Genomic DNA, 89,286 nt, shown 5'->3' with positions numbered 1-89,286 from the left:
GACCCGAAACCCGCCGACCGACAGGAATTCGACCACCCCGTTTCCGGGGCAACCCCTCTAACTTACCCGAACCCCCAGCCCGGCGCAAAACCACCGACCAAGAAGATCAATAAGCACGAGGAGTGGCCGGCAACCAGCCCGCGCACACACAACACAATCACCGAAGTGATCGAAGTGGAGTGCGCCGAACCGCGCCGACACCACAAGATTACCAGGGCCTGCCGGCGACTTGGCCCGGCGAGTATCCAACGCCCCCGTCCGGAGACCTATTCCCGCAGGTCGTGAACCGGATGGAAGTTCCGCACGAATCGAGCGGCCTGCGGCCCGGCTTCATTCCCGTCACGACTCGCCCACGCGAGCAAGGGTAGGGGCCGGGGCGTGCTACGACTGATCCACCTTGCTCAGCCTTTCCACAAGGAGAAGGGGTAGGAACGGGACGTGACTCGACAGGGGTTCCCTCGTGCCCTGATCGTGCTGGTCTGCGCCGCGGCCGCGGTGATCACTCTCGCCGGCGTCCAGGCGGTGGGTTCGATCGTCGGCCCGGTCGTCCTGGCACTGACCCTCGTCATCGCCGTCTCCCCGGTGCGCGGCTGGCTGGCCCGTCACAACTCGCCGGTGTGGCTGCAGGTGGCCGTTCCCCTCGCCGTGGTGCTGCTGGTCCTGCTCGGTATGGTCGCGGTGCTCAGCCTCGCCGCCGCGCAGCTCGCCATCCTGGCTCCCACGTACGCGGTGCAGTTCAACGCGATGGTGGCCGACCTCCAGCACTGGGCGGCGGGCCTCGGTTACGGAAGTGAACAGCTCAACAAGGCGCTGTCGTCGCTCGATTTCGGCAAGATGATCGGCCTCGCCCAGAGCGTGTTGAGCAGCCTTCTGGGAGTGCTGTCGAGCCTGTTCCTGATCGTCGTGCTGTTGCTGGCCATGAGCCTCGACGCCCCCGTGTTCGCCCGGATCGTGGACGCCGCCTCGGCCGAACGGCCCGCCCTCGCCCGAGCGCTCAAGACCTTCACGTACAGGACCCGCCGCTACCTGATCGTCTCGACCGTCTTCGGCCTCATCTGCTCGGTCCTGGACGTCATCGCGTTGTACGTGCTGAGCGTGCCGCTCCCGCTGCTGTGGGGGGTGCTCGCCCTCATCACGAACTACATCCCGAACATCGGGTTCATCCTGGGCCTCATCCCGCCGGCGCTGCTCGGGCTGCTGGAGGGCGGGCCCAAGACGATGCTGCTGGTGATCGTGGCGTACCTCGCGATCAACGTGGTGATCCAGTCGTTCATCCAGCCGAAGTTCCTGGGTGACGCCGTGGGCTTGTCCACCACGGCCACGTTCCTCTCGTTGATCGTCTGGGCCTGGGTGCTCGGCCCGCTCGGCGCGCTGCTGGCGATCCCGCTGAGCCTGCTCGTCCGTGCCCTGCTCGTCGACAGCGATCCGGACGGCACCTGGGCCGCCGCGCTCATCTCCGGGCGGTTACCGGAACGCTCCCCGGAGTCCCGCCCCGGCTCCCAGCCGGACCAGCACGATCCTCGGTGAGGCCGCCCGGCCAGGTCAGCCTCGCAGCCGTTCGACGCCGAGCACTCGTGCGGCCTCGGCGCCGGTGGCCGCGCGCACCTCGACGAAGCCGTTCTCGTTGCGCAGGATGGTGACGATCCCGGTGAGCAGCGTCCTGCCGGCGATGCGGTCGCGGGCGACGACCTCCCTGTCGATCGACAGGACGTCGCCATAGGCGTTCTCGTCGGGGGCCCACACCCAGGCGCGGCCGCTGAAGCCGGGAGCGGGACCGATCGGGACGGCGCGCACATCGGCCTCCTCGATCCGCAGGGTGGGTGCCCGGTGCGGGTTGAGTTCTGCACCGATACGCAGGCTCACGCGCAGCTGTTCCGCATATCGCTCGAGCTCCTCCTGCGACCACGAGCCAACGCCGGCGGGCAGGTTCCCGAGCATGTCGATGCGCAGGTCACCCAGTGTCTCGTCCAGACGCCGCCAGGAGTCGAGCGTCTCCTGCGGCACGACGAAGCGGCCTTCGGCATCGCCGTCCGGCACGTCCTCGGCAGGGTAGGACCAGCGGATCACCATCGGAGGCGCGGGCGCGGGTCGTGGCAACGGTCGCAACGCCGGCCACTCCTCCGGCCGCGGCGCGGTGGAGCCGGGCTCGAGCGGAAGGATCTCACGCATCCGGGCCGCGGCCAGACCGCTCGCCTCGGATTCCGCGCGCAGCGCCGGACCTGCGGCGTCGGCAAGCGGCCAGAACCGCAGCAGCCAGGCCTCCTCGACGGTTTCGGTCACGCTCTCGTCACTGTTCACCGGCCCGATGTCATCCGGCCCTATGCCGACCGGCTCCGTACGGACCGGTCCGGCGTAGGCCCGCAGGCAGTAGGCGAAGAACGGCGGACCCAGCAGCAGTTGCTGCTCCGACGGGGCGCGCATGAGGCCGCACAGCCCGACGATGCCGCCCGGACTCAGATAGAGGATCTGCCCGGCCTCGGTCCAGGGCTCGCCGGGTGGGGGAGGTTCGGCGTCCCACGCCTCCATCCGTACGCGCGCGTTCCAGGCCCACGCATGGCTTCTCACGCCGACCCGGCCCAGGGCGACCTGACCGGGCTCGGCGAGCAGCGCGCCGGCCGCCTCCTCCGGTTGGGCCTCGGCATCGAGGCCGGACGCGTCGATGAGGTCGAAACGGCCGTAGGAGATCGGCACCTCGTCCTCGACGCTGCGGATCAGTTCGGCCATCGCGTCCTCCCGTGGTGATCATGCGTGCCGGTGGAGACGCTAGCGGCCGCGGGCGACATTACGGGCGCGGGCATCACCGGGGCCGTCGGACGGGCGCGACACGGAGCGTCTGCGGGCTGCGCCGTCGTGCTCCGGCTTAGGGTCTGATCATGCGGCGATGGGACGACGACGAGCGCCTCACCGGGATCGCGGACGCCTCGGCGATGGAGCCACAGGTGTCCGCCCTGCTCGACGCGATGGCGCGGGAGGGTTGGGTGACGGAGGATCCCGAGGCCCATCTGCTCCCCCACCTGCGCCGGGCGTGCGGGTCGGAGTGGCTGCTGACCGGTGAGCGCCTGCTCGACGACGGCGTGTACGAGGTGACGGTCTCGCTGGCCGGCGACAGGGAGGGCGTCCACGTGCAGCGCGACGTGATCCGGCTGCTGTCGGCGATCGCGGAGGCCGTCTTCTTCGTACGGCAGGCCGGGCCGGGCGTGTTCGAGTGCGTGACCGGAATGCTCGACGGTGACCCGCCCGGCTTCAAGAGCCACGGCCACATGGTCCGCCTCATCGTGACGTGAGACCGGCGGGACCCCCGGCTCAGGCGGCGGGGACGGTCTTCTTCTCCCCCGGCACCGGCACCGGTGTGAGCTCCGCGCGCCTGCGCCGCCACGGGATCGCTGCGATCAGCACCGGGAACAGCACCAGCGAGCTGATCGCCCAGGGCGCGTGCAGCTCGCCCCACTTGGGCCCGTGGAACTGGGTGAGCACGATGTAGCCGATCGCGGCCCACAGCGTGCTGCCGAGGATCGCCGGCCAGGCCCAGCGGGTGGGCCGGGCGACCAGGAACGGCATGAACCACAGCAGATACTGGGCGCCGAGGCGCGGCGTGAAGATCATGAAAGACAGCAGGATCGCGATCGTGACGTCGACCGGGTCGGCCTTGCGCCACCAGATGAGGCAGGCGACGATCGCGGCGTAGATGAGGTATTGGCCGATCCTGGCCGGGAGCGGGTCGAGGTTCCAGTTGCCGCCGCTGACCAGGGCGGTCCAGCCCCAGTCGCCCGTGATCGGACGGACGTCGCTGGGCCGCAGCCCGATGGTGTTGAGCACCTCGGGAAGCTGCCGCCACTCCGTCCAGCCGCCGATCGGGAGCGTCAGCAGGAAGAACACCGGCGAGACACCGGTCGCGACCAGCGAGACCAGGCGGCTGCGCAGCCCGGGCAGGAACATCAGCAGGGCCGGGACGAGGATCACCGGCCAGCTCTTCGCGCAGAGCGCGAGCCCCATGAGCAGACCCGCCCACACGGCCCGGCCCGTCGCCGCGCGGTCCTCCTGTGACGGGTGGACGATGCGCCGCACGATCGCGCCCGGCGAGATCCAGGGCAGCGGCAGGTCACGGTTCGCGAGGCGCACGCCGGCCCACGGCAGCGGCTCGGGCCGCCGCCATTCGCCCGGGCCGCGGGCCACGACGTACGCCGCGACTCCGAAGACCAGGGAGACCGGCTCGACCTGGCCGTGCACGGAGGCGATGAGGATCGCGAGGGGGTTGCAGGCGTACTGGAAGGCGCGCAGCTTCTCGGTCCGCGCCCCGGCCAGCTTGCCGACCAGCGGGATCAGCACGACGTCGGCGACGACGGTGACGATGCGGCCGGCGTACTCCCAGGGGATGCCCAGCCACAACAGCAGGCCGTACATGTACGGGATCGTCGGGAGGAAGTGCCATCCGCCGTTGCTCTCGAGCACCGGGTCGCGGTGGTCGAGGATCGCCACGCCGGCGGGCTGGAAGCTGTTGACGTAGTCGATCGGCTGCCACTGGGTGTCCCTGGCCGACAGAACCATGATCAGCACGCGTACGGCGATGCCGAGCGTGAGCGTGACGGCCAGGGACGGCCGCCAGCCCTTCCACTGGGCGGCGAGCGCGAGCACGACGCCGGCGACGAGGACGATGCTGGTGGGGATCGCGTATTCCATGACGGTGCCAAGCCTGCCTGACGAATGGCAAAACAGGCGACTCGATCCCGGATTCGGCGTTCCGACCATCGCGATCCGTCACGATTCGGAGTATTGTGACCACGGAGTGTTACATTCAGGAGACTTCGATGAAAATTCGCCTGTGGATCACCCTTGCCGTGGCCGTGATCGTCGGGATGCTGATCGGCCTGCTCGCCCCCACGCACGGGGGCGACCGGCGCGGCGGGTAGGGGGGTCGTCCCCGCCGGACCGGCCGCCCGCTCATGGGCGCCCGACTCGGATCGGTCCGCGCTCACACGGCGCGCGGACGGCGAGGGATCCGGTCCGGCGGGCCGTGCCCGGATCCCTCTGACCGTCGACAGGCGGACGGGTCAGAAGCCCGCGGTGATCCTGGTGAAGTCCCAGTCGTTCTGCGCGATGCCGCTGCAGTTCGACACCACGCCGCCGCCCGGGCAGCCGCGGTCGCGGTTGACCGCCCAGAAGGCGAGCCGGCCCAGGCCCTTGGACTTGGCCCAGTCGCGGATCTGGGTCCAGGTGCTCACGGAGGTCAGCTCCTGCTGGTCCGACAGGCCGTTCATGCCCGAGATGCCCATGTGGGCGTACGCCTGGGCGTCGGTCCAGCCCCAGGCCGCCTTGAGCGCGTTCTTCAGGCCCTCGGCCGCGTTGACCGTGTTCTGGTACATGTCGGCGCCGCCGCCGAAGTCGAACGGCATGATCGTGTAGTTGTCGATGTTCACGCCCAGCGCCTTCGACTGGTTGATCAGCCGCGTGCCGTAGTAGGTCGGGCCGGTCGTGCTGGTGCCGAAGGTGACGACGACCTTGACGTTCGGGTTGTTCTGCTTGACGATCTTCAATCCGCCGAGGATGCGGTCCTGGACGGCCTCGTTCTCGAACTCGTCGGTGTTCTCGATGTCGAAGTCGACCGCGGCCGGGTTGTAGGCGTTGACGACCTGCTGGACGGCCGAGGCGAAGGCGGACGAGCTGGAGCAGTTGGGACCGAGCTTGTTGCCCTGCCAGCCGCCGAAGGAGATCTGGACGTTGCCGCCCGCGGCCTTGATCTGCGAGATCGCGGTGGCGTCGGCGCTGCCGGACAGCGGGCGGGAGCCGTCCCACGCGGGGGTGCAGCCGCCGCCGGAGAGCATGAAGGCCATCGTGAACTGCTTGACCCCGGTGGCGTTCATGACCGTCGCCGGGTTCGGCGGGTTGCCCCAGCCCTCGTACAGGTAGGGCGCGCCGGGGAGCTTGCCGCCGCTCGTGGGGCAGCCCGTGGTGGTGCCGGTCACCGAACCGCTCGCCGCGGACTCGCCGTTCGAGTTGTACGCCTTGACGGTGTAGGTGTGGGTGGTGCAGGTGCCGAGGCCGGAGATCGTGGCGCTGGTGCCGCTGACGGTCGCCTTGACCGAGGTGCCCTCGTAGACGCGGTAGCCGGTCACCGTGCCGCTCGACGCGGACCACGACAGCGAGATCGACGAGTTCGTGGTGCCGGTGACGGCCGGGTTGCCGGGCTTGCCCGGGGCGCCGGACGGAGGCGTCGGCGACGGGCTCGGGGACGGGTTGCCTCCGCCGCTGACCTGCTTCCACAGGGCTGGGACGTTCGGCGGCTCCCAGCCGGTCAGCGACGTGTGCGCCTGGATGCACTCGTAGTCGACGCCGTTGTAGGTCACCCGGGCGCCGATGGCGTACCACGTGTTCGGGGCCCATGCCGGGTAGGCCAGCATGACCACGCTGTTCGGGGCCGCCGAGGCGGACGCGGCCGTTCCCGCGACCAGTCCGGCGACGGCCAGGAGGAGGGAGGCGAGCAGGGCGAGGGCCGCCCTGGCGTGCCGGCCCGTACGGAGGCGAAGCTGCATTCTTCCTCGCAAGGGTTGGGGGGTGGGTGGGGGGATCACTTCAGGGCGTCGAGATACGCCCTGTGGGAGCGGGAGAATTCGGAGCCCGTGTACGTGTCCCAGTTGACGGACCAGGCCATGAGGCCGCGCAGGCCGGGAAAGACGCCGTGCGGCCGGTAGGAACCGCAGCCCGTCCCCTTCGCCAGGCAGCCGAAGGCGCTCTGCACCTCGGCCGTGCTCGTGTAGCCGTTGCCGGCGTACGGCGCGGCCGGCAGACCGATCGCGACCTGGTCGGGACGCAGCGGCGGGAAGGTCGCGCCACCGGCCACGGGGAAGCCGGTGAGCAGCATGTCGGTCATGGCGACGTGGAAGTCGGCCACGCCCATCGTGTGGTACTGGTTGTCGAGGCCCATGATCGGCCCGGAGTTGTAGTCCTGGACGTGCAGCAGCGTGAGGTCGTCACGCAGCGCGTGGATCACGGGCAGGTACGCCCCGGAGCGGGCGTCGGCCGTGCCGTTCTGCCCGGGGCCGTAGAACTGGTAGCCGAGCTGGACGAAGAACGTCTCGGGGGCCATGGTGAGCGTGAACTTCGCGCCATACCTGGCCTTGAGCGTCTTGATCGCCGAGATGAGGTTCACGACCACCGGGGTGGTCGGATTGCGGAAGTCGGTGTCGCCGGGGTTCAGCGACAGCGAGTGGCCCTCGAAGTCGATGTCGAGGCCGTCGAGGCCGTACCTGTCGATGATCGCGGCGACGGACCGGACGAACGTGTCCCGGGCGGCGGTGGTGGTGAGCTGGACGATCCCGTTCTGGCCGCCGATCGAGATCAGCACCTTCTTGCCGGCCGCCTGCTTGGCGCGGATGGCGGCGACGAAGTCGGCGTCGCTCTCGACGTTCGGGCACTCCGCGGCCGGGCAGCGGGTGAACCGGATGTCGCCGGAGGTGGGCGAGGTCGGCTCGCCGAAGGCCAGGTCGATGATGTCCCACGCGTCGGGGACGTCGGCCATGCGCACGTAGCCGGAGCCGTTGGCGAACGAGGCGTGCAGGTAGCCGGCCATCAGCCGCTTGCCGCCCGGCGGCGGGCTCGGCGAGGTCGACGGCGATGGCGATGGCGATGGGGATGGGGATGCAGACGGTGACGGGGACGGGCTGGCCGAGGGGGACGGGGAGGGCGAGGCCGGGACGCCCGGGCCGTCGAGGACGACGTCGTCGGCGTAGTAGGCGCCCTGGCCGTACCAGCCGTTGACGTAGATCGTCACACTCGTCGTGGACGACCCGGTGGTGAACGACGTCGACAGCTGCGACCACGACGATCCCGGCGACCCCCACGTCTGGGCGTTCACTCCCGTGCCGGTCGCCCCGAGGAACACGTAGTTCCCCTGCACCCACGCCGACAGCGCGTACGTCGTGGACGGCTTGACACTGACGGTCTGCTGGCACCGGGCGTAGTCCCCGCCCGCCGGAGTCGCCGACAACGCCTTCGACCCGCCGTGCACCGGACTCGGCACCGCCTGCGCCGAGAAGGCGCACGTCCACCCCGACAGACCCGACTCGAACCCCGGGTTGGCCGCGATGTCGGCGGCACGGGCCGGGCCGGTGAACGTCGCCGTGAGCAGGCCGGCGAAGGCGAGCGACGCCGCCGCGCCCAGGCCGATGAGCTTGTTCATGTGCCTCATCCCGTGTACGAAGCGAAGATCTTGGAGAACTCGTAGGGCGACTGGGGGATGTTGGTGCAGGAGTAGAGCGCCCCGGTGCAGGCGTTGCGGTCGCGGGTCGTCTCCCAGAAGGCCAGCAGCCCCAGGTGCCTGTCCTTGGCGAAGGCGACGAGCTGGCGGGCGTCGTCCTGGTTGTAGATCCGGCCGTCGTCGTTTTGGCCGAGCATCGGCGTGACCCCGACCATCCGCCACACCTGGGTGTCGGACAGGCTGGGATACAGGCTCTTGAGCTGCGCGAAGGTGCTGTTCGCCGCCTGGACCGCCGCGTCGCCGTAGTCGACGGACTGGTAGTAGTCCATGGCCATGACGTTGACGGCGTCGAGCCTGACCCCGGCGTCACGGGCCGACCGCACCACGTTGAGGCCGTCGGCGGTCAGGCCGTTCGGCAGCACGGGCAGCGTGAGGGAGATCTTCAGGTCGGGGTGGGCCTGCTGCAGCCGGGCGAGCGCCTGCGACCGGCGGGCGATGGACGCGGGCTCGGCCGCCGCGGATCCCTCGATGTCGAGGTCGATGTATTTCAGGTCGTAGGCGGTGACGACGGCGTCGTACTCGCCGGCCAGCGCGTTCACGTCCGTGCACGCCTGGGCGAGCTCGATGCCGGTCGCGCCGCCGAAGGACACCTTGACGTCGCCGCCGCCGGCGCGGATCGCGTCGATCTGGTCCTTCGCCCACTTCTGCCGCGGGTCGTACGCGTTGAACCACATCGCCTTACAGCCCGACGCGGTGACGAACGCGAGGGTGAAGCTCTTCAGACCGGAGGCCGAGGCCATCGCGCTCAGGCTCGGGGTCGGCCAGGCGCCCATGTCCACGTACGGCGCGGTGCGCAGGGCTCCGGGAGCGGGCGGGGGCGAACTCGGAGACGCGCTCGGCGAGGGGGACGGCGAGGTCGTCGTGCCGTCGCACGGACCACCGTTGAGGCGGCAGTTCGCCGGCGTGCCGGGTCCGCTGTTCACCCAGCCGAACGTGGTCGAGGCGCCGGGAGCCAGGCCGCCGTTGTACTCGCGGTTCCTGAACGTGTAGTGGTCGCCGGAACGCGTCATCAGCGCGTCCCAGTAGGACCCGACCGTCGAGCCGGCGGGAAGGTCGAACTCGACCGTCCAGCCGGAGGTCGCAGCGGTCCCGGTGTTGGTGAGGGTGTAGCGGCCCTGGTAGCCGGAGCCCCAGTCGGAGTCGGCCGAGAAGACGGCCTTCACCGTGGCGGCCTCGGCGGGCAGCGCGACGAGAGCGGGCGCGAGTGCGGCCACCGCGGCGAGCGCACGCCAGACGTACCTGATCTGCATGGACACAACCTCTGTGGGGGGTGAACGGGGAGGTCATGGGAATCCGTACGGCCGGCGCCTGACGGAGGCGGCCGATCGGAACAGCACCGGCCGTACGGCACTCGAGGGCGTCTGGTGACGGGACGCGAGAGGAGAACGCTACGGGTGAGGAAGGGCCATTTTCGGCTCCCGGTGATTCTTCTTTTAGGAAAGTTTCCTAAGAGTTGTACGGATCGTAGCTTTGCGGTCGCTGGTTCACAAGACCCAATTCGACAGCGTTCCTAACGAACCGTGTCATCGCCGGTAGAGGCGCGGAAGCGGGTTATGCGCGCGTTAAGAGCCGGCTGCTCGTCCGTTAAGGAGAGCACGGTCGAGGGCGAGGTCAGCGGAGGATCGCGCCCTCGCGGACGGCGTGCCGGCCGTCGCGCTGCACGTTGACGAAGTCGACGAGGCCGACCAGCTTCTCCAGGTCGAACCCGGCGTCGATCCGATCGGCGTCGGCGGGGAGGTAGACCGTGAGCAGGTAGTGGCGGCCGGTGGCCGCGCCGAGCGCGTCGAGCTGCGCGCGGAACTCGGCCAGCAGGGCCGTCAGGTTCCGCCTGTCGTCGACGCCGGTGTGGTTGCCGAGGTGCCCATCGCCGCCGGGCCACTCCCAGTCGATGTCGATGCCGTCGAAGACGCCCGCCGCGCTGCCCGGACCACCCCTGCCCTCGACGCCCGGCAGGTCGCCCCTGATGTAGGTGTCGAGACACGACTTCACGAACCTCTGCCGGGTCGCGGCGGTCCGCGCGACGTCGGAGAAGTACTTGGAGTAGGTCCAGCCGCCGATCGAGATCAGTGCCTTCAGGCCGGGGTGGCGGGCCTTCAGCTTCTTCAGCTGGTTGAAGTTGCCGGCGAGCGGGGCGTCCGGAGGGTCGGCCACGCCGTCCAACGACTCGGCGGCCGTGAAACCGCGCTGGTAGTCGGCCCAGGCGTCGCCCGCGCCGTCGCCCTGGTCGGGGTCGTTCGGGTCGGGCGCGAGCGGCCGGGTGACCCCGCTGAGACAGGTGAGCGTGCCGGGGTCGATGTTGGCGAAGGCGTAGAGGACGTGGGTCAGCCTGCCCGCCAGCCCGCTGCTGTCGAGGTCGCGCACGGTGGACGTGGCGCCGTACGCGCCGCGCTGCGGGACGTACCCGATCCTGATGCGGCCCGGCGAGGGGGACGGCGACGGCGTGACGGTCACGGTGACCGTCACCTCGGGCACGGGCGCGGGAGCGGCGGCCTGTGCCGGAGTGGTCTGTGCGGGAGTGACCGTGGCCTGCGCGGGAGCGACGGCGGCCCGCGCCGGGACGACGGCGGCCCGCCGCACCACGACACGTGACCTGGACTGTGTCTGGCCGACGGCCGTGGCGCCGGTCTCGGTGGCGCGGGCCGGGCCGTACCAGGCGACGAACAGCGAGGACAGCACGGCGCTCAGGACCACGACGGCGAAGGTGCCACGCGTGATCGCTCCCATGGCGGGCTCCGAACCAGGACGAGCCTCCGCGACGGGGCGCGGAGGCGGGAAGAGGAATGCCGCGGGAGCGTAGTGGCGGCGCCGCCGGGCGGACAAGGAGCGCAGTCTTAAGCCCGGATTATGCGCGGCTCATGTCGCAGGCGGGCACGTTCCATCGGCGCCACCTGCGGCTATCCCTGATGCCCCGCTTCTTTGCAAGTTTCACCCCCTCGCCGCCGTCGGCGGCCCTGCCGGCACGGTGCCGGCTTCGTGCCAGCACGGTGCCAGCTTCGTGCCAGCGCGGGCGGCGACCGTCGGAGCATGACGTACGCGATTGAGGCCCACGGCCTCGTGAAGAGATACGGCGGCAAGGCCGCGCTGGCCGGCATCGACCTCGCCACGCCGCCGGGCTCGGTGCTCGGCGTGCTCGGCCCCAACGGCGCGGGCAAGACCACCGCGGTCCGCATCCTCGCCACGCTCGTCTCCCCCGACGGCGGCCGGGCGACGGTCGGCGGGCACGACGTGGTGAAGGCGCCGTCCGAGGTGCGGAAGCTGATCGGGCTGACCGGTCAGTACGCGTCGGTGGACGAGAAGCTGACCGGACGGCAGAACCTGGTGATGATCGGGCGGCTCCTCGGCATGAGCTGGGCCGAGGCCCGGGGCAGGGCGTCGGCGCTGCTCGCGGAGTTCGCACTCGAGGACGCCGCCGACCGGGCGGCGGGGTCCTACTCGGGGGGCATGCGGCGGCGGCTCGACCTCGCCGTCAGCCTCGTCGGGCGGCCGTCCATCGTCTTCATGGACGAGCCGACGACCGGGCTCGACCCGCGCGCCAGGGCCGACCTGTGGCGGATCGTGCGCGAACAGGTCGCGGGCGGGTCGACCGTGCTGCTCACGACGCAATATCTGGAGGAGGCCGACCAGCTCGCCGACGAGATCGTGCTCATCGACCACGGCCTGGTGGCCGCGAGGGGCACACCCCGCGAGCTGAAGGCCAGGGCGGGCGACCGGCGGCTGGAGATACGGCCGGAGCACGACACGGAGAAGGCGGAACTGATCCTCGCCGAAGTCACCGGGCTGACTCCGCACCGCGGGGACAACGGGCTGCTCAGCGTGCCGCTGCTCGACTCGGCGGTGAGCCCGGCCGTGTTCCGGCGGCTGGAGGAGGCCGGTGTCCCCCTCGCCGAGCACGCCGTGCGCAGGCCCACGCTCGACGAGGCGTTCCTCGCCCTCACGGGCGGCACGACCACAGGGAGGACGCGATGACCGCCGCACCCGCCACCACACCGGCAAGACAGACCGACGGCGTCCACAGGGAGAACGCGATGACCGCCACACCGTCCACGAGCGGGCGCCGGGGCGCGCTCGCGCAGGGCATGACCCTCGCCTGGCGGAGCCTGACACCGCTGCGGAACGAGCCCGGCCGGCTCGTCCAGTTCCTGCTGCAGCCGGTCTTCATGGTCGTGGTCTTCGTCCTGATGTTCGGGGCCATGTCCGGCGACCCCGAGCACGCCGCGCGCTATCTGATGCCCGGCGTGCTCACGCAGGTGGCGCTCATCTCGACGAACACCACGGGCATGAACCTCGCCGAGGACATCGTGAACGGCGTGTTCGACCGGTTCCGGAGCATGCCGATCGCCCGATCCGCCCCGCTGATCGGGCGGGTGAGCGCGGACGCGCTGACGACCGCCGTCACCATCGCGGTGGCCCTGCTCGCCGGGATCGCGGCCGGGTTCCGGATCACGGCATCGCCTCTGGACGCGCTGGCCGGCCTGGCCCTCCTGCTGCTGTTCACGCTGGCGCTGAGCTGGGTGTCGGCCTGGCTCGGGCTCAAGGCCAAGTCCGTCGCCTCGATGCAGGGCACGGCGACCGCCGTCCTGCTGCCGCTGACGTTCGGCAGCAGCGCGTTCATCCCCCCGGCCAACCTGCCGGGCGTGCTGCGCTGGTGGTCGTCGGTCAACCCGGTCTCCCACCTGGCCGACGGCGTCCGAGCGCTGCTCACCGGCGCTCCGGTGGGGGCGCACGTCTGGGTCACGCTGGCGTGGGCCGCCGCCGTCACCGCGTGTTTCGTCCCGCTCGCCGTACGCGCCTACACCCGGAGGATCCGATGAACGCCCCGGAGAGGAGTCCCGCGATCCCCGTCTACCCGCTGCTTCCGGTGGCCGGAAGGCCGAGGTCCTCGCGCGGCGACGTGCGGCCGCGCTCGTAGGCGGCGTGGAAGTCCGGGCCCGCCGCCTCGCGCGCCGACTCCAGCGCCGCGGCAGCCTCCGCGTCCGCCCGCCAGCCCGCATGAGCGGCCTCGGCCGCGCCGAAGAGCGCCGCGGAACGCACCGCGTCGCCTCCGGCCAGGGCGATCATGGCCAGCCCGGCGAGCACGGTCGCGAGGACCGGCGGGTCGGGGGCGACGCCGAGGGCGCGCAGCGCGTCGTGATGGCGCGCGAGCGCGCCGTCGAGGTCGCCCCCGGCCAGCAGCGCCCTGCCGTACTCGGCGTACGCCGACGCGAGTTGCTGCGGGATGGCGGGATGGTCCTCCAGCACGGCGAGGACCTCCTCGTGCGCCGCCACCGCGCCGTCGAGGTCGCCCCTGCTCCGCGCCACCTTCGCCTCGCCCATGCTCACCTGCACGAGTGCGTACGGCGAGACGCCGGCGGACACGTGGGAGCGGGCGGCCGCCACGTCCGCCGCCGCGCCCTCGGCGTCGCCCGCCTGAAGGCGCAGCTCGGCCAGCCGGGTCAGCGTGGAGATCGTGTCGTCCGGGCTGACCCATCCGGCGGTCAGCCCGGCGATCTCGCCGATCAGCTCCGTCGTGGGCGCGCCCCGGCGGGCGCGGAGCGTAGCCAGGGTGAGCAGGGCCTCGCTGAGCCCCCAGCGCTCTCCGAGGGCCCGGAACCTGCGCACCGCCTCCTCGGCGTCCCGTTCGCCGTCGCCCGGCAGGCCGAGCGACCCGGCCCTGATCATCAGCGCCGAGCCGGCCAGCCAGGGATCGCCGGAGCCGGCGTACGCGTCGAGCATCGCGGCCGCCTCCTCCCTGCGTCCGGCCATCGCCGTCACGACCGCCCGCAGGATCGGCAGCATCGGGTGCACCGGGCCCTCGCGCCGGGCCGCCTCGACGAGGTCGCCGAGCTCAAGGCGGATCTCCTCCAGCCGGCCGGGCTCCGTCCAGATCGTGCCGAGCCGGGTGACCGTGACCGCGAACCGGCACCCGGCGTAGGCGCGCACCAGCCCGGCGGGCGGGCCCTCGGGGACGAGATCGAGGACCTGCCCGGCCCAGACGGCCGCCTGGCCGCGATGTCCGCGCAGCCACCAATACCAGCTCAGCGTGCCGCACAGGCGCAGCGCGGTCTCCGTCTCCCGGGAGTCGACGGCCCAGCGCAGGGCGGCGTTCAGGTTGTCCTGCTCGGCGGTCAGCCTGGCCATCCACTCCAGCTGCCCGGCCCCGCGCAGGCGCGGCTCGGCCTCCTCGGCGAGCCGCAGGAAGTGCGCCGCGTGCCGGCGCCGGTAGCGGTCGAGCTCACCGGTGTCCGTCAGCCGCCGCAGCGCGTACGCGCGGATCGTCTCCAGCATCCGGAACCGGCCGTCGCCCGGCGTCTCCAGCAGGGACTTGTCGACCAGGGACGGCAGCACCGCCACCACGTCGAGGCCGTCGGCCCCGCAGACCGGCTCCGCGTCGTCCAGCGTGGCGTCGCCGGCGAACACCGCGAGCCGCTCCGCCAGCGTCCGCTCTTCGGGCGTGAGCAGGTCCCAGCTCCACTCGACCACCGCGCTCAGCGTCCGGTGCCGCGGCAGGGCCGTACGGCTCCCGCCGGTCAGCAGGCGGAACCGGTCGTCGAGGCGGGCCGCGAGCCGCTCGGGGCCGAGCGCCCTGATCCGCGCCGCGGCCAGTTCGACGGCCAGCGGCATCCCGTCGAGGCGGCGGCAGATCGTGACGACGTGCGGGGTCGTGTGCTCGTCGAGGGTGAAGCCGGGGCTCACCGCGCGGGCGCGGTCCACCAGGAGGCGTACGGCGGGGTATTCGCCCGCCTCTTCGGGGGTGACGCCCTCCGGGGGCAGGCCGAGGGGCGGGATCGGGGCGAGCGTCTCCCCCGGCACGCCGAGCGGCTCGCGGCTGGTCGCCAGCACGCGCACTCCCGGGCAGCGGCGCAGCACCAGCTCGGCCAGGCCCGCCGCGGCGTCGATCACGTGCTCGCAGTTGTCGAGGATGAGCAGCAGCTCGCGCCCGGCGAGGGCGGCGGCCAAGCGCTCTGCCGGGTCCGGCGGGTCGCGCCGCCAGTCGCCGCCCACCCGCGGCTCGGCGTCGGCGCCCAGCGCTTCGAGCACGGACCGCACGACGTCCGCGGGGTCCGTCAGGGGGGCCAGCTCGGCGAGCCACGCGCCCTCGCCGTACCGGCCCGCCCCGGCGCCGCTTTCTCCGGCTTCTCCGGTGACGCCGTTCCCGGCGGCGCGCAGAGCGGTCTCGACCGCCAGGCGCGTCTTGCCCGCGCCGCCCGGCCCGACGACCGTGACCAGCCGGGAGTCGCGCAGCAGGGCCGCGAGGTGCGCGACCTCCTGCTCGCGGCCCACGAACGTCGTCGGCGGCGCCCACACCCTGCCCGCGCGCCGGCCCCCGCCGGCGAGGGTGCCTGACGTGCCTGACGTGCCCGGGGTGCCGGCGCCGGGGGTGCCGGCGCCGGGGGTGGCGGCGCCGGGGGTGGCGGGGGTGCGTTCCGGCCGCGCACGCGCCGCCGGGGTCTCCTGCCCGCGCAGCACGTCGAGATGGGCGGCCCGCAGCTCCGGGCCCGGATCGACGCCGAGTTCGTCCGCGAGCGCCCGGCGGACCCGCTCGTACAGGGCCAGGGCGGCCGCCTGCCTGCCCGAACGGGCGAGCGCGCGCATCGCCAGGGCGGACAGCCGCTCGCGCAGCGGATGGGCGTCCACCTCGGCCGACAGGTCCACCGCACGGCCGAGCGCGAGATACGCGGCGGCGCGGGCCTCGACCACGGCCAGCCGCCGCTCCTCCAGCCGGGCCGCCGCGGCCGCCAGGGAGGACACCGTGCGCAGGTCGGCCAGGGCGGGCCCGCGCCACAACGCCAGCGCCTCGTCCAGTTCCGCGCACGCGTGGTACAGCTCCGCGCCGGGGGCCTCGGTGTCCGCCATCCGGTCCGGCAGCGTGCCCGTCGCGTACGGCAGGGTCAGTGCGGTGAACACATGGGCGTCGACCTGCCCCGGCTCGATGCCGAGCACGTATCCGCCGTCGCGCCACCCCACCGCGCCGGGCCGTCCGAGCGCCGCGCGCAGGCGTTTGACGAGCGTCTGCAGGGCGTTGGCGGCGTTGGCCGGTGGGTCGTCCTCCCACAGCGCGTCCACGAGCCGGTCGGCCGGGACGAGACGACCGGGCCGCAGGGCCAGCACGGCCAGCAGCGCGCGCACGCGCGCGCCCGCGACGGCGACCGGAGTGCCGTCGTCGTCGAGGACCTCGAGCGCGCCGAGGAGACGAACCCGCACGCCGGTCAATCCTGCCAGCCGCCCGGAGGCCCGCGTCGCCCGCCCGTCTCGCGGTCGCTCAGATGGCGCCCACGAGGGTGACGACCCCCGCCCCCACCAGGGCGAACGCCCACATCCTGTCGAGGTTGAACCAGGCCCGGCGCAGGACGGCGACGCCGAGGAACTCGTACACCACGACGGCGACGACGGTCGCCGTGAGGAACATCGCGAGCGTGTGCACACCGGCGACGAGCATGCCGCCCGACAGCACGTGCCCGTGGTGACCCGCCGGCATACGGGTCAGCACGGGCAGCAGCATCAGGCCCGCGCCGTGCACCGACGACATCAGGAACGACCAGGCGGCCAGTTGCGGCAGCGACAGCCGCATGCCCACCCAGCGGAAGTGCCGCCGGGCGAGCAGGTGCCACAGGCCGAACCCGACGAGCACGACGCCCGCCCCGATCGAGAGCGCCGTGGCCGTCACGATCGACCCGGTCGCCGACACGGCGAGCACCACGAGGGCCACCGACGCGAGGTGGCCCACCGCGATGACCGGCAGGGACTGCAGCAGCAGGTCGCGGCTGCGCTCCTGCAGCCCCCGGGCGACGGCGAACAGCCAGCCCATCGCGGGGTTGATCCCGTGAAAGGCGCCGAGCAGGATGACGGCGGTCAGCGTCACGGATAGCAGTAGGAGTCGGAGGACGCGTCGCCGCCCTGCAGCCGGGTCTGGTGCGGGCGCAGGCCGCGGAAGTCGTCGCCGTGCGGGAAGAACCTCTCGTCCAGCGTGAACGAATCGGTGTCGATCTTCGCCATCCAGGCGCCCACGCCGTCGGGGTAGAACTGGTCGTCCCAGGCGCCGTAGAGGGAGTTGGTGACGTAGACCCGGCGGCCGTCGCGGCTCACCTCGACCATCTGCGGGCCGCCGGCGAGCCGCTCGTCCGGCGCGGCCGGGTGCGCCTCCCGCCGCACGATGCCGCCGAGGCGGACCGCGCCGATCTCGACCGGCTTGAACGGGTCGGACACGTCGAACTGCTTGAGCTCGCCGGTGCCCCAGCACGACACGTACAGGCGCTGGTCGTCCACCGACAGGTCGATGTCGGTCACCAGCGGCGGCACCGCGCCGAACGGCTTGAGCACGTCGGGCAGGTCGTCGGGCGAGGCGGGCTCGGCCGGGATGGTGATCACCTTCTGCGCCGCCCAGCGCGAGCCGTCCCCGTGCCTGACATCTCTGTGCCACAGCCACACGGACGCCGACAGGTCCTCGACGCTGACGACGACCCCGGCGAAGCCGTACGTCTTGGTCGGGTCGTGGGCGGGGCGCAGCTCCAGTGTCATCTGGTGCTGGTCGCCGAGGTCCACCTCCTGGACGTGGCGGCGCTTGCGCAGGTCCCAGAAGTGCAGCTTGTGGCCGTACTTGCGGCCGAGCAGCAGCTCGCCGACCACGCCGTCCTCGATCATGGAGGGCGTGCCCCACTCGGAGGTGATCATCACGTCGTGGTTGATGTGCCACCAGAAGTCGTAGGCCAGGTATTGCGGGCCGCGGTCCACCTCCCACCGGCCGAGCACGTCGAACGAGTTGTGGTCGAGGATCGCGATGCCGCCCGGCCCGTCGTCGCCGTAGCCGCCGAGCGCGCTGACGTACAGCCCCTCTGGGCCGCAGTGGACGGTGTGCGGGCGGGAGTAGCCGGCCCGCTTGCCCAGCTCCTCGGCCTCGATGACCTTCACGAGCTCCGGGCTGACCCGGTCCTTGGTGTCGTACACGTAGATCCGCGACGACCGCAGGCCCGGGACGATCAGGTAGCGCCGCTCGACGTGCGGGTGCGGCGCGTAGGGGCACAGCGCGCTGCTGCACGCGTTCCAGCCGAAGTGGTGCAGCTCGTCCCCCGTGTACGGCAGGTCGGTCCAGCCGACCACGGTCCCGTATGACGGGGAGCCTGGGTCGGTGTCGAGAACGGCGAGCGCGTCGGGCCGCTCGGCCGACCGGTCGAAGGCGGCCACGTAGGCCAGCTTCTCCGGCGGCGCCTCGGCGGCGTCCCTGGGCGAGGGATAGAAGGTGGGGTCAGGCTTCCACAACGTCATGCATCCCAGGATTCTCCCGCGTTCCCTACCAAGTCAATAGGGATCTACCCGCTGTGACCGGCGCCTGGAAAGGGCTATAACAGGACATGCAGTTTCTTGACGGGAGCGGGGATGTTCTTCGGGATCACCAACATCTGGACCTACATCGCGGGATCGTTCCTGATCATCCTGCTGCCTGGGCCGAACTCGGTGTTCGTGCTGTCCACCGCCGCCCAGCGCGGCGTGCGGCAGGGCTATCGGGCGGCCGCCGGAGTCTTCGCCGGTGACTCGGTCCTCATGTTCCTGTCGGCCGCGGGGGTCGCGTCGCTGCTGAAGTCCACGCCCGTCCTGTTCTCGATCGTGAAGTACTCGGGCGCGATCTATCTGGCGTGGATCGGCTTCGGCATGCTCCGCGGCGCCTGGCGCTCCCTGCGCGCCTCCCGCGACGGGACCGCGGCCGCCCAGGTCACAGAAGAGGCCGTCCCGGCGCCGGTGGGCAACCCGTTCCGCAAGGCCTTCACGATCAGCCTGCTCAACCCCAAGGCCATCTTGTTCTTCGTGGCGTTCTTCGTGCAGTTCGTGGACCCGTCGTACGGCACGCCGGCCCTGTCGTTCCTGATCCTGGCGCTGATCGTGCAGGTCTTCAGCGTGACCTACCTGAGCACGCTCATCTTCGGCGGCACCTTCCTCGCGACCCACTTCCGGCGCCGCCGCAAGCTGGCCGCCGGGCTCACCTCGGGGGTCGGCGCGCTCTTCCTCGGCTTCGGCGCCAAGCTGGCCACCGCGACACTGAGCTGACGCTCACGCGCCGCCGGCCGTGCTCATTCGCCGCGCAGGTCGGCGAGGGCGTTCTCGAAGGCGTCCATCGCCCGCTGGATCCTGTCGTATCCGGCCGACGGCAGCCAGGCCATGACCCGGGCGACCCCGGCCTTCTCGCACTGCTCGAGCGCGCCGGGGTCGGCCGGCGCGGACAGCATCACGACCTCCACCCGCCTGCCCTCCTCGTCGGCCCGCCGGAACAGCTCGGGGACGCGTTCCAGGATCCCGGGGCCGTAGTTGGGCAGCCACGCGTCTCCGTAGGTGAGCACACGGTCGAAGACGCGGGGCCCGACGCCGCCCACCAGGATCGGCGGGTAGGGCTTCTGCGCCGGTTTGGGCCACGACCAGACCGGGTCGAAGGACGCGAAGTCGCCGTGGAACTCGGCCTCGTCACGGGTCCAGATCTCCTGCATCGCCCGCACGCGCTCCCGCAGCACGGCGAAGCGGCGGGCCGGGTCGACGCCGTGGTGGCGCAGCTCCTCGCGGTTCCATCCGGCGCCGACGCCGAACTCGAACCGCCCGCCGGTCAGGTTGTCCACGCTCGCCACCGTCTTCGCCAGGCCGAGGGGCTCGTGCTCGGGCACCAGGCAGATGCCCGTTCCCACGCGCAGCCGCGTCGTCACCGCGCCGGCGGCCATCGAGGCGACGAACGGGTCGTAGGTGTGCCAGTAGCGCCGGGGCAGTTCGCCTCCCCATTCGTCCTTCGGCGTCTGGCCGCCGGGCGGCACCGGGATGTGCGTGTGCTCGGTGAACAGCAGCGCCGCGTGGCCGCGCTGCTCGACGAGCCGGGCCAAGGCATCAGGACGAACCGCATCATCGGTTGCGAAGTAGCCGAAACCTGAGTCCATGCCGTCAAAGTAACCCGCGTCCACGGCCCGCCGGGGAAAGCGCTCAGCGGCCCCCGGTAAAGCGCTGACCAGGGGTTTTCCATCCCTCACGACGCCCGCGAGAGGGATGCCGTACCGTTATGAAGCGCGGGGACGGTTCGCGCATTCGGCCCCCGCAGGCCTGACGGTCAGGTACGGTAAGCCACCGACGAGGCCGCCCAACCCGGGTGTTTCCATCCGCTTTGTCCGGGTAGGCGCGTTGCCCAGCTACAGCGTCGGTCTCCCCCACCGGCCCGTTGGAGTCACCATGAACCACACGCCTTTCGCATTGCCACGGCTCACCGCGCTGATCAAGCAGGCGGTGCCCCGGCTCCTCGAAGGCGTGGTGGCTCCCCTCGTGGTCTTCTACGCGGCTCTCGCGGTGCTCGGCCTGCGCGGCGCGCTGATGGCCGCGGTGTCGTGGGTCTACCTGGGCGTTCTGTGGCGGATCATCCGGCGCCAGCCCGTGCCGGGGACGATGATCATGGCGACGATCGCGATCACCTTCCGCACCGTGATCGGTCTGTGGACCGGCAGCCCCGTCCTCTACTTCATCCAGCCGGAACTCGGCACGATCTGCATCAGCATGGTGCTCCTGGCCTCGGTGCGGATGCGCCGTCCGCTGGTCCAGAGGCTCACACTCGACTACATCCACCTGCCGTCGTTCGTGCTGCGGCACGAGCGCGTCCGCACCTTCTTCGCCCGGATCACCCTGCTGTGGGCGTTCGTGCTCCTGGTCAACTCGGCCATGAGCATCTGGCTGCTGCTGCACGAGTCGATCGGCGACTACCTGATCATCCGCACCGCCGCCGTCGCCGTCGTCACCGGCCTGGCCTTCGCGGCGTCCATCTGGGCGTTCCGCCGGGTCCTGCGGCGGCTGCACACCGAGGTCCCGGCGCTCACGCGTTAGCTCTCCAGCGTGTGCGTGCGCACCGCATCGTCGCCGCGGGTGTGCCAGGCGTGGAACGCCAGCGCCCCGACCTTCCATCCCTCGGCCTGCCGTACGAGCCGGAGGCGGTAGACGCCCCACACTTCGAACATGCCGCCGCCCAGCGCGGCGTCGAGCAGGTTGTAGGCGTACCCCTTGGTGGTCACGTGCGCCTCGGCGCCGTCGACCGTCACGGCGAAGTTGCCGACGGTGTGGAAGCTCTGCTTGCGGGCGTGCAGGCCGGTGCGCCACCCGTCCACGAGGGCGTCGGCGGTGATCCGGGCCGGCTCCCCGCCGTTGAGGCTGGTGAAGTCGGCGTCCACCTCGTCGTCGAACAGCTCCCGGCACACCGGCCAGTTCTTGGCGTCCACGGTGTCGAAGACGGCCGTGACAACGTCCACGATCTCGGCCCGGTCCACCAGAGCGGCGATCTCATCCATGCGGACCATCCTGCCCTACGTGATCTGTGATAGGCACGCTTGCCATGGGTACCGCATTGGTCACGGGCGCCTCACGAGGTCTGGGCGCCGTCATCGCCGAACGGCTCGCCGCGGACGGCCGGCACGTCGCCGTCAACTACGCCAACGACACGGCCGGGGCCCGCGCCGTCGTCGACCGCATCACCGCCGCCGGCGGCTCCGCCTGCCTGGCCCGGTTCGACGTCACCGACGAGGAGTCCGTGCGGGAGGGCGTGGCCGCGATCGGGCCCGTCGAGGTGGTCGTCAACAACGCCACCGGCCCCCAGCCGCTGATGCCGGTGGAGAAGCAGACCTGGGAGGACCACCTCGGCCAGCTCCGCTTCTTCGTCAAGGCCCCGCTGCTGATCCTCCAGGCCGTGCTGCCCGGCATGCGCGAGGCCGGTTCCGGCCGGATCGTCAACGTGGGCAGCGAGGTCGCCGATCTCGGCAACCCGGAGTTCGGGCACTACGTCGCCGCCAAGGCCGCGATGCACGGGCTCACCCGGTCGTGGGCCAGGGAACTGGGGCCGTACGGGATCACGGTGAACACCGTCGAGCCGGGCTGGATCCCGGTGGAGCGGCACGCGGACGTTCCCCCGGAGGACTACGCCGGCTACCTGCGCGACGTCCCGCTCGGCCACATGGGCGCGCCGGCGGACGTGGCCGAGACGGTGGCGTTCCTCGCCTCCCCCGGCGCCCGGTTCGTCACCGGCCAGCGGCTCGCCGTCAACGGCGGCAAGACGATGAGCTGACCCTCTTGCCGCGCTGAACGTAAAGAATCATGTGATTCACGACCTATTTCGGCAAAAAATCGGTTAATGTCCGTTCATGTCCGGCGCATATTTTCCCCGAATTCAGACCGTCACGGGCGCCGTCCCCGTCTCCGAGATCGACGGGCCGGTGCTGCCGTACGAGCACCTGCGCACCGACACCCGCTGGGGGATCGGCGTGGACTCCGATCCCCATCGGTGGCTGGACGAGGAACGATACGTGCTGGCCGAGGTCAAGCATCTCGGCAGGGAGCAGGCGCTGGGGCTCGTCGTGGAGCACAGCTGCATCGGCATGGCGCGCGACCCCGCGGCGCTCGCCCGGATCTCGATGGCCGCGCGGGTCCCCGTCGTGGCCGCCACCGGCTTCGCCGCACAGCCGTTCGCGGGTGAGGCCATCACCCGGTACGGCGTGGAGGACCTGACCGCCGACCTGCTGCACGAGATCGGCGCCGGACTCGACGGGACGGGCGCGCGGCCGGGCGTCATCGTCGCCGCCGCGTGGGACGAGACGCCCACCCCCGCCGAGGAGCGGGCCGTCACCGCCGCCGCCCGCGCCTCGCTGCGCACCGACCTCCCGGTGGCGACGGGCGGGCTGGAGCTGCTGGAACTCCTGCTTTCGCAGAACGTCCCCGCGCGGCGTCTCAGCGCCCGCGCCGGCGACCCGTTGGTCCAGCGCAAGATCGCCGAGACCGGCGCGTACGTGAGCGTGGACGACGCCGAGGACGTCCTCACCCTCCTCGACTCCGGGCACGCCGAGCGCGTCCTGCTCAGCAGCGGCGTACGGCTGCGGGAGCACCTGTCCGGCTACGGCGGGCAGGGCTACGGCCGGCTGTTCTCCACGGTCCTCCCGGCCCTGCGGGAGGCCGGCGTGGACGGCGACACCCTGCGTCTCATCACCCACGAGAACCCGCTCCGCTGGCTCACCGCCTGAGGGTTCAGGCGTGCGCGAGCGCGTCGACGGGGCGGGTGCGCAGGGCTCCCGCGGCCGCCGGAATCGCGGCCAGCATGACGAGCAGAACGGCGCCCCCGGCGATCGCCGCGTACATCCACCCCGGTCCCGTGGCGATCGGCGAACCCGTCCTGACCATGCTGTAGGGCACTGTCGTGGCCGCGATGGCGACCGTGCCGAGCACGACGGCCAGGACGGCGGTGACGGCGCCCTCCACCGCGACCATCACCAGCACCTGTCCCCGGGTCGCCGTGGCCAGGCGCAGCAGGCCGAACTCGCGGCGCCGCCTGCGGGTGGCCGCGACGAGCGTGTTGACCACCACGATCGCGGAGAACGTGATGATCATCGCCACGACGAGGTAGTTCACCGGCGCGAGGCGGGCGGCGACATCGCCGGCTGATCCCCGGTGGACGCTGTCCTCGGTGGTCTGCATGTAGAGGGTGCCGCCCGCGATGCCGACCAGCAGGATCAGCGGGGCCGCCACGCTGCCGGTGTGCCCGGCCCGGGCGCGTACGTTCCGGCCGGCGAGCCGCGCGGTGGCCCCGGACCGGGCGGCGGCAGTCCGGGCGGCGGCGGGCACGGCCGCGGGGCCGAGCAGGGCGAGACCGACCGCCACGGCCACACCCGCCGGGCCCGCGGTGCTGGACAGCAGCGGCCCGTCCTCCATGAGCAGGGTCGCGGCCGACAGACTCAGGCCCAGAGCCAGCAGCCCCACCGCCGCCGCGACCCGGGAGCGGGACAGGACCCGCCCGGTCACCCTGGGCGCGGCCGCGGCGAGGGCGCGTACGGGCGGGACGGACGCCGCGCGCCTGCCGGAGACGAGAGCGGCCCCGACCGCCGCGCACAGGGATGTGCCGGCGCCGGCCAGGAGGAAGACCGGTCCCGCCCGGAGCTCGGTGCCCACGGCGACCAGGCCGGCGTCCACGAGCCGGCGGAGGACGACCGCGCCGAGCCCGAGGCCCGGCAGCAGGCCCGCCGCGATCGCGGGGACGGCCACGATCACGGTCTCCAGCACGACGCTCTGCCGGACCTGCCGGGGAGTGGCGGCGATCGACCGCAGCAGCGCAAGCTCCCGTTCGCGTTGCTGGATCGTCAGGGAGACGGTGGAGACGACGCCGAAAGCCACGACGGCCATCGTCCAGCCGCCCAGGATGGCGGGCAGGGTGACGAGGAAACCGGTGTCGCGGCCGGTGACCAGACCGGTCTCCAGCAGGCCGGCGAAGCCGGCGAGCAGCGCGGTGCCGGCCGCCACGACGACGGCCGAGGCGAGGTAGGAGCCCAGGTGGGCGCGCACGGTGACGAAAGCCAGCCGCCACCTCATCGGACGCCACCGCCATGCCGTGCCGGCGCCGCCGGCGCCGACAGTCGGGCCATCCGGGCGGCCACCGCCGCGGCGTCCGGCCGCGTCATGCTGTCGGCGATCCGGCCGTCGGCGAAGAACACCACGGCGTCCGCGTACGACGCGGCGACCGGATCGTGGGTGACCATCACGATCGTCTGACCGGTCCCGTCGACGGCTTCGCGCATGATGGCGAGAACCTCGCGCGCGGCCTGGATGTCGAGCGCGCCCGTCGGCTCGTCGGCGAACAGGACGGCAGGCCGGGACAGCAGCGCGCGGGCGACCGCCACACGCTGCTGCTGACCGCCGGACAGCTCGGCGGGCCGGTGGCCGGCGCGGTCCGCGAGGTCCAGACGGGCGAGCAGCGACGCCACCTGCCGGGCGTCGGCGCGGCGGCCGGCGAACTCCAGGGGCAGCGTGACGTTCTGCGCCACGGTCAGGGTGGGCACCAGGTTGAACGTCTGGAAGACGAAGCCCATGCGCTCACGGCGCAGACGGGTCAGGGCCGCCTCGTCCAGGCCGCTCAGCTCGTGGCCGTCCAGGACCACCGACCCGGAGTCCGGCCGGTCGAGCCCGGCCGCGCAGTGCAGGAGAGTGCTCTTGCCCGAGCCCGAGGGGCCCATCACAGCGGCGAAGACGCCGCGGGGGATCGTCAGCGACACGTCGTCCAGGGCGGTCACCGCGGCGTCGCCCGTCCCGTGGCGCTTGGTCACGCCGTGGAGTTCGAGGGCATGGCGGGTTTTTGTCGTCACGCTGCCCGCGTACGATGTACGAGTCATAAATACACCGTACATCAACATTCACGAAAGCGTTGATTTTGCATTGTCGTCTAGGAGACATTAAATTTCGTCACGGAATTTCCTCGTGTCGAAATGGGGGTCGCGGTCGTGCTGACCTGCGTGATGTGCGGGCGGGCGCTGCGCCCCGCCGAACGGGGGCGCCCGCCCCGGTACTGCTCGCGGGCGTGCCAGGCGCGGGCCTACCGGGCGCGGGTCTCCGAACGCCCCACGGCCGGCGCCCGGGCCAAGCCGCGTCCGACGGCGGAAAACGCCCAGGTCGTCCAGGATCAGGCCCTGATCGTGCGAGCCGCCGTCGCGCTCGCGGACCGCGAGGGCCTGGCCACGCTGTCGATGCGGCGCATCGCCGCCGACCTCGGCGTCGCCGTCATGTCCCTCTACCGGTACGTCGGGAGCCGCGAGGAGCTCAACGACCTGATGGTGGACTCCGTCTTCGGCGAGCGGCCACTGCCGGAGCCCGGGCCCGACGGCTGGCGGGCGAAGCTGGAGCTGTCCGCCCGCGAGGAGTGGGCCCTCCACCGCGCCCATCCCTGGCTGTCACAGCTCGTCGCGGTCACCACCCGCCCACCGGTCGCCCCGGGCCTGATGGCCTACACCGACTGGCGCATGCGCGCCCTGGCCGGCCAGGGCCTCGACTTCTCCACCCTCGTCAAGATCGCCATCATGATCGGCACGTACGTGCAGAGCGCGGCCGTCCCCCTCGCGCACGAGGCCCGGGCGGCGCGCGGTGCCCGCCACACGAGGCGGCAGTGGGCGGCCGCCCGGCGGGAGGCGTTCGACCGGACGATAAGCGCGAACCGGCTGCCGATGGTGTCGGAGTTCGGCGACGAGGCGTTCGAGGCCTCCGAGCCGGAGAACATCTTCGAGTTCGGTCTCCACCGGATGCTCGACGGCATCGCGGCCCTGATCGACGCCGTCTAGAAGCTCACCGAGGATCTCGCGTCCCGGCTGCCGCGGGACTTCCAGGCGGGACCTCTACGCAGGGTCGCCGGCAGGCGTCGCAGCATCACCGCGCCGAGCGGGACGGGCACCCCGTCACGGCTCGCCCGGATCGACGGCCCCCGCCGTACGGGCAGGCCGCTCCTACGGGGGTGCGATCACCACTGTGGCGCGGGCAGCGTGACCGAGACGGCCAGCCCGCCCCCGGCGTTCGGCGCCGCGATGACCGTGCCGTGGTGGGCGTGCACGATGGACCTGACGATGGCGAGGCCCAGACCGGTCGACCTGGAGCTCGCGGTGCGGTCGGACGTCAGCCGCTGGAACGGCTCGAACAGCCGGTCGACCTCGGCCGCCGGTATGGCGTCTCCGCTGTTGCGCACCGTGACGACCGACTCCCCGTCGCGGCTACCGGTGACCACCTCGATCCGGCCGCCCGGATGGTTGTGCCGGATCGCGTTGTCCACCAGGTTGCGCACGAGGCGATCGAGCAGGACCGGGTCGCCGGAGACCGGGGCGGGGCGCAGGTCGGTGGCGATCGTCAACTCGGCGCGCTCGGCCTCGCCGTCCGCCTCGCTCAGCGCACCGGCCGCGGCGATGGCGAGGTCGTGCGCCTCGTGGGCGATAACGCCGCTGTCGCTGCGGGCCAGTGCCAGCAGGCCGTCCAGCAGGCGCTCGGCCCGGCCGCTCGCGGTCAGCATGCGCCGGCCCATCGCCTCCCACTGCGCGATCGTGCTCTCCCGCTTGGCCAGCAGCACCTCGGCGCCGGTGCGGACGATCGCGAGCGGGGTGCGCAGCTCGTGCGAGGCGTCGGCGACGAACCTTCGCTGGCTGGTGAAGGAGGCCTCCAGCCTGGCCACCATCTCGTCGAAGGTATCGGCCAGTTCCTTGAGCTCGTCGCCCGGCCCGGTGAGGGCGACGCGCTCGTGCAGGCGGTCCTGGGAGATCCGCCGTGCGGCGGCGGTGAGCGTGCGCAGCGGCCGGAGCATGCGCCCGGCGACGATCCAGGAGACACCGAGCCCCGCCATCGCGGTGATCGCCAGCGCGATCGCCGACGTTCCGGCCGTGCTCAGCAGCGTTTCGGCGCGCAACCGGTCGATCCGGGCCTGCTCGATCCAGTAGGACCTGATTTTCACGTCCGCCAGCGCCCGGTCCACGTTGGCCGGCGGGCTGCTGGCCGCCGCCTGCATCTCGGCCGCGGACGGTCGATTGATGTTGTCGTAGAGGCTCTGGTACAGCAGCGCGTAGTTGAGCGCGAGGAGCGCCGCGCAGGTCGCCACGAGCACGACCGCGTACACCAGGGTCAGCCGCAGCCGTATCGAGGGGTGCCTCAGGCGCGGTCTCACAGCCGGTACCCCGCGCCGACGACGGTCTCGATCAGCGGCGGGTCGCCCAGCTTGCGGCGCAGCCGGGCGACGGTGACCCGCACGGTGGCGGTGAACGGGTCCGCGTGCTCGTCCCACGCCCGTTCCAGCAGGTCCTCGGCGCTGACGACGGCGCCGCCGGCGCCCATCAGGATCTCCAGCACGGCCATTTCCTTCGTGGTCAGCGGGATGACACGGCCGTCGCGGGTGACGACGCGGCGCGCGGTGTCGAAGGTCAGCCCGGCGCGCCGCAGGACGCGCGGGGCGTTGTTGGCCCTGCGGGCCAGCGCGCGGATCCGCAGCACCAGCTCGTCGAAGACGAACGGCTTGGGCAGGTAGTCGTCGGCGCCGAGGCTCAGGCCGGCGACCCGGTCGGCCGCCTCACCCGCCGCGGTCAGCATGAGGATCCGGGCGTCGCTGCCGCCCGCGGCCAGCGCGGTGCACACTTGGTCGCCGTGGACGAGCGGCAGGTCGCGGTCGAGCACAACCACGTCGTACCGGTTCGCGACGGCCTTGTGCAGGCCGTCGACCCCGTCGGCCGCGAGGTCGACCGCCATGCCCCGGTCGCGCAGCCCGTCGGCGACCTGTTCGGCCAGCAGCGCCTCGTCCTCGATCAGCAGCACTCGCACTGTGACATCCTCCCTGCTCAGCAGTCTCGGCGACCAGGCATAACAACCGCGTTACAGGCGCTGTGACAGTGCCGTTGCGGGCCGGCCGCTCCACTGGACCCACCGGACCAGAGGAGATCGTTGATGAGAACCAGACTCCTGGCCGTCTGCCTGCTACCGCTCTTACTGGGCACGGCGGCCGCCTGCGGAGAGTCGAACGACGGCAGAGGCGTGGCCTCGGTGGACGGCTCCGCCGCGGCGAGTGTGACACCGAGCCTCAGCCGGCTCGATCTGCTGACCAGACTTTCGCAGTGCATGCGGGAGCACGGCGTGCCGATGGCCGACCCGGAGGTCGAGGGCGACACCGTCAGACAGGGCAGGTACGAAAAGGGCGCCGTGAGCGAGGACACGGAGATCAAGGCGGAGGAGGCGTGCAAGCAGTACCGCCCTCCCCAGGAGCGCGGCCCCGGGATGGACCTCAAGAAGGAGCTGGCGCGCCGGTTCGCGCGGTGCATGCGGGAGCACGGGGTGGAGAAGTTCCCCGACCCGGACCCCGACGGCCCCACCCGGGTCAGCTCGGAAGTCGGGGCGGATCCGCGGTATCCCCAGGCGAGGCAGGCCTGTGACGCGCAGACCGACGCGGCGTTCCGGTCGATGCGCCCGAGCCCGTCGTGAGCGGAACGGCGGAGGCGACGGAGCCCGTGAACGACACGGAGAAGGCGACCGGGGCCACGGGCGACATGAAGGTGGCCGGCCCCACGGAGCCCCTCAACGACACGGTGGCGGCGAGCCGGCGCACCGTACGCCGGCGGCGCGGCCGAGCCCTCGCGCTGGCCGGCGTGATCGTGCTCGCCGCCGGGGCGGCGGCCGTGGCCGCGGTCGGGTTCGGCGGCGGGAGCACCGGCACGCCGGCCGCGACGGACCTGCCGCCGGCCACCGCGCAGGTGACGCGGCAGACGATGCTGGACACGGAGGAGATACCCGGCGATCTGGGCTACGGCGCCACGATCACGCTGGCCGGCCGGATCGCCGGTGTCATCACAAAGGTGCCGCTGCCCGGCGACGTCATCCGCCGGGGCCGGCCGATCTACCGGGTGGACAACCGGCCGGTGGTGCTGATGTACGGTGCCGTCGCCGCCTACCGGACGCTCGGCCCGTACGCCACCGGCACGGACGTGCGGCAGCTCGAGACCAACCTGAAGGCCCTCGGCTACGGCGGCTTCACGGTGGACCGCACGTACACGGCGGCCACCGCGACCGCGGTGAGGCGATGGCAGAAGGACCTCGGCCTGCCGCAGACCGGCCAGGTCGAGCAGGGGCGGGTGCTGTTCGCCCCGGGCCCGATCCGGGTCGACGCCGTCACGGCCGGGGTGAACCAGTCCACCGGCGGCGGCCAGGAGGTGGTGCGGTACACCGGGACGGGCCGGCAGGTGACGGTCCGGCTCGAGGTGGCCAAGCAGCGGCTGGCCCGCAGGGGCGTCAGGGTGCGGATCGAGATGCCCGACGGCACGAAGGTGGCCGGCCGGGTGAAACGGGTCTACACGGTGATCGAGCAGCAGACCACGCCGGACGACCAGGCCGAGACCATGCTCGAGGCGATCGTGTCGCTGAACAACCCCAGGGCGGCCAGGGGGATCGAGGCGGCCGTGGTCAACGTGGTCTTCACCGCGGCCGAGCGCGAGAACGTGCTCACCGTGCCCGTGGCGGCGCTGGTGGCGCTGGCCGAGGGCGGCTACGGCGTCGAGGTCGTCCAAGGCTCCACCACGCACTACGTGAAGGTGGAGACCGGCCTGTTCGCGAACGGCCGGGTCGAGGTGACCGGCGACGGGCTGACGGACGGCATGACGGTGGGGATGCCGCGATGATCGAGCTGACCGACGTGACGAAGGTGTACCCCGGCGACGTCCACGCGCTCGCCGGCGTCACCCTGACCATCGGCGCCGGCGAACTGGTGGCGGTGGCCGGCCCGTCCGGCTCGGGCAAGTCCACCATGCTGCACATGCTGGGCACGCTGGACCGGCCCACCTCCGGCCACGTGGTGGTCGACGGCCACGACGTGTCGCGCCTGTCCGACCGCCAGTTGTCGGCCCTGCGCGCGAGCCGGATCGGCTTCGTGTTCCAGCAGTTCCACCTCGCCGCGGGCGTGCCGGCGCTGGACAACGTGGCCGACGGCCTGCTCTACGCCGGCGTGCCGATGAGGGAGCGCAGGCGCCGCGCGGAGGCCGCGCTGGAGCGGGTCGGGCTCGGACACCGGCTCGGCCACGAGCCGCACGAGCTGTCCGGCGGGGAGAGGCAGCGGGTCGCGATCGCCCGTGCGGTGGTCGGCGAACCCGCGCTGCTGCTCGCCGACGAGCCGACCGGCAACCTCGACTCCGCCTCGGGCGAGGGCGTCGTCGCCGTGCTGCGGGAACTGCACGCCGCCGGCACCACGGTGGTGGTCATCACCCACGACCGGGAGCTCGCCGCGGGCCTCGACCGGCAGGTGCTCATGCTCGACGGCCAGGTGGTCGGCGACAGCGCGATCCCACCGGCGGCTCGGCGGTGACCGCGTACCAGGGCCGCCCGCGGCTCCAACCCGCGCGTATGGCCCCACGTGATGTGGTCCGGGTCGGCGCGGCCGGCCTGCGCACCCGCCCCGCCAGGGCACTGCTGTCCGCACTCGGCATCGCGATCGGCATCGCCGCGATGGTCGCCGTGGTCGGCATCTCGTCCTCCTCCCGGGAACAGCTCGCCCGTCAGCTCGCCGCGCTCGGCACGAACCTGCTCACCGTCTCCCCCGGACAGACCATCGAGGGCGAGAACGCGAAGCTGCCCGCCGAGGCCGAGGCGATGATCGGGCGGATCGGCCCGGTCACCGCCGTCTCGGCGACCGGGAGGGTCGGCGGCGCCACGGTGTACCGCTCGGACCGGATCCCCAAGGTGGAGACCAACGGGCTGACCGTGCTGGCCGCCCGGACGAGCCTGCCGCCGACCGTCGGCGCGACCCTGCGCGGCGGCGCCTGGCTCAACGGGATCACGGGCCGGTACCCGGCGGCTGTGCTCGGCTCCGCCGCGGCGGAGCGGCTCGGCGTCGGCCGGGCCAGCCCCCAGGTGGTGATCCTGGTCGGCGGCGAACGGTTCACCGTCATCGGCGTGCTCGACCCGGTCGCGCTCGCGCCCGAACTCGACACGGCCGTCCTGATCGGCTGGGAGATCGCCACCGACGCGTTCCGCTTCGACGGGCGGCCGACGACCGTGTACGCCCGCTCGCGGGACAGCCAGGTCGAGGCCGTACGCGCCGTGTTGGCCGCCACCGCCAACCCGCGGGCCCCCGGCGACGTCAGCGTGTCCCGGCCTTCGGACGCCCTGGCCGCGCGCCAGGCGGCCGATGCGACCCTGAACGGGTTGCTGCTCGGCCTGGGCGCGGTGGCGCTGCTGGTCGGCGGCGTCGGGGTGGCCAACACGATGGTCATCTCAGTGCTGGAGCGCCGGGCCGAGATCGGGCTGCGCCGTTCGCTCGGCGCCACCCGAGGACAGATCCGGGTGCAGTTCCTCGCCGAGTCGCTCCTGCTGTCCGCGCTCGGCGGCGTGGGCGGGGTGCTGCTGGGCATCGCCGTCACCTCCGGGTACGCCGCCTACCAGAGCTGGCCGGCGGTCGTGCCGGCCTGGGCGACGGCAGGCGCCCTCGCCGCCACCGTGCTCATCGGCGGCGTCGCCGGGCTCTACCCCGCGATCCGCGCGGCCCGGCTGTCCCCCACAGAAGCGCTTGCCGCCCCCTGACCCGGCGGGCGGTGGCGGTGGCGAGTGCGTCCGCCGGGGGTCGCGGCGCGGGGCTCGGAGGACCGGGTCAGGAGTCGAAGCCGACGCCGAAGGCGTCGAGGGTGCGCAGCCAGGCGTTGCGGCGGCCCTCGTGCTCGTCGGCCCTGGCGATGGCCCAGCGGGTGAGCTGGATGACGCCCGACCGCATCGGCTCCGGCGGGAAGGGCATCGGCTTCTGCCGCACCATGCGCAGGTCCGTACGCTCGGTCACCCGGCCCTGCAGCAGGTCGAGCATCACGTTGGCCCCGAAGCGCGTGGCGCCCACGCCGAGGCCGGTGTATCCGGCGGCGTAGGCGAGGCGTGAGCCGTACGCGGTGCCGAAGAAGGCGCTGAACCGGCTGCAGGTGTCGATGACCCCGCCCCACCTGTGCGTGAAGCGCAGGCCGTGGAGCTGCGGGAACGTCTCGAAGAAGTGCGTGGCGAGCTTCTCGAAGGTGGCGTCGCGCTGGTCGTATTCCGGCTTGACCAGGCCGCCGTTGTGATAGACGGCGTCGTAGCCGCCCCACAGGATCCGGTTGTCGTCGGTCAGCCGGTAGTAGTGGAACTGGTTGGCCGAGTCGCCGATGCCCTGGCGGCCCCGCCAGCCGACCTCCGCCAGCAGGTCGTCCGGCACCGGCTCGGTCATCAGCACGTAGTCGTACACCGGCACGAGGAAGTGCCTGAGCCTGCGCAGCAGCGGAGGGAAGGCGCCGGTGCCGAGCGCCACCCGCCCGGCCCTGACCCGCCCCTTCGGCGACTCCAGTTCGAGCGCGACGCCGTCGTCGTGCAGCGAGCGCACCGGCGTGTGCTCGAAGACGCGCACGCCGAGCCGCACGCAGACGTCGCGCAGCCCCCACGCCAGCCGCGCCGGGTCGACCATGGCGACGCCTTCGCGGTCCCACACGCCGCCGAGGTACGTCGGGGAGTCCACCTCGGCCCGCACCTGCTCGCGGTCGAGCCGCTCCAGCCGCAGGCCGAGCGAGGCCGCCCCGCTCACGTCCTCGTCGAGCCCGGCGAGCTGCCACTCCTCGGTGGCCACCCGCAGCTCGCCGGTCCGCTCGAAGGAGCAGTCGACGCCATACCGGGCGAGGGTCGCCTCGATCTCGTCGAGGTTCTCCCGGCCGAGCCGTTCCAGCGTCGCGATCTCCTCGGGCCAGCGGTCCTGCCCGTTGCCGAGCCCGTGGGTCAGGCTCGCCGCGCAGAACCCGCCGTTGCGGCCGGAGGCGGCCCACCCGACCGCGCGGCCCTCCAGGAGGACCACGTCGAGCGAGGGGTCGCGCTCCTTGGCCATCAGCGCGGTCCACAGGCCGGTGAAGCCGCCGCCGACCACCGCCAGGTCCGCCGTGACGTCTCCCGTCAGCGGGGGCAGCGGCTCGGGCGCGATCGGCCGGTCCAGCCAGTACGGCTTGCGCTCCGCGTCGGCGAGCGCCTTCGACGGAACCACGGTCTCACTTCCTCAGGGAGCGTCGGGAAAGGGCCGTCCTTCTGCGGCAGGGCTAGGCGTTGGCGCGGCGGCGTGCCACGAGGGCGTTGACCACGGCGATCAGCACACCGGCCGCGAAGATCAGCGTCCCCATGACGTTCACCTGCGGCGGGAGGCCCACGCGGGTGGCGCCCCAGATCCACAGCGGGAACGTCATGGTGCCGCCGGAGTTGAAGTTGGTGATGACGAAGTCGTCGATCGACAGCGCGAAGGCCAGCATCGACCCCGCCAGCACACCGGGGAAGATCATCGGGAGGGTGACCAGCCGGAACGTCGTCCACGGTCCCGCGCCGAGGTCGCGGGCCGCCTCCTCGAGGGAGGCGTCGAGCGTCATCACCCGGGCCCGCACGGTCACGGCCACGAACGAGATCGAGAACATGACGTGCGAGATCAGGATCGTCCAGAAGCCGAGCGGCACGGCGAGCGTGACGAACAGCGACAGCAGCGACGCGCCCATGACGATCTCGGCGCAGGAGATCGCCGCGAACATCACGAGGTTCATCGCCCCGGAGCCGCGGAAGCGGTAGCGGCCGAGCGCCAGCCCGATCAGCGACCCGAGCACCCCGGCGACCAGCATCGTCAGCACGGCAATGAGCAGCGAGTTCACCAGCGCCTGGGTGAGATCGCCGATCTCGAACAGCTTGCCGTACCACTTGAGCGTGAAGCCCTGCCAGGCCGTGTTGTAGCGGCCGTGGGTGTCGTTGAAGCCGAACAGGATCATCACGGCGATCGGCAGCACGAGCCAGGCGATCACCAGCCAGGTGTAGATCTGCAGGCCGCGGCCCCGCAGCAGGCCACCCCTCATCGGGCCGCCACCTCCAGCACGTCCTCGGTGCCGAGCGCCTTGGCGTACGCGAAGATGCCCACGAGCAGCAGGGCCATCAGCGTGAACGACAGCGCCGAGGCGGTCGGGTAGTCCTGGTTGACCAGGAACTGGTTCTGGATGACGTTGCCGATCATCGTGTTGCTGGTGCCGCCGAGCACGGACGCGTTGACGTAGTCCGACGTGGCCGGCACGAACGTCATCAGCACGCCGGCGAACACGCCCGGCAGCGACAGCGGCAGCACGACCCGCAGGAAGGTCTGCGCCTTGCTGGCGTAGAGGTCCTGCGCGGCCTCCAGGACGCGCGGGTCGATCCGCTCCAGCGCCACGTACATCGGCAGGATCATGAACGGCAGGAAGTTGTAGGCCAGGCCGCCGATCACCGCCGCGCTCGTGGCCAGGATGTGGAAGTCCTGCGGCACCAGGCCCATCGACTTCAGCGGCCCGAGCAGCATGCCGTTGTCGGACAGGAAGAACTGCCAGGAGATGGTGCGCAGCACGAACGACACCAGGAAGGGCAGCAGCAGCAGGAACAGGTAGACCGATTTGCGGCTGCCGCCCTTGAAGGCGATCCAGTACGCCACGGGGAACCCGATCACGATCTGGATCAGCGTCGAGGCCAGGCCGTACACCAGAGAACGGATGATCTGGTCGTGGTAGGTGCTGATCCCGTCGACGTAGCTGTGCCAGTTGAACGTGAACGCGAAGCCGTTCACGACGTCGCCCGACTGCAGCGACAGCGACAGCATGACGACCGTCGGGATGACGAAGAAGATCGCCAGCCAGAGCGTGCCCGGGAAGAGCAGCAGATACGGCGTCAGCGACGCCTTGAGCCTGCTCATGAGGTGGTGATCGCCTGGAAGACGGACTCGAACTTCTTCTGCTCCTGCGGCGTCTTGAACTTGACGTAGCTGCGCAGCTTGGCGGTGTCCTCCGCGCTCGGGAACACCAGCGGGCTGCCGGACACCTCCTCCAGGAGCTTCTTGTCGTCGCCCGACGCCTTGGCGGCGTCGGCGGCGATGACGTCCTTGGCGCCCGGGACCGGCGTCACGTAGTTGATGTACTCCGTGAGCTTGGCCGCCACGTCCACGCCGTAGAAGAAGTCCATCAGCATGATGGCGTCGACCGGATTCGTCGCGGTCTTGGGGATCATCATGTTGTCGGTCCAGATCGTCCCGCCCTCCTGCGGGATCACGAACTTGAGGTCCGTGCCGTCGGAGACGTTCTTCTGGAAGACGTCGCCCGACCAGGCCATGGTGAGCCAGATGTCGCCCTTGGCCAGCGGGTCGGTGTATCCCTGGTCGTAGTACTTGCGCACGATGTCGGAGTCGCGCTGCTCCTTGAGCTTGGCCGCGGCCTTCTCCCAGTCCGCCTCGGTCGACTTGTCCGGGTCGATGCCGAGCGCGAACATGCCGAAGTTGGCGATCTCCTGGGAGTCGGACATCATGCCGACCTTGCCCTTGTACTTGGGGTTCCACAGGTCCGCGATGCTGGTCGGCGGGGTGTCGACGTACTTGGGGTTGTACGCGATGCCGGTCATGCCGGACGCCCACGGGATGCTGTAGACGTTGCCCGGGTCGAACGACTCGTTCTTGTACTGCGCGCCCGCGTTGGCCGCGAAGTTCGGCAGCTTGGAGTGGTCGAGCGGCGCCAGGTAGCCGAGCTGGACGAGCTGGTCGAAGTGCAGGCCGTTGGTGACGACCATGAGGTCGTAGCCGATCGACTGGCCGGCGGCGAGCAGCGGCTGGATCTTGGCGAACCAGCTCGGCATCTCGAGGATGACCTCTTTGTAGTTCACCGTGATGCCGGTCTGTTGCGTGAACTGCTTGAGCTCGGGCTGCTTGGGGTCCATGTAGAGCGGCCAGTTGGCGAAGTCGACGTGGCCGTTCTTCGCCTTGCCCGACCAGAACTTCTCCACCTCGGACTGGGCCTGGGCGGAGGAGGACGGCCTGGCCGTGCCCTTGCCCTGCACGCCGCAGGCGGCGAGGGCGAGCCCGGCGGCCGACAGGCCCGCGAGCCGGAAGGCGTCGCGCCTGCCGAGCCGGCGCTGGGTCATGCCGCGGAGGAGGGCGGGGTCCTGCCTGTATGGGTGGTTCATTGGGGTTCGTGCTCCGGGTTCGCTGTACCGGGTTCGCTGTACCGGGGTTCGGGGATTCGTCGCGGGGTTCGACGGCGGATTCGACGGGGGGATCGACGGGGGGTGACGGGCGGATTTACCGCAGGGCGTAGGAGTGCCAGGGCTGCCAGGAGAGCCAGACCGTGTCGCCTCGCTCGGCGGTGATCGTGCTGTCGTGGGCGTTCTGCTCGAACACCGTGATCTCGGCGCCGTCGCCGAGCACCACGACGTAGCTGTTGTAGGTGCCGAGGTAGACGACTTCCGCGACCGTCCCCCGCACCACGCTGAGGTCGCCTTCCGGCTGGTCCTTCGCGATCTTGATCTTCTCGGGCCGGACCGTGAGGTCGACGGTGGCGCCGGCCGCGAGCGCGCCGTCGGCGGGGATGAGGATCCGATCGCTCGCGCCGAGCGCGAGCACGGCCGTGTCGCCGGTGACCTGCTGGACGGTGCCGCTCAGCAGGTTGGAGGTGCCGATGAACCCGGCCACGAACTTGCTGGCGGGCCGCTCGTAGATCTCGCGGGGATCCGCGAGCTGCTCCACGAGGCCGTCGTTCATGACCGCGATGCGGTCGCTCATCGTCAGCGCCTCGCTCTGGTCGTGCGTCACGTAGACGAACGTGATGCCGACCTCGCGCTGGATGCGCTTGAGCTCGATCTGCATGGCCTGGCGGAGCTTGAGGTCGAGCGCGCCGAGCGGCTCGTCGAGCAGGAGCGCGCGGGGCCGGTTGACCAGGGCGCGGGCGAGCGCGACGCGCTGCTGCTGGCCTCCCGACATCTCCTTCGGCCGGCGCTTCTCGCGGCCGACCAGGTCCACGACCTCCAGGATCTCGCCGACGCGGCGCTTGATCTCCGCGTCGGGGACCTTCTTGCGCTTGAGTCCGAACGCGACGTTGTCCCAGACGTTCATGTGCGGGAACAGCGCGTAGGACTGGAACACCATGTTGATGTCACGCTTGTTCGGCGGGACGTTCGTGACGTCCTCCCCGTGGAGCCTGACGACCCCCTGTGTGGGGTCCTCGAACCCGGCGATCATTCGCATGCTGGTGGTCTTGCCGCAGCCTGAGGGGCCGAGGAGGGAGAAGAACTCCCCCTCCGCGATGGCGAGGCTCACGCCCTTGACCGCCCGTACGACCTCACCGTGCGAGACGTACTCCTTGACCACGTTGTCGAGTTCGATGGCGGGCACGTCTCCTGATACGGGGGCAGCCGCGACGGCTGCCCCCGGGCCCGCCTGGATCTCTGTCATTCCAGGCTTATCCCTCTTTTTCGATAGGTGTCCGGCCGGAGCCGGGACGTACCTATTCGCCGATGTAGTGCATGACGTGCTTGACGCGGGTGTAGTCGTGCAGGCCGAAGACGGACAGGTCCTTGCCGTAGCCCGAGTGCTTGAAGCCGCCGTGCGGCATCTCGGACACGAACGGGATGTGGGTGTTGACCCAGACGATGCCGAAGTCGAGCCGCTTGGACATCCGCATCGCGCGGCCGTGGTCGGAGGTCCACACCGAGCCGGACAGGCCGTAGCGGACGCCGTTGGCCTTGGCCAGCGCGTCGGCCTCGTCGGTGAACGTCTGGATGGTCATGACGGGACCGAAGACCTCGTCCTGGACCATCTCGTCGTCCTGCTTCAGCCCGTCCACGACGGTCGGGGCGAAGAAGAAGCCCTTGTCGCCGACGCGGGCGCCGCCGGTGAGGACCTTCGCGTGCTCGGGGAGCCGCTGGAAGAAGCCCTCGACCCGGGCGAGCTGGCTGGCGTTGTTCACCGGCCCGAAGTAGGCGTCCTCCACGTCGTGGCCGCCGAGCTTGGTGGCGGCGGCGGCCTCGGCCAGCGCCGCGGCGAACTCGTCGTGGATGCTCTCCTGCACGAGCACCCGGCAGGCGGCGGTGCAGTCCTGGCCGGCGTTGTACAGGCCCGCCCCGGCGATCGCCTCGGCGACGGCCTTGATGTCCTTGACGTCCTCGAACACCACGACCGGGGCCTTGCCGCCCAGCTCCAGGTGGACGCGCTTGAGGTCGTCGGCGGCGGTCCTGGCGACCGACATGCCCGCGCCGACCGAGCCGGTGATCGCGACCATGCTCGCGGACGGGTGGCCGACGACCAGCGAGCCGGTCTCCCGGTCACCGGTCACGACGTTGAAGACACCGGCCGGCAGGACGTCGCCGAGGATCTCGGCCAGCTTCAGCGTGGAGACCGGAGTGGTGTCGGACGGCTTGAGCACGATCGTGTTGCCGGCCGCGAGAGCGGGGGCGATCTTCCACACCGCCATCATCATCGGGTAGTTCCACGGCGTGACCTGGCCGATGACGCCGATCGGCTCGTGCCGGATCATCGAGGTGTGGTCGGCGAGGAACTCCCCGGCGGTGGGGCCCTCCAGAGTGCGGGCCGCACCGGCGAAGAACCGGAAGTGGTCGGCGGCGACCGGGGTCTCGTCCTCGGCCATGCGGGCGCGGGGCTTGCCGGTGTTGCGGCACTCGGCCTCGTTGATCTCGTCGGCGCGGGCCTCGATCGCGTCGGCGACCTTCAGCAGCAGCGCCGCACGCTCGCCCGGCGTCGTCTGGCCCCACGTCTCGAAGGCGGCCGTCGCGGCGGCGTACGCGGCGTCGACGTCCTCCTGACCCGACACCGGTGCCTGGGCGTAGACCTCCCCCGTCGTAGGGTCTACGACGTCGGAGAAACGGCCGCTCGCGGCGTCGACGAACTTCCCGTTCACGAAGTTCTGGAGACGGGTGGTCACCGTTGACCTCCTGGTGGTGGCTGAGTTGTCGCGACTCTGGCAGAGGAAAGAGCCTACGACAAGGGATTTCGTCGCTAAGATACCAAATTGCTACGAAATCGCTTGACGAGAGCGACGGAGCTGACACCATGTCAGACCACGATCGCAACATGTCAAAAACGCTGCTGTAACACCAGGTCGCCAGGGCGATCGAAGCCCGCCAAGAGAGGACACCCCCCGAGGATGACGACTCCGCCTAAGGCTCGCGCGGCTGCCGCGAAGGGTGGGCCGGTGGTGCTCGACGAGATCTCCAAGCAGATCATCGAGCAGCTTCAGATGGACGGGCGAAAGCCGTACGCCGCCATCGGCAAGGCGGTGGGACTGTCGGAGGCCGCGGTGCGCCAGCGCGTGCAGCGCCTGCTCGACCTCGGCGTCATGCAGATCGTCGCCGTCACCGACCCGCTCACCCTGGGCTTCCCCCGGCAGGCCATGATCGGCATCAAGTGCGAGGGCGACCTGGAGCAGGTCGCCGACGAACTGTCGCAGATCCCCGAGATCGACTACGTGGTGCTCACGGCCGGCTCGGTCGACATCATGGTCGAGGTGGTCTGCGAGGGCGACACCCACCTGCTGGAGATCCTGGGGAAGATCCGGGCGATCTCCAGCGTGCGGGCGACCGAGACGTTCGTCTACCTCAAGCTGCACAAGCAGACCTACTCCTGGGGCACGCACTGACCTCCTGAGGCGCCCGCCGCTCCGGCCCGGCCTCGCGCGGCCGCTGCCTGTCGAGGCGCGTCCGCCGGCGGAGAAAGCCGGATGCGGCGGCCCTGCCAGCGGGTGCGCAACCACCGGTCATGGCCGGCGAGCGCGATCGCGCCGGGCCCTTCGGCGCCCATGGCCTCCTCCAGCTCGCTCGGAAGGCGGGGCCGAAAGGTGGTTGGTGGGCTCGTCCAGCAGGAGCAGTTCGGGCGGGTCCGCCACCAGCAGCGCCAGCGCGAGCCTCCGGCGCTGCCCGGCGGACAGCTCTCCCACCCGCAGGTCCAGGTCCCGCGGGCCGATCAGCCCGAGGGAGCGCAGCGGCACGGACGCGGCGCGCTCCGCGCCGAGGGCCGGCTGTAGGTCTCCCGCACCGTGCGGTCCGGCCGTTCGAACCCGGTGTCCTGGGCCAGCAGGGCGACGGTGAGGCCGCGCCTGCGCCGCACCTCGCCCTCCGCCCCCGGCCGTCCGGCCAGCAGGGTGGACTTGCCCGCGCCGTTCTCGCCGATCAGCCCGATCCGGCGGCCGGGGGCGGCGGTGAGGGTGACGCCGTCGAGCACCCGCCGGCCGCCCAGCGTGCGAACGAGGTCGCGGGCGAGCAGCGCGTCACTCACCGGCGGGTCCCCCGGTCTCCAGCAGGCGGCCCCCGGACAGCTCCAGCCACCGGTCCACCCCGACCTCCGCGAGGAACCGCTCGTCGTGGCTGACCACCACGAACGCCCCCTCGTACGCGCCGAGCGCGCTCTCCAGCTGCCCCACGCTGACCAGGTCGAGGTTGTTGGTGGGCTCGTCGAGCAGCAGGAGCTGGGGCGCCGGTTCGGCGCACAACACGCAGGCCAGCGTGGCGCGCAGCCGTTCGCCGCCCGACAGCACGCCCACCGGCAGGTGCGCACGCGCGCCGCGGAACAGGAAGCGGGCGAGCAGGTTCATCCGCTCCGCCTCCGGCATGCCGGGGGCGGACGCGGCCAGGTTCTCGGCCACGGTGCGATCCACGTCGAGCAGGTCGAGCCGCTGCGACAGGTAGGCGACCCTGCCGTCGGCTCGCCTGGTCGTGCCGGCGTCGGGCTCAAGCTCGCCGCCGATCAGGCGCAGCAGGGTGGACTTGCCCGCGCCGTTGGAGCCGGTCAGCGCGATGCGCTCGGGGCCGCGGATCACCAGGTCGATGCCCGGCTCGGCGAACAGGCCACGGGCCTGCAGGCCCTCGCCGAGGAAGACCGTACGCCCGGCGGGCACGTTGGTCCCCGGCAGCTCCAGCGCGATCTTCTGGTCGTCGCGCAGCGCCCGCCCGGCCTCGTCGAGCTTCGCCTTGGCGTCGCTGACGCGGGCGGCGTGCATCTGGCCCGCCCGCCCGGCCGACTCCTGCGCGCCCCGCTTCATGTTCCCGGCGAAGATCCGCGCCAGCCCGGCGTTCTTGAGATTGCGGGCGGCGTTACCGGCGCGGCGCTCGGCCCGCTCGCGCGCCTGCTGCATCTCCCGCTTCTCGCGCTTGAGCTCCTGCTCGGCGCTGCGCACGGTCCGTTCTGCGGCCTCCTGCTCCGCGCGTACGGCCGCCTCGTACGCGGTGAAACCGCCGCCGTAGAAGCGGATCTCCCCCCGGTCGAGCTCGGCGATCCGGTCCATGCGGTCGAGCAGGGCCCGATCGTGGCTGACCACCAGCAGACAGCCGTTCCAGTCGCCGAGCACGTCGTAGAGCCTGCGGCGCGCGCCGAGGTCGAGGTTGTTCGTCGGCTCGTCCAGCAGCAGGACGTCGGGCCGCTTGAGGAGCTGGGCGGCCAGGCCGAGCGAGACGACCTGGCCGCCGCTCAACGTGCCCAGTGTGCGGCCGAACGCGAGGTCGCCGAGCCCGAGCCGGTCGAGCTGGGCACGGGTGCGTTCCTCGATGTCCCAGTCGTTGCCGATCGTGGCGAAGTGCTCCTCGGCGGCGTCGCCCGACTCGATGGCGTCGAGCGCGGCGATCACCGGGGCGATCCCGAGAACCTCGGCCACGGTCAGGTCGCCGGTGAGGGGCAGGCTCTGCGGCAGGTAACCGAGCACGCCGCTGACGGACACGCTCCCGCCGCGGGGCCGGTACTCGCCGGCGATCAGCTTGAGCAGCGTGCTCTTGCCGGCGCCGTTCGGAGCGACAAGGCCCGTACGGCCGCCGCCCACGGTGAAGGACAGGTCGCTGAAAACGGGTGTGTCGTCAGGCCAGGAGAAGGACAGGCCGGAACAGATGATGAACGCATCGGACATGCGAGAGACCTCGTACGTGATCCGGGCGTGCCGGAGCCGCCCGGCGAAGGGACAGGGATCGGGGGACGACGACGAGGGCCACATCGGCGGCGGTCATACGCGCCTGCCGGGGCCGATCAACCTCCGGTATCACCCGGAGATGTCGTCTTCGCCTGCCACGTCTGGTCTCCTAGCCTGGGATCACGAGCGCCCGACACCATAGCAGTTCGATGCCGCCGTCCGTCAACTCGAGGCGTTCGCGGAGGTCAGCCGATCCGGGCGACGGCGCGTACGGGAGACCCGTCGGCGGCGTGGAGGCGCAGCGGCAGCAGGGAGACCTCGATCGGACGGCCCGCGGCCTGGGCATCCAGGAGCGGGCCGAGGTTGCGCAGGTTCTCCGCGATGACGGCGTGCGCCCCGCACAACACCCGGTGCGCCGGCAGGTCGGCGGGGGCCGGGGTGGGATCGACGCTGAGCGCGTCGACGCCGACGGTCCGCACGCCCGAGGCGACGATCCGGCGGGCGGTCTCCGCCTCCATGAAGGGGTGGTCCAGGTAGCCGGGCGTGTCCCAGTGCTCGTCCCAGCCCGTCGCGACCAGCAGGACGGTCCCCGGGCCCAGCCTCCCGGCCACCGGGTCGAGCATCGCGGGGGTGATCGGCGCGCGCGGGGGCAGGCCCCGGGCGTCGAGGACCGCCGCCGGGCCGAGGAACCGCTCCAGCGGGAGAGCGTCGAGCGCGGGCAGCGTGTCGTCGATGTGATAGGGCGCGTCCACGTGCGTGCCGGACTGCGACCCGAGGTGCAGGCCGAGGACGTTCACCCCCTCGGCCGCCACCGTGAGGGCGGGAGCGAGCTCCACCTCCGGGTCTCCGGGGTAGACGGGCATGCCGCTCACGACGGGCACCGACAGGTCGACGATCACGGCTTCTCCCCGGCGTCAGGGCTTTCCGAGCGCGAACAGGCTGATCAGATCGTAGGCCACGTGGGAGGCGGCGACCGAAGTGATCTCGGCGTGGTCGTAGGCCGGGGAGACCTCGACCACGTCCGCCCCGACCAGCTCGCAGCCCGCGAGACCACGCAGGATCTCCAGCAGTTCCCGGCTGGTGAGCCCGCCGGCCTCGGGGGTCCCGGTGCCCGGAGCGTGCGCGGGGTCGAGCACGTCGATGTCGACGCTGACGTACAACGGCCGGTCGCCGATCCGCTCCCGCAACGCGCCGACGATCTCGTCCACGCCACGGCGCATCACGTCGGCGCTGGTCACGATGCCGAAGCCCATCCGGCGGTCGTCCTCCAGGTCCTTCTTGCCGTACAGCGGGCCGCGCGTGCCGACGTGGCACAGCGCCTCGGTGTCGAGGATGCCCTCCTCAACCGCCCGGCGGAACGGCGTGCCGTGGGTGTACTCGGCGCCGAAGTAGGTGTCCCATGTGTCGAGGTGGGCGTCGAAGTGCAGCAGCGCGACCGGTCCATGCCTACGGGCGTTGGCCCGCAGCAGCGGCAGGGCGATGGTGTGGTCGCCGCCCACCGTGACCAGCCGGGTGCCGCTCTCCATCAGCGCGGAGGCAGCCTCCTCCACGGTCTCCACGGCCTCGCGGATGTCGAAGGGGTTGCAGGCGATGTCCCCCGCGTCCGCCACCTGCACCGCCGCGAACGGCGAGACGTCCAGGCCCGGGTTGTACGGCCGCAGCAGGCGGCTGGCCTCGCGAACCGCCGCGGGGCCGAACCGGGTGCCGGGGCGGTAGGAGACCCCGCTGTCGAACGGCACACCCACCACGGCGACGCCCGCGTGGTCGACCTCGTCGAGCCGCGGCAGGCGCGCGAAGGTCGCCGGTCCGGCGAAACGCGGGACGCGGGACGAGTCGACGGGTCCCCGGGGTTCGGTCATGACGTGTGCTCTTCCTTCCAGTACAGATCGGTCCGCCGGTCGCGGTGGACGTCGTTACGCGGGCCGGTCGCCTTGTCCCTGGCGTGGGCCAGGTCGCAGTCGGCGACCAGCACGGCCGGCCCGTCCCTGAGCACGGGCCCGGCCAGGGGATACCCATCCGAGCCGATCAACGACGTGCCGCAGACCCAGCCCACGCCGCGCTCTGCCGCGCACCGGTCGGCCACGGCGACGAACATGCGGTTGGCCGCGGCCGCGATCTGGGCATACGCGACCAGCACCGGTCGCTCACCGGCCGGAACGGGCGAGGCGGGCCAGTTGGTGGAGACGGCGAGGATGTCGGCCCCGGCGAGGCCCACGGACCGCACCCACTCGGGAAACTCCAGGTCGTAGCACACCATCATTCCGATGCGGCCGATCGCGGTGTCCACGACGGGGGCCGGCCCGTCGCCGGGCGTGAACACGTCCTGCTCGTCGTGCCACAGGTGCGCCTTGCGGTAGACGGCCCTGGTCCCGGAGGCGTCGACCATGACCTGACTGTTGCGCACGACGCCGCCGGCCAGCTCGCAGAATCCACCCACGATCACCAGGTCGTGCGCGCGGGCCAGACGGGCCCAGGCGGTGACGGTCGGGCCGTCGGCCGGCTCGGCCAGCGTCCGCGCCTCGTCGGCACCGGTGAAGACGTAGCCGCTGTTGGCGAGCTCGGGTAGCACCACCAGCCGGGCCCCGGCCTCGGCGGCCTCCGCGATCGCCGCTTCGGCGGCGGCGCGGTTCGCCTCCGGCTCGCCCACCTGTAGCGCGAGCTGCGCGACGGCGACCCGCGTCACGGCCGCACCACCGTACGCAAGCCGGCGCCGGCCCGCAGGTCGGCGAAGGCGGCCGGCAGGTCGCCGAGCCCGCCCTCGGCGCCGACGAGCCGGTCCAGCGGCAGGCGCCCGGACAGGTAGAGGCGGGTCAGCCGGGGGAAGTCGACCGTGGGCACGCTGGAGCCGTAGTTGCAGCCCAGGATGCTCTTGCCCTGATCGGCCAGGTCGAAGGGGTCGAAGGAGACCTTCGCGCCCAGCGCGGTCATGCCGACCAGGACGGCGTTGCCGCCCGCGCGGAGCAACCCCGGCAGCGCCTCGATCGTGGCCGGGCGGCCGATGGCTTCAAAGGCATGGTGGGCGCCCTCGGTGATCTCCAGCACCTTCTCGGCGAGCGCCGGGTCGTCGCCGCGCAGGGTGTGGGTGGCCCCGAGTTCCCGGGCCAGGCTGAGCCGCCGGTCCGACAGGTCGACCGCGACGATGGGCTGCGCGCCCGCCAGGCCGAGGCCGAGCACGATCGCCTGCCCGACCCCGCCGCATCCGATGACGACGGCCGACTCCCCCGGCCGTACGGCGGCGGTGTGCACGGCCGCGCCGACGCCGGTCGTCACCGCGCAACCGACCAGCGCGCCCACGGGGAAGGGCACCTCGTCCGGGACGACGATCGCGGCGGCCTCGGGCACCACCGCGTACTCGGAGAAGGTGCCGAGCCCGAGGAACGGCAGCACGGGCGTGCCGTCCTCACCGGACAGGGGCGTCGAGCCGTCCGGCAGGGTGTTGGCGACGGCCTTGGTGTTCGAGCACAGCCAGGCGCGGCCCGCGGCGCACGCCTCGCAGCGGCGGCATGGGGCGAACCAGGACAGCACGACGTGGTCGCCGGGCTTGACGTCGCGTACGGCAGGGCCGACGGCCTCGACCACCCCGGCGCCCTCGTGGCCGAGCACGATCGGCTCCTCGACCGGCCAGTCGCCGTCCAGGACGTGCAGGTCGGAGTGGCAGACGCCGCTGGCGTGAATGCGGACGAGGACCTGGTCGCCGCGCGGGTCCGCCAGGCGCAGCGCCCGCGTCTCCAGACCGCGGCCCGGCACCAGGACGGCCGCGTTGGTGATGGTCATGTGATCCCTTTCCCGGACATCAGGACGTGACGAGTTCGCGTTCGCTGGCGGCCACGGCGTCCTCCTCGGCTGAGACGTCGAGCGAACGGCACAGCAGCACGTAGACGCCCCCGCCCACGACGAGGCCGACGGCGAACGCGATGTCGACGCCGCCCATCGCCTCGGCGACCGGGCCGGTGTAGAAGCTGAGCACCACGAAGGGGATCATCGCGGCCAGGCCCAGCACGTACGAGACCAGCCCCCGCCAGGCCCACATGCCGTAGATCCCGTCCTTGCGGAACAGGTGCGTGATCGCGTAGTGGCCGCGCCGTACGAAGAAGTAGTCGACGAGATTGACGGCCGTCCACGGCACGAGCACGTACAGCATGATGAGCTGCACGTTGGTGAACGCGGTGGTGAAGTCGCCGATGAGCACCATCCCGACGAACGCCCACACGACGGCCAGCACGAGGACCGTGACGATCCGGATCGTCCGGGTCGGCCGCACCGGCCGCACGGTGTCGACGGCCGTGACCACGGTGAGCATGCCGCTGTAGGCGTTCAGGCCCATGGTCGCGACGAGCACGAGCACGGAGACGACGGTCAGCACGCTGCCGAGGCCGGTGACGACGTTCTCTCCCGCGTCGTGGATGCCGACGAGGGTGTCGGTCGCGCCGAGGCGGGTGGCCATCCACGCGCCCACCGGGATCAGCCACAGCGGCGAGGCGGAAGCGCCGCAGAAGACCGACCACACGATGTGCGAGGTCTTCGTGCGCCGGGGCAGGTAGCGCGAGTAGTCCGAGACGTACGGCGCGTAGGTGATGTTGTAGGAGGCGGCGACCGCGAACTGCACCATGAAGGCCACCCAGGTGAAGCCCCCGGAGGCGTGCGACGCGTCCCCGCCTCCGCCGCCCGCGATGATCGCGACGGTCAGCACGAGCCACAGCGGCAGCGAGACCCAGAACAGCACCTGGAACGCCCGGTGCAGCCAGTCGTAGCCGTAGATGGCCAGCACCGCCGCCACCACGGTGATGACGACCCCGACCACCGGTTTGCTCCAGCCGAACACCGCGTTGAGGCCGTTGTCCACGATGACGGTGTCGATGACGTTGAAGCCGACGTACGTGAACAGCGTGCCGGCGAGCGCGACGATCACGCCTCGGTAGCCGAGCTGGGCCCGCGACTGCACCATCTGGGGGAGTCCGAGCCACGGCCCCTGCGAGGCGTGGAACGCCATGAAGAAGGTGCCGAACAGGATGCCGAGCGCGCTCGCCAGCGAGGTCCAGCCGAGAGACAGCCCCATCCCCGGGCCGATAAAGCCGATCGCGACCGTGTACGGCTGGAAGTTGCCGCAGAACCAGAACGGGCCCTGGTGCCAGACCTTGCCGTGCCGCTCGGCCTCCGGGACGTAGTCGATCGAGCGGACCTCGATGGCGCCGGTCGAGGCGGGCGGGGCAGCCGTCGTCATACATTCCTCCAGGTCAAGGGGAGACCGCTTGAGTCTGCCTAAAGCCTCCAAATCAGGACAATTGGGCCAATCACGGGAAATAGGCTGTCCGTTGTGGACGGGCACAACACCGTGGAGGACCTGCTGCGCTCCCCCGCGCTGCAGCTGAGGGTGCTGGCGGGCGAGCGCGGCACCGGCAGGTCGGTCTCCTGGGCCCACGTGAGCGAGCTGGAGGACCCCACGCCCTGGCTCCTCGGGGCCGAGGTCATCATGACGACCGGCATCGGCGTGCCGAAGAGCGCGGCCGCCCAGCGCGCGTACCTGGAGCGGCTCGACGACGCGGGAGTGGCCGCGCTCGCGCTCAGCGCGGGGCTGCACGTCCCCCCGCTGCGCCGGGCCTTCCTCGACGCCGCCGAGGAGCGCGGGTTTCCCGTGCTGGAGGTGCCGCTGGCCGTTCCCTTCATCGCGATCGCGCAGGAGGTCGCGGCGGCCGTGCAGGAGGACGCCAGGCAGCGGCTGGGGGCGCAGCTCCAGGTGTTCGGCGCACTGCGCTGGCTCGCGTCCGAGGGGCTGGACACGGCCGGACTGTTTCGCCGGCTCGAACGCCTGTCGGGCTACGAGATCTACCTGAGCACGCCGCAGGGCCGCCCGCTGCTGCCGGGTGTGCCGGCGCCCCCGCCGTCCGTACGGCTGCCCGCCTCGGCGGACGCCCCGCCGACGATCCCCGGCGGGTTCGCGCTCCCGGTGCCCGCGCCCGGCGGGCCGGCCGGGTTCCTGGTCGCCTTCGAGCGGGAGGGCGCGCGTCCTGCCGGGCTCGCCGTGGTCCAGCACATCGCGACCGTCGCCGCTCTGCGGGTGGCGATGGTGCGCAGCGAGCGCGAGACGCTGCGCCGCCAGGGCGCGGAGACGCTGGCCGAGCTGCTGCAGGACGTGCTCGACCCGGAGACCGCCCGGCGCAGGCTCGCCCTGATGGGCCTGCCGCCCGAGCGCGACGTCGTGCTGTTCGTGGTGCGCGACGCCGCCGACGACGCCGTCGTGCAGGCCCTCGGCGATCATCCGCACCTCATGCTCCGCCGCCACCGGGACCTGTACGTGCTGGCGGCGGCGGCCGTCGCCACCACGGAACTGGAGGCGGTGCCCGGCATCGCGGCCGGCGTCAGCCGCCCCCTGCCGCCCGGATCGTCGCTGCGCGTCGCCCAGCGCGAGGCGCTGTGGGCGGCCTCCCGCGCCGCCGAGGCGGGCCGGCCGCTGGTCGCCTACGGCGAGGACACCACGGGCCGGTGGCTGCCCGACGACGTCGGCGTGCTGGCCGCCCTGGTCGAGCACGTGCTCGGCGACGTCCTGCGCTACGACGCCGAGCACGGATCGGATCTCATCGCGTCGGTCCGCACGTGGATGGAGCGCGACCGCCGCGTCGACGACGCCGCGCGGGCCCTGCACGTCCATCCCAACACGCTGTCGTATCGGCTGCGCCGCTTCGGCGCGCTGACCGGGCGCGACCTGTCGGCGACCGGCGACTTCGCCGAGGTGTGGCTCGCCATCCGCGCGGCCTCCCAGCTCGGCGGCCTGTGAGCCGGCAGGAGCGTCGTTCACAGGCCGGAGGTGATGTCGTCTTCGTCGCCGAGTTGAGGGAGCAGCCGCCGTAAGGTCGCGCGGTTGTCGATGTAGGCCTGCCGGAACAGTTCGGGGTCGTGGGCGGCGAGTTCCCGGTACAACGCGGCCGCTTCCCGCGCCGCCTGTGGCGTCTCGTGGCGCTCACCGGCCGAGTTCAGCGCGAATGCGAGGTTGACCAGGGCGTGAGCCAGGGCTGGTCGATGAGCGGGGTTGTCGTCGGTCACCTCCCGGTACAATGCGACCGCCTCCCGCGCCACCCGCACCTGCTCGCGATGCTCACCCACCCGGTCCAACGCGACCGCCAGGCTGCCCAGGGCGTGGGCGAGGTCGAGGCGTTGAGCGGCGTTGTCGTCGGTCACCTCCCGGCACAGCGCGACCGCCTCCCGCGCCACCCGCACCTGCTCGCGATGCTCACCCACCCGGTCCAACGCGACCGCCAGGCTGCCCAGGGCGTGGGCGAGGTCGGGGCGGCGAGCGGGGTTGCGGGCCATAAGGTCACGGCACAGGCCGACCGCCTCCCGCGCCACAAGCACCTGCTCCCGGCGCTCACCCGCCTGGTCCAGGGCAGCCCTGAATTCGATCAGGGCCTCGGCGAGGTCGAATCGGTGAGCGGGGTTGTCGGTCACAAGGTCACGGCACAGGCCGACCGCCTCCCGCGCCACCCGCACCTGCTCGCGATGCTCACCCACCCGGTTCAGGGCGGCCGTGAGGTGGGTCAGGGCTTGAGCGAAGGTGGGCCGGTAGGCGGGGTCGCCGTCTGCCAGCTCACGGCACAGGTCGACCGCCTCCCGCGCCACCCGCACCTGCTCGCGATGCTCACCCACGCGGTGCAGCGCGACTGCCATTCTGATCAGGGATCGGCCGAGAACGGGGCCATAGGCGGAGTCGTCGTCCGCCAGAGCACGGCACAGCGCGACCGCCTCCCGCGCCACCCGTACCTCCTCGCGGTGCTCACCCACCAGGTCCAGCGCGACCGACAGGTTGCCCAGGGCTCGGCCGAGGCCGGGTCGGTGGGCGGGGTCGTCGTCCGCCAGAGCACGGCACAGCGCGACCGCTTCCCGAGCGACCCGCAGCTGCTCGCGGGGACCACCCGCCCAGCGCAGCGCGGCCGACAGGTTGCCCAGGGCTGTACCGAGGTTGGGCCGATGGGCGGGGTCGCCGTCCGCCAGCTCACGCCACAGGTCGACCGCCTCCCGCGCCACCCGCACCTGCTCGCGATGCTCACCCACCCGCTCCAGCGCGGCCGCAAGGTCGGTCAGGGCGTGGGCGAGGTCGAGCGGGGTGCCGGTGGCCCGGGTGTGGTGCACCCGGCGGCGGGTCAGTACGAGGGCGCAGCGGGGCAGGGCGTAGGCGGGGGTGAGCCGGAGGAGCAGGGTGGTGGTGTCGGGGCCGAGGTCGGCGGTGGCGAGAGCGGTGGCGGTGGTACGGTCCAGCTCGCCACGGTTCGTGGCGGTGGTGAGGGCCGCGTAGACGGCATGGCGGGCCAGCCGTACCGGGTCGCCACCCAGCAGTCGCTCGAACAGCAGGCGGGCGGGCGGGTGATGTTCGCCGGCACGGGCCAGCACGGTCAGGATCCGGGCCGCTTGATCCTCAGTCGGGTCGTTCAGCAGGTGGCGGGCGAAGTCGCGGTCGCCCTCGGTGCGGGTCAGGGTGACGGTGACGAACCAATCGGTGAGCAGGTTCGGGCCGATCCGCACCCCTCCTCCCGGGTACAGGGCGTGGGCCCACCGCACCAGGTTGGCGACCCGTTCGGCGGGCGCGTCGGCCAGCTCGGGGATGCGCCGCAGCACCCCGATCGCGGCCGGCTCGTCGGCGGGGGCGAACAGTGCCAGGCCGGCCATGACCCGGGCCAGCACCACGTCGGAGACCGGGCCGATCGCCCACCGGTCCAGTGCGGCGGTGCCGCGCCACCAGCGCGCCTCGTGCTCGAACAGCACCTCGGCGACCTCGCCGAGAGGCGCGGGTGAGCCGGTCGGCGACGCTCCGCTGAGCACCGTCACCATGGCCTGGGCGAGCACCTCCACCATGGTCTGGCCCTCCCGGACCGGCGCGATCGTGTCCGAGACCGGAGGCGCCGGCATCACCAGCGCGGACGCGAACGCGCGTACCGCCTCGCCGTACCAGCGGATCAGGTCGGAGGCCTCGCCCAGCGGCCGCAGCGACATCACCGGCGCATTCTTCACGAGCAGAGCGTGGCGCTCGGGGATCCGGCTTTGCAGCGCCTGACCGAGTTCGGCGCCGTGGCGGGTGATCAGCACCACGCGCACCCGGGCCCGCCCCTGGTACCGCGCCAGCGCGCCCAGCAGGCTCGGCAGGTCTGATCGGGTGTCGGCGTTGTCGACCAGGACCAGCACCCGCAAGCCGGTAACCGCCGCGGCCGCGCCGACCAGGTCGGCGGCCCTGTCCTCGCGCAGCCAGCCGGTCACCCACCCGGCCGCGGCGGCCTCCTCGGCGGCCCGCGACGCCAGCCGGGTCTTGCCGCAGCCACCCGGCCCGTCCACCACCAACAGGTCCGATATCGCCGGTCCGTGGCACCAGGCCCACCACCGGTCCCGTTCGCCGCGCCGCCCCCAGAACGGGGCCGGGCACGACTCCGGCAGCAGCAACTCGAACACGCCGCGCTGCCCATCGGCCGGGTCCTGCGGGGAGTGGGGCCGCGGCGGGCTCAACGGGTCGAGAAACGCGTGCAGTGCGTCGATCGCCGCCGCCGCGTTCTCGGCCCGGGTCAGCACCACGCCGAAGTATGATCCGCTGGCCCCCGCCAGAGCGGCTACCACGGCCGCGATCAGCGCCCGCCACACCAGCGGCCACCCCGCCGGAACCACCAGGGGCGGCACCCCCGCGCCGATGCTGGCCCCCACCCCCAGCACCCACGGGCTCTTCAGCCTTCTGAGCGCCTTCGACCTCGCGAGGTTCTCGAACCGGTGCGCCACGGCACCAGCATCGCCGCCAGATCAGGCGATGGCAGCGGGTGGCCGGAACTTGGTCTCAACCTGTTGCCGACCACGGGTTCACAAGCCGCTTCCCGGTCGACGACCGCGATCGACGGACCCCGCCGGTGCCCTCGGCAGGGTTCAGCGGATGCCGACGTAGAAGCGCGTCTGGTCGCTGCGGTGGAGGGCGTAGTACGCCTCGAACCTGGTGTTGTCCTCCAGCCACGCGACCGACTCGATGCCGAGCAGCGGCGTCGAGGTGGACACCTCGAGCAGGGCCGCGTCCTCCCGGTTGGGGAAGACCGCCTCGATCCAGCGGTCGGCCGCCGCGGGCTCGATGCCGTACCGGCGGCGCAGCACGTCGTACAGCGACTGGTTCTCCAGGATGGCGCGGTCGAGCCCGGGGACGAGCCGGGCGGGCAGGGCGGTGTCGACGAGCAGCCACGGCTGGCCGTCGACCCGGCGGAGCCTGCGCAGCCGGACGACCTGCTCCCCCAGCGGTATGCGCAGGAGCGCGGCCTCCCTCTCGTCGGCCTCCCCGAGCGTCTGGCGGACGGTCTGCGTGGTCACCCGGCGGCCTGATTCCCGCAGGTCGTCGGCGGAGCCGGACATCGACCCGACGAACCTCAGCTCGGTCTTGCGGGGCGCGACGAAGGCGCCCTTGCCCTTTACCTTGTAGATCAGGCGTTGCTGGACCAGCTCGCGCAGCGCCTCCCTGACGACCGTGCGGGAGACTCCGAACAGGTCGCTCAGCTCGGCCTCGGACGGCAGCGGCTGGTCGGGCCCGCGTACGCCGCCCTCGATCTCCGCGCGCAACGCCCGCATGAGCTGCATCCACAGCGGTTCCGCCCCGTCGCGGTTGAGGGGCGGATAGGTCATCGTCACGGGAACCTCCTCGGCGGCACCGCAGCAGGATGCCCCACGCATACCTGTAACTACAAGTGGACCCGGCTGTCACCACGATTATCCCGCCCATGACGGCTTGAAGTGACCAAAAACAGGCTCTTGACAGGCCCGTAACGCCCGCTTAGTTTGCTTGTCACTACAAGCCTGTAATGACAGGCCATTCGGGCGAAGCCTTCACGCCGACTCTCCCCCCTCGCGAACCCGCTCTGTCTGGAGACACCATGCACATGCGTCCCACACGCCGGCCCTGGCGCGCCGCCTCCGCCGCGGCGATCTCCGCTCTCGCCGTCCTGACCGCGGGCTGCGGCTCCGGCGGCTCGGGAGGCGCCACCGCAAACGCCGCCGACGGAGCCGCGGGCGGCGGCGGTGACAAGCCCTTCATCGCGCTCAGCAACGGCTTCATCGGCAACGGCTGGCGGCAGACGATGATCGCCAAGTTCGAGGCCGCCGCCGAGCAGGCCAAGACCGACGGGCTGATCGGCAAGTACAAGGTCGTGAACGCGCCGGGCGAGAACTCGGCGACCGAGCAGGTCGCCCAGATCAAGAGCCTGTTGCTGCAGAAGCCCGACGCGCTGCTCATCGACCCGGCCTCGCCGACCGCGCTGCAGCCGGTGATCCAGCAGGCCTGTACGGCCGGCGTCAAGGTCGTGGTCTTCGACTCCGCCATCGACGCGCCCTGCGCCCACGTGCTGCAAAACAGCTTCGTCGACTGGGCGACGTACGCCGCCAAGCCGCTGCTGGAGGGCATCGGCGGCAAGGGCTCGGTCATCGTGAGCCGCGGCGTGGTCGGCTCCCAGCCCGAGGCCGAGATGCTCGACACCACCAAGAAGATCCTCGCCGACTACCCCGGGGTGAAGACCGTGGCGACGGTCACCGGCATGTGCGACGGCGCCACGGCGCAGAAGGCCGTGCTCGGCGTGCTGTCCAGCGTGCCGAAGGTGGACGGCGTCATCGGCTGCGGCGACGGCTACGGCGTGGCCCAGGCGTTCGCCACGGCGGGCAAGCCCGTGCCGGCGGTCGACTTCGAGACCAACGGCCGCGCGCTGAGCTACTGGCGGGACAACAAGATCGACAACGGCTCGGTCGCGGTCATGTCCGACCCCGGCCAGTCGGTCGCCGCCCTCTGGGAGGCCCTAGACCTGCTCGACGGCAAGGACGTGCCCAAGCAGATGACCTTCCCGATCGTCCTGATCGAGCAGAAGGACCGCGACGCCTGGGCCTCGGTGCTCAAGCCCGACGAGTACGCCGCCTGGCCGTGGACCCGGGAGCTGTTCCGTCAGCAGGTGGAGGCCGTCAAGACCGGCGGCAAGCCGGTCCAGCCGCCGATCCCGTCGGCCGCGAGCTGATCCGGCCTCACATCGACCACGGCACGGAGGAGACGGAGGAGACCGGGCATGCACGTCGACAATCTCCCGGCCGGCGGCACGGCGCCGCCGGAGACGGACACCGGACCGGCCGCCCGGCCGCCCGTCGTCACCGCCAGGGGCGTGACCAAGGCGTACGGGCGCACCCGGGCCCTGACGGGCGTGGACCTGGAGGTCCGCGCGGGCGAGGTGCTCGGGCTGGTCGGTCACAACGGCGCGGGCAAGAGCACGCTCATGCGGGTGCTCGCCGGGCTTGAGTCCTGCGACACGGGCACGGTCCTCGTGCACGGGAGCGAGGCGTCCGCCGAGGACTTCCGGTCGGTGCGGATGGCCTACCAGGAGACGTCGCTGTGCCCCGACCTCACGGTGGCGGAGAACATGTGGGTGTCCGCGCGGCACTGCCTGCCCCGCGTGCGGTGGCGGCGGGCGGCGAGCGACGCGGTGCGCCGCCGCCTCGACGAGATGTTCCCCGGCCACGGCGTCTCCCCGCGCGACCGGGTGGAGGACCTGTCGCTCGCCCGCCGCCAGATGGTGGAGATCGCCCGGGCCTGCCTGGTGGACCGGCTCGACCTGCTGATCCTCGACGAGCCCACCGAGTCGCTCGGCCCGGACGCCGCCCGGTCGCTGTACGCCTACGTGCGCAGGCTGACCGAGACCGGCGCCGCCGTGCTGCTGATCTCGCACCGCATCCGCGAGGTCCTCTCGGTGGCCGACCGGGTGGCCGTGCTGCGCGACGGCGCGGTCACCGCGGAACGGCCCGCCGCCGGGCTCGGCGAGCCGGACGTCCTGGAGCTGATGGGAGCCCACGTCGCCGCTCCGGCGGCGACCGGCACGCGGACGGCCGCCGGCGGGGCCGCGCGGGAGACGGTGGCCGAGCTGCGCGGCGCCACCGCACCCGGCCTGCGCGAGGTCACCCTGCGGATCGGCAAGGGCGAGGTCGTGGGCCTCGCCGGGCTGGCCGGCCAGGGCCAGCAGGAGGTGCTCGAACGCCTGTGGCGGCCCGTCCGGCGCGACACCGCCGTGAACGTGACGCGGGCGTACGTGCCGGGCGACCGGCAGCGGTCGGGCGTCCTGCCCCTGTGGAGCGTGGGCGACAACCTCATCGTGACCGCGCTGCGCGGCCTCGCCCGCAAGGGGCTGCGCCGTCCGGCCGAGGAGCGCGTGGTCGTCGGCGACTGGGTGAAGCGCCTCGCCATCAGGGGCGGTGCGGAGGCCGGGATCACCGAGCTGAGCGGCGGCAACCAGCAGAAGGTCATCGTCGCCCGCGCGTTCGCCTCCCCCGCCGGGCTCGTGCTGCTCGACGACCCGTTCCGGGGCGTGGACGTGCACACCAAGACCGATCTGTACCGCCTCATCAGGGAGGAGGCGGCGAAGGGCCGGAGCATCGTCTGGTACTCCAGCGAGAACGCCGAGATGGCCCACTGCGACCGGGTCTACGTCTTCCGGGCCGGCCGGATCGTGGCCGAACTGACCGGCGAGGAGATCTCCGAGGAACGCATCATCGCCGTCTCCTTCGACGAGGACGGAGGAAACGACTGATGGCCCAGCTTCTCGCCCCGGCGCTGCCCGACCGCGCGCGGATGCGCCGCTGCGCCCCGGCCGCGGTCAGCGCCGTCGCCCTGATCGCGATGATCGGCGTCTGCTCGTCGCTCCAGCCGGGCGTGCTGACCGTGGAGGGCCTCACGCTGGTCCTGTCCGCGGCCGTGCCGTTGGTGATCGCCGCGCAGGCGCAGATGACGCTCATGGCCGTCGGCGACATCGACCTCGGGATCGGCAACTTCGTCGGCCTGGTCACGGTGGTCTCCGCCACCCTGCTGGTGTCGTCGCCCCTCACCGGCGCGCTCGTCCTGCTCGGGCTGGTCGCGGCGTACGCCGTGCTCGGCCTGCTCATCCACCTGCGCGAGGTGCCGGCGCTGATCGCGACCCTCGGCGCCTCGTTCGTCTGGCTCGGGCTGGGCCTGTTCCTGCTGCCGACGCCGGGTGGCACGACCCCTGAGTGGCTGGCGTCGTTCGGCGCGTGGCAGCCCGCGGGCTTCCCGGCGCCGCTGCTGCCGATCCTGGTCGTCGCGCTGGTCGTCTACCTGCTCACCGCGCGCAGCGCCGCGGGCGTGCGGATGCGCGGTCTGGGCAGCAACCCGGTCGCGCTGCGGCGGGCCGGCCTGCGGCCGCTCACCTCCCGCGTCATCGCCTACGCGACGGCGGGCGCGCTCGGTGTGCTGTCCGGTCTCGTCCTGGCCTCCCAGACGGGTGGCGGAGACGTGTCGTCGGCCTCCAGCTACACGCTCATGACCGTGGCCGCGGTGATCCTCGGCGGGGGCTCCTTCTCCGGCGGCAACGCCGTGCCGTGGGGCGCCGCGATCGGCGGGGTGACGCTGGGGCTGGTCAGCGTGGTTCTCAGCCTGCTCGACGTGCGGTCCGACATGCAGTCGGCCGTGCAAGGCGTGATCGTCCTGGCCGTGCTCGCCGGCCGCGTCGTCGTGGGGAAGGTGCTGCGATGAACATCCGCGTGACTCGCCGATGGAGCGGCCCCTGGATTTGGGGCTTCGCCGCCGCCGCGCTCGTGTGGCTGGTGATCCTGGCCATCTCGGGCCAGGGCGGCGGGCAGACCGTCTCCCTCGCCCTGTCGCTCGCGCCGTACCTCGTCATCGTCGGGCTCGGGCAGATGCTGGTGATCAGCGCGGGCCCCGGCAACATCGACGTGTCGGTCGGGCCGGTCATCTCGCTCGCCGGGTTCGTCTCGGTGGCGGCCGCCTCCGCGACCGGCTCGGCGGCCGTGGGGATCCTCGCGGGAATCGGCGTCGGCGTCCTCGTCGCGGCGGTCAGCGCCGTGGCCATCCTCGGCCTGTCCGTCCCCCCGATCATCGCCACGCTGGCCGCGGGGCTCGTCGCCTCGTCGATCACGCTGTCGACGGCCAACGGCTTCACCGCCGTGCCCGACCCCGGCCTGCGCTCGGCGCTCAACCTGCGCCCGGCCGGCGTTCCGCTCCTCGCGCTGGCGATCGCGGTGCTGACCGTGCTCGTCGTCGCGCTGCTGCGCCGTACCGTCTACGGCCGGTCGCTGATCGCGGTGGGCCAGAGCCGCCGGGCCGCCGAGCGGGCCGGCATCCCGGTCGCCCGGATCATCGGGTCGACCTACCTGCTGAGCGGGGCGCTGGCCGGGCTGACCGGCGCGCTGCTCGCCGCCTACATCGCGCCCTCGGCCGATCTCGGCACCCGCTACCTGCTCGACTCCGTGGCCGTCGTGGTCATCGGCGGCACGCTCATCTCCGGCGGCCGGGCGGTCCCGGTGGGCGTGTGGGGCGCGGCACTCTTCTTCATCCTGCTCGACGGACTGGTCAACCTCGTCGGCTGGAGCACCGCGGCGCAGAACCTGCTCAAGGGCGGCCTCGTGCTCTTCGTGCTCTTCCTCGCCGGCGGAGGGGACCGCAACGGAGGCCTGGCCTCCCTGTTCAGACGGCGATCGCGCACCGCGACCGTCACCACCACAACCACAGGAGACGACACTGATGGCTGACACCGACGGCCTGCTCGACGCCCGCGACTTCGGGACGTCCGCCGGACCCGCGGCGAGCGGCTTCCACGTCAAGGGCGCGCACGGGCAGGACTGGGGCCTGCGCAACCGCCTGTCGCGCATCTTCCGGCCGGACACCGGGCGCACGGTCATGCTGGCGTTCGACCACGGCTACTTCGTCGGCCCGATGGCCGGCCTGGAGCGCCTCGACACGCGGATCGCCCCGCTCGTCCCGGACGCCGACGCGATCATGATGACCCGCGGCGCGCTGCGCACCAGCATCCCCGCGACCACCGGCGCCGGCATCGTGCTGCGCGCCAGCGGCGGCCCGAGCATCCTGCGCGAGCTGTCCGACGAGCACATCGCGCTCGACATGGAGGACGCGCTGCGCCTCAACGCCGCCGCCGTGGCCATCCAGGTGTTCGTCGGCGGCGAGCACGAGTCGCGGTCGGTCGCCAACCTGGCCGCGCTCGTCGACGCCGGCCAGCGGCACGGCGTCGCCGTGCTCGGCGTCACCGCCGTCGGCAAGGACATGGTCCGCGACGCCCGCTACTTCCGCCTCGCCACGCGGATCAGCGCCGAGATGGGCGCCCACATCGTCAAGACGTACTACGTGGAGGAGGGCTTCGAGACCGTCACCGCGAGCTGCCCCGTGCCGATCATCGTCGCGGGCGGCAAGAAGCTACCCGAGATCGACGCCCTGACGATGGCCTACCGGTCGATCCAGGAGGGCGCCGCCGGCGTCGACATGGGCCGCAACATCTTCCAGAGCGACAGCCCCGCCGGCATGCTCGCCGCGGTCCGCGCGGTCGTGCACGACGGGCTCAAGCCCGAGGAGGCGTACGAGATCTACAAGGAGAGGGCGGGCTCCGCAGCCTAGGTCCGACCCTTCTCCGGCGCGGGTCCGCCCCCCGCGGACCCGCGCCCGTCACCCTCCGGGAGCCTCCCATGTCGCATCACGTCCCCTTCGGAGAGAAAGACGCCGTCGATCTCACCGTCGATCTCGCCGTCATCGGAGCCGGTATCAACGGGCTCGCCATCGCCCGGGACGCCGCCGCCCGCGGCCTGCGCGTCGTCGTCGTCGACCGCGCCGACGTGGGCTCGGGCACGTCGAGCACCTCCAGCCGGCTGATCCACGGCGGCCTCAAATATCTCGAGCGCTACGACTTCGCGCTCGTGCACGAATCCATCCGGGAGCGGCACCTGCTGTTCCGCACCGCTCCCCACCTCATCCGCGACTATCCGATGCTGATCCCCTTCTACGAGAGGAACACCCGGCCGGGAGCGCTGATCCGGCTCGGCCTGCTGGCGTTCGACGCGATGGCCCTGGGCCGGGGACGCGGGCTCAGCCGCGGCGTGCCGGTCCGCACGGTGGCCCGCCGGTGGCCCACGCTGTCGCGCGAGGGCCTGCGCGGGGCGGCGCTGTTCCACGACGCGCAGGTGCCGTGGGCGGAGCGGCTCTGCGTCGAGCTGCTCCTCGACGCCCGCCACCTGGGCGCGCGGGTGCTCACCCACACCTCCGTCACGGGCCTGATCGTCGAGGGCGACCGGGTCGCCGGTCTGCGCACCGAGGACGTACGGACCGGGGAGCGCGGCGAGGTCCGGGCCGCCGTCACCGTCAACGCCGCCGGGCCCTGGATCGACCGTATCCTCGACGGCCAGGTCGAGAGCCGGCGGCTCAACGGCGGCACCAAGGGCAGCCACATCGTCCTCGACCCGTTCCCCGGAGCCCCCGGCACCTGCATCTTCTTCGAGGCGGCGGCCGACGGGCGGCCCATCTTCGTCTTCCCCTGGCAGGGCCGCTACGTGCTCGGCAGCACCGACCTCACCTACGAGGGCGACCTGGACGAGGTCGTCGCCGACGACGCTGAGATCGACTACCTGCTCGCCGAGACCAACCGGATCTTCCCCCAGGCGAAGCTCACGCCCGCCGACGTGCTGTGGAGCGTCGCCGGGATCCGGCCCCTGCCGTACACCGCCGGGGTGTCGGACAACGCCAAGATCAGCCGTGGGCACACCGTGCTCAACCACGCGCCCGCCTACCGGGGCCTGCTGACCGTCATCGGCGGCAAGCTCACGACCCACCGGGCGCTCGCCGAGGACGTGACCGACGAGGCGCTGCGCGTGATCGGCAGGCGGCCCCGCCCGTGCGTCACCCGGACCCGCCCGTTCCCCGGCGCGCAGACCTCCGACTGGCCGGAGTTCGCGCGCGACTTCCTGCGCGAGTCGCCACTGGACGGTGCGTCCTCCCGCCGGCTGCTGCAGCTGTACGGCGTGCGCGCCCGCCGGGTGCTCGGCCTCGCCGCCGAGGACCCCTCGCTCGCCGAGGTGGTCGACAAGGAGACCGGCGCCCTGGCCGCCGAGGTCGTCATGGCCGTACGCGAAGAGGGAGCGGTCACGCTGGCCGACGTCATGCTGCGGCGTATCCTTGTCGGGCTCAACGGCGACATGGGCCTTTCCAGCGCCGCGACCTGCGCGGACGTCGCCGTACGACACCTCGGCTGGGACGAGGGGCGGGCCCGCGCCGAGGTCGCCGCCTACGAGAACGAGCTACGGCGCTACCGTCCCCGCGCACTGGCCGCGGCGGCCGGCGGGGGCGCGGGCAGGGGCAGCGACGGGAGGACGGCATGACGAACCTGGCCACGTGTTACATCGGGGTCGACGTCGGCCTGACCGCGTCGAAGGCCGCCGCATTCGACGCCGAGGGGCGCGAGGTGGGCGTGGTGCACGCCCGCACCCCCCGGACCAGCGTGACCGCCCACCGCCACGACGTGGACATGACCGGGCTGGCCGACACCGTCGTGGCGCTGCTCGGCGACCTCGCGGGCAAGCTCGCGGCCGACGGGTACGCCCCGGCAGGCATCGGCGTCGCCGCCCACGGCAACGGGCTCTACCCGGTCGACGCGTCGCTGCGGCCGGTCGGGCCGGCCATCGCGTCGTCGGACAGCCGGGCCCGGCACATCGTGGACGCGATCGAGCCCGAGGCCGCCCGCCGCCTGGCCGCCGAGACCGGCTCCATCCCCTGGGCGGCCCAGCCGTCGGTGCTCCTGCGCTGGATGCACGACGCCGAGCCCGAGGCGTACGCCCGGACCCGGTGGGCGTTGTCGTGCAAGGACTGGGTGACCTCGCAGCTCACCGGCGTGCCAAGCGCCGACTACAGCGACGCGAGCGCGTTCGGCATGGTGGCGCTGGACACCCGCGAGTACACCCCGACGGCGCTCGAACTGGTGGGGCTGCCGGCCGGCGACTTCGGCCGCTTCCCGCCGCTGCGCGAGTCCGGGCAGGTCGTGGCCGGCCTCAGCGCGCGGGTGGCGGAGCTGACCGGGCTGCCGGAGGGACTGCCCGTGATCGCGGGCTGCATGGACTGCGTGGCCGCCACCCTGGGCGCGGGCGGCCGGGCGCCGGGCGACGTGACGATCATCGTGGGCACCTGGGCCATCAACGGGGTCGTCGTCCCGGCGGCCACCCCCGCGCCCGAGGTCACGCTCAGCGCGCTGATGCCGGACGCGGGGACGATGCTCGCCATGGAGGTCGCCCCCACGTCGGCCGCCAACCTCGACTGGCTGAGCACCGCGTCGGTGCCGCACCGGGCGACCGCCGGCGTCGCGGCGGCGGACCTGCTGGCCGAGGCGGCGACGGTGGCGCCGGGCGCGGACGGGCTGCTGTTCCTGCCGTTCGTCAACGGCGCCCCCGAGCATCCGGCGGCGTCCGGGACCTTCCTCGGCATCTCCGCCGTGCACCGCCGCGGGCATCTCACTCGTGCGGTCATCGAGGGGGTCGCCCAGTATCACCGGGTGCAGCTCGACCGGGTCCTGGCCAGCGGGGCCGACGTGGGCGACCGCCCCTGGCGGCTGGCCGGGGGCGGCGCGCGGTCGGAGGTCTGGGCGCAGATCTTCGCCGACGTGCTCGGCCGCCCCGTCCGCCGGCAGCTCACCAGCGAGCTCGGCGCACGCGGGGTCGCCTCGCTGCTGCCCGCCGCGCTCGGGCACAGCGACGTGCCGTGGTCGGTCAGCGACACCGACGACCTGTGCGTCCGTCCCGGCGCCGCCCGCGAGGCGTACGCACGGCAGGCGGAGGTGTTCGACCGATGCCTGGCCGGGATGTCCGCCGCGTGGTCGGAGGTCGAGCGGTATCGAACGGCGGGGTTCGAACCGGCTCCCGCACCGGACGGCCGCTGACAGGTTCTTCGGCGGCACCGTGCGGCGGTGCTGCGCGGCGGTGCTGTGCGGCGGTGCCGAGGGACGGGCGGCCGTGTCGTCGGCCGCCCGTCTCGCCGCAGGCGACCTGGCCGGTCACAGCTTCGGCTTGGCCGCCTTGTACAGCCACGCGTCGAACAGGCGGTCCAGGTTCTGGCCGGACAGCCTTTCCGCCAGGGCGATCAGGTCCTCGGTGGTGACGGTGGAGTGCCGGTTCTCCTGCGTCCAGGTGCGCAGCAGCGTGAAGAACGTCTCGTCGCCGATCTTCTGGCGCAGCGCGTGCACGGTCATGGCGCCGCGGATGTAGATCGCGTTCCAGTCGAAGAGCCCGCTGCGGCCCGGATCGCCGGTCTTGAGCTTCCAGAAGGCGCTGCTGGCCTTGTGCTTGTAGTGCTTGGCGAAGGTCTTCTCTGCGGAGGGACCGCCGTGCTGCTCCTGGTACAGCCACTCGGCGTAGGTCGCGAAGCCTTCGTTCAGCCAGATGTCCTTCCACCTGCGCAGGCCGACACTGTCGCCGAACCACTGGTGGGCCAGTTCGTGCACGATCGTCGCCTCGTCCGACATGACCGTGTCGTACACCGGCCTGCCCTGGGTCTCCAGGGCGTAGTAGACGCCGAGCCGGTCGGCGATGCCGCCGGTGGAGGAGAACGGGTAGTCGCCGAAGATCTTCGACTCCCATGTGATCGCCTTGGCGGTGATGCCGTGCAGGCGCTTGAACTCCGTGGCCAGGGAAGGATCGTACGCCGTGATGTTGGGCATGCCGTCGACTACGCCCTGGGTGACCTTGAACTTCCCGATCGCGACCATGGCGAGGTACGACGCCATGGGATGCCGCATCTCCCACTTCGAGGTCCTGTAGCCGTCGCGCGGGCCGGCGACGCCGGAGTTCTCCGGCTCGCCGTTGGCCAGGACCGTCAGCCCCTCGGGCGCGGTGACCTCGAAGGTGTAGGTGGCCTTGTCCCGCGGGTTGTCGTTGACCGGGAACCAGCTACGGGCGCCGTCCGGCTCGGCCAGCACGACGGCGCCGTCCTTGGTGTCGATCCAGCCGGTGACGCCGAGCACCTTGTCCTTGATCGCCTTCGGCCGGCCGGCGTAGGACACCTCGACGGTGAACGTCTTCCCCGACGGCAGCCCGTGCCGGGGCGTGACGACGAGCTCCTGGCCCTTCCGGGCGTACGAGGCCCGCTCGCCGTTCACGACCACCTTGCCGATCTTCGGGCCGGAGAAGTCGAGGTCGAACCGGGACAGGTTCTTCTCCGCCGTCGCCGTCATCGTCGTCGTGGCGCTGAGGTGCCGGGTCTTCGGCGTGAACCGCATCCGGATCGTGTAGTGGCCGGCGTCGTATCCACCGTTGCCCGCATGGGGGAAGTACGGGTCGCCGAGACCGGCCGAGCCGGGGACGTAGGCGCCGGAGCCGGTGCTCGCCTCGGCCGCCGGCACGGCCTGCACGGGGACGGCCAATGTGAGACCGGCGGCGACGAGCGCCGCCAAGGGGGATGATCTACGCAGCATGATCCCTATCGTGGTGCATTGCTCCACGAAAATTGCAATTTATGAGCTTTGTGGATCGCCGCAGGGCAAGCGCTCCAGCACGCCCGCCATCTCGGCCAGGAAGCCGTCCACCTCGTGGATCGCGTAGCCGGGCCGGAACACGACGGTGGCGAACGTGGCCTTCCTGACCTGTTCCGCCGTCAACGGCTCGGCCGCCGTCCCGCGCAGCGTCGCCACCACCCGGTCGAGGAAGGCGTCGACCTCCTCCTCGCGGTAGCCCATCCCGAGCCGCCCTGGGCGGAAGGCCACGCGCTCCACCCGGGCCGCCTGCGTCTCCAGCCAAGAATCTTCGGGGCCGGCGGCCTTAGCGGGGGCCTGGTCCGATCGCGTCCGCTCCTCGGCACGCGTACGGCGGGACGGAGCCGCGGCGGCCAGAGCGGCGGCGGGCTCGGGCTCTTCTGGAGCGGGCATCCCGGCGGAGGGCGGCTCGGCGACCGTCTCGGCGACGGGCTTCGCGGTCGCGGGCTTCGCGGTGACGGGCGTCTCGGTGACGGGCCTCTCGGCGGCGGCCTTCCTGGCGGCGGACGGCGCAGGCACGGCCGGGGCGGTCGATGCGGCCGAGGCGGTCTGGCCCGCCCGCGCCTCGACCGCCACGATGAACGCGTCGAGCGCGAAGTCCACCGCGGTCTCGTTGTAACCCCCGAGCTTGACGGCGAACTTCGCGTTCCTGATCTCGTCGGCGGTCACCGGCGGTCCGTCGAGTGGGCCGAGCCCGAGCGTCCGCTCGATCCTGCGCACGAAGTCGTCGACCTGTCCGGGGTCATAGCCGAGGCGCACGGCCATGACGCGGGGAAAGCGGTTCACACCACACCTCCCTGCCCGTTGCTGACGCCCGTCCATTTTGACGGGAGTCCCGACTCAAAGGCGAGACCCAAAGATCGCGCGATGTTCGCACGCCGGGAGAAACATCCCGATAAGCTCGAAAAACTATGCGGATCGCCAGCCTCTCCTTCCGATACGGACGGCGCGACCCCTGGATCCTGTCCGACGCCGGCCTGGTCCTCGATGCGGGGGACGTGGTCGAGGTGACCGGGCCCAACGGCACCGGCAAGTCGACCCTCCTGCGGTTGGTCGCCGGGCTGCTCAGGCCCGTACGCGGAAGCGTCGAGGACCGTCCCCGGGTCGTCGGATACGCCCCCGAGCGGTTCCCCGCCGACCAACCGTTCACCGTGGCGTCCTACCTGCGGCACATGGCGGCGGTCCGGGGGGTGGGCACGGAGTCGATCGGCCGGTGGACCGAGCGGCTCGGCATGGACCACCTGCTCGGGCAGCGCCTGCCCGACCTGTCCAAGGGCAGCGCCCACAAGGTGGGTCTCGCGCAGGCGCTGCTCGCCGAGCCGGGGCTGCTCGTGCTCGACGAGCCCTTCGCCGGTCTCGACGCCGCCACCCGCGCCGAGCTCCCCCGGATCATCGAGGAGATCAGTGCGCGCGGCGGCATCGTTGTGGCGAGCGACCACCAGGGTGATCTGCGCGCCTTCCCCGGCCTGCGCCGCTGTGAGGTCCGCGACCGCGCCGTACGGGAACTGGAGCCGGTCGAGAAGGCCGGTGAGACGCCCCTGACCGTGCTGGAGGTGGCGGTGGCCGCGTCGAGGGCGTCGGACCTGGCCGACCGCCTGCGCGCCGAGGGCTGCACGGTGCACATCACGGGGCACATCACGGGGCACATCACGGGGCACATCACGGGCCGCGTCGCCGGGGAGGCCGCCGGATGACCGCTGTGATCGCCCTGGCGCGGTTCCGCGTCACCGGATACATCGCCTCGCACCGCGCCCTGCAGCCGCTGCTCGCGCTGCTCGCGCTGCTCGCGATCCTCTACGCGACCGCCGTGCCCACCGGTCAGGAGATCGGGGCCACCGCGGACTCGGCGGCCATGCTCGTGCCGGTGCTCGCCTGGGCCGCCCGCGGCCTGCTCGACACGGAACCCGACGAGCAGCGCAGCGTCGCCCTGTCCGCGCTGGGAACGCGGGAACTGGTGAGCGGCCTGCTGGCGGCGTTCGCGTCGCTGGTCGCGCTGGCCGCGATCGCCGAGGTCGCGTTGCTCACCCGCCTGACCACCTCTCCCACCACCGGCGTGCTGCTGGCCGGGGTGTGGCTGCATCTGCTGTCGGTGGTGGCGGGGCTCGTCCTCGGGGCGTTGACGAGCCGCCCGATCCTGCCCTCCCCGGCGGTATCCACGATCGCCCTGATCCTCGGCTACCTGTCGATGCTGGTGCTCAGCATGGCCGGGGCCCGCTGGCTCACCGTGCCGGTCATGGCCTGGATGCGGGACGCCCATCACGGGGTGCTGCTGAGCGGGCTGCCCCTGCTCACGGTGCAGTCGCTGCTGTGGCCCGCGATCGGCCTGGCGGCCTACACGCGGCTGCGCCGCACGCGGCCCTGAACCACTACTGGGGCGCGGCGGCGAGCTGCCCGCATGCCCCGTCGATCTCCCGTCCCCGGGTGTCCCGTACGGTGACGGCGACGCCGTGGGACTCCAGGCGGCGGACGAACGCCCGCTCGTCCTCGGGACGCGAAGCGGTCCACTTCGAGCCGGGCGTGGGGTTGAGCGGGATCAGGTTGACGTGCACGAGCTTGCCCTTGAGCAGACGGCCGAGCAGGTCGGCCCGCCACTCCTGGTCGTTGATGTCCTTGATCAGGGCGTACTCGATGGACACACGCCGCTTGGTCTTGGCCGCGTAGCTCCAGGCCGCGTCGAGCACCTCGGCGACCTTCCACCGCGTGTTGATCGGCATGAGCGTGTCCCTGAGCTCGTCGTCGGGCGCGTGCAGGGAGACGGCGAGCGTCACCGGCAGTCCCTCGTCGGCGAGTTTGCCGATCGCCGGCACCAGGCCGACCGTCGAGACCGTGACGCCGCGCGCCGAGATGCCGAGGCCCTCCGGCGCGGGGTCGACCAGGCGGCGGACGGCGCCGATGACGGCCTTGTAGTTGGCCATCGGCTCGCCCATGCCCATGAAGACCACGTTGGTCACCCGTCCGGGCCCGCCCGGGACCTCGCCGCCGGCCAGCGCCCGCGCACCCGCGACGACCTGCTCGACGATCTCGGCGGTGGACATGTTGCGGGTGAGCCCGGCCTGGCCCGTCGCGCAGAACGGGCAGTTCATGCCGCACCCCGCCTGGGAGGAGACGCACATGGTGACGCGGTCGGGATAACGCATGAGGACCGACTCGACCAGCGAGCCGTCGAACAGCTTCCACAGCGTCTTGCGCGTCATGCCGCCGTCACAGGTGATCTCGCGTACGGACGTCAGCAGCGGGGGCATGAGCTGCTCGACCAGCCGCTCGCGCAGCGCGCCCGGCAGGTCGGTCATCTGCTCGGGAGAGCCGGTCAGCCGGGTGAAGTAGTGGCGGGAGAGCTGGTCGGCGCGGAACGGCTTCTCCCCCAGTTCGGCCACCGCCGCCCTGCGCTCCGCCATGGTCAGGTCGGCGAGATGGCGCTGCGGCTTGGCCCTGCGGGGCGCCACGAAGGTCAGCTGCCCGGTCTTCGGCTGCTCGCTCACAGCAAAACCCTTTCCATCATCCGCGGCCGTGGTCTTAACGACTGGCGCACGCGGCTTTACATTCTGTCTGGCGGTCGAATCCCGGAGGCGTACGAGAGGTGAGGTGTGGACACCACTGTCGTGCTCACCAGCACCAACCCCTACGGGAGCCGCACACTGACGATCGAAGCCGACCGGACCTCCTCCGTAGCTTACCTTCGTGGCGCGAAGGGGATCGTCCACGGAGCGGTCTGGCTGGCCAACCACGTCCCCGCGCCCGCCGAGGCCGACGCCGGCCGGGCCGCCGCCGGGCTGCCGCCGGTGATGCCCGAGGCGCACACCGCGCACCCCTCCGGCCGGCCGCCCCTGGACGCGGAGTCACTGTCGGTGCTGTGGTTCGAGGAGGGCGACGGCGTCGCCCTGTACGAGAACGACACGCTCCTGGCGGTCATTCCGGCGTGGGCCGACATGGAGCGCGGCCTGCCCGGGTACGCGCGGGACGCCGTCGGGGAGTCGCCGTTCGCCTGGCCGCTCGGCGAGGCGCTGGAGGGCCTGTCCCCCCGGGTGGCCAAGGCGCGCGCCTACTGGCGGTGGCGGCAGGCGGAGGGCAGCTGGGCCACCTATCAGCAGTTCGTGCTCGGCCACCTCGACAGCAGGCTCGGGCCGCCCGGCCGCTATTGGGACGTCGGCGGCGACCGGTTCCCCCTGGTGGGCGTCAGCGAGCGCCCGCCCACGTTCACGCGGGACTACACCGTGCTGTCCACCGTCGGCATGAGCTGCCAGCGGATGCCCGCCGCGGAGATGTACGACACGGCGTGCCGGGTGGAACTCGCGCTGGCGACCAGGCAGGATCCGAGGGTCGCCGCACGACTGTTCGCCTGGTTGGGGCAGTATCCGTGGCGGTCGGTGACCTGGCTGGGGCACGGGCACACGGCCCGCTGGTTCCAGAACCCCGTCACGTTCCCGCTGGACGGCGGGCACCAGGGGGTGCTCATGTTGGTGGACCCGCCCGGGCTACCGGACATGTCGGGATTCGTGTTCGGCGGCGACGCCGTACGGTGGCTGTGGTTGCTCCCGCTCACCGAGTCCGAACTCCGCCTCGTGGCCGATCACGGCCATCGGGCGATCAGCGAGCGGCTGGCGATGACCAGCCGGATCTGACCGTGTGGGCGCCGGCCCGGGACGCGGAGAGGGCGGTCAGGCGACCGGGACCAGGAGCGTGAACAGCAGCCAGACGGGGACGAGCGTGAACAGCAGCGAGTCGAGGCGGTCCATGGCCCCGCCGTGCCCCGGCAGCAGCGTGCCCATGTCCTTGATGCCGATGTCACGCTTGATCACCGACTCGACCAGGTCGCCGAGCGTCGCGCACACGACTCCCGCCACGCCGACGACGGCGCCCTCCCAGTACTCGCCCTGCAGCAGGAAGTGGACCAGTAACGCGCCGCCCACGACGCAGGCGAGGGTGGACCCGGCGAAGCCCTCCCAGGTCTTCTTCGGGCTGATGAGCGGCGACATCCGGTGCCTGCCGAAGAAGATCCCGGCGAAGTATCCGCCGATGTCGCTGCAGACGGTGACCGCGATGAAGACGATCACGCGGTCCGGCCCGTCCTCGGGAGCCAGCAGCAACGGCACGAACCCCGCGAGCAGCGCCGGATAGACGGCGACGAACATCGCGGCGGTCGCGTCCCTGACGAAGCCTTCGGCGCCCTGGAACATGCGCCAGGTCAGCAGCACCATCACGGTCACGCCGAACGCGCCGACCAGGAACGACGTGCCGCCCCAGTAGGGCCCGAGCACCATGGCCGCCATGCCGGCCAGCAGGGGCGGCAGCGGCACCCGGATACCGAACCCGCCGAACGCCTTGACGATCTCGTGGATGCCGACGCCGACGGCCAGCAGGACCACGACGAGGAAGACGACCTTGACGGTGTAGAGCGAGCCGATGACCGCCGCGCCGAGCGCGACGCCGACCCCCACCGCGGCCGGGAGGTTGCGGCCCGTGCGGCCCGAGGGCTTCTTGGCGGCATTGCCGGGCGTGCCGCCCGGGGCGCCGCTGTCCGGGGCGCCGCTGTCCGGGGCGCCGCTGTCTGGGGCGCCGCTGCCCGCCGGGTCCGCGAGACCGTTCGGCGTCGCAGCCCGGCCGGCCCCGGTAGCGGACTCTGCGGCGGAACCGGTGCCGTGTCCGGTGACGCCGCTCTGACCGGCGTCACGGCCCGCGCCGGCACCGCCGAGGCCGTTGCGCGCGGACGCCTGACCGGCGCCGGTGCGGCCCCCCGGCTCGGGGCCGTGTCCGGCGCCGGAGGGGCCCGCCGGGCCCCCCGCCGGGTTCCGGTCGCCGGCGGCAGCAGTTCCGTCCACAGCGTCCCACTCTCTATATGCGCGTGATCCTTGCGCCGCCCCGTTCTCGCGGTGCGGCACAAGGATCACGGTCGTGCCGTACGGCCCGCTCTCCGGGCCGCGACGTCAGACCTCGAGCAGCTCGGCTTCCTTGTGCTTCAGCAGCTCGTCGATCTTCGCGACGTGCTTCTGGGTGAGGTCGTCGAGCTCCTTGACCGCACGATGAACCTCGTCCTCGCCGGCCTCGCCGTCCTTGACGAGCTTGTCGAGGACCTCCTTGGCGTGCCTGCGGATGTTCCGTACGGACACCCGGCCGTGCTCCGCCTTGTTGCGGGCGACCTTGATGTACTCCTTGCGGCGCTCCTCCGACAGCTCGGGGAACACCACGCGGATCACGGTGCCGTCGTTGCTCGGGTTGACGCCGAGGTCGCTGTCGCGGATGGCCCTCTCGACCGCGTTCAGCGAGCCCTTGTCGTACGGCTGCACGAGCACCATGCGCGCCTCGGGGACGTGGAACGACGCGAGCTGCTGGATCGGCGTCGGCGACCCGTAGTAGTCAACCGTGATTTTGTTGAACATCGAGGGCGTCACACGGCCGGTGCGGATGCTCGCGAAGTCGTCCTTGGCGACCGTCACCGCCTTGTCCATCTTCTCCTCGGCCTCGAGGAGGGTTTCGTCGATCACTGCGGCTCCCTACTTCCCTGCCGGACTCACCAGCGTGCCGATCTTCTCACCACGGACCGCCCGGAGGATGTTGCCCTCGCCCATGAGATCGAAGACCACGATGGGCAGGCCGTTGTCCATGCACAGGCTGATCGCGGTGGCGTCCATGACCCCGAGGCCCCGCGTCAGCACCTCACCGTAATCAAGCTGGTCGAATCGGACCGCGTCGGGGTTCTTGCGCGGGTCCGAGTCGTACACGCCGTCGACTTGGGTGCCCTTGAGCAACGCCTCGGCGCCGATCTCCAGTGCGCGCTGCGCGGCGCAGGTGTCGGTCGAGAAGAACGGCGAGCCGAGCCCCGCGCCGAAGATGACCACGCGGCCCTTCTCCAGGTGCCGGATCGCGCGGCGCGGCAGGAACGGCTCGGCCACCTGCTGCATCGTGATCGCGGTCTGCACGCGGGTGTCGATGCCGCGCTTCTCCAGGAAGTCCTGCAGGGCGAGACAGTTGATGACGGTCCCGAGCATGCCCATGTAGTCGGCCCGGGCGCGGTCCATGCCGCCCTGCGACAGGGCGGCGCCGCGGAACATGTTGCCGCCGCCGACGACGACCGCCACCTGCACGCCCTCACGGACCGCTTCGGCGACCGAGTCCGCCAGCTGGGCGACGACGCGCGGGTCGATCCCGAGGGACTCGCCGCCCGCGAACGCCTCACCCGACAGCTTCAGCATCACCCGCTTCCAGCGCAGCGGCCCGTCGTACGACGAAGCCGCCGGCGTGGCGGGTCTGGTGTTCTCCTGCACGGCGGCGGCCTCCTCGTATGTAGCGCGGGTCGAAAAGCTCCTGGCAGTAAGCCTAAGCCTGGCCGACCTTGTAGCGGGTGAAGCCCAGGACCTTGACGCCGGCCTCGTCCGCGAACTTCGCGATCGTCTTCTTGTTGTCCTTCACGAACGCCTGCTCCAGCAGGGTGAAGTCCTTGTACCAGCCGTTGACCCGACCGTCGACGATCTTCGGGATGGCGGCCTCGGGCTTGCCCTCCTCGCGGGTCATCTGCTCGAACAGCGACCGCTCCTTCTCGATGACCTCGGCGGGCACCTCGGCCGGGCTGAGGTACTTCGGCGCCATCGCGGCGGTGTGCTGGGCGATGTCCTTGGCGACCTCGGCGTTCGGCGTGTCGAGCTGCACGAGCACGCCCACGGCCGGCGGGAGCTGCGGGTCGGTCTTGTGCATGTAGGAGGTGATGAACCCACCCTCAAGCAGCGCGAACCGGCGAATCTCGATCTTCTCGCCGAGCGCCGCGTTGGCCTCGTCGAGCAGCTCCTTGACGGTCTTGCCGTTCAGCTCGGACTCGAGCAGGGTCGGCACGTCGGCGGGCTTGGTCGCGACGATGTGCGCCACGATGTCGGCGGCGAGCTCCTGGAAACGCTCGTTCTTGGCGACGAAGTCGGTCTCGCAGTTGAGCTCAAGCAGCGCCGCGAGGGAGTCGCCCTCGTGCTTGACGGCGACCAGGCCGTTCGACGCGGTGCGGGCCTCGCGCTTGCCGACGTCCTTGGCGCCCTTCAGGCGCAGGATGTCGACGGCCTTGTCGAAGTCACCCTCGGACTCCTCGAGCGCCTTCTTGCAGTCCATCATGCCGGCGGCGGTCAGCTCGCGAAGCCGCTTGACGTCGGCCATGTTTACGGAAGCCATTGTCCAATTTCCTCTTCGGGACCCGGATGCGAATCGTCTGGGGGGTGGGCACCCGTGCCGGGCGCCCACCCGGTGAAGCCCTCAGCGCGGCGGGCGAGCCCTACCGCACCGGAACCAGGTCGTTCCCTGGGAGATCCCCGCCGTCGCGGCCGGCCGGAGGCGCCGCGCCCGGCGGGGACCCGTGGTCGATCGTCAGGCCTGCTCGCCCTGCGCGGGCTGCTCGGCGGCCGGAGCCTCGGCGGTCTCAGCAGCCTCGGCGGTCTCGGCGGTCTCAGCAGCCGGGGCGGTCTCGGCGGCCGGAGCGGCCTCTCCGCCCTCGAGGAGCTCACGCTCCCACTCGGCCAGCGGCTCGGCGGCGGCGACGCCCGCGGGCTTCTCGTCACCGCGGCCGGCGCCCGCACGGGTCATGAGGCCGTCGGCGACGGCGTCGGCGATCACGCGAGTGAGAAGGCTGACGGCGCGGATGGCGTCGTCGTTGCCCGGGATCGGGTAGTCGACCTCGTCCGGGTCGCAGTTGGTGTCCAGGATCGCGACGACCGGGATGCCGAGCTTCTTGGCCTCGTTGATCGCGATGTGCTCCTTCTTGGTGTCCACGACCCAGACCGCGCTCGGGACGCGGGCCATGTCACGGATACCGCCGAGGGTGCGCTCCAGCTTCTCCTTCTCGCGGCGGCGCATCAGGAGCTCCTTCTTGGTGAGCCCGGAGCCGGCCACGTTGTCGAAGTCGAGCTCCTCGAGCTCCTTCAGCCGCTGGAGCCGCTTGTGCACGGTGGAGAAGTTGGTGAGCATGCCGCCCAGCCAGCGCTGGTTCACGTACGGCATGCCGACGCGCGACGCCTGCTCGACGATCGACTCCTGCGCCTGCTTCTTCGTGCCGATGAACATGATGGTGCCGCCGTGCGCGACGGTCTCCTTCACGAAGTCGTAGGCACGGTCGATGAACGACAGCGACTTCTGCAGGTCGATGATGTAGATGCCGTTGCGCTCGGTGAAGATGAAGCGCTTCATCTTCGGGTTCCACCGGCGGGTCTGGTGGCCGAAGTGGACGCCGCTCTCCAGCAGCTGCCGCATGGTGACGACAGGGGCCATGGTGATGGTCCTCCATGGTCGTGTGCCCTCGGGCACGGTCTCGGTTGGTCACGCGGGCGTCTTGCCCGCGCCCTGACGCCCCGGGCCGCTTTCACCGGACGCGGTCCGGACCGAGAAGGCGGCTCGTGAATGGGCGTGCGAATTCGGCCTGCCTAGCAGGCCGTCGAACAGTCTACCCGGATCCGCCCCTTCAGTTGACCCTTGCCGGATCAGCACGCCGCCACACCACCAGCGGCCCCGGGGGCCACCCCGGTCTTCCGGAACCACCTCGCACACGCCCTCGTGCCCGCGCATCACGCCACCCGAAGCGAGCGCCGGCCGGGGAACTGTACGCCGGGCCTGGACGGGCGTCGATTGCCGTCAGGAAGCCCATGCCGCGGGGTGCTCCCCCTGCCGGGGCGGCGGGCTCGTCCAGTGGGGCCGCGTCCCGTCGATGGCGCCGGGCGGGGTCACATAGGTGAGCGTGCCGAAGGGGCTGTCCATCGTCGCCAGCAGATCCTCCACCCGAGGCTGCCCCACTCCCGCCCCGTCGATCCTGCCGAGATCGTCGAGCCACGCCGCGGTCCTCGCCAGCGACACCTCCACGTGCCAGGAGCCGCCTTCGGCCCCGCGCCGGAGCAGCGCGGCGACCGCGCCGAACGCGGCCAGGTAGCCGGTGGCGTGATCGAGAGCCTGCGCGGGCAGCGGGCACGGTCGCAGGCCGTCGCCGTTCTCGTGGGCGATCCCGCAGGCCATCTGGACGAGACTGTCGAATCCCCTTCTCGAGGCCCACGGCCCGCGCGTGCCGTACGCGGAGATGTCGACGCAGACGATGCCGGGCCGCAGGGCGGCGAGGTCGTCCGGCCCGAAGCCCCTGGCTCTCAGGGCCCCGGGCCGGTACGCCTGGATGACCACGTCGGCCTGGCGGACCAGCTCCCGCAGCTTGTCCGCCTCGGAACGCAGGTCGATGTGGCACGACCGCTTGCCGAACGCCGTCTCCACCACGAGCCCCGGCACCTCGGGCAGGTGTGCGGCGCCCACACGCAGCACGTCCGCGCCGTGCGCCGCGAGCGCCCGCGCGGCCACCGGCCCGGCGATCACTCGGGTCAGGTCGAGCACCCGCACCCCGTCGAGCGGCCGCTCCCTCCCGGGCGGGGGCCTCCGGCCGTCCCGATCAGCCCGAGGGTCCTCATCGGGTAGCCGGGAGACGCCGACGAGAGGAAGGCCGGCCAGCGCCCGCGCCTGGGGGTGCGCGAGCCACTCGGCCCTGCTCCGCATCGCCGCCGCACAGCCGCCCTCGCCGATCACCGCCTCCTCGATCTCCGCCGCCGTACGGCCGGCGCACGCCCTGCCGGCATCCTCCTTGCCCGACCCGGGCGACAGCCCGAGCGCGCGCACGGCGGCGTCACGGTGGTGGTCGAAGTTGCAGTGGAGCCGGACCCAGCCGTCCGAGGTGCGGTAGTCACCCGACAGCGCGGCCCAGACGTCCATGGCCTTCCCGTCGGCGCGGAAATGCCTCTCGCTCTGGAAGGCCACGGCGGCGTGCCGGACATCGATCGTCACGTCCGGATCGCCGAGCGTGCCGCGAGTCGGCTGCCGGCCGCCGGGCCCTTCCTCGTCGCTCTCCGCAGTGCGGGCGGCGTAGGCCGCGACGGCGGCGGTCAGGGCGCCGGCCGAGGCCGCGGCCATCGTGCCGAGGGGGAAGACGGACGGCAGGACGGGGTCCTCTCCGACGACCCGGACCGCGGGCAGGGTGACCCCGACGCCCGCACCCAGTTCTTCGATCAGTTTCGCGGTCACTGCCGACTCCTCGCTGCCGATGCCCTGCGGCGCCCGATGCCCAGCGGCGTGCTCCGTAACGGCGGAGCCGCCTCCCGGGAACCGGGCAAGTATCCATGCCGGTCGCAGTTTGCCCGCGTCCGCCCTCCCGCTTCCGCTCCCGGCCGCGGCTGTGGACGACGAGGGGCTTGTCACCAGACCCACCTGCGATTTCCTCCGCCCGTCCACAGGCGTCGAATCGCTCGGCGGGCTTTTCCACAGAAAGAGGTTCGGTGACACGGGCCGGGGGCCGCTTCGGGGAGTGTCTGCGCCGGAGGTGGTCCCATGGCGGCGAAGGATCGGCTGGGCAGACAGGGTGAACAACTCGCCGTGACCTTTCTCACGGCGAAGGGCATGGACATACTCGACCGCAACTGGCGCTGCGCGGAGGGCGAGGTCGACATCGTCGCCCGTGACGGCGACGCGCTGGTGATCGTCGAGGTGAAGACCCGCTCCGGGCGCAGTCACGGCAGCGCGTTCGAGGCGGTGACCGGTGAGAAGCTGCTGCGCCTGCGGACGCTGGCCGTCCGATGGCTGGCCATGCACACGGAGCGTTTCGGCACCATACGGATCGACGTGATCGCGATCGAGCGGTTCGCCGGCGACTTTGCGCTCAGGCACGAACGCGGGGTGGTCTGAGATGCCCGTCGCCCGGACCCATTGCGTCTGCCTCCTGGGCGTGACCGGACGCCTCGTGGAGGTCGAGGCCGATGTGGGCCCCGGCATCGCCGGAACGCACTTCATCGGGCTCCTCGACACCGCGATCAGCGAGGCCCGGGGGCGCGTGAGGTCCGCGCTGATCAACAGCAGGTTTGCCTGGCCCGACGCGCGGGTCACCGTGAGCCTGTTCCCGGCCAGCTTGCCCAAGCGGGGCTCGATCTTCGATCTGGCCATCGCGATCGCGGTGCTCGGCGCGGCCGGCGCGGTGCCCGCGCAGCGGATCGCGGCACCGATGTTCCTCGGCGAGCTCGGCCTCGACGGGCGGGTCAGGCCGATCAGAGGCGTGCTGCCGGCCGCGCTCGCCGCCGCGGAGGCGGGGGTGCGCACGGTCGTGGTGCCCGCGCTCAACGCCGCCGAGGCCGCTCTCGTGCCCGATCTCACCGTGGTTCCCGTCGCCACTCTCGGCGAGTTGGTGGGGTGGCTGCGCTCCGGCGACCTGCACCGGCTTCCGGTGGTGGACGACGCCGCCTCGCTCTCGCAGGACGCCGAGCACGCGGGGCAAGCCGGGCACGCTGAACGCACCGAGCAAGGCGAGCCCGCCCGGCAGGGCGGACACGCCGAGTATGTCGGGCACAGCCAGCAGGGCGGGCACGGCGAGGACGCGTCGCGTCCGGCAGGGCCCTACGGCGGCGACCGGGGCACGCCAGGGCCGGACCTGTGCGACGTGGCCGGGCAGCCGATAGGCCGCAAGGCGCTCGAGGTGTGCGCGGCCGGAGGGCACAACCTCTGGATGCTGGGCCCGCCGGGGAGCGGCAAGACCATGCTCGCCGAGCGCCTGCCGACCCTCCTGCCGCCGCTCGACCAGGAGAAGGCCCTGGAGGTGTCGGCCATCCACTCGGTGGCGGGAACGCTGCCGCCGGGGCGCCCGCTGCTCACCAGGCCCCCGTTCATGGCCCCGCATCACAGCGCCACCATGGCGGCCGTCGTGGGCGGTGGGAGCGGAGGCGTCGTACGGCCCGGAGCGGTGTCGCTCGCGCACCGAGGCGTGCTCTTTCTCGACGAGGCGCCGGAGTTCGCGACCACCGTGCTCGACTCCCTGCGGCAACCGCTCGAGTCGGGCACGGTGACCATCGCGCGGGCTGTCGGCGCGGTCACGTTCCCCGCCCGTTTCATGCTGGTCCTGGCGGCCAATCCGTGTCCGTGCGGCCTGCAGGGGACGATCGGCCACCCCTGCAAGTGCACCCCCGCGGGCCGGCGCCGCTATCTCGACCGGCTCTCCGGACCGCTGCTGGATCGCGTCGACATGAAGGTGAAGATCGGCCGGGCCACCCGCGCCGAGTTGCTCGCGGACCGGCACTTCGTGGAGACCAGCGCGACCGTGGCCGGACGGGTGCGGCTGGCGCGCGAGCGGGCCGCCAGACGGTTGGCCGGCACCCCCTGGCGTACCAACGCGGAGGTGTCGTCATCCGCGTTGCACCGTGACTTCCGCCTGCCCGACGCCGCCATGGCCCCGCTCCATCGGGGTCTCGACGTGGGCACGCTCAGCGCACGCGGCCTGGATCGCGTGCTCCGCGTCTCCTGGACGCTCGCGGATCTCGCCTGCAAGGACCGTCCGGGCCAGGCCGAGACGTCGGCGGCCCTCGCACTGTGGCTTGGAGTGGATTGATGGAAACGACCGAGTTCTCCACCCCCGGTGACGCGCCCGCCGGTGAGGCCGTCTCACAGGCAGCGGACGCCTCTGGCCACGCCGGGGACGCCGGTGGCGCGGCCGGTCCCGGAAGGGCGGAACGGCTGGCCCGCGCGGCGATCATGCGGATGGCCGAGGCAGGCGACGCGGTGATGGGCCGGTTGATCGCCCGCTTCGGCCCGCTGGGCGCCATGGAGCAGGCGAGACGCGGCGTGCTCGATCCTGGCTTCGCGCGTGATGAGAAGGACCGCGCCGAGGCTTCCAGACGCCACCTGGATCTCGGCCGGCATGCGGCCGCCTGGGCCGCCCGCTACACCGACCCGGCAGACGACCTGGCGCAAGGCATGCGGCGGGGAGCGCGGCTCCTTGTTCCGGGTGACGTCGAATGGCCCACCCAGCTCGACGACCTCGCAGACGCACGGCCGTTCGGACTGTGGGTGGACGGACGGGCGAACCTGCGCTTCTCCTGTCTGCGCTCGGTCTCGGTCGTCGGGGCCAGGGCCGCGACCGCGTACGGCACGACCGTGGCGGCCGAGTTCGCCATGAGTCTCGGCGGCCGTGGATGGACGGTGATCAGCGGTGGCGCCTACGGGATCGACGGCGCCGCCCACCGGGGCGCGCTGGCATCCGGGACGCCGACGGTCGTCGTGCTCGCCTGCGGGACGGACGTGTGCTATCCCAGCGCGCACGAGGACCTGTTCCGCGCCGTGCGCCGGCAGGGCGTGGTGATCAGTGAGTGGCCGCCGGGCGCGCACCCCACCCGGCTGCGCTTCCTCATCCGCAATCGGGTGATCGCCGCCCTGTCCCGAGGGACCGTCGTCGTGCAGGCGGCCGCGCGCAGCGGTGCGCTCAACACGGCCACTCATGCCTGGGGCCTCAACCGGCATCTGATGGCCGTGCCCGGTCCCATCACCACGGAGGTCTCCACGGGCTGCCACGTCCTGATCCGTCAGGGCAAGGCCGTCTGCGTCACCACGGCCGAGGAGATCGTCGAGTTGGTCGGCTCCATCGGTGACGACCTCGCGCCGGAGCAACGCGGGCCCGTGCGGCCTCGTGACGGGCTGAACGACGAGACCAGACGCGTGCTCGAAGCGATCCCCGCACGCGGCGCCACAGGTCCCGCCGCGATCGCCGTCGCCGCCGGTGTGGACATCGGGACAGCACTCGCCTGCCTCGGCGCTCTGGCCGCCGCGGGGTTCGTCGAGAACGTGGACCGAGGGTGGCGGCTGCGGCCTGCCGCACGCCGATGATCGGGCCTCGCGCGTCATCATGGCCTACATGGCACGGCCGGCACCGCGCGCCGGTTCGGCCAGCGTCCCGGATGGGTCCGGTGGATAGCATGCGGATCATGGCCGTGTCTTCCGCCTCCTCCCCTGCGGGCTCCCGGGGCAGATGCGCTCATGCGCATCGGACGCCGCCGAACGGGCAATGACAGGCTGCGGTGAGACACGGCGCAACGGAACAGGGCGCACCCGCATCGAGCCGGAGGCGAGGGGGAAGGGACGACGTCGTGGCAGCGGGCGAAAGGCAGGCAACCGGGGAGTTCGACGCCGTCCTTGAGCAGTTCGAGCGGCATCTGCGCCTCGAGCGGGACCTGTCGCCGCATACGCTGAGGGCGTATCTCGGAGACGTTTCCGCGCTGTTCGCGCACATGAAGGCCGCCGGGCACGACGACGTGTCCGCTCTTGACGTCACCGTCCTGCGTGACTGGCTGGGGGACCAGCACCAGGCCGGACGATCGAGGGCGACGCTGGCCCGTCGTTCCGCCTGCGCCCGGGTCTTCACCGCCTTCTGCCACCGGCGAGGATGGCTGGCGAGCGACCCCGGGCTGCTCCTCGGCACGGCGAAGGCCGAACGCCGGCTGCCGAAGGTGCTGGACCAGACCGAGGCCGAGGCCGTCCTGTCCACGCAGGGGCCAGGCGACGTCAGGGACCTGCGTGATCGGGCGATGCTGGAGCTGCTGTACGCCACCGGCATGCGGGTGAGCGAGTTGTGCGGCCTCGACGTGGACGACGTGGACCGGGACCGCCGGACGGTCCGCGTGCTGGGCAAGGGACGCAAGGAGCGGACTGTTCCCTTCGGGCTGCCCGCCCTGCATGCCCTCGACGCGTGGTGCGTGCGGGGCAGGCCCCTGTGGATTCGCGAAGGAAGCGGCCCCGCGCTCTTCCTCGGTGTCCGTGGAGGCCGGATCGACCAGGGCACCGTCCGGCGTGTCGTGCACGCCCGTCTGGCCCAGGTCGAGGGAACCCCCGACATGGGCCCGCACGGGCTGCGCCACACCGCCGCCACCCACCTACTCGAGGGCGGGGCCGACCTGCGATCCGTGCAGGAGATGCTCGGGCACGCATCCTTGGCCACCACGCAGATCTACACGCACGTGTCCATCGAACGGCTGCGGGCCGCCTACCGCCAGGCCCACCCCCGCGCCTGAGCACCGGACCCCGGCAGTACACCCGAGCACCACGCCCTGACACCAGGCCCTGACACCACGCCCTCACACCACGCGCGGGCACCACACCCGAGCACCACGCCCTGGCACCACACTCGGGCACCGGGCCTGAACATCACACCAGGGACACCCCGTCTGGCCCCTGCCTGGGCGCCGCGGACGCGCCCCGTTCGTCGGCCTCGCCAGAACCAGGGGCCGGGGGCACGAGCCTCTCGGTCATCATGACGCCCGGCGGGCCACGTCTGCTGTCCGGCGGGCCGCCCCTGCTGTCCAGCGGGGCAGGAGGCGGACCTGACCTCGGCCGAACAGGAGGAGCGGGTCCAGGTAGAGACGTCCCCGCAGGAGTCCCCAATGCAGGCAGGAGGCGGCGCAGTGGGCGACGGCCTCCTCCTCGACGACGCCGATGACCTGACCGGCCGCGACGACGTCACCAGGCCGGACCAGGGCTCGGACCGGCAGGTAGGTGGTGCGCAGGCCGCCGGGATGCGAGATCGTCACGACCCCCCGGCCTGCGACCCGCTCCGCCAGGCCGACGATTCCCGGTCCCGCGGCCATGACCTTCTCGCCGGGCCCCGCGGCCAGGTCCACGCCCCGGTGGCCGGCGAGCCACCGCTGCGGGGGCGGATCGAAGCGCCTCATCGGGCGTGCGGGCCCGGAAAGCGGCCACCGCCAGCCGGACGCCTCCCCGTGCGGCCCCGTCGGGTCCGGCTCGCGCGGCCCCACCCGCCGCACGGCCACACCAGAGTGAGCGGTCCCACGAGAGCGGGCTGTCCCCGCCGGTCCGGGGTCCTCGGCCCGGTCCGGCCCCGTCGGCGGTCCGGCTGGCGGCAGGGGAAACCGAGCCGGTCCGGCCGTCCTGGCGCCCGGAGACCGGGGTGCGCTCGCCGGCCACGGATCCGCGGGCCGGGATGCCCTCGCCGGCAACGCGTTCGCGGACCGGCGGGCCAGGACCCTCACGGCCCCCGGCGCCCTCGCCGTCGCGGCCGCGTACGGCCCTATAGGGCCTGTGGCGGCCACGGGCCGTATGGCGCCGGTTGTCGTGGGAGCCGCGGTCAGCAGGACCAGTACGAGCACGTACGCGACGAGACGCATGCCACGAGGATGCGCCCCGAAGGCTCGCGCCCAGCGACCGAACGGCGTTCTGTGGACAGGCCGCGCACGATCAGCTCGAGAAGCCCTCCTTGGGCATCTCGAGGTCGGGCTTGGCCAGTTCCTCGACGTTGACGTCCTTGAACGTCACCACCCGCACGTTCTTCACGAAGCGGGCCGGGCGGTACATGTCCCAGACCCAGGCGTCCTGCATCTTCACGTCGAAGAAGACATCGCCGTTCTCGGCCGTGCGGACGTCGAGATCGACGGAGTTGGTGAGATAGAAGCGCCGCTCGGTCTCGACCACGTAGGTGAACAGGCCGACCACGTCGCGGTACTCCCGGTAGAGCTGCAGCTCCATCTCGGTCTCGTACTTTTCGAGATCTTCCGCGCTCATCCCGGTCCTCCTCTTCCGCTCCCCGTCGGGATTCCACTGTCGAGGCCGACCCGTTCAGACGACACCGGTCCCAACCTCATTCTCGCGCATGTCCTCATCCTGCCCCGTCCACAGGCCCCCGGCCGGGATCCTTGTCCCACGAGTCACCCTGGCCACCGTCACGAACGAGAACCGATGGTGGGGGCACGGCCCATGCCGCGCCAGAGCCCGCCGATGGCCGGGGGTCACGTAGCCCTTGTGAAGCGCGAAGCCGTACTGCGGGTAGGCCTCGTCGAGGCCGTGCATCAGCCGGTCCCTCGTCACCTTCGCCACGATCGAGGCCGCCGCCACGCACGCGGCGACCTGGTCGCCCTTCCACACCGCCAGCGACGGCGCGGGCAGCCCGGCCACCGGGAAGCCGTCCACGAGGACGTAACCGGGGACGAGCCCCAGCCCGGCGACGGCCCGCCGCATCCCCGCGACGTTGCACTTGTGCAGGCCGCGCGAGTCGATCTCCTCGGGAGGGATCACGACCACGCTCACGGCCCGGGCCGTCGCCGTGATCCGCTCGTAGAGGCGCTCGCGTACGGCCTCGGTCAGCAGCTTGGAGTCGCTCAGCCCGTCGATCTCCCGCCCCAGCACGACCGCGGCGACGACCAGCGGCCCGGCGCAGGCGCCGCGACCGGCCTCGTCCACCCCGGCGACCGGCGTGAACCCCCGCCGGGCCAGGGCCCGCTCGTAGCCGTAGAGTCCGGAGTCCCGTCGTACGACACTCGGGCGCGGGCGATAGGCAGTTGTCATGACGACAAGCAGATTACGCCCCATTCGGGACCAGCGATACGGCCGGAAGCACCGCCGAGGGCAAAGCCGCAGGTGAGATCAGCGTACGACGGAGAAAGTGTCGGGCCGGGACAGGAACGAGATCCGGTTCAACGGCCAGTAGCGCAGGAACGCCCGCCCGGTGACGTCGTCCTCGGAGATCGTGCCCTGGTGCCCGTCTTCGATGTTGTAGCGCGAGTCCGCCGAGTTGTTCCGGTGGTCGCCCATCAGCCACAGCCGGCCCTGGGGGACCTTGACGTCGAACTCGATGCTGGAGGGCTCGGCCCCGGGGTAGAGGTACTTGCCCTCCTCGTCCAGCGGCGTCCCGTTCACGGTGATGCGGTGCTTGGCGTCGCAGCACTTCACGTGGTCGCCGCCGACGCCGATCACCCGCTTGATCGTGTCCTCGCCGTCCCAGCCCTTGAAGACCACGATGTCGCCGCGCTCCACCGGCCCGAGCTTGTACGCGAGCTTGTTGACCACCACGTAGTCGTCGACCAGGAGCGTGTTCTGCATCGACTCGGACGGGATGTAGAACGACTGCAGCAGGAAGGTGTGGACCAGCAGGGCGACGACGACCCCGCCGAGCGTGTACATGAGGGTCTCCACAAGGCCGGAGCCCTTCTTCTTCGCGGGCCGGTCCTTCTTCCCGCCGTCGGTCCGCTCGTCCTCGGCCGCCTCGCCCCCAGCGGCCGGTTCCTCCGGTTCCGCCGATTCCTCCGGGACGCCGTCGGCGGACCCGACCGGCCCGGCGGTGCCTAAGCGACGCTCGTCGGACTCTCCCACGGCTGCCTCCTCCGGCTCTGTCTCGTCCTACCGTCGTCTCACCAGCCGCCGGCGCAGGGCCACCAGCGGCACGGCCCCCGCGAAGCCCGCGACGAACGGCGCGGCCCCGAGGGCCGCCTGGAGCGCCGGCTGCGCGAACGTCTCCGGAATCGGCAGGATCTTGGCCCGGTTGAACGGCCAGACGATGACGAACGCGCGGCCGATCACCTTGTCGGCGGGGATGGTGCCGCCGCCAGGGTCGCCCATGTGCAGGCGGGAGTCCCAGGACACCGAGCGGTGGTCGCCCATCACCCACAGGCGGTCCGGCGGGACGGTGACCTCGAACTCGCGCCCGGACGGCTCGTCGCCGGGATACAGGTACGACTTCTCGTTCAGCGGCACGCCGTTCACCGTGACCCGGCCCTGCTTGTCACAGCATTTGACCTTGTCGCCCGGCACGCCGATGACCCGCTTGATGTAGTCCTTCTCCCCCGGCACGACCCCGAACGCGGTGCCGAGCCAGCGCAGCCCGGCCGCGATGGGATTGGACGGCTCCTCGAGCTTCACCTCGGGGTCCCAGGAGTCCACGCCGGAGAACACCACGATGTCGCCGCGCTCGATGTCGCGTACGTGGTAGACCAGCTTGTTCACCAGCACCCGGTCGTTGATGAGGAGGGTGTCCTCCATCGACTCCGACGGGATGTAGAACGCCTGGACAACGAAAGACTTGATCAGCAGGGCCAGAGCGAGGGCGACGACGATCAGGACGGGCAACTCCCGCCAGAACGAGCCTTTCTTCTTCCCGTCCTCGGCGTTCTGCTTGACGTCTTCGGCGACCACGTCCACCCCGTCCTCGGCTGGGCGGCGCGTGCCCGGCCCCTGTCCCTCGCTAGCCATCGCTGCTGAGCCTAGATGATGTCCGCGACGGCGAGCGCCGGGGACACCGCATCACCGGCAAAAAGAAAGTGGCCCGCGCCTGAGGCACGGACCACGATCTTCAAGGCCTTACTTGCCGGCCGGCTGCGCCTCGCGCTTCTCGCGGATGCGGGCGGCCTTTCCGCGCAGGTCACGCATGTAGTACAGCTTGGCCCGGCGGACGTCGCCGCGGGTGACCACGTTGATCTTCTCGATGACGGGGCTGTGAACCGGGAAGGTGCGCTCGACGCCGACGCCGTAGCTGACCTTGCGGACCGTGAACGTCTCACGGATGCCACCGCCCTGGCGGCGCAGGACGAAGCCCTTGAACACCTGGATGCGGGACCGGTTGCCCTCGACGACGCGGACGTGGACCTCCAGCGTGTCACCCGGGCGGAAGGCCGGTACGTCGCTGCGAAGGGCAGCCTTCTCGATCTCCTGGATCTGCGTGTGCATGGCGGCGGTTCCTCATTGACATGGGCACGCGGAGGTCCACCCGGCCGGCCCGAGGGCCCGGCGACGAGGGGGACACGCATGCTTGGCTTGATACGTCTTGTCTGCCGCGTTCAGCCGGGCGCACCCGGTCACGACGAAGTAGGCAGCAGCGATTCAGTCTGCCATATCTTCCGACTCCGCGCGAAACCCGGGGGGAAACCCGGTGCGAGCCGCGGCGGCGGCACGGCGCTCCTCGAGACGTTCCTCGAACTCCTCGATGACGCGCCGGTCGTGCGTGTCGAGGCCGTCCCGGTCGAGCCTGGCGACCAGTTCCGGTCTCCGGTCCAGCGTACGGCGCAGCGCCTCGTCGCGCCGCCAGCGGGCGATCCTGCCGTGATGACCCGACAGCAGGACCTCCGGCACCTCGTGCCCCCGCCACACGGGCGGCTTGGTGTAGACGGGGCCTTCCAGCAGGTTGGCCATGGCCCCCGGCGCGAAGGAGTCGTCGGCGACGGAGCGCGCGTTGCCGAGGACCCCCGGCAGCAGCCTCCCCACGGCCTCGACCATCACCAGGACGGCCGCCTCTCCCCCGGCTAAGACGTAGTCGCCGATGCTCACCTCGTCGGCGCGCAGACGCTCGCCGTACTCGGCGACGACACGGGAGTCGATCCCCTCGTAGCGCGCCGGGGCGAACAGCAGCCACGGCTCCTCGGCGTACTCCAGCGCCACTTCCTGGGTGAACGGCCGGCCGCTCGGCGTGGGGACGATCAGCCGGGGCAGCGCGTCCGCACCGAAGGCGGCCTGCCCGTCCTCGATCACCGCGTCGACGGCCTCGCCCCAGACCTCCGGCTTCATCACCATGCCGGGACCCCCGCCGTACGGCGTGTCGTCCACGGTCTTGTGGACGTCGTGCGTCCAGTCGCGGAGCTGGTGGAGGTGGATGTCGAGGATGCCGCGCTCGCGGGCCTTGCCCATGAGGGAGACGTCGAGCGGGGCGAAGTACTCCGGGAAGATCGAGATGATGTCGACGCGCATCTGCGGCCCCTACTCCGCCTCTTCGGCGTCGAGCAGGCCGGGCGGGGCGTCGACGACGAGGATCCCCTTGCCGAGGTCGATCTCGGGCACGAGCGCCTTGACGAACGGGACGTACGCCTCGTCGCGGGAGGGACGGGTCACCACGAGCAGGTCCTGTCCGTGGTGGAGGACGTCGCTGACCTCGCCGACCCGCTCGCCCTCGGTGGTGACCACCGTCAGGCCGATCAGCTCGTGGTCGTGGAACTCGTCGGGGTCCTCGATCGGCGGCAGGTCCGCGGAGTCCACGACGAGCAGCGTGCCGCGCAGCGCCTCCGCGGCGTCCCTGCCCTCCACGCCGGCCAGGGTCAGCAGCAGGATTCCCTTGTGCCACCGGGCCCGCTCCACCGTCAGCGGACCGGCCGGCGCCGGGTCGGTGGCCAGCGTCACCCCCGGAGCGAAGCGCAGATCGGGCTCGTCGGTGCGCACCTCGACCGTGACCTCGCCCCGCACGCCGTGCGGGCGGCCGATCCTGCCCACGACTAGCTGCACTTGTCGCCTACCTCCGCTACCGCTTCAACGCGGCTTCTCCGTGCCGGTTCGAGCGCCACCGCTCGAACCGGTCCTGTCACCGCGCCTGGAACTACTGCGAACCTTGGAACTACTGCGAACCGCCTGGAAGAGGCCGGTTCCGAGCCGGAAAACACGCCGGGGGACCCCTGTGCGGGGTCCCCCGGACGCGTCGTTCGGCTCAGCGCGCCTCTTCCAGGTCGACCAGGTCGATCCGCACGTACTTGCCGTTCGACAACGCGTTGACGACGGTGCGCAACGCCTTGGCCGTACGGCCGCCGCGGCCGATGACCTTGCCGAGGTCGTCGGGATGGACCCGGACCTCGAGAACGCGCCCGGTGCGGATGCGCCGCGCGCGGACCCGGACGTCGTCCGGATGCTCGACGATGCCCTTGACCAGGTGCTCGAGGGCCTCCTCGAGCACCTCAGGCCTCGCCTTCCGGCTTCTCCTCCGCGGCCGGGGCCTCGGCGGTCTCTTCGGCCTTCACGGGCTTCTTGGCCTTCTTCGGCGTGGTGGCGGCGGCGCCGGTGTCACCCGAGAGCGACTCCTTGGCTGCGGCCTCGTACGCCGCGTGCCGGTCGGGCTTGGGCTCGGCGACCTGGAGCGGCGTGGCGGGGGCGGGCTCGCCCTTGAACTGCTGCCAGTCGCCGGTCAGCTTGAAGATCTTCAGGACCGGGTCGGTCGGCTGCGCGCCGACGCCCAGCCAGTACTGCACCCGCTCGGAGTTCACCTCAATGCGCGAGGGGTTCTCCTTCGGGTGGTACAGGCCGATCTCCTCGATGGCACGGCCGTCCCGCTTGCTCCGGGCGTCGGCGACGACGATGCGGTACTGCGGGTTGCGGATCATCCCGAGCCGCTTGAGCTTGATCTTGACTGCCACGGGTGTGGTCTCTCCTGCATTAGAGCGTGGGTGAGCGGTGTCTCATCGAGTGGGGCACGACGGGAGCCCGCCCGAGGGACAGGCGCGACCGGCGGGGGTGAGAGGGCACCCGCCTAGTCACGATGTTCCAGCCTGACATTCTGCCAGATGATTCCGCATGCTCCGCAAAGGACGGTTCGACCGCCGCCCTGATTTCGGCACGGATGCGCCCATGCCTCCGGAACGGGCATGCGAACTGATCGCACCTGCGGGCCGTCCAACGGTCATGCGAGTAGCGAACAAGACCCTCACGGCCGGAGCGGCGGCCCTCGCCCTGCTGGCCGCCGGCTGCGGCACGGGCGCCACGCCCACCGCCGCCGCTCCCCCGGCCGGGACGACGACCCCGCACACGACGACGATCACGCACACCAGGACCACGACCACGCCCGCCGCGGACAGGGGACGGGCCACCGCCGCGGCGGCCGCGTCCGCCCGGTACGGCGCCGCGGCGCGGACCATGTCCACACGAAGCACGGCCACACGAAGCACGGGCGCCGCCCCCGAGCGGTGCCGTACGACCGGCTTGCGGGCCCGGGTGGGACGGCAGGACCCGGCGGCGGGCAACCGCTACGCGCCGCTCGTGCTGACCAACACCTCGGCCAAGACCTGCTGGGTGTACGGCTTCGTCGGGCTCGTCCTCATCGACGGCCGGGGCGACGTGCTGCGTACGCGCACCCGCCGCGAGAGCGTCACCCCGCACCGGGTCACGCTGCGGCCCGGGGCGAGCGCCCACGCCCGGCTCCACTGGACCGTGGTGCCGAGCGGGCACGAGACCCGGTGTCCCGCCTCGGCGCGGCTGATGATCATTCCGCCGGACGAGGTGGCGCACCTGGAGGTCCCGTTCACCGCGACGGTGTGCGACGACGGCAGGATCGACGCCAGGCCGATGGCCCCGGGCGCCGGCCTCTGAGGACGCCGCACGAGCCTCCGACACCCGTGCGAGGACACCTGCGCAAGGCCGCCTCCACGGGCCTGAGACCGATCCGCCCGCCCGCCGAGAACCGGCGAGCGGGCGGGCGATCCGGTGCGTCAGTTCTGGCCGGGCAGCTTCAGCTTCGACGGGTCGAAGCCGGGCGGCAGCTCCAGGCCGGGAGGCAGCTGGCCGCCGCCGAGGTTGCCGAGCAAGCCCTTGGGCAGCTTCGGAGCGTCCGAGGACGCGGCGTTCGCGCCGGCCTTGCCGAGCGCGGCCTTGCGCGGGTCGCCGCTGACACGGCGCCCCTTCTTGGGCTTCTGCGCCTTCTGCTTGCGCCCGCCGGGCATGCCCGGGATGCCCATGCCCTGGGTCATCCGCTTCATCATCTTCTGCGCCTCGAAGAAGCGGACCACCAGGTTGTTCACCTCGGTGACCGTCACGCCCGAGCCCCTGGCGATACGCGCCCGGCGCGAGCCGTTGATGATCTTCGGGTCCTGCCGCTCGCCGGGCGTCATGGAGCGGATGATCGCCGCGATGCGGTCCAGGTCGCGGTCGTCGACCTGGTTGAGCTGCTCGCGCATCTGCCCCATGCCGGGCATCATGCCGAGCAGGTTCTTGATGGGCCCCATGCGGCGCACCATCATCATCTGCTCGAGGAAGTCCTCCAGCGTGAAGCCGTCCCCGGAGACGAGCTTGCCCGCCATCTTGGCGGCTTCCTGCTCGTCGAACGTCTTCTGCGCCTGCTCGATCAGGGTGAGGATGTCACCCATGTCGAGGATGCGGCCCGCCATCCGGTCGGGGTGGAAGGCGTCGAAGTCCTCGAGCTTCTCACCGGTGCTGGCGAACATGATCGGCCGGCCGGTGACGTGCCGCACCGACAGGGCGGCGCCGCCTCGGGCGTCGCCGTCGAGCTTGGTCAGCACCACGCCGTCGAAGCCGACGCCGTCCATGAACGCGCGAGCCGTGCTCACGGCGTCCTGGCCGATCATGGCGTCGAGCACGAACAGGACCTCGTCGGGGGTGACCGCGTCGCGGATGTCGGCGGCCTGCTTCATCAGCTCCTGGTCGATGCCGAGGCGGCCGGCGGTGTCGACGATGACCACGTCGTGCTGCTGGCGGCGCGCGTGGTCCACCGACTGCCGGGCCACCGCGACCGGGTCGCCCACGCCGTTGCCCGGCTCGGGGGCGTACACCGCCACCCCGGCCCGCTCGGCCATGACGGCGAGCTGCTGCACCGCGTTGGGCCGCTGCAGGTCGCAGGCGACCAGCAGCGGGGCGTGCCCCTGGTCGCGCAGCCACTTGGCGAGCTTGCCGGCCAGGGTCGTCTTACCGGAACCCTGGAGACCGGCCAGCATGATGACGGTCGGCGGGGTCTTGGCGTAGCGCAGCCGCCGTGTCTCGCCGCCCAGCACCTCGATGAGCTCGTCGTTGACGATCTTCACGACCTGCTGCGCGGGGTTGAGCGCCTGGGAGACCTCGGCGCCGCGGGCCCGCTCCTTGACCCGGGCCACGAAGTCCTTCACGACCGGCAGCGCGACGTCCGCCTCGAGCAGCGCGATGCGGATCTCGCGGCAGGTCGCGTCGATGTCGGCGTCGGAAAGCCTGCCTTTGGACCGAAGGGAGGAGAAGACCGAAGTCAGCCGGTCGGAAAGCGTCTCGAACACGTGTTTGGCCAGCCTCGAAGCGAGTGGACGGGTCGGTGAACCATCAGTCTCCCCAGACTATCCGCCCGCACGCCCTTCACGCCCGTGCCGCCGGAGCGAGATCGCCGGTCCGGCCCGTTCCGTCCTCACCGGAGCGCGCTCACGTGGGACGTCAGCGCGTGTTCGACGAGCGTGATCAGGGTGCTCTTGACCGATTCGCGGTCGCGGGCGTCGGTGCGGACGATCGGGACCCGGGGCGACAACGTCAGGGCCTCGCGCAGTTCGTCCTCCCCGTGGGTGTACTGCCCGTCGAAGCCGTTCACGCCGACGACGAAGGGCAGCCGCGCCTCCTCGAAGTAGTCCACCGCGGGGAAACTGTCGGCCAGCCGCCGGGTGTCGACCAGCACCACCGCGCCGATCGCCCCCCGCACCAAGTCATCCCACATGAACCAGAACCGATGCTGACCCGGCGTACCGAACAGATACAAAATCAGATCCCGGTCCAGCGA

The 89,286-nt window shown here is 71.9% G+C and carries 82 protein-coding genes; 30 read left to right on the top strand and 52 right to left on the bottom strand.

Going from position 1 to position 89,286, the window contains the following annotated elements:
* Window positions 1-438 precede the first annotated feature (438 nt).
* The gene (locus tag ABZ860_RS33995) at window positions 439-1,527 is read left to right on the top strand and encodes an AI-2E family transporter (RefSeq protein WP_357228215.1); all 1,089 of its coding nucleotides are present in this window, start codon (window positions 439-441) and stop codon (window positions 1,525-1,527) included.
* A 15-nt stretch (window positions 1,528-1,542) separates the two neighbouring features.
* On the opposite strand, the gene ABZ860_RS33990 is transcribed toward ABZ860_RS33995, so the two are convergent.
* Window positions 1,543-2,724: a hypothetical protein gene (locus ABZ860_RS33990; RefSeq protein ID WP_357228212.1), complete on the bottom strand. Its 1,182-nt coding sequence runs from the start codon at window positions 2,722-2,724 to the stop codon at window positions 1,543-1,545.
* Window positions 2,725-2,873: 149 nt separating this feature from the next.
* Here ABZ860_RS33990 and ABZ860_RS33985 point away from each other — a divergent pair, with 149 nt between their 5' ends.
* The gene (locus ABZ860_RS33985) at window positions 2,874-3,284 is read left to right on the top strand and encodes a hypothetical protein (protein ID WP_357228209.1); all 411 of its coding nucleotides are present in this window, start codon (window positions 2,874-2,876) and stop codon (window positions 3,282-3,284) included.
* 19 nt (window positions 3,285-3,303) lie between these two features.
* On the opposite strand, the gene ABZ860_RS33980 is transcribed toward ABZ860_RS33985, so the two are convergent.
* From ABZ860_RS33980 to ABZ860_RS33960, 5 genes are all read right to left on the bottom strand, one after another.
* Window positions 3,304-4,677 (bottom strand): hypothetical protein, encoded by a 1,374-nt coding sequence (locus ABZ860_RS33980; protein ID WP_357228206.1) that lies wholly within the window; start codon window positions 4,675-4,677, stop codon window positions 3,304-3,306.
* Window positions 4,678-5,048: 371 nt separating this feature from the next.
* Window positions 5,049-6,527, bottom strand: coding sequence for a carbohydrate-binding protein (locus tag ABZ860_RS33975; RefSeq protein WP_357228204.1), 1,479 nt, complete (start codon window positions 6,525-6,527; stop codon window positions 5,049-5,051).
* Window positions 6,528-6,562: 35 nt separating this feature from the next.
* Complete coding sequence (locus tag ABZ860_RS33970) at window positions 6,563-8,173, bottom strand: glycosyl hydrolase family 18 protein (protein ID WP_357228201.1); 1,611 nt, start codon at window positions 8,171-8,173, stop codon at window positions 6,563-6,565.
* 5 nt (window positions 8,174-8,178) lie between these two features.
* The gene (locus ABZ860_RS33965; RefSeq protein ID WP_357228198.1) at window positions 8,179-9,501 is read right to left on the bottom strand and encodes a cellulose binding domain-containing protein; all 1,323 of its coding nucleotides are present in this window, start codon (window positions 9,499-9,501) and stop codon (window positions 8,179-8,181) included.
* 361 nt (window positions 9,502-9,862) lie between these two features.
* Window positions 9,863-10,975: a glycosyl hydrolase family 18 protein gene (locus tag ABZ860_RS33960; protein ID WP_357228195.1), complete on the bottom strand. Its 1,113-nt coding sequence runs from the start codon at window positions 10,973-10,975 to the stop codon at window positions 9,863-9,865.
* Between the two features lie 300 nt (window positions 10,976-11,275).
* Here ABZ860_RS33960 and ABZ860_RS33955 point away from each other — a divergent pair, with 300 nt between their 5' ends.
* Complete coding sequence (locus tag ABZ860_RS33955) at window positions 11,276-12,217, top strand: ATP-binding cassette domain-containing protein (protein ID WP_357228193.1); 942 nt, start codon at window positions 11,276-11,278, stop codon at window positions 12,215-12,217.
* Window positions 12,214-13,062, top strand: a complete 849-nt coding sequence (locus ABZ860_RS33950) for an ABC transporter permease (protein WP_357228190.1) — start codon at window positions 12,214-12,216, stop codon at window positions 13,060-13,062. Before ABZ860_RS33955 ends, ABZ860_RS33950 begins: the two co-directional genes overlap by 4 nt.
* Before the next feature lie 31 nt (window positions 13,063-13,093).
* Here the strand turns inward: ABZ860_RS33950 and ABZ860_RS33945 are convergent, their stop codons facing one another.
* The 3 genes from ABZ860_RS33945 to ABZ860_RS33935 are packed head-to-tail and all read right to left on the bottom strand — an operon-like array spanning window position 13,094 to window position 18,490.
* Window positions 13,094-16,432: a BTAD domain-containing putative transcriptional regulator gene (locus ABZ860_RS33945; RefSeq protein WP_357228188.1), complete on the bottom strand. Its 3,339-nt coding sequence runs from the start codon at window positions 16,430-16,432 to the stop codon at window positions 13,094-13,096.
* Window positions 16,433-16,490: 58 nt separating this feature from the next.
* A complete protein-coding gene (locus ABZ860_RS33940; protein ID WP_357228221.1) occupies window positions 16,491-17,099 on the bottom strand; it encodes a hypothetical protein in 609 nt (202 codons plus the stop codon).
* Window positions 17,087-18,490: a selenium-binding protein SBP56-related protein gene (locus ABZ860_RS33935; RefSeq protein ID WP_357228185.1), complete on the bottom strand. Its 1,404-nt coding sequence runs from the start codon at window positions 18,488-18,490 to the stop codon at window positions 17,087-17,089. Before ABZ860_RS33935 ends, ABZ860_RS33940 begins: the two co-directional genes overlap by 13 nt.
* Window positions 18,491-18,601: 111 nt before the next feature.
* Between ABZ860_RS33935 and leuE the strand changes: the two genes are divergently transcribed.
* Complete coding sequence (leuE, locus tag ABZ860_RS33930; RefSeq protein WP_357228183.1) at window positions 18,602-19,267, top strand: leucine efflux protein LeuE; 666 nt, start codon at window positions 18,602-18,604, stop codon at window positions 19,265-19,267.
* A 23-nt stretch (window positions 19,268-19,290) separates the two neighbouring features.
* On the opposite strand, the gene ABZ860_RS33925 is transcribed toward leuE, so the two are convergent.
* Window positions 19,291-20,082 carry an LLM class F420-dependent oxidoreductase gene (locus ABZ860_RS33925; protein ID WP_357228180.1) on the bottom strand — a complete coding sequence of 264 codons (792 nt, stop codon included), beginning with the start codon at window positions 20,080-20,082 and terminating at the stop codon, window positions 19,291-19,293.
* 340 nt (window positions 20,083-20,422) lie between these two features.
* Here ABZ860_RS33925 and ABZ860_RS33920 point away from each other — a divergent pair, with 340 nt between their 5' ends.
* Window positions 20,423-21,064: a VC0807 family protein gene (locus tag ABZ860_RS33920; protein WP_357228177.1), complete on the top strand. Its 642-nt coding sequence runs from the start codon at window positions 20,423-20,425 to the stop codon at window positions 21,062-21,064.
* On the opposite strand, the gene ABZ860_RS33915 is transcribed toward ABZ860_RS33920, so the two are convergent.
* Window positions 21,061-21,522 carry a nuclear transport factor 2 family protein gene (locus ABZ860_RS33915; RefSeq protein ID WP_357228175.1) on the bottom strand — a complete coding sequence of 154 codons (462 nt, stop codon included), beginning with the start codon at window positions 21,520-21,522 and terminating at the stop codon, window positions 21,061-21,063. The genes ABZ860_RS33920 and ABZ860_RS33915 overlap by 4 nt on opposite strands.
* A 44-nt stretch (window positions 21,523-21,566) precedes the next feature.
* Here ABZ860_RS33915 and ABZ860_RS33910 point away from each other — a divergent pair, with 44 nt between their 5' ends.
* A complete protein-coding gene (locus tag ABZ860_RS33910) occupies window positions 21,567-22,292 on the top strand; it encodes an SDR family oxidoreductase (protein ID WP_357228172.1) in 726 nt (241 codons plus the stop codon).
* A gap of 76 nt (window positions 22,293-22,368) precedes the next feature.
* Window positions 22,369-23,241, top strand: coding sequence for an aryldialkylphosphatase (locus tag ABZ860_RS33905; RefSeq protein ID WP_357228170.1), 873 nt, complete (start codon window positions 22,369-22,371; stop codon window positions 23,239-23,241).
* A 4-nt stretch (window positions 23,242-23,245) separates the two neighbouring features.
* On the opposite strand, the gene ABZ860_RS33900 is transcribed toward ABZ860_RS33905, so the two are convergent.
* Window positions 23,246-24,580 (bottom strand): FtsX-like permease family protein, encoded by a 1,335-nt coding sequence (locus tag ABZ860_RS33900; RefSeq protein WP_357228167.1) that lies wholly within the window; start codon window positions 24,578-24,580, stop codon window positions 23,246-23,248.
* Entirely contained in the window at window positions 24,577-25,377 is an 801-nt protein-coding gene (locus tag ABZ860_RS33895; protein ID WP_357228165.1) for an ABC transporter ATP-binding protein, read from the bottom strand. Before ABZ860_RS33895 ends, ABZ860_RS33900 begins: the two co-directional genes overlap by 4 nt.
* Before the next feature lie 93 nt (window positions 25,378-25,470).
* Here ABZ860_RS33895 and ABZ860_RS33890 point away from each other — a divergent pair, with 93 nt between their 5' ends.
* Window positions 25,471-26,316 (top strand): TetR/AcrR family transcriptional regulator, encoded by an 846-nt coding sequence (locus tag ABZ860_RS33890; protein WP_357228162.1) that lies wholly within the window; start codon window positions 25,471-25,473, stop codon window positions 26,314-26,316.
* 176 nt (window positions 26,317-26,492) lie between these two features.
* On the opposite strand, the gene ABZ860_RS33885 is transcribed toward ABZ860_RS33890, so the two are convergent.
* Window positions 26,493-27,677 carry an ATP-binding protein gene (locus ABZ860_RS33885; protein ID WP_357228159.1) on the bottom strand — a complete coding sequence of 395 codons (1,185 nt, stop codon included), beginning with the start codon at window positions 27,675-27,677 and terminating at the stop codon, window positions 26,493-26,495.
* Window positions 27,674-28,324: a response regulator transcription factor gene (locus ABZ860_RS33880; RefSeq protein WP_210157401.1), complete on the bottom strand. Its 651-nt coding sequence runs from the start codon at window positions 28,322-28,324 to the stop codon at window positions 27,674-27,676. Before ABZ860_RS33880 ends, ABZ860_RS33885 begins: the two co-directional genes overlap by 4 nt.
* A 123-nt stretch (window positions 28,325-28,447) precedes the next feature.
* Between ABZ860_RS33880 and ABZ860_RS33875 the strand changes: the two genes are divergently transcribed.
* The 4 genes from ABZ860_RS33875 to ABZ860_RS33860 are packed head-to-tail and all read left to right on the top strand — an operon-like array spanning window position 28,448 to window position 32,062.
* Window positions 28,448-28,978 carry a hypothetical protein gene (locus ABZ860_RS33875; protein WP_357228156.1) on the top strand — a complete coding sequence of 177 codons (531 nt, stop codon included), beginning with the start codon at window positions 28,448-28,450 and terminating at the stop codon, window positions 28,976-28,978.
* Window positions 28,979-29,004: 26 nt separating this feature from the next.
* Window positions 29,005-30,168: a peptidoglycan-binding protein gene (locus ABZ860_RS33870; RefSeq protein WP_357228153.1), complete on the top strand. Its 1,164-nt coding sequence runs from the start codon at window positions 29,005-29,007 to the stop codon at window positions 30,166-30,168.
* Window positions 30,165-30,848: an ABC transporter ATP-binding protein gene (locus ABZ860_RS33865; RefSeq protein ID WP_357228150.1), complete on the top strand. Its 684-nt coding sequence runs from the start codon at window positions 30,165-30,167 to the stop codon at window positions 30,846-30,848. Before ABZ860_RS33870 ends, ABZ860_RS33865 begins: the two co-directional genes overlap by 4 nt.
* 38 nt (window positions 30,849-30,886) lie before the next feature.
* Entirely contained in the window at window positions 30,887-32,062 is a 1,176-nt protein-coding gene (locus ABZ860_RS33860; RefSeq protein WP_357228148.1) for an ABC transporter permease, read from the top strand.
* Window positions 32,063-32,129: 67 nt separating this feature from the next.
* On the opposite strand, the gene ABZ860_RS33855 is transcribed toward ABZ860_RS33860, so the two are convergent.
* The 6 genes from ABZ860_RS33855 to ABZ860_RS33830 form a co-directional block, all read right to left on the bottom strand.
* Complete coding sequence (locus ABZ860_RS33855; RefSeq protein WP_357228146.1) at window positions 32,130-33,524, bottom strand: FAD-dependent oxidoreductase; 1,395 nt, start codon at window positions 33,522-33,524, stop codon at window positions 32,130-32,132.
* Between the two features lie 52 nt (window positions 33,525-33,576).
* On the bottom strand, window positions 33,577-34,368 hold the full coding sequence (locus ABZ860_RS33850) for an ABC transporter permease (protein ID WP_357228143.1): 792 nt from the start codon (window positions 34,366-34,368) through the stop codon (window positions 33,577-33,579).
* On the bottom strand, window positions 34,365-35,228 hold the full coding sequence (locus tag ABZ860_RS33845; protein WP_357228141.1) for an ABC transporter permease: 864 nt from the start codon (window positions 35,226-35,228) through the stop codon (window positions 34,365-34,367). The genes ABZ860_RS33850 and ABZ860_RS33845 overlap by 4 nt, the downstream gene beginning before the upstream one ends.
* The gene (locus tag ABZ860_RS33840) at window positions 35,225-36,442 is read right to left on the bottom strand and encodes a spermidine/putrescine ABC transporter substrate-binding protein (RefSeq protein WP_357228138.1); all 1,218 of its coding nucleotides are present in this window, start codon (window positions 36,440-36,442) and stop codon (window positions 35,225-35,227) included. The genes ABZ860_RS33845 and ABZ860_RS33840 overlap by 4 nt, the downstream gene beginning before the upstream one ends.
* A 157-nt stretch (window positions 36,443-36,599) precedes the next feature.
* Window positions 36,600-37,748: an ABC transporter ATP-binding protein gene (locus ABZ860_RS33835; RefSeq protein ID WP_357228135.1), complete on the bottom strand. Its 1,149-nt coding sequence runs from the start codon at window positions 37,746-37,748 to the stop codon at window positions 36,600-36,602.
* Window positions 37,749-37,800: 52 nt separating this feature from the next.
* Window positions 37,801-39,234: a gamma-aminobutyraldehyde dehydrogenase gene (locus ABZ860_RS33830; RefSeq protein WP_357228133.1), complete on the bottom strand. Its 1,434-nt coding sequence runs from the start codon at window positions 39,232-39,234 to the stop codon at window positions 37,801-37,803.
* A 222-nt stretch (window positions 39,235-39,456) separates the two neighbouring features.
* Between ABZ860_RS33830 and ABZ860_RS33825 the strand changes: the two genes are divergently transcribed.
* A complete protein-coding gene (locus tag ABZ860_RS33825) occupies window positions 39,457-39,948 on the top strand; it encodes an Lrp/AsnC family transcriptional regulator (RefSeq protein ID WP_030511698.1) in 492 nt (163 codons plus the stop codon).
* A gap of 117 nt (window positions 39,949-40,065) precedes the next feature.
* Here ABZ860_RS33825 and ABZ860_RS33820 read toward each other — a convergent pair whose 3' ends face one another.
* The 8 genes from ABZ860_RS33820 to ABZ860_RS33785 all read right to left on the bottom strand — a co-directional run bounded on the left by ABZ860_RS33820 (window position 40,066) and on the right by ABZ860_RS33785 (window position 47,422).
* Window positions 40,066-40,296 (bottom strand): ATP-binding cassette domain-containing protein, encoded by a 231-nt coding sequence (locus ABZ860_RS33820; protein WP_357228130.1) that lies wholly within the window; start codon window positions 40,294-40,296, stop codon window positions 40,066-40,068.
* Window positions 40,272-40,583, bottom strand: coding sequence for an ATP-binding cassette domain-containing protein (locus ABZ860_RS33815; RefSeq protein ID WP_357228127.1), 312 nt, complete (start codon window positions 40,581-40,583; stop codon window positions 40,272-40,274). The genes ABZ860_RS33820 and ABZ860_RS33815 overlap by 25 nt, the downstream gene beginning before the upstream one ends.
* Window positions 40,576-42,201, bottom strand: coding sequence for an ABC-F family ATP-binding cassette domain-containing protein (locus ABZ860_RS33810; RefSeq protein WP_357228125.1), 1,626 nt, complete (start codon window positions 42,199-42,201; stop codon window positions 40,576-40,578). The genes ABZ860_RS33815 and ABZ860_RS33810 overlap by 8 nt, the downstream gene beginning before the upstream one ends.
* Window positions 42,202-42,446: 245 nt before the next feature.
* Window positions 42,447-43,100: a cyclase family protein gene (locus ABZ860_RS33805; RefSeq protein WP_357228122.1), complete on the bottom strand. Its 654-nt coding sequence runs from the start codon at window positions 43,098-43,100 to the stop codon at window positions 42,447-42,449.
* A 15-nt stretch (window positions 43,101-43,115) separates the two neighbouring features.
* Window positions 43,116-44,060 (bottom strand): agmatinase, encoded by a 945-nt coding sequence (gene speB / locus ABZ860_RS33800; RefSeq protein ID WP_357228119.1) that lies wholly within the window; start codon window positions 44,058-44,060, stop codon window positions 43,116-43,118.
* Entirely contained in the window at window positions 44,057-44,884 is an 828-nt protein-coding gene (locus ABZ860_RS33795; protein WP_357228116.1) for a nitrilase-related carbon-nitrogen hydrolase, read from the bottom strand. Before ABZ860_RS33795 ends, speB begins: the two co-directional genes overlap by 4 nt.
* A complete protein-coding gene (locus ABZ860_RS33790) occupies window positions 44,881-45,975 on the bottom strand; it encodes a Zn-dependent alcohol dehydrogenase (RefSeq protein WP_357228115.1) in 1,095 nt (364 codons plus the stop codon). The genes ABZ860_RS33795 and ABZ860_RS33790 overlap by 4 nt, the downstream gene beginning before the upstream one ends.
* Before the next feature lie 19 nt (window positions 45,976-45,994).
* Complete coding sequence (locus ABZ860_RS33785; RefSeq protein WP_357228112.1) at window positions 45,995-47,422, bottom strand: cytosine permease; 1,428 nt, start codon at window positions 47,420-47,422, stop codon at window positions 45,995-45,997.
* Between the two features lie 93 nt (window positions 47,423-47,515).
* On the opposite strand from ABZ860_RS33785, the gene ABZ860_RS33780 reads away from it, so the two are divergent.
* Complete coding sequence (locus ABZ860_RS33780) at window positions 47,516-48,973, top strand: PucR family transcriptional regulator ligand-binding domain-containing protein (RefSeq protein WP_357228109.1); 1,458 nt, start codon at window positions 47,516-47,518, stop codon at window positions 48,971-48,973.
* A gap of 17 nt (window positions 48,974-48,990) precedes the next feature.
* Here ABZ860_RS33780 and ABZ860_RS33775 read toward each other — a convergent pair whose 3' ends face one another.
* Window positions 48,991-51,948, bottom strand: coding sequence for a hypothetical protein (locus ABZ860_RS33775; protein ID WP_357228106.1), 2,958 nt, complete (start codon window positions 51,946-51,948; stop codon window positions 48,991-48,993).
* A 141-nt stretch (window positions 51,949-52,089) separates the two neighbouring features.
* The gene (locus ABZ860_RS33770) at window positions 52,090-52,827 is read right to left on the bottom strand and encodes a GntR family transcriptional regulator (protein WP_357228218.1); all 738 of its coding nucleotides are present in this window, start codon (window positions 52,825-52,827) and stop codon (window positions 52,090-52,092) included.
* A 254-nt stretch (window positions 52,828-53,081) separates the two neighbouring features.
* Here ABZ860_RS33770 and ABZ860_RS33765 point away from each other — a divergent pair, with 254 nt between their 5' ends.
* The 7 genes from ABZ860_RS33765 to ABZ860_RS33735 all read left to right on the top strand — a co-directional run bounded on the left by ABZ860_RS33765 (window position 53,082) and on the right by ABZ860_RS33735 (window position 61,907).
* Window positions 53,082-54,200: an ABC transporter substrate-binding protein gene (locus ABZ860_RS33765; RefSeq protein WP_357228103.1), complete on the top strand. Its 1,119-nt coding sequence runs from the start codon at window positions 53,082-53,084 to the stop codon at window positions 54,198-54,200.
* A 48-nt stretch (window positions 54,201-54,248) separates the two neighbouring features.
* On the top strand, window positions 54,249-55,757 hold the full coding sequence (locus tag ABZ860_RS33760; protein ID WP_357228101.1) for a sugar ABC transporter ATP-binding protein: 1,509 nt from the start codon (window positions 54,249-54,251) through the stop codon (window positions 55,755-55,757).
* Window positions 55,757-56,716, top strand: a complete 960-nt coding sequence (locus ABZ860_RS33755; RefSeq protein WP_357228098.1) for an ABC transporter permease — start codon at window positions 55,757-55,759, stop codon at window positions 56,714-56,716. Before ABZ860_RS33760 ends, ABZ860_RS33755 begins: the two co-directional genes overlap by 1 nt.
* On the top strand, window positions 56,713-57,732 hold the full coding sequence (locus tag ABZ860_RS33750; RefSeq protein ID WP_357228096.1) for an ABC transporter permease: 1,020 nt from the start codon (window positions 56,713-56,715) through the stop codon (window positions 57,730-57,732). The genes ABZ860_RS33755 and ABZ860_RS33750 overlap by 4 nt, the downstream gene beginning before the upstream one ends.
* A complete protein-coding gene (gene lsrF, locus ABZ860_RS33745) occupies window positions 57,725-58,609 on the top strand; it encodes a 3-hydroxy-5-phosphonooxypentane-2,4-dione thiolase (RefSeq protein ID WP_357228093.1) in 885 nt (294 codons plus the stop codon). The genes ABZ860_RS33750 and lsrF overlap by 8 nt, the downstream gene beginning before the upstream one ends.
* 68 nt (window positions 58,610-58,677) lie before the next feature.
* On the top strand, window positions 58,678-60,360 hold the full coding sequence (locus tag ABZ860_RS33740) for a glycerol-3-phosphate dehydrogenase/oxidase (protein WP_357228091.1): 1,683 nt from the start codon (window positions 58,678-58,680) through the stop codon (window positions 60,358-60,360).
* A complete protein-coding gene (locus tag ABZ860_RS33735) occupies window positions 60,357-61,907 on the top strand; it encodes an FGGY-family carbohydrate kinase (protein ID WP_357228088.1) in 1,551 nt (516 codons plus the stop codon). Before ABZ860_RS33740 ends, ABZ860_RS33735 begins: the two co-directional genes overlap by 4 nt.
* Window positions 61,908-62,021: 114 nt before the next feature.
* Here the strand turns inward: ABZ860_RS33735 and ABZ860_RS33730 are convergent, their stop codons facing one another.
* Complete coding sequence (locus tag ABZ860_RS33730) at window positions 62,022-63,437, bottom strand: M1 family metallopeptidase (protein WP_357228085.1); 1,416 nt, start codon at window positions 63,435-63,437, stop codon at window positions 62,022-62,024.
* 39 nt (window positions 63,438-63,476) lie between these two features.
* A complete protein-coding gene (locus ABZ860_RS33725; RefSeq protein ID WP_357228083.1) occupies window positions 63,477-64,280 on the bottom strand; it encodes a DivIVA domain-containing protein in 804 nt (267 codons plus the stop codon).
* Window positions 64,281-64,405: 125 nt separating this feature from the next.
* On the opposite strand from ABZ860_RS33725, the gene ABZ860_RS33720 reads away from it, so the two are divergent.
* Both ABZ860_RS33720 and ABZ860_RS33715 read left to right on the top strand, forming a co-directional pair.
* The gene (locus ABZ860_RS33720) at window positions 64,406-65,188 is read left to right on the top strand and encodes an ATP-binding cassette domain-containing protein (protein WP_357228081.1); all 783 of its coding nucleotides are present in this window, start codon (window positions 64,406-64,408) and stop codon (window positions 65,186-65,188) included.
* Window positions 65,185-65,856 carry a hypothetical protein gene (locus tag ABZ860_RS33715; RefSeq protein WP_357228079.1) on the top strand — a complete coding sequence of 224 codons (672 nt, stop codon included), beginning with the start codon at window positions 65,185-65,187 and terminating at the stop codon, window positions 65,854-65,856. The genes ABZ860_RS33720 and ABZ860_RS33715 overlap by 4 nt, the downstream gene beginning before the upstream one ends.
* 4 nt (window positions 65,857-65,860) lie before the next feature.
* Here the strand turns inward: ABZ860_RS33715 and rlmN are convergent, their stop codons facing one another.
* The gene (gene rlmN / locus ABZ860_RS33710) at window positions 65,861-66,973 is read right to left on the bottom strand and encodes a 23S rRNA (adenine(2503)-C(2))-methyltransferase RlmN (RefSeq protein ID WP_357228077.1); all 1,113 of its coding nucleotides are present in this window, start codon (window positions 66,971-66,973) and stop codon (window positions 65,861-65,863) included.
* A gap of 105 nt (window positions 66,974-67,078) precedes the next feature.
* Between rlmN and ABZ860_RS33705 the strand changes: the two genes are divergently transcribed.
* Entirely contained in the window at window positions 67,079-68,113 is a 1,035-nt protein-coding gene (locus ABZ860_RS33705; RefSeq protein ID WP_357228075.1) for a suppressor of fused domain protein, read from the top strand.
* Between the two features lie 36 nt (window positions 68,114-68,149).
* Here ABZ860_RS33705 and ABZ860_RS33700 read toward each other — a convergent pair whose 3' ends face one another.
* The 6 genes from ABZ860_RS33700 to ABZ860_RS33675 all read right to left on the bottom strand — a co-directional run bounded on the left by ABZ860_RS33700 (window position 68,150) and on the right by ABZ860_RS33675 (window position 74,507).
* Window positions 68,150-69,310, bottom strand: a complete 1,161-nt coding sequence (locus ABZ860_RS33700) for a phosphatidate cytidylyltransferase (protein ID WP_357228073.1) — start codon at window positions 69,308-69,310, stop codon at window positions 68,150-68,152.
* Window positions 69,311-69,415: 105 nt separating this feature from the next.
* Window positions 69,416-69,973 (bottom strand): ribosome recycling factor, encoded by a 558-nt coding sequence (gene frr / locus ABZ860_RS33695; RefSeq protein WP_357228070.1) that lies wholly within the window; start codon window positions 69,971-69,973, stop codon window positions 69,416-69,418.
* A 9-nt stretch (window positions 69,974-69,982) separates the two neighbouring features.
* Entirely contained in the window at window positions 69,983-70,753 is a 771-nt protein-coding gene (gene pyrH / locus ABZ860_RS33690; RefSeq protein WP_030511713.1) for a UMP kinase, read from the bottom strand.
* 52 nt (window positions 70,754-70,805) lie between these two features.
* Complete coding sequence (tsf, locus tag ABZ860_RS33685) at window positions 70,806-71,639, bottom strand: translation elongation factor Ts (protein WP_357228067.1); 834 nt, start codon at window positions 71,637-71,639, stop codon at window positions 70,806-70,808.
* Window positions 71,640-71,831: 192 nt separating this feature from the next.
* Window positions 71,832-72,728 (bottom strand): 30S ribosomal protein S2, encoded by an 897-nt coding sequence (gene rpsB, locus ABZ860_RS33680; protein WP_357228065.1) that lies wholly within the window; start codon window positions 72,726-72,728, stop codon window positions 71,832-71,834.
* 360 nt (window positions 72,729-73,088) lie between these two features.
* Entirely contained in the window at window positions 73,089-74,507 is a 1,419-nt protein-coding gene (locus tag ABZ860_RS33675; RefSeq protein WP_357228062.1) for a CoA transferase, read from the bottom strand.
* A gap of 303 nt (window positions 74,508-74,810) precedes the next feature.
* Here ABZ860_RS33675 and ABZ860_RS33670 point away from each other — a divergent pair, with 303 nt between their 5' ends.
* The 4 genes from ABZ860_RS33670 (at window position 74,811) to ABZ860_RS33655 (ending at window position 79,303) form a co-directional block, all read left to right on the top strand.
* The gene (locus ABZ860_RS33670; RefSeq protein WP_357228059.1) at window positions 74,811-75,164 is read left to right on the top strand and encodes a YraN family protein; all 354 of its coding nucleotides are present in this window, start codon (window positions 74,811-74,813) and stop codon (window positions 75,162-75,164) included.
* Between the two features lies 1 nt (window position 75,165).
* Window positions 75,166-76,851 carry a YifB family Mg chelatase-like AAA ATPase gene (locus tag ABZ860_RS33665; RefSeq protein WP_357228057.1) on the top strand — a complete coding sequence of 562 codons (1,686 nt, stop codon included), beginning with the start codon at window positions 75,166-75,168 and terminating at the stop codon, window positions 76,849-76,851.
* Window positions 76,851-78,122, top strand: coding sequence for a DNA-processing protein DprA (gene dprA, locus ABZ860_RS33660; RefSeq protein ID WP_357228054.1), 1,272 nt, complete (start codon window positions 76,851-76,853; stop codon window positions 78,120-78,122). The genes ABZ860_RS33665 and dprA overlap by 1 nt, the downstream gene beginning before the upstream one ends.
* 260 nt (window positions 78,123-78,382) lie before the next feature.
* Window positions 78,383-79,303, top strand: coding sequence for a tyrosine recombinase XerC (locus tag ABZ860_RS33655; RefSeq protein WP_357228051.1), 921 nt, complete (start codon window positions 78,383-78,385; stop codon window positions 79,301-79,303).
* Between the two features lie 237 nt (window positions 79,304-79,540).
* On the opposite strand, the gene ABZ860_RS33650 is transcribed toward ABZ860_RS33655, so the two are convergent.
* The 10 genes from ABZ860_RS33650 to rpsP all read right to left on the bottom strand — a co-directional run bounded on the left by ABZ860_RS33650 (window position 79,541) and on the right by rpsP (window position 86,182).
* The gene (locus ABZ860_RS33650) at window positions 79,541-79,960 is read right to left on the bottom strand and encodes a M23 family metallopeptidase (protein ID WP_357228049.1); all 420 of its coding nucleotides are present in this window, start codon (window positions 79,958-79,960) and stop codon (window positions 79,541-79,543) included.
* 523 nt (window positions 79,961-80,483) lie between these two features.
* Complete coding sequence (locus ABZ860_RS33645) at window positions 80,484-80,807, bottom strand: DUF2469 domain-containing protein (protein ID WP_030511723.1); 324 nt, start codon at window positions 80,805-80,807, stop codon at window positions 80,484-80,486.
* Between the two features lie 54 nt (window positions 80,808-80,861).
* The gene (locus ABZ860_RS33640; protein ID WP_357228047.1) at window positions 80,862-81,587 is read right to left on the bottom strand and encodes a ribonuclease HII; all 726 of its coding nucleotides are present in this window, start codon (window positions 81,585-81,587) and stop codon (window positions 80,862-80,864) included.
* Between the two features lie 78 nt (window positions 81,588-81,665).
* Window positions 81,666-82,391 (bottom strand): signal peptidase I, encoded by a 726-nt coding sequence (lepB, locus tag ABZ860_RS33635; protein WP_357228045.1) that lies wholly within the window; start codon window positions 82,389-82,391, stop codon window positions 81,666-81,668.
* Between the two features lie 27 nt (window positions 82,392-82,418).
* A complete protein-coding gene (gene lepB, locus ABZ860_RS33630) occupies window positions 82,419-83,267 on the bottom strand; it encodes a signal peptidase I (RefSeq protein ID WP_357228043.1) in 849 nt (282 codons plus the stop codon).
* A gap of 108 nt (window positions 83,268-83,375) precedes the next feature.
* Window positions 83,376-83,741 carry a 50S ribosomal protein L19 gene (gene rplS, locus ABZ860_RS33625; RefSeq protein ID WP_142560240.1) on the bottom strand — a complete coding sequence of 122 codons (366 nt, stop codon included), beginning with the start codon at window positions 83,739-83,741 and terminating at the stop codon, window positions 83,376-83,378.
* A 153-nt stretch (window positions 83,742-83,894) separates the two neighbouring features.
* Complete coding sequence (trmD, locus tag ABZ860_RS33620; protein WP_357228040.1) at window positions 83,895-84,755, bottom strand: tRNA (guanosine(37)-N1)-methyltransferase TrmD; 861 nt, start codon at window positions 84,753-84,755, stop codon at window positions 83,895-83,897.
* Window positions 84,756-84,764: 9 nt separating this feature from the next.
* Complete coding sequence (gene rimM, locus ABZ860_RS33615; protein WP_357228037.1) at window positions 84,765-85,283, bottom strand: ribosome maturation factor RimM; 519 nt, start codon at window positions 85,281-85,283, stop codon at window positions 84,765-84,767.
* 199 nt (window positions 85,284-85,482) lie between these two features.
* Complete coding sequence (locus tag ABZ860_RS33610; RefSeq protein ID WP_079320659.1) at window positions 85,483-85,725, bottom strand: RNA-binding protein; 243 nt, start codon at window positions 85,723-85,725, stop codon at window positions 85,483-85,485.
* 1 nt (window position 85,726) lies between these two features.
* A complete protein-coding gene (gene rpsP / locus ABZ860_RS33605; RefSeq protein ID WP_357228035.1) occupies window positions 85,727-86,182 on the bottom strand; it encodes a 30S ribosomal protein S16 in 456 nt (151 codons plus the stop codon).
* A 265-nt stretch (window positions 86,183-86,447) separates the two neighbouring features.
* Between rpsP and ABZ860_RS33600 the strand changes: the two genes are divergently transcribed.
* Window positions 86,448-87,131: a DUF4232 domain-containing protein gene (locus tag ABZ860_RS33600; RefSeq protein WP_357228033.1), complete on the top strand. Its 684-nt coding sequence runs from the start codon at window positions 86,448-86,450 to the stop codon at window positions 87,129-87,131.
* Window positions 87,132-87,250: 119 nt separating this feature from the next.
* On the opposite strand, the gene ffh is transcribed toward ABZ860_RS33600, so the two are convergent.
* A complete protein-coding gene (ffh, locus tag ABZ860_RS33595) occupies window positions 87,251-88,798 on the bottom strand; it encodes a signal recognition particle protein (RefSeq protein WP_357228031.1) in 1,548 nt (515 codons plus the stop codon).
* Window positions 88,799-88,923: 125 nt separating this feature from the next.
* The coding region (locus tag ABZ860_RS33590) for an ATP/GTP-binding protein (protein WP_357228028.1) at window positions 88,924-89,286 on the bottom strand (363 nt) is incomplete at its 5' end.

Origin of the sequence: Microbispora sp. NPDC046973 (assembly GCF_040644495.1) — a bacterium.
Classification (GTDB): Bacteria; Actinomycetota; Actinomycetes; order Streptosporangiales; family Streptosporangiaceae; genus Microbispora.
This window is presented reverse-complemented; position numbering and strand designations above follow the sequence as displayed.

What these genes read in the sequence shown, in the direction of transcription:
- rplS (WP_142560240.1), bottom strand. Translation starts at nt 83,741, where the DNA reads ATGCACACGCAGATCCAGGAGATCGAGAAGGCTGCCCTTCGCAGCGAC.
- ABZ860_RS33810 (WP_357228125.1), bottom strand. Translation starts at nt 42,201, where the DNA reads ATGTCCGATGCGTTCATCATCTGTTCCGGCCTGTCCTTCTCCTGGCCT.
- ABZ860_RS33980 (WP_357228206.1), bottom strand. Translation starts at nt 4,677, where the DNA reads ATGGAATACGCGATCCCCACCAGCATCGTCCTCGTCGCCGGCGTCGTG.
- ABZ860_RS33670 (WP_357228059.1), top strand. Translation starts at nt 74,811, where the DNA reads ATGGCGGCGAAGGATCGGCTGGGCAGACAGGGTGAACAACTCGCCGTG.
- trmD (WP_357228040.1), bottom strand. Translation starts at nt 84,755, where the DNA reads ATGCGCGTCGACATCATCTCGATCTTCCCGGAGTACTTCGCCCCGCTC.
- ABZ860_RS33790 (WP_357228115.1), bottom strand. Translation starts at nt 45,975, where the DNA reads ATGACCATCACCAACGCGGCCGTCCTGGTGCCGGGCCGCGGTCTGGAG.
- lsrF (WP_357228093.1), top strand. Translation starts at nt 57,725, where the DNA reads ATGGCTGACACCGACGGCCTGCTCGACGCCCGCGACTTCGGGACGTCC.
- ABZ860_RS33645 (WP_030511723.1), bottom strand. Translation starts at nt 80,807, where the DNA reads ATGAGCGCGGAAGATCTCGAAAAGTACGAGACCGAGATGGAGCTGCAG.
- ABZ860_RS33895 (WP_357228165.1), bottom strand. Translation starts at nt 25,377, where the DNA reads ATGACTCGTACATCGTACGCGGGCAGCGTGACGACAAAAACCCGCCAT.
- ABZ860_RS33935 (WP_357228185.1), bottom strand. Translation starts at nt 18,490, where the DNA reads ATGACGTTGTGGAAGCCTGACCCCACCTTCTATCCCTCGCCCAGGGAC.
- lepB (WP_357228043.1), bottom strand. Translation starts at nt 83,267, where the DNA reads ATGGCTAGCGAGGGACAGGGGCCGGGCACGCGCCGCCCAGCCGAGGAC.
- ABZ860_RS33740 (WP_357228091.1), top strand. Translation starts at nt 58,678, where the DNA reads ATGTCGCATCACGTCCCCTTCGGAGAGAAAGACGCCGTCGATCTCACC.
- ABZ860_RS33905 (WP_357228170.1), top strand. Translation starts at nt 22,369, where the DNA reads ATGTCCGGCGCATATTTTCCCCGAATTCAGACCGTCACGGGCGCCGTC.
- ABZ860_RS33900 (WP_357228167.1), bottom strand. Translation starts at nt 24,580, where the DNA reads ATGAGGTGGCGGCTGGCTTTCGTCACCGTGCGCGCCCACCTGGGCTCC.
- ABZ860_RS33890 (WP_357228162.1), top strand. Translation starts at nt 25,471, where the DNA reads ATGGGGGTCGCGGTCGTGCTGACCTGCGTGATGTGCGGGCGGGCGCTG.
- ABZ860_RS33965 (WP_357228198.1), bottom strand. Translation starts at nt 9,501, where the DNA reads ATGCAGATCAGGTACGTCTGGCGTGCGCTCGCCGCGGTGGCCGCACTC.
- ABZ860_RS33730 (WP_357228085.1), bottom strand. Translation starts at nt 63,437, where the DNA reads ATGCTGCGTAGATCATCCCCCTTGGCGGCGCTCGTCGCCGCCGGTCTC.
- tsf (WP_357228067.1), bottom strand. Translation starts at nt 71,639, where the DNA reads ATGGCTTCCGTAAACATGGCCGACGTCAAGCGGCTTCGCGAGCTGACC.
- ABZ860_RS33875 (WP_357228156.1), top strand. Translation starts at nt 28,448, where the DNA reads ATGAGAACCAGACTCCTGGCCGTCTGCCTGCTACCGCTCTTACTGGGC.
- ABZ860_RS33750 (WP_357228096.1), top strand. Translation starts at nt 56,713, where the DNA reads ATGAACATCCGCGTGACTCGCCGATGGAGCGGCCCCTGGATTTGGGGC.
- ABZ860_RS33640 (WP_357228047.1), bottom strand. Translation starts at nt 81,587, where the DNA reads ATGACAACTGCCTATCGCCCGCGCCCGAGTGTCGTACGACGGGACTCC.
- rpsB (WP_357228065.1), bottom strand. Translation starts at nt 72,728, where the DNA reads ATGGCCCCTGTCGTCACCATGCGGCAGCTGCTGGAGAGCGGCGTCCAC.
- leuE (WP_357228183.1), top strand. Translation starts at nt 18,602, where the DNA reads ATGTTCTTCGGGATCACCAACATCTGGACCTACATCGCGGGATCGTTC.
- ABZ860_RS33955 (WP_357228193.1), top strand. Translation starts at nt 11,276, where the DNA reads ATGACGTACGCGATTGAGGCCCACGGCCTCGTGAAGAGATACGGCGGC.
- speB (WP_357228119.1), bottom strand. Translation starts at nt 44,060, where the DNA reads ATGACCGAACCCCGGGGACCCGTCGACTCGTCCCGCGTCCCGCGTTTC.
- ABZ860_RS33970 (WP_357228201.1), bottom strand. Translation starts at nt 8,173, where the DNA reads ATGAACAAGCTCATCGGCCTGGGCGCGGCGGCGTCGCTCGCCTTCGCC.
- ABZ860_RS33950 (WP_357228190.1), top strand. Translation starts at nt 12,214, where the DNA reads ATGACCGCCGCACCCGCCACCACACCGGCAAGACAGACCGACGGCGTC.
- ABZ860_RS33715 (WP_357228079.1), top strand. Translation starts at nt 65,185, where the DNA reads ATGACCGCTGTGATCGCCCTGGCGCGGTTCCGCGTCACCGGATACATC.
- ABZ860_RS33985 (WP_357228209.1), top strand. Translation starts at nt 2,874, where the DNA reads ATGCGGCGATGGGACGACGACGAGCGCCTCACCGGGATCGCGGACGCC.
- ABZ860_RS33755 (WP_357228098.1), top strand. Translation starts at nt 55,757, where the DNA reads ATGGCCCAGCTTCTCGCCCCGGCGCTGCCCGACCGCGCGCGGATGCGC.
- ABZ860_RS33735 (WP_357228088.1), top strand. Translation starts at nt 60,357, where the DNA reads ATGACGAACCTGGCCACGTGTTACATCGGGGTCGACGTCGGCCTGACC.
- ABZ860_RS33975 (WP_357228204.1), bottom strand. Translation starts at nt 6,527, where the DNA reads ATGCAGCTTCGCCTCCGTACGGGCCGGCACGCCAGGGCGGCCCTCGCC.
- ABZ860_RS33825 (WP_030511698.1), top strand. Translation starts at nt 39,457, where the DNA reads ATGACGACTCCGCCTAAGGCTCGCGCGGCTGCCGCGAAGGGTGGGCCG.
- ABZ860_RS33720 (WP_357228081.1), top strand. Translation starts at nt 64,406, where the DNA reads ATGCGGATCGCCAGCCTCTCCTTCCGATACGGACGGCGCGACCCCTGG.
- ABZ860_RS33915 (WP_357228175.1), bottom strand. Translation starts at nt 21,522, where the DNA reads ATGGATGAGATCGCCGCTCTGGTGGACCGGGCCGAGATCGTGGACGTT.
- ABZ860_RS33845 (WP_357228141.1), bottom strand. Translation starts at nt 35,228, where the DNA reads ATGAGCAGGCTCAAGGCGTCGCTGACGCCGTATCTGCTGCTCTTCCCG.
- ABZ860_RS33760 (WP_357228101.1), top strand. Translation starts at nt 54,249, where the DNA reads ATGCACGTCGACAATCTCCCGGCCGGCGGCACGGCGCCGCCGGAGACG.
- ABZ860_RS33665 (WP_357228057.1), top strand. Translation starts at nt 75,166, where the DNA reads ATGCCCGTCGCCCGGACCCATTGCGTCTGCCTCCTGGGCGTGACCGGA.
- ABZ860_RS33840 (WP_357228138.1), bottom strand. Translation starts at nt 36,442, where the DNA reads ATGACCCAGCGCCGGCTCGGCAGGCGCGACGCCTTCCGGCTCGCGGGC.
- ABZ860_RS33835 (WP_357228135.1), bottom strand. Translation starts at nt 37,748, where the DNA reads ATGACAGAGATCCAGGCGGGCCCGGGGGCAGCCGTCGCGGCTGCCCCC.
- ABZ860_RS33600 (WP_357228033.1), top strand. Translation starts at nt 86,448, where the DNA reads ATGCGAGTAGCGAACAAGACCCTCACGGCCGGAGCGGCGGCCCTCGCC.
- dprA (WP_357228054.1), top strand. Translation starts at nt 76,851, where the DNA reads ATGGAAACGACCGAGTTCTCCACCCCCGGTGACGCGCCCGCCGGTGAG.
- ABZ860_RS33765 (WP_357228103.1), top strand. Translation starts at nt 53,082, where the DNA reads ATGCGTCCCACACGCCGGCCCTGGCGCGCCGCCTCCGCCGCGGCGATC.
- ABZ860_RS33865 (WP_357228150.1), top strand. Translation starts at nt 30,165, where the DNA reads ATGATCGAGCTGACCGACGTGACGAAGGTGTACCCCGGCGACGTCCAC.
- ABZ860_RS33770 (WP_357228218.1), bottom strand. Translation starts at nt 52,827, where the DNA reads ATGACCTATCCGCCCCTCAACCGCGACGGGGCGGAACCGCTGTGGATG.
- ABZ860_RS33910 (WP_357228172.1), top strand. Translation starts at nt 21,567, where the DNA reads ATGGGTACCGCATTGGTCACGGGCGCCTCACGAGGTCTGGGCGCCGTC.
- ABZ860_RS33990 (WP_357228212.1), bottom strand. Translation starts at nt 2,724, where the DNA reads ATGGCCGAACTGATCCGCAGCGTCGAGGACGAGGTGCCGATCTCCTAC.
- ABZ860_RS33920 (WP_357228177.1), top strand. Translation starts at nt 20,423, where the DNA reads ATGAACCACACGCCTTTCGCATTGCCACGGCTCACCGCGCTGATCAAG.
- ABZ860_RS33960 (WP_357228195.1), bottom strand. Translation starts at nt 10,975, where the DNA reads ATGGGAGCGATCACGCGTGGCACCTTCGCCGTCGTGGTCCTGAGCGCC.
- ABZ860_RS33860 (WP_357228148.1), top strand. Translation starts at nt 30,887, where the DNA reads ATGGCCCCACGTGATGTGGTCCGGGTCGGCGCGGCCGGCCTGCGCACC.
- ABZ860_RS33650 (WP_357228049.1), bottom strand. Translation starts at nt 79,960, where the DNA reads ATGAGGCGCTTCGATCCGCCCCCGCAGCGGTGGCTCGCCGGCCACCGG.
- ABZ860_RS33785 (WP_357228112.1), bottom strand. Translation starts at nt 47,422, where the DNA reads ATGACGACGGCTGCCCCGCCCGCCTCGACCGGCGCCATCGAGGTCCGC.
- ABZ860_RS33850 (WP_357228143.1), bottom strand. Translation starts at nt 34,368, where the DNA reads ATGAGGGGTGGCCTGCTGCGGGGCCGCGGCCTGCAGATCTACACCTGG.